Source organism: Mitsuaria sp. GD03876, from assembly GCF_029840635.1.
Classification (GTDB): Bacteria; Pseudomonadota; Gammaproteobacteria; order Burkholderiales; family Burkholderiaceae_C; genus Roseateles.
Window position 1 is genome coordinate 56,558 of sequence record NZ_JAOCCU010000012.1, and the last position, 92,244, is coordinate 148,801.

Consider the following 92,244-nt stretch of genomic DNA (forward strand, 5'->3'; position numbering starts at 1 on the left):
ACGTGTCGTCGCCGTTGAGGGCCTTGGCGATCGCGTCCTTGGCCTTGATCTGGGCGTCGGTGTCATGGAACCGGGCGCGGATCGAGCCCGCCTCCAGGTGCACGAAGTCGGGGGTCACGCCGGATTGGGCGATCGCCTGCTCGACGCGCTGGCGGGTGGCGTCGTCGACCCTGACGGTGACCTTGGCGCTGGACACCTGCACCGCCGGCGCTTCGCCGAACAGGTTGGGCAGCGTGTAGACCAGGCCGACGAGCAGCGCCACCAGCAGCAGCGCGTACTTCCACAGCGGATAACGGTTCATGAGGAGGTCCTCTGCAAACCAGGCGCCTTGCCGGATCGTGGCCGGCGGGCGCCTCTGAAAGCGGACCCGGCCGGTGCGTGGCACGGGCCGGGTCTCAGGGAAGGCGCCGGCCGCGGGGCGTGGCGCATTCCGGATGGGGGGCTCGAGTTACTTCGAGACGGTGCCCTTAGGCAGGACCTGCACGACGGAGGTGCGCTGGACCTGGATCTCGACGCCGGAGGCGATCTCGACGGTCAGGTACTGCTCGCCGATCTTGGCGACCTTGCCGAGCATGCCGCCCGCGGTGATGACCTCGTCGCCCTTGGCCAGGGCCTCGACCATCGTCTTGTGCTCCTTCTGGCGCTTCATCTGGGGGCGGATCATCACGAAGTACATGACGACGAACACGGCCACCAGCGGCAGCATCTGCAGGAAGCCGCTGGTCGGGTCCGCCGAGGCGGCGCCCGCGGTCTGGGCAAAAGCGTTGGAAATAAACACGTCGGTATCCCTCAGGAAAGGCGTTGGCGCAGGCCCGTGAGCCCGGGCGCCGCGCGGGACGGGACCCGCGCGTACGAAAGAACCTGCGATTGTATGCGGCCCATCCGGCCGGCCCGGCGCCCGCCGGACGCGGATTTAACTGGGGTTGACCCCTGCAAAGTCAACCTGGGACGCTCCCGCGTCCCCGGTAAAGGGCGGCATCGCCCACCCGCTGGCCCGCTTCCCCCGGATCGGCCGGATCGGCCGGATCGGCGGATCCGTGAATCGGCGGCTCCGGTGAACGGCGGATCAGCGGATCCGGATGCGGGCGGTGCTGATCTGCGTGCTGCCGTCGGGCAGCGGCTTCATGGACACGACACGGAGGTCCTTCGGCAGCCCGACCTTGTAGAGCTGGCCGCCGGTGTCGGGCTTGTCGTTGTCGCAGGTCAGCGGGCCGCCGTCCTTGGGCTTGCCGCGCGGGGCGTCGGCGGCGCCGCAATCCAGCGGCGTGCCGTAGCGGGCCAGCGCGCGGCGGTAGAAGCGGCCGACGCGCTCGATGTCGTCGCGGCTCTGGAACTTGCCCGCCGCCAGGTGCATGCCGAACACCCCGCCCCACAGGCTCATCTTCACGCCCGACTTGTCCTCGTCGCGCTCCTTGTAGGCGACGGCGCCGGGGTACAGCGGCGTCTCCAGGTCGACGCCGTCGGCCTTGGCGTCGAAGGTGATGCCGGCGCCCTCGCGATCGATGTCCGGCGTCGAGGCCGGCTGCGCGCACGCGCCCAGCGCCAAGGTGACGGCGCCGAGCAGCAGCGCGCCGCGGCGCAGGGGGGCAACGGGTGGGCGGTGGGCGGACGTGGACATTCGGGGCTCCCTGGTTCGGTGAATGCGGCGCACTCTACGAACCGGCGCGACGGGCGGCGGCCGCCGGGCGACGGACTGCGCGCCCGGGCGGACAGGACGCACGGGCGGCGGAATGCCGGGAATGGCCTCGAGTGCGAAGAGGGAGCGTCGGCCGGTTTGATCCGGGCAGACCCGGCCCTCGCGTGGGCCGTTCAGGCCCGACGCCTGAGCGTCCACAGCGCGGCGGCGATCAGCCCGACGCCGGCGATCTGCGCGACGCTCAGCGCGCGGCCGTAGACCAGCCAGTCGACGAGCACCGCCGTGCCCGGGTAGACGAACTGCAGCACCGCGATGCGGCCGGTGCCCAGCCGCGCCATGCCGGCGTACAGCACGACGTACGCCAGCCCGGTGTGCAGCACGCCGAGCCCGGCGAGCCAGCCCCAGGCCGGGCCGACGGCCGGCAGCCCGTGCATCAGCGGCCAGGGCAGCAGCACGAGCGTGCCCACGACGCACTGCCCCGCCGACAGCGCGAAGGAGCCGGCGCGGTCCGCCTCGACCTTGGCGATGAAGCTCGCCGCGGCGTAGCTCACCGACCCCGCCAGGCACATCAGCACGCCGGTGGCGTAGCCCGGCAGCTGCATGGCCGCGTCCGCCGCGCCGACCTCGCCGAGCAGGCCGTCCGCGATGCCGGTCGCCAGCGCGAGGCCGGCCAAGGCCACCGCGGCGGCGATCCATTGCGCCCTCGAGACGCGTTCGCGCAGCCAGAACGCTCCCATCGCCATCAGCCAGAACGGCTGCACGTGGAAGACCACGGTCGACACCGCGATCGAGCAGCGCGGAATCGCCGCGAAGAACAGGCCCCAGTTCAGCACCGTCAGCGCGCCGACGGCGAGCACCGCGCCCAACGCCCGGCCGCGCAGCCGCGCGAGTTCGCCCAGTTGTCCGCGCGCGGCGCCCCAGGCCAGCAGCGCCGCCAGGCCGAACACGCACCGGAACCAGACCGTCGTCGCCGGATCCTGGCCCGCCTCCTCGACGAACACGCCGATCGTGCCGAGCAGGAGTCCGCCGCCAACCATCAGCGCCTGCCCCTCGCGCAATCGCTGCGACACGCCACCGGCGTGCGATGACGAAGGGAGCCCTGGTGAAGAGACGGTGGCGGAAGCGCTGGCAGCGGTGGCCGCGGCGGCGGCGGCGGCGGCGGTGGACGAGTGCACCGTGGACGAGGCGGGAGACGACATGCCGCCGAGTCTGCGGCGCGGTCATGTTTCAGCAAAGCGGATCCTCGTCACGCTTAGCATCACGAAATCGAATGGTGGCCCGATGGGGCCGGAGGACCCGATGCCCTCGACCGATCTTCAACTGGACTGGCTGCGCGCGTTCGTCGCGGCGGTGGACGCGGGGTCGCTGACCGCGGCGGCGCATCAGGTGCACCGTTCGCAATCGGCGCTGAGCATGCAGATCGCGAAGCTGGAGCTGGCCGTCGGCCGGCCGGTGCTGGTGCGCACGCCGCGGCGCATGGACCTGACGCCGGCGGGCCGCGAACTGCTGGGCCATGCACGGCGGTTGATCGCGCAGCACGACGAGGCGGTGCAGGCCTTGCAGCGCGAGACGCTGCAGGGGCGGCTCACCGTCGGCGTGCCGGAGGACTACGCGGTGCCTTACCTGACGCCGGTGCTGCGCGACTTCGCCGGCCGTCACACCGCGGTGGAGTTGACGCTGGTGTGCCAGCAGTCGACGGTGCTGATCCCGCGGCTGGCGCGCGGCGAGATCGACGTGGCGGTCGTCACGCGCGATCGCGCGGGGCGCGGGCAGGCGTTGTTCGACGAGCCGCTGGCGTGGTTCGGCGCGCCGCGCTTCGAGGCCTGGCGGCAGACGCCGCTGCCGGTGGCGGTGTACGAATCGGGCAGCCTGGCGCGCAAGGCGGCGCTGTCCGCGCTGGCGGCCTTGCGGCGGCCGTACCGCATCGTGTGCGACAGCGCCAGCCCGGCGGGCATGCTGGCGGCGGTGGAGAGCGGCCTGGCGATCGCGCTGTTCACGCGCTGCAGCGTGCCCGAGGGGCTGGAGATCCTCGACGAACGCCACGGCCTGCCGCCGCCGGGGTCGCTGCCGGCGATGTCGGTCGTGCTGATGCGCAGCAAGGCCTCGGCGGGCTCGCCCGCGGCGGACGCGTTCGCGAGCCAGGTCTTGCGCACGCTGGCGCGCGGCCGGAGCGGCTCGACTATGCTGCGCCGATGACGACGCCCCGCTGGCTGCGGCCGCTTTTCCTCCTGCTGGCCGGTGCCGCCGCGCTGTTCGCCGGATCGGGCGCCTGGGCCGCGGAGCCCCTGCGCATCGGCTCCAAGCGCTTCACCGAGAGCTACATCCTGGCCGAGGTCCTCGCGCAGACGGTGCGCGCGAAGGCGCCGTCGACGGCGGTCGAGGTCCGGCAAGGCCTGGGCAACACGGCCATCGTCCACGCCGCGCTGAAGGCCGGCAGCATCGACGTCTATCCCGAGTACCTCGGCACGATCGAGCGCGAGATCCTCGGCCATCCGGGCACCGGCGCGCCGCTGGCGCAACTGCAGGCGGAGCTGCGTCCGCTGGGGCTCGCGATCGGCGTGCCGCTGGGGTTCAACAACGGCTACGCGCTGGCAATGCGATCGGCGCAGGCGCGCGAGCTCGGGATCACGGCGCTGTCGCAGCTGAAGGCGCATCCGGCGCTGCGGCTGGGCCTGAGCAACGAGTTCCTCGGCCGCGCCGATGGGTGGCCCGGCCTGTCGAAGCGGTACGCGCTGCCGCAGTCGCCGACGGGGCTCGATCACGGGCTCGCGTATCGGGCGCTGGCCGACCGGCAGATCGATCTCACCGATGTCTACACGACCGACGCGCAGATCGCCGCGCTCGAGCTGACGGTGCTGGCCGACGACGCGCGCTTCTTCCCGCGCTACGACGCGGTGCTGCTGTATCGGATCGACCTGCCGCAGCGCCATCCCGAGGCGTGGTCGGCGCTGCGCACGCTCGAAGGCCGCATCGACGAGGCCGCGATGATCGCGATGAACGCGCGCGCCGAGGTGCGCAAGCAGCCGTTCGACGCGATCGCCCGCGAATTCCTGGCTGGCTTGCCGGCTGGCGGCGGACCCGCATCGGTCGCGGCATCCACGGCCGCTTCGGCGCCCGGGTCCACGTCCACGTCCACGTCCACGTCCACGTCCGCCTCTGCCTCTGCCTCTGCGTCGGCGTCGGCGTCGGCGTCGGGAACAGCGATCGAGTCGCCGGCTTCCTCGACCGGCGCGATCTCGGAGGCGCCTGCCTCCCGGACCTCCGGTCTGTGGGCGCGGCTCACTGGACCGGACCTGGGACGCCTGACCGTGCAGCACCTGACGCTCGTGCTGGGGGCCGTCGCGCTGGCGGCGCTGGTCGGCGTGCCGCTGGCGGTGGCGCTGCACCCCTGGCCGCGCTGGCGCGAGGCGCTGCTCGCCGTCTGCGCGCTGCTGCAGACGGTGCCATCGCTGGCGATGCTCGCGCTGCTGATCTGGGCGATGAACCGGATCGGCCCGGTGCCGGCGCTGGTCGCGCTGACGCTGTACGCGTTGCTGCCGGTACTGCGCAACTGCACCGTCGGCCTCAGCGAGGTGCCCGAGGGCCTGACGACCGCGGCGAAGGCGCTCGGACTCACGCGCGGCCAGGTGCTGCGCTCGGTGCAGTTGCCGCTGGCGCTGCCGGTGATGCTCGCCGGCCTGCGCACCGCCACCAGCCTCTCCGTCGGGACCGCGACGATGGCCGCCTTCATCGGCGCCGGCGGGTACGGCGAGCGCATCGTCACCGGGCTCGCGCTGAACGACCAGACGCTGCTGCTGGCCGGCGCGCTGCCGGCGGCGGCGCTGGCGCTGCTGTTCGAGGGCGCCTTCGGCGCGATGGGCTGGGCGCTCGCGCGAAGCCGCGGCGGTTAGCACGCGGCGGCTAGAACGCAGCGGCTAGGAGGCGGCGGAAAACTCGCGATCGAGGTCCGCGTAGCAGCGTTGCTGCGCGGCGGACCAGTCGCCCAGTTGGGCCGGCTGCAACCCGGGCTGCATCAGCTGGCGCAGCGCGACCGACTGGGCCAGCCACACCAGTTGCGCCAGCACCGCCGATTCCGCGCCACGGCCGGGCCGGGGCGCGAGCGCCTCCGCCACCTTCGGCGGGAAGCCCCAGTGCTCGACGATCTGCGCGGACCAGGCGGCGGTCAGCGGCCGCAGCTGGCGATGCAGTCCCTCGCGGTCCAACGGCGGCACCGACGGCGCGGACATCCCGTCCAGCGCGCGCAGCAGCGCCATCAAGCCCAACTGCGAGCTCAAGCCCGCCAGGTAGGCGGCGAACTCGTCGTCGCCGGCGTTGGCCAGGCGAAGCGTCGCGAAGGCGGTGCGCTCGCTGAGGTCCCACAGCAGCGTGCCGGCGCGCGCGGCGTGACGGCCCTGGCCCTGATGGAAGATCGGCCGCAGCGCGATGCTCATCACCAACTGGTTCAGGCCCTGCTGGCCGAGCACCATGACGGCGCCGGACAGGTCGGTGATCTCACGTTCGGTCCGATAGCGCGGCGAGTTGGCCAGGCGCATCAGCTCGCCCACCAGGCTCGGGTCACGCGACAGCAGCTGCACCAGCTCCGAGCCCGACACGTCCTCGCGACGCACCAGGCGCATCAACTGCGGCAGCACCGCGGGCAGGCGCGGCAGCAGGTCGGCCCACTGCGAGCCCTTCTGCGCCTGCAGGCGCTGCATCAGGGCCTGCTCGCCGGACGACGGCGGCACGTCCTTCAGGCGCGACAGGGCGAGCAGCCGGGTGCTGAACTGGAGCCACTCGGGCGAGGCCTCGAGCGTGGGGGAGACGAACTCACCGCCGGTGTAGACGGCGGTCTGCGTCGACCCCATGCCGGGGCCGCGCGAGTGGGCGGAGCCTGGCGGCTGGGAGGGCAGTGCCGGCACCGGCGGGCGGGATGAGGGCGATGTCGCGCCCGATGGCGGCTTGGACGGCGCCGCCATGCCCGAGGCTCCGCCGGTCGACTTCGCGTCGGCGGACCCGGTGAGCAGTTTGCGGAGGGATGACAGCAGCGCCATGGTCGGGAGGGTCGGCGGATTATGGTGGTCCGGTCCGGCGCTGGTGTTTCGGTGGCGTCACTACCCTCCCCCCGATTCGGGGTGGGAAAGCTACGGCCGGTGAGACGCCGTCCAGCCTTTCACGCCATGGCGAAGCGAAGTTGTGGGGAGCTTGTCGAATTCAGTGCCGCTCGTCCGTCGTGGTGATGTGTCCTACCCACCACCGATGGAGATTGCGATGACTGCTTCCGTTCCTGCCGTGCCGGCCGCCAATGGCGCGACGCCGTACCTGACGATCCGCGGCGCTGCTGCCGCGATCGAGTTCTACCAACGGGTTTTCGATGCCAGGGTCGAGCTTCGTCTGGATGCCCCGGATGGGGTGATGCATGCCGAGCTGGTCGTTGGCGGTGCCAAGTTCATGTTGACCGAGGAGCGCGCGAGCTGTGGCGCCCTGAGCCCGCTGAGCCTGAATGGCTCGGCGGTCTGCGTCGTGGTTTACGTGCCCGATGTCGATGCCACCGTGAAGGCGGCGGAGGGTGCGGGTGCCAAGGTCGAGATGCCGGTGGCCGACCAGTTCTGGGGCGACCGCATGGGTCAGATCGTCGATCCGTACGGTCACAAGTGGATGGTTGCCACCCACAAGGAGGATGTTTCCGAAGCGCAGCTCAAGGAGCGCCTGGCAAGGATGTTCGCCGAAGGCCAACCCCACTGAGCACCGAGCGCGCTTTCCAGAGCGTCTCGGATCACGACGACCGGGTCCCCTTTTCGGAAGTCAAGGAAGGAATTCGGCTGCCAATAGGCAGCCGAAGGGGGGACATGGAGAAAAGGGGACCCGGTCGGAGTGATCGTGCTCAGTGTTCCTTGCGTGAGGCCCCGAGGTAGGTCTCGATGACACGCGGGTCCTTGGCCAGATCGGCCGCCTTCCCTTCGAGCGCGATTTCCCCGGTCTCCAGCACGTACCCATAGTCGGCGACCTCCAGCGCAGCGCGGGCGTTCTGCTCGATCAGCAGGATCGAGACGCCCGCCTCGCGCAGCTGGGCGACGATGCGGAACACCTCCTTGACGATGAGCGGCGCCAAGCCGAGGCTGGGCTCGTCGAGCATCAGCAGCTTGGGCCGCGCCATCAACGCGCGGCCGACCGCGAGCATCTGGCGCTCCCCGCCGGACAGTGTGCCGGCGAGTTGCGCACGGCGTTCCTTCAACCGCGGGAACAGCGCATAGACGCGCTCCAGCTCATCCCGCCAGCCCTTCACCCCCAACCGCATCGGCCGGAACCCGCCGAGCACCAGGTTGTCCTCCACCGACATCGTGGTGAACAGCTCGCGTTTCTCGGGCACCAGGGCGAGGCCCTTCATCACGCGTTCCTCGAGGCCGAGGCCGTTGACGTCCTCGCCGTCGAAGAGCACCTGCCCGCGCGCCGGCAGCACGCCCATCAGCGCGTTGAGCGTGGTGCTCTTGCCCGCGCCGTTGGGCCCGATCACCGTCACCACCTCGCCTTCGCGCAGCCGCAGGTCCAGGCCCGTGAGCACCTCGGCGCGGCCGTAGCCGGCATGCAATCCGCTGACCTTCAACAGCTCGCTCATGTCAGTGTTCCGTTCCCAGGTAGGCCGCGCGCACCTCGGGGCTGGCCTGCACTTCGGCCGGCGTGCCCTCGATCAGCTTGGTCCCGAATTCCATCACCACGATGCGGTCGGTCAGTCCCATCACGAAGTCCATGTCGTGCTCGACCAGCAGGATGCTCATGCCCTCGGCGCGCAGCTGGCGCAGCACGGCTGCCAGCGCCTGCTTTTCCTTGTGGCGCAGGCCGGCGGCGGGCTCGTCGAGCAGCAGCAGCGACGGGTCGCTGCACAGCGCGCGGGCGATCTCCATCAGCCGTTGCGGCCCGAGCGCCAGGTTGCCGGCGAGTTCGTGCAGGTGGTCTTGCATGCCGATGCGGCGCAGCTGCGATTCGGCCTCGGCGAACAGGCGTTGCTCCTCGGCGCGGTCCATCCGCAGCATCGCCCGCGCGGTGCCGCTGCGCGAGCGCAGGTAGCCGCCGAGCGCGACGTTCTCCAGCACCGTCATGTCCGGGATCATCTTGACGTGCTGGAAGGTGCGCGACAGCCCCAGCCGCGCGATCCGCCGCGACGGCAGCCCGGTGATCGGCTCGCCGGCGAAGCGCAGTTCACCGGAGGTCGCGGGCAGCACGCCGGAGACCAGGTTGAAGGTGGTCGACTTGCCGGCGCCGTTGGGACCGATCAGGCCCATGATCTCGCCGGCGCGCAGCTCGAAGCTGACGTCGTTCACCGCGACCAGGCCGCCGAACTGCTTGCGCAGCTTCTCGACCTTCAGCAGCACCGATCCCGCGGCCGGCTTCGGGCGCGCGGCCAGCGGCGCGGCGCCGTCCCAGTCCCGCGCGCGCGGCCGGGCCGGCCACCAGCGCGACAGCGCCGCCTGCAGCGTCGGCCACAGGCCCTTGGGCGCGTACTTCAGCATCAGCACCAGCACGACGCCGAGCACGATGATCTCGAAGTTGCCGTTGCTGCCGAGCAGCCGCGGCAGCAGCTCCTTGAGCTGGTCCTCGATGATCTTGAACACGCCCGCGCCGACGAAGGCGCCCCACACGCTGGACACGCCGCCGACGACGGCCATGAACAGGTACTCGATGCCCATCTTCAGGCCGAAGGGGCTTGGGTTCACCGTGCGCTGCACGTGGGCGAAGAGCCAGCCCGAGATCGCCGCCAGCAGCGCCGCGATCAGGAAGACGATGACCTTGTAGCGGAAGGTCGAGACGCCCATCGATTCGGCCATCACCGTCGCGCCGCCGAGCGCGCGGATCGCGCGGCCGGGGCGCGAATCCAGCAGGTTGCGCACGGCGATCGCGCCGAGGATCGCGAACAGCCAGATCAGGTAGTAGATCGCGCGGCCGTCGGCCAGGCTCATGCCGAACAGCTCGATCGCCGGCACGCCGAGCAGGCCGTCGTACTTGCCCAGCGACTCCATGTTGGCGATCGTGAAGTTCAGGCTGAGCGCCCAGGCGATCGTCGCCAGCGGCAGGTAATGGCCCGACATCCGCAGCGTGATCAGCGCCAGCACCAGCGCGATGGCCAGCGTGATCGCCAGGCCCGCGGCCAGCCCGATCCACGGCGACAGCCCGTAGCGCGCGCTCAGCAGCGCGGTCGTGTACGCGCCCACGCCGACGAAGGCGGCCTGGCCGAAGGAGGTCAGCCCGCCGACGCCGGTCAGCAGCACCAGCCCGAGCGCGACCAGCGCGAACATGCCGATGTAGTTCAGCTGGGTGATCCAGAACTCGGGCACCGGCAGCAGCGGCAGCACCGCGATCGCGGCGAGCAGGATCGCCGGCACGATGCGGCGCGACCAGGGGCTCGCCGAAGGTGCCGCGGGCACGGAGGAGGACGGGGACGACGCGTTCACGGTGGCTCGTTCGGAGGTCACGTCAATGCTCCTCATGGTGCGGATCGCGCCAGCTGCGCCACAACAGCACCGGCAGGATGGAGGTGAAGACGATGACCTCCTTGAAGGCGCTGGCCCAGAAGGAGCTGAACGATTCGATCAGGCCGACCAGCAGCGCGCCCAGCGCCGCGCCGGGGTAGCTCGAGAGTCCGGCGAAGACCGCGGCGACGAAGCCCTTGAGGCCGATCAGGAAGCCGCTGTCGTAGAAGATCGTCGTGGTCGGGCTGATCAGGATGCCGGACAGCGCGCCGATGAAGGCCGCCAGCGTGAACGACAGCCGGCCCGCCGAGGTGCTGGAGATGCCCATCAGCCGCGCGCCGAGCCGGTTCACCGCGGTCGCGCGCAGCGCCTTGCCATAGAGGCTTTTCTCGAAGAACAGCCAGAGCCCCAGGATCAGCGCGGCCGAGGCCATCACGATGATCAGCGTCTGGCCGGAGAACATCAGCGGTCCGGCCGTGTAGCTCGCGTCCCAGAAGCTCGGATTGCGCGAGCCCTCGGCGCCGAAGAACACCAGGCCGAGCCCGGTCAGCGCGAAGTGCACGCCGACCGACACGATCAGCAGCACCAGCACCGAGGCGTCGGCCAGCGACTGGTAGGCCAGGCGGTACAACAGCCCACCCATCGGGGTGACCACCGCCAGCGTGAGCAGCGCCTGCGCCACCAGTGGCAGCTTCATCGGCGCCAGCCACATCGCGCACAGCCCGATCGCGACGCCGGGCAGCGCGCGGAGCGCGATCGGCGCCAGTTCGGCGCCCAGGCGGCCGGCACGCGCGGCGGCGACCAGGTCCAGCACCGCGGCCAGCAGCGCCATCGCGATCAGGAAGTGGACCGTCAGCGGCGTATGGCCGAGCTGCAATCCCGCCAGCGTCAGCGCGCCGAAAGCGACGAACTCCCCCTGAGGGATGAAGATCACGCGGGTGACCGCGAACACCAGGACCAGGGCCAGCGCCAACAGCGCATAGATCGCGCCATTGGTGACCCCGTCCAGCACCAGGATGCTTGCAATCGCCCCGTCCACCTTGTCTCCTGTCGTGGTGCCGGGCGGAAGCCGTTGACCTCGCGCCGCCGATGCATGCCGGCGGCGTCGCGGCCGCTCCGAAGGCCTTCGCCCGGGGGTTGGTCGTCATGCGACGTTCGGCGACGACTCTAGCGGCAAGCCTTCCGGCCTCCGTCAGTGGATGCCGCATTGACTTTTCGCAAAACATTAACCGACCGGTCGGTCGAAGTTGAGGCTGAAAGCTGCGCGGGATGGGGCGTGCCGGGTCGGGCGACCGGCGCGGCTCAGGCGGCGTGGCGCCTGGTCGTCAGACGGCTTCGAGCTCGTGCCGCAGCGCGTGCAGGTGCAGGCAGGCCTTGGCGGTGGCGCGACGCAGGTCGAGTTCCTCGCGCTTGGTCCAGACCCGGGCCTCGTCGCGCTGTCCCAGCGCGATCACGCCGACGGTCCGGCCGTTGATCTGGCCGCTGACGTCCAGCATCGCGCGCCAGGTCGGCGGCGGCTGCAGGGCGCTCAGGCGGGGATCGGTGTGGGCGTCGTCGCAGGCGAACACGCCGCCGGTCAGCAGCGCGCCGAAGTAGCCCGCGTAGGCCCGCTGTTCGCAGACAGGACGTTGCCCGCTGGGGCCGTCGACCGCGTGCGCGCCGAGGCAGCGCAGGCGGTACTCGCCGGGTTCGCCGTCCAGCAGCCACAGGCTCGCGTGCGAGCTGCGGAAGTAGTCGCACAGCGCCTCGCTGACGGCGATCGCGTAGCGCTCGGCCAGTTCGCCCACGGTCTCCAGGCCGCTGTCACGGCTCTCGGTGGCCGGCCATTCCATGTCCTGGCTGGCCGCTCTCATGGCGGCAAACAGCCCTTCGATCTTGTCCATCGACGCGCTCGCTCCCTGTGTCCTTGTCATTGACGCCACGGTGAAACGGCGCGGCGCGCATTCTAGGTGTTTTCCCTAGACGATGCCTAGCCACCCAGGGGCTGTGTTACATGCCCGCCAGCGAGACAAATGTCCGTTGCCGCCGATTCGGGCGACCTTCGCGCGAGGTCATTAGCGATGCCCCGGTACGGGGACGGTCCGGCTTATAGGAAAATACGGGTTTCGCCGTCTGCCCCTGGGGGGAACTTGGGGCATCCGGCGCCGCATTTCATACTCTTATTCAGGATCAGGATCAGCGTGGCCAAGGAAACGACCAAGACGACCATCGAAGCCGATGGTTTGCGCTATCGCTCTAAAGCTCCCGGTTCGCCGTTCGCGGCGACCTCTTCGTTCGGCGCGGCGACCATGTCGTGCTTCCTATGCGGCAAGCATCGCCCGCGCGCGCTGCTGAAGTCCCGCAAGCTGCTGGGCAAGTCCCAGCCAGTCTGCGCGCCGTCCTGCAAGGAACTGGAAGAGCAGCTGGCGACGAAGAAGTAAGTCCCGGCTCACGCGGCGTCCGCGTCCGGCCAAGGCCGGCAACGGACGCCGCGGTCTCTTTTTCAGGTCGTCCGCGTCAGGACGCCCTGAAACAGCGTCCGCAGACCGCGCGGTAACGGGAGTTGCCGCCGATCTCCACCTGCGCGCCCTCGGTCAGCTTGCGGCCCGAGGCGTCCACGCGCATGTTCATCGTCGCCTTGCGGCCGCAGTCGCAGATGGTCTTCATCTCGTCCATCTCGTCGGCCAGCGCCAGCAGCGCCGCCGAACCGGTGAACAGTTCGCCGAGGAAATCGGTCCGCAGCCCGTAGCAGATCACCGGCACGTGGCGCATGTGCGCGATCTCGTGCAGCGACCAGACCTGGTCCTTGGAGAGGAACTGCGCCTCGTCGACCAGGATGCAGGCGATCGCCGGCGACTGCGTGATCAGCGCGCGGAAGTCCGTCTGGGCGTTGAACACCTCCGCCACCCGCTGCGGGCCCAGCCGCGAGGTGATGAAGCCCTTCCCGTAGCGGTCGTCGACGCCGGCGGTGAACAGGCGCACCGCATGGCCGCGCTCCTCGTAGTTGTGCGCCACCTGCAGCAGGGCGGTCGACTTGCCGGCATTCATCGCGGCGTAGCGGAAAAACAGTTTGGCCATGGTCCTCGGGCGCCCGGGCCGCCGGGCAAGCGGGCGATTGTCGATGCAAAAGCCGCCGTTCGTCGGACGGTGCTTTCACCCCCGGGCAAGCGATGTAGCGCGCCGTCACACGCCCTACCTAATATGGATCGCGAGGGAATCGATGTGCCGCCGGGACACGACCCCGCCGGCGCGAACAAGAGCGCCAAGCAAAGCGAGACCATGAGCAAAGACACCTGCACCGCCGTTCGGGAAGACGGCCTGCGCTACGCCTCCAAGCTGGGGGGGTCGCCGTTCCAGGGTAGCGGCCAGACCCGTTCCTGCTTCAAGTGCGGGCGGCACCGTCCTCCGAGCAGCTTGCAGTCCAAACGCATCCTGGGCCGGACCGAACTGGTCTGCAAGCCCGCCTGCGAACCCAAGACCTGATTCCCCCTCCCCGGCGGGCCCCCTCAGGCAGGACGGGCGCCCGCCGTCGATCGGCGCGAATTGCCACGCCCGCGCGGCTATGGGCACAATCCCCCTTTTTCCCGAAGGCCGGCCCCGCGCCGCTTGATGCATGTCCTCCAGCACCCCGCCGCAAGGCGAAGTGACCTCCCCCGAGTCCCCCGATCCGAAGGCCCCCGCCGCTGACACGACGCTGTCGGCCGCGACGCCCGACGTGGCCGCGCCCGAGACCGCCGCGCCCCAGGAGGCGCCGGACACCGCCGCCGCACCGGCTGGCGCCGAGGCCAAGGCCGAAGGCCGGGTCGACGTCCAGGCCGTCGCCGCGAAGCTGAAGGAGCTCTTCCCCGCGCTGTTCGCCGGCGGCGCCAAGCCGCTGAAGCTGCGCGTCCAGTCCGACATCCAGCAGCGCGCGCCGGGCCAGTTCACCAAGGCGCAGCTGTCGGCCTTCCTGCGCCGCTACACCGGCGGCACCGGCTACCTGATCGCGCTGACCCGGGCCAAGACGCGTTTCGACCTCGATGGCCAGCCGGCCGGAGAGCTCAGCGACGAGCATCGCAACGCCGCCCAGGAAGAGCTGACCCGCCGCCGCGGCATCACCGAGGCGCGCCGTGCCGAGGAAGACCGCGGCCGCCATGAACGCGCGCAACTGCTGCGCGACTTCTCGCGCACCACGCTGACGCCGGCCAACTTCTGCGCGCTCAAGGGCATGACGCAGGAACAGCTGGATGCCCAGCTGAAGCTGGCCCGCGAGGAAGAAGCCCAGCAGCCGCCGCGCCCCGAGCGCAACGATCGCCCGCCCCGTGGCGGCGATCATCGTCGCGGCGGTCCGCGTGGCGAGGGTGGCCCCGGCCAGGGCCCGCGCGGCGATCGCGGCGACCGCCCCAGACGCGACGGCCAGGGCCGTCCGAACGACGGCCGCAAGCCGCAGCGCCCGGCGCGCTGACGGCCTCCTGACCCGCTCCCGCCGATGGCGGCCTCCTCGGGTGATCCGGGCGGCCGTCCGATCGGCCGGCGCCCCCTTTGCGAAGGCTGTCGCCGGCCGCTCGCCGGCTGCTGGTGCGCCTGCGTCCGACCGGTCGAGAACCGGTCGGCGCTGTTGATCCTCCAGGATCCGCAGGAGGCCGGGCAGGCCAAGGGCACCGCCGCGCTGCTGGCGCGCTGCCTGGCCCGCGTGAGCCTGCGGGTCGGCGAACGCTTCGACCCGCCCACCTCCACCGCCAACCTCGTCCTGCTCTATCCGGAAACGCCTGGGGACGCGACCCTGGCCGCGCCGGGCGCGCTGGACGTCGCGACCCGAAACGACGGCGAACCGCTCACGCTGGTCGTGCTCGACGGCACCTGGCGACGCAGCCGACGGCTGCTCCATCTCAACCCCTGGCTGCTGACGCTGCCCCGCTTGTCGCTCGAGACGCCCCCGCCTTCGCGCTACGCGATCCGCCGCGCGCAGGGGCCGGCGCAACGCAGCACGCTCGAGGCCTGCGCGCTCGCGCTGGCCACGCTCGATGGCGATCCGGCGCGCTACCAGCCCCTGTGGCGGGCGATGGACGATTTCGTCGCCCTGCAGCAGCGCCTGGCTGACGCCCCTCCCCCGCGCGATGGAGGCGGTGCGCGGTAAGCTGCGCCGCCATGAACGCCACCACCTCCTCTTCCCCCACCGCTGAACCGCGTCTGACCTCGCTGTCGCATGGCGGTGGCTGTGGCTGCAAGATCGCCCCCGGCGTGCTGTCCGAGATCCTCAAGGGCACGAGCGCGCTGCCGGTGCCGCCGGAGTTGCTGGTGGGCATCGAGACCGCGGACGACGCCGCCGTCTATCGCCTCAACGACGAGCAGGCGCTGATCGCCACGACCGACTTCTTCATGCCGATCGTCGACGACCCGCACGATTTCGGGCGCATCGCCGCGACCAACGCGATCAGCGACGTGTACGCGATGGGCGGCACGCCGATCCTGGCGCTCGCGCTGGTCGGCATGCCGATCGGGGTGCTGAGCACCGCGACGATCGGCCGCATCCTGGAAGGCGGCGCCTCGGTCTGCCGCGAGGCCGGCATTCCCATCGCCGGCGGCCACACGATCGACTCCGTCGAGCCGATCTACGGGCTGGTCGCGCTCGGCCTGGTCCACCCGTCGCGCGTGAAGCGCAACGCGGACGCACGGGCCGGCGACGTGTTGGTGCTGGGCAAGGCGCTCGGCGTCGGCGTGATGTCGGCGGCGCTGAAGAAGGGGCGGCTGGACGATGCGTCGTATGCGCGCATGCTGGCTACGACGACGAAGCTGAACACGCCGGGGCCCGCGCTCGCGGCGCTCGACGGCGTGCATGCGCTGACCGACGTGACGGGGTTCGGGCTCGCGGGGCACGCGCTGGAGATCGCGCGGGGCTCCGGATGCTCGGTGGAGATCGATTGGGGGTCGGTGCCTCTGCTCGACGGCGTTCGCGCGCTGGCGGCGGAGGGCTGCGTGACCGGCGCCTCCGGCCGCAACTGGGCGGCGTACGGCGCGGAGGTGGCGCTCGGCAGCGGTCTGCCGGCCGACACGCAAGCGCTGCTCAGCGATCCACAGACCAGCGGCGGGTTGCTCGTGTCGTGCGCGCCGGAAGCCGTCGACCAGGTGCTTGGGGTGTTCGCGCAGCATGGCTTCGGCGCCGCGGGGGTCGTGGGCCGTGTCGTCGCTGGCGGCGAGGGTCCGAAACTGCGCGTCGATTGAACCGGGGCCGAGCGGCCGGCAGGCGCGGCGCCCACACGGCGGCGCCGCGACCTGGTAGGCCAGCCTGCCAACGCGCGTCGGAAAAAACAAAGGGCCCTCGCGTGAGGGCCCTTGTTCGATTGGTTGCGGGGGCAGGATTTGAACCTACGACCTTTGGGTTATGAGCCCAACGAGCTACCAGACTGCTCCACCCCGCGGCTGTGGTGTGTGGCGACCGATTCGAGGTCGGTCCGCCGATGTTGCCGATTCGATCGCACGTGGCCGAAGCGCATCGTGTCGATCTCATCAGCCGCGCCGTCCTGGGACGACGCTCGATGTTCTGGTTGCGGGGGCAGGATTTGAACCTACGACCTTTGGGTTATGAGCCCAACGAGCTACCAGACTGCTCCACCCCGCGATCGAAGAAAGAGAGTGTAGCACGGAATGGACGGTCGTCTCAACTTTCGACGACAGTCCTCGCAAGATTCAGAGGCCCGCCGCCTGCAGCGATTGCAGGAAGCGGTCGGCGTCCTGGAAACCGATCACGCGCACGCCGACCAGTTCCTCGCCCTTGGGATCGAAGAAGATCGTTCCCGGCGGCCCGAACAGCTTGAAGCGCTTGAGCAGCTCGCGATCCTCGGCATTGTTGGCGGTGACGTCGGCCTTCAGCAGCACGGCGCCGGCCAGCTTGGCCTGCACCCGCGCGTCGGTCAGCGTGAAACGCTCCATCTCCTTGCAGGAGACGCACCAGTCGGCATAGAAGTCCAGCATCACCGGCTTGCCGGCGGTGCGCAGCGCCTCGTCGAGTTCGGCGACGCTCGAGACCTTGCGGAAGCTGACACCGGACGACTCCGCCACCACGGCGGACGCGCCCGGCTTGCCGGCGCCGATCACGCCGGCCAGCGGCTTGAGCGTGTCGGTCCCGCCGGCGGCGACGCCGACGAACTGCGCCACGCCGAACACCATCGCGGCCATCGCCACGCTCTTGCTCAGCCAGACGCGCGGGGTGTTGATCTCGGTGCGCTGGAACAGGCCCAGCAGCGCCGCCAGCGCGATCAGCAGGCCGCCCCACAGCAGCTGCGCCGCGACCGGCGGCAGCACCGGCTGGACGATCCACAGCGCGACCGACAGCAGCAGCAGGCCGAAGAAGTACTTCACCGTCTCCATCCACGGACCGGCGCGCGGCAACAGCGTGCCAGCGGACAGGCCCAGCAGCAGCAGCGGCACGCTCATGCCCCAGGCGAGCGCGAACAGCGCCAGGCCACCGATCGCGACGTTGCCGGTCTGGCTGATGTACAGCAGCGCGCCGGCCAGCGGCGCGGCGACGCAGGGGCTGACGATCAGCGCGGACAGCCCGCCCATCAGGAAGACGCTCACGAACTTGCCGGCGGGCAGGCGCTGCGTGGCGTCGGACACGCCACCGGTGAAGCGGCTGGGGAGCTGGATCTCGTAGACGCCGAACATCGACAGCGAGAAGCCGACCAGCATCAACGCGAACAGCGCCAGGACCCAGGGCTTTTGCAGGTAGGCCGCCAGCCCGCCGCCGGCGAGCCCGGCGGCGACGCCAAGCGCCGTGTACAGCAGCGCCATGCCCAGCGAGTAGCTGAAGGCGAGGAAGAAGCCGCGCGCCCGCGACGGCGCCTGCCCCTGGCCGACGATGATCGACGAGAGGATCGGCAGCATCGGCAGCACGCAGGGGGTCAGCGACAGCAGCACGCCCGCGGCGAAGAACGCGCCGATGACCAGCCACAGCCGACCGGAGGCAAGCACCTCGTCGAGCGGCGAGCCGGTGGCGCCCTTCGCGCCGGTGGCCGCGCCGTCCGCGGCCTTCGCCGGCGACGCGTCGGCCGCCGTCGAAGCCACGGCGTTCGAGACGCCGAAGCCGCTCAGCGCCTCGGGCGCCGCGCCGATCTGGATGGCGCCGTCGCCGCCGAAGCCCTTCAGGCCGAGCGTCAACTGGCTCTTCATCGGCGGATAACACAGCCCCTTGTCCGCGCAGCCCTGGCCGGTCAGCACCAGCTTGAGCGGCGCCGCCTCGAGCGCCGCCACCGGGACCTTGATGCTCAGGCGCTCGCGGTAGGTCTCGACCTCCTTCTGGAAGGTCTCGTCGAACTTGCGCTTGGGCGCGGGCCAGGCGATCTCGCCCAGCGTCGCGCCGGCGGGTTCCAGCTTGAACTGGTCCCGGTACATGTAATACCCGGGCGCGATCGTGAAGTTCAGCTGGAACTCGCGATCGCCGGTCAGTTGCACGTCGACCTTGAAGGCCTGTTCGGGTTCGAGGAAGTCGTCGGCACGGGCCGGGGCGCCCAGCAGGGCGCTCACCAGCGCCACCAGCAGCGCCAGCGCGGGCAGCAGACGTCGCATCAAGGCAGGAAGGGTCATGAACGCGGGACGCGCGGGCTCGTGGCCCAGGTCGTCGTCAAGGTCGGAAAGGCGCGAAGCTTAGCGCCAAGCGCGCGGCATGACATTCGACAGGCGGCATGTCCGGCCCCGCGTGCGCGTATCGCGGACACAAAAGAAAAAAGGCCAGCATTGCTGCTGGCCTTCATGCGCGGAACGCGAGTCGCCGATTACTCGGCGTCGCCTTCGGCCGCTTCCGGACGATCGACCAGCTCGACGTACGCCATCGGGGCGTTGTCGCCGACGCGGAAGCCCATCTTCAGGATGCGGGTGTAGCCGCCCGGACGGGTGGCGAAACGGGGGCCCAACTCGTTGAACAGCTTGACGACGATGTCGCGGTCACGCAGGCGGTTGAACGCCAGGCGACGGTTCGCGACGGTCGGCTCCTTGGCCAGGGTGATCAGCGGCTCGACGATGCGACGCAGTTCCTTCGCCTTGGGCAGCGTGGTCTTGATCGCTTCGTGTTGCAGCAGCGAGACCGCCATGTTGCGGAACATCGCGGCGCGGTGTTCGCTGGTGCGGTTCAGTTTGCGGAGGCCGTTACGGTGGCGCATGGTGCTTTCCTTCCTTCAGTTATTGCCGGCAGCCGGATCAGGTACTGCCGGGGGCACCGGACGGGCCGAATGACCCGTCCATTTCAAAAAATCAACGCTTGTCGAGACCTTGGGGCGGCCAGTTCTCGAGACGCGAGCCCAGGGTCAGGCCGCGCGAGGCGAGCACTTCCTTGATCTCGTTGAGCGACTTGCGACCCAGGTTCGGGGTCTTCAGCAGCTCGGTCTCGGTACGCTGGATCAGGTCACCGATGTAATAGATGTTCTCGGCCTTCAGGCAGTTGGCCGAACGCACGGTCAGCTCGAGCTCGTCGACCGGACGCAGCAGGATCGGGTCGAAGCTGCTGGAACGGGCCGCCGGCGCCTGATCGAACACGTCGACCAGATCGGTGCCTTGCAGCTGCGCGAACACAGCCATCTGTTCCACCAGGATCTTGGCCGAGGCACGGATCGCTTCCTCCGGGCTGATCGCGCCGTTGGTCTCGATCTCCATGACCAGCTTGTCCAGGTCGGTACGCTGCTCGACGCGGGCGTTCTCGACGGCGTAGCTGACGCGCTTGACCGGGCTGAACGAGGCGTCCAGCACGATGCGGCCGATGGCCTTGGTCGGCTCGTCGCCGTAGCGGCGCATGTTGCCGGGGACGTAGCCGCGGCCCTTCTCGACCTTGATCTGCATGTCCAGCTTGCCGCCTTGCGACAGGTGGGCGATGACGTGATCGGGGTTGATGATCTCGACGTCGTGCGGGGTCTGGATGTCGGCGGCGGTGACCGGGCCTTCGCCTTCCTTGCGCAGGACCAGCGTGACCTCTTCACGGTTGTGCAGGCGGAACACCACGCCCTTGAGGTTCAGCATGATGTGAACCACGTCTTCCTGCACGCCGTCGATGGCGGAGTACTCGTGCAGCACGCCCGCGATCGTCACTTCGGTCGGCGCATAACCCACCATCGAGGACAGCAGCACACGACGCAGGGCATTGCCCAGGGTGTGGCCATAGCCGCGTTCGAACGGCTCCAGGATCACCTTGGCGCGATGACCGCCCAGGGGCTCCACAGTGATGGATTTGGGTTTGAGCAGATTCGTTTGCATGAGGTCTTTCTTTCAATACCCTCGGTTCGTTACACCGATAAGGCTGAGGGACCAGCCCGGCGCACCCCAGTACAGCTGGCGACACCCGGACGAGGAAATGCCGAGACGGCCCGAATGGGGCCGCTCGGCAGGCACGAAAGAATTAACGCGAGTACAACTCAACGATCAGCGATTCGTTGATCTCGGCGCCGAACTCGTCGCGATCCGGCGTCTTCTTGAAGATGCCTTCCAGCTTGGTCGCGTCGACGGCCACCCAGGCCGGCAGACCGATCGACTCGGCCAGCTTCAGGCTGTCGATGATGCGCAGCTGCTTCTTGGCCTTTTCACGGACGGCGACCACGTCACCGGCCTTCACCAGGTAGGACGCGATGTTCACGACCTGGCCGTTCACCGTGATGCTCTTGTGCGAGACCAGCTGGCGGGCTTCCGCGCGGGTCGAGCCGAAGCCCATGCGATAGACGACGTTGTCCAGGCGCGATTCCAGCAGGACCAGCAGGTTCACGCCGGTCGAGCCCTTGCGGCGCTCGGCTTCGGCGAAATAGCGGCGGAACTGGCGCTCCAGCACGCCGTACATGCGCTTGACCTTCTGCTTCTCGCGCAGCTGCAGACCGAAGTCGGAGGTGCGCTGGCCCGAAGTGCGGCCGTGCTGGCCAGGCTTGGTGTCGAACTTCGCCTTGTCGCTGATGGCGCGGCGGGCGCTCTTCAGGAACAGGTCGGTGCCTTCACGGCGGGAAAGTTTGGCCTTCGGGCCGAGGTAACGTGCCACTTTGCGTGTCCTTCATCAATCTGACGCGCGCACCGAGACATTCCGTGCATCGCGCGAGTCCGGCCAGTGTTTTTGTAGGCTCGGACGGTGGGCTTCAAGAAGTCAGCGACTTCGACGAGGCCGGCGTTGCCACCGGCTTCCGCCGAGACGACCTTTCGGTCCGCCTCAGCAAAACGGCCGGCTGGCACTGACGCGCCAGCCGGCTGGATCTGAACGAATCGGAGATTATCGCACTACGCGATCGCTCAGCGCAAACCGCTTAGATGCGGCGGCGCTTCTGCGGACGGCAGCCGTTGTGCGGCACCGGCGTCACGTCGGAGATCGAGTTGATGCGGATGCCGAGCGCAGCCAGGGCGCGCACCGACGATTCGCGACCCGGGCCGGGGCCCTTGATCTTGACGTCCAGGTTCTTGATGCCTTGTTCTTGAGCAGCACGGCCGGCCACTTCGGCAGCCACCTGGGCCGCGAAGGGGGTCGACTTGCGCGAGCCCTTGAAGCCCTGGCCGCCCGAGGAGGCCCAGGACAGCGCACCACCCTGGCGATCGGTGATCGTGATGATGGTGTTGTTGAACGAAGCGTGAACGTGGGCGATACCGTCGGCAACGTTCTTCCGAACCTTCTTGCGAACGCGCTGGGCAGCCGAGTTATTGGGTGCTTTTGCCATGGTTAGCTTTCTTCAGATGCCGCGGATTACTTCTTGCCAGTCGCCGCCGACTTGCGCGGACCCTTGCGGGTACGGGCGTTCGTGCGGGTACGCTGGCCGCGCACCGGCAGGCCACGACGATGGCGGAAGCCACGATAGCAACCCAGGTCCATCAGACGCTTGATGTTGATGGACATCTCGCGACGCAGGTCGCCTTCGATGGTCAGGCGGCCGACTTCCTCACGGATCTTTTCCAGATCGGAGTCGTTCAGGTCCTTGACCTTCTTGTCCAGCGGAATGCCGCAGCTGTTGCAGATCTTCTGCGCGGTCGTACGGCCAATGCCGTAGATCGAGGTCAGACCGATCTCGGTGTGCTTGTGCGGCGGAATGTTGATACCAGCAATACGTGCCATGTGCGTCCTCTAATTCGCTTGCAGTCGTGAGGCCAATCAGCCCTGGCGCTGCTTGTGGCGGGGATCGGTACAGATCACACGCACCACGCCATTACGGCGGATGATCTTGCAATTGCGGCACATCTTCTTGACGGATGCCGAAACTTTCATGGTCTGCTCCTTGACCTACTCTGTTCGCTCAATCAGCGTTGATCCGGGGGTTGCTAAGAAGCTCACTTCGCCCGGAACACGATGCGAGCACGACTCAAATCGTACGGTGTCAATTCGACGGTCACTTTGTCGCCCGGAAGGATGCGGATGTAGTGCATCCGCATCTTCCCGGAAATGTGACCGAGAACGACATGACCGTTCTCCAGCTTGACTCGGAAGGTTGCGTTGGGGAGGTTCTCAAGAATCTCACCCTGCATTTGAATGACGTCGTCTTTCGCCATACCTTCGGGTTGTGCTGAATTGGGTCCGAATATTCTCTTCAGCCTGACGCTTCAGTTGGCCTTGAAACTAGCCTTCTTCAGCAGGGACTCGTACTGCTGGCTCATCACATAGGACTGGACCTGAGCCCAGAAGTCCATGGTGACGACCACGATGATCAGCAGCGACGTGCCACCGAAATAGAACGGGACGTTGTACTTCAACGTCAGGAACTCAGGCAGCAGGCACACGCCGGTGATGTACACCGCACCTGCCAGCGTCAGCCGAGACAGGATCTTGTCGATGTGCCGGGCCGTCTGGTCGCCAGGACGAATCCCGGGGATGAACGCTCCGCTCTTCTTCAGGTTGTCTGCGGTCTCACGGCTGTTGAACACCAGCGCCGTGTAGAAGAAGCAGAAGAACACGATCGCAGCCGAATACAGCAGCACATAGATCGGTTGTCCCGGACGCAACGCGTCGGCGATGTCCTTCAACCAGCGCATGCTGTCGCCAGTCGCAAACCAGCTCACCAGCGTGGTGGGCAGCAGGATGATCGACGACGCGAAGATCGGCGGAATCACACCCGACATGTTCAGCTTCAGCGGCAGATGCGAGCTCTGGCCACCGTAGACCTTGTTCCCGACCTGGCGCTTGGCGTAGTTCACCAGGATCTTGCGCTGGCCGCGTTCAACGAACACCACCAGGTAAGTCACGGCGATCACGATCGCGATCACGACCAGGCAGGAGATCACGCTCATCGCGCCGGTACGAACCAGCTCGAGCAGACCGCCGATGGCGCCCGGCAGACCCGCGGCGATACCGCCGAAGATCAGGATCGAGATGCCGTTGCCCAGACCGCGCTCGGTGATCTGCTCACCCAGCCACATCAGGAACATCGTGCCAGCCACCAGGCTGGTCACCGCGGTGATGCGGAAACCGAAACCGGGGCTCAGCACCAGACCGGGCGAGCTCTCCAGCGCGAAAGCAATGCTCAAGCTCTGGAAGATCGCCAGGCCCAAGGTGCCATAGCGCGTGTACTGCGTGATCTTGCGACGGCCGGCCTCGCCTTCCTTCTTCAGCGCTTCCAGGCTCGGCACCACGTACGTCATGAGCTGCATGACGATCGAGGCCGAGATGTAGGGCATGATGCCCAGCGCGAAGACGGTGAAGCGCGACAGCGCACCGCCCGAGAACATGTTGAACAGGCTCAGGATCCCGCCCTGCTGGCCCTTGAACAGCTGCTGAAGCTGCGCCGGATCGATACCGGGCACGGGGATATGCGCCCCGATGCGGTACACGACCAGCGCGAGGACCAGGAACATCAGCCGGCGACGCAGGTCGCCGAACTTGCCGCTCTTGGCCAACTGGGATGCGTTGCTTGCCACTGCTGCCTAGTCCTGTGCTTGGCTGATTAAGCGACGGAGCCGCCGGCGGCTTCGATCGCCGCCTTCGCGCCGGCCGTCACGCCCAGACCCTTGACGCTCACCTTGCGGGTGATCTCGCCGGACTTGATGACCTTGACGGACTTCGCCAGCTCCGACACCAGGCCCACGGCCTTCAGCGTCAGCAGGTCGATTTCCTCGCCGGTCAGCTGGTTCAGCTCCGACAGCGTCACTTCCGCGTTGAACGGACGAGCCAGCGACTTGAAGCCGCGCTTGGGCAGGCGACGCTGCAGCGGCATCTGGCCGCCTTCGAAGCCGACCTTGTGGAAGCCACCGGCACGCGACTTCTGACCCTTGTGGCCACGGCCAGCGGTCTTGCCCAGACCAGAACCGATGCCACGGCCCACGCGACGCTTGGCGTGCTTGGCACCAGCGGCGGGCTTGATGGTATTGAGTTGCATCTTGTGTTCCTCGTTGGTGCCGTGCTTAGAGCACCTGCACCAGGTAGGCGATCTTGTTGATCATGCCGCGCACCGCGGGCGTGTCTTCCAGCGTCTTCGTGCTGTTGAGCTTGCGAAGACCCAGGCCGACCACCGTCGCGCGATGATCCGCACGGCAGCCGATCGGGCTGCGGACCAGCTTGACCGTGAGCATTTTCTTGTCAGACATCTCGATCTCCTGGCGATCAGTTGAAGATTTCTTCAACCGACTTGCCGCGCTTGGCCGCCACTTCGGCGGGCGTGGAGCAGCGCTTGAGCGCGTCCAGCGTGGCACGGACCATGTTGTAGGGGTTGGTCGAACCGTGGCTCTTGGTCACGATGTCGGTCACGCCCATCACTTCGAAGACAGCGCGCATCGGGCCGCCGGCGATGACGCCGGTACCGGCCGGAGCCGGAGCCATGATCACGTGCGCCGCGCCGTGCTCACCCACCACGTTGTGCTGGATGGTGCCATTGCGCAGGGCGACCTTGATCATGTTGCGGCGGGCCGATTCCATCGCCTTTTGCACGGCGACGGGCACTTCCTTGGCCTTGCCCTTGCCCATGCCGATGCGGCCATCGCCGTCACCGACCACGGTCAGCGCAGCGAAGGACAGCGTGCGGCCGCCCTTCACAACCTTCGTGACGCGGTTGACCGCGATCATCTTTTCCTTCAGGCCGTCGTCGTTGCCTTCGGTCTGAGCGCGGGGTTGAAACTTTGCCATTTCCTAATCCTTTGAGCGTCAGAACTGCAGGCCGGCTTCGCGAGCGGCTTCAGCCAGGGCCTTGACACGGCCGTGGTAAGCGAAGCCCGAACGGTCGAAAGCCACCTTCTCGACGCCAGCGGCCTTCGCCTTCTCGGCGATGCGCTTGCCGATCAGGGTCGCGGCGGCGACGTTGCCACCCTTGCCCGACAGCTGCGTGCGCACTTCCTTCTCGGCGGTCGAAGCCGAGGCCAGCACGCGCTGGCCGTCTTCGGAAATGACCGAGGCGTAGATGTGCAAGTTCGAGCGGAAGACCGTCAGACGGGCCACGCGCTGGAGAGCGATGCGGGCACGCGTTTGGCGCGAACGACGCAGGCGTTGTTCCTTCTTGTTCAGCATGGCGCGGCTCCTTACTTCTTCTTGGTCTCTTTGAGGGAGACCTTCTCGTCGGCGTAACGGATGCCCTTGCCCTTGTAGGGCTCCGGCGGACGGATCGCGCGCACTTCAGCGGCGATCTGACCGACGACCTGGCGATCCGCACCCTTGATCAGGATTTCGGTCTGGGTCGGGCACTCGACCTTGATACCAGCCGGCATGTCCTTGACGACCGGATGCGAGAAACCGATCTGCAGGTTCAGCTTCTGGCCTTGGGCCTGGGCACGGAAGCCCACGCCGACCAGGTTCAGCTTCTTCTCGAAGCCCTTGCTGACGCCGTTGACCATGTTGTTCAGCAGCGCGCGCATCGTGCCGCTCATCGCATCGGCATCGGCCGATTCGTTGGTCGGGACGAAGGTCAGCTTGCCGCCTTCCGATTTGACCGTCACCAGCGGGTTCACGGCCACGAACAGGGAGCCCTGGGCACCCTTCACGCTGATCTTGTCAGCGGCGATCGCCACGTCCACGCCTTGCGGGACGACGACCGGCATTTTTCCAACGCGGGACATTGTCTGTCTCTCCTTGCGCTTAGGCGACGTAGCAAAGCACTTCGCCGCCGACACCGGCTTGACGCGCCTTGCGGTCCGTCATCACGCCCTTGGGGGTCGTGACAATCGCCACGCCCAGGCCATTCATGACCTGGGGAATGTCGTGGCGGCCCTTGTAGATGCGCAGGCCGGGACGGCTCACGCGCTCGATGCGCTCGATCACCGGACGACCGGCGTAGTACTTCAGCGCAATTTCGAGCTCCGGGCGGGCGGCATCGCCACGCACCGCGAAGTCGTCGATATAGCCTTCATCCTTCAGGACCTTGGCGATCGCGACCTTCAGCTTCGACGAAGGCATCACGACGCTGGCCTTCTCAACGCTCTGGGCGTTGCGAATGCGGGTCAGCATATCGGCGATAGGATCACTCATGCTCATACGAAATCTCCTAAACCTGCCGATTACCAGCTGGCCTTGACGACACCGGGGATGTCGCCCTTGAAGGCCAGCTCACGAATCTTGTTACGAGCCAGGCCGAACTTGCGGAACGTGCCACGGGGGCGGCCGGTCAGCTCGCAGCGGTTGCGCTGGCGGGTCGGGTTGGCGTTCCGGGGCAGCTTCTGCAGCTCCAGGCGGGCCAGATAGCGCTCTTCGTCCGACTTCTTGCTGTCGTCGATGATGGCCTTCAGTTCCGCGTACTTCTTGGCGTACTTGGCGACCAGTTGGGCGCGCTTCAGCTCACGTTGCTTGATCGAGAGTTTTGCCACGGGTCACCTCAGTTCTTGAACGGGAACTTGAACGCAGCCAGCAGAGCCTTGGCTTCGTCGTCCGTCTTGGCCGTCGTCGTGATGCTGATGTTCAGACCACGCAGAGCATCCACCTTGTCGTACTCGATTTCGGGGAAGATGATCTGTTCCTTGACGCCGATGTTGTAGTTGCCGCGACCGTCGAACGAACGACCGGAGATACCGCGGAAGTCGCGCACGCGCGGCAGGGCCACGGTGACGAAGCGGTCCAGGAATTCGTACATCGTGGCGCCACGCAGGGTCACCATGCAGCCGATGGGCACGCCGTCACGGATCTTGAAGCCGGCGATCGCCTTCTTCGACTTCGTGACCACGGGCTTCTGGCCGGCGATCTTGGTCAGGTCGCCCACGGCGTGGTCCATGACCTTCTTGTCGGCGACCGCCTCGCTCACGCCCATGTTCAGCGTGATCTTGGTGATGCGCGGCACTTCCATCACGGACTTGTAGCCGAACTTCTCGGTCAGACCGGGGACGACCTTCTCGCGATAGAACTCTTGCAAACGAGCCATGTCTTACCCCTTAGGCCTTGATCTCTTCGCCGGTCGACTTGAACACGCGCACCCGCTTGCCGTCGCCGCCGAGCTTGATGCCCACGCGATCGGCCCTGCCGGAAGCGGCGTTGAAGATCGCCACGTTGGATTGATGGATGGGCATGGACTTGTCGACGATGCCGCCAGTCGTGCCCTTCAGCGGGTTCGGCTTGACGTGCTTCTTGACGACGTTGATGCCCTCGATCACCACGTGATCGGCGTCAACGCGCAGCGTCACGGTGCCGCGCTTACCCTTGTCGCGGCCGGTCAGAACGATGACCTCGTCGCCTTTGCGAATCTTGTTCATGGCAATACCTTTGTCTGAGCGGGGCTTAGAGCACCTCAGGCGCCAGCGACACGATCTTCATGAAGCGCTCGGTACGCAGTTCACGCGTGACCGGGCCGAAGATGCGGGTGCCGATGGGCTCCAGCTTGGCGTTCAGCAGCACGGCGGCATTGCCGTCGAACTTGACCAGGGAGCCGTCTTGGCGGCGCACACCCTTGGCAGTGCGCACGACCACCGCGTTGTAGACCTCGCCTTTTTTGACGCGGCCGCGCGGAGCAGCTTCCTTGATGCTGACCTTGATGATGTCGCCAATATGGGCATAACGACGCTTGGAACCACCAAGCACCTTGATGCACATGACGGACTTGGCGCCAGTGTTGTCCGCGACGTCGAGTCGCGATTGCATTTGGATCATGTCTGTCCCCAACTTTTCCCGCTCAGGCAACTGCGACCATCGCAGCCATCCAGAGCGGTCAGTCTTGGGCCCGTAAGCCAATCACCTGTCACCTTGCGGCGACCCGCGTCTGGCCTTCATGGGCAAGAAACCGAGAACCGAGGGCGGTCGTCCCGTGCGCTGGTCACGAAACCCCGTCGAGCGACGGAACCACCTTTCGGCGAAGCTGCGGATTATGCGCGATGCACAATCCGCCTGTCAACTGGTGATGCTTGAGTTCAGAGGGCTTGCGCCTGCTCGAGCATCGTGCCGGCGTCGCTGACCTCGAACTTGCCAGGCGCTTCGATGTTGAGGCTCTTCACCACGCCATCCTTCACCAGCATCGAGTAGCGCTGCGAGCGCAGGCCCATCCCGCGCGCGACGAGGTCGAGCGTCAGTCCGGTCGCCTGCGTGAACGCGGCGCTGCCGTCGGCCATCATGCGCACCTTGCCGGCGGTCTTCTGGTCACGGCCCCAGGCGCCCATGACGAAGGCGTCGTTGACCGACACGCACCAGACCTCGTCGACGCCGGCGGCCTTGAGCGCGTCCGCGTTCGCGACATAGCCCGGCACATGCTGCGCCGAGCACGTCGGCGTGAAGGCACCCGGCAGCGCGAAGATCGCCACGGTCTTGCCCGCGGTCAGCTTCTCGATGTCGAAGGTGTTCGGACCGAGCGAACAGCCCTCGCCTTCCACTTCGATGAATTCCTGCAGATTGCCGGCCGGCAGACGGTCGCCCACTTTCAGCATGACGTGCTCCTGGTTCCTGTTGTCGATGGAATGAAGCGGCAGAGTGTGCCGCGAAAAATGAAGAATGGCTGGGCACCGGGAATACCGGCGCTCCAGCCATTCAATGCATGACGCGGCGTGCCGCCCCATGCGTGCGCCGCCATTCGGGCGGCGCCGGCGATCAGACCAGCTGAGCCTTCTCGACCAGGCGGGTCACGACCCAGCTCTTGGTCTTGGACAGCGGACGGCCTTCGGCGATCTCGACGATGTCGCCCATCTTGTACTCGCCCTTTTCGTCATGGGCGTGGTACTTGCGGGAACGGGCCACGATCTTGCCGTACAGCTCGTGCTTGGCACGACGCTCGACCAGCACGGTGACGGTCTTGGCGCGCTTGTCGCTGACGACGCGACCGACCAGGGTGCGGGTGTTCTTCTCTTGAGCTTGCGTCATTTCGCGGCTCCCTTCTTCTCGGCCAGGATGGTCTTGGCGCGGGCGATGTCACGACGCGTATTGCCCAGCACCGAAGTGTTGGTCAGTTGTTGCGTCGCCTTTTGCATGCGCAGACCAAAGTGGGCCTTCAGCAGATCGGTGACTTCCTTCTTCAGGGCAGCCACGTCTTTCGCGCGCAGTTCAGATGCTTTCATGGGGTGTTCTCCAATCAGGCGCCGAGCTGGCGGGTCACGAAGGTGCAGCGCAGGGGCAGCTTGGCAGCGGCCAGCGTGAACGCCTCGCGCGCCAGAGCCTCAGGCACGCCGTTGACCTCGTAGAGCACCTTGCCGGGCTGGATCTCAGCCACGTAGTACTCCGGGTTGCCCTTGCCGTTGCCCATACGGACTTCGGCGGGCTTTTGCGAGATCGGCTTGTCCGGGAAGATGCGGATGAAGATCCGGCCACCGCGCTTGATGTGACGCGAGATGGCGCGGCGAGCCGCTTCGATTTGGCGAGCCGTGATACGGCCGCGCTCGGTGGCCTTCAGGCCGAAGTCACCGAAAGCGACAGTCGCGCCGCGGGTCGCAACACCAGTGTTGCGGCCCTTTTGCTCCTTGCGATATTTGCGACGAGCGGGTTGCAGCATGTTGAGTTCTCCTTACGCCTGGCCGCCGTCAGCGGCGGGCTTGCGCACCACACGCTTCGCAGCAGGCTTGTCGCCGCCTTCGGCAGGCTTGTCGCCACGACCGCGGCCACCCGGCGCGCCCGGACGGGCATTGCGACGGGGACGACGATCATCTTCGGCACCCGGGGGGGTGTTGATCACGGGGGCCTCGCCATTGGCCAGGCGGTCGCCGCGGTACACCCACACCTTGACGCCGATCACGCCGTAGGTGGTCTTGGCTTCGGAGAAGCCGTAATCGATGTCGGCCTTCAGGGTGTGCAGGGGCACACGACCTTCGCGATACCACTCGGTACGAGCGATTTCGATGCCGTTCAGACGGCCGGCGGACATGATCTTGATGCCCTGGGCGCCCAGGCGCATCGCGTTCTGCATCGCGCGCTTCATCGCGCGGCGGAACATGATGCGCTTCTCGAGCTGCTGGGTGATCGAGTCGGCGATCAGCTGGGCATCGATTTCGGGCTTGCGCACTTCTTCGATGTTGACCGCGACGGGCACGCCCAGACGCTTGGCCAGCTCGGCCTTCAGGTTCTCGATGTCCTCGCCCTTCTTGCCGATCACCACGCCCGGACGGGCCGAGAAGATCGTGATGCGAGCGTTCTTGGCAGGACGCTCGATCAGGATGCGCGAAACGGCGGCGTTCTTCAGCTTGGCCTTCAGGAAGTCGCGCACTTGCAGATCTTCGGCCAGCATGCTGGCGAAGTTCTGGTTGTTCGCGTACCAGCGCGACGCCCAGTTACGGGTGACGGGCAGGCGGAAGCCAGTCGGATGAATTTTCTGTCCCATAGTCTTCCTTCAGGCTCAGTTGCCGACGGTCACGTAGATATGGCAGGTCGGCTTGCTGATGCGGTTGCCGCGGCCCTTGGCGCGCGCGGAGAACCGCTTCAGCGTGGTGCCCTGCTCCACGTAGATCGAAGTGACCTTCAGCTCGTCAATGTCGGCACCGTCGTTGTGCTCGGCATTGGCGATGGCCGATTCCAGCGCCTTCTTGATGATCAGCGCGGCCTTCTTCTGGGTGAACTCGAGGATGTTCAGCGCTTGATCCACCTTCTTGCCGCGGATCAGGTCCGCCACGAGGCGGCCCTTATCAAACGACAGGCGGACGCCACGAACGATTGCTTTGGTTTCCATCGTCGTCATCCTTACTTCTTGCCGGCCTTCTTGTCGGCCGGGTGGCCCTTGAAGGTGCGGGTCAGAGCGAATTCACCCAGCTTGTGGCCAACCATCTGGTCAGACACATAGACCGGCACGTGCTGCTTGCCGTTGTGCACGGCGATCGTCAGACCGATGAACTCGGGCAGGATCGTCGAGCGGCGCGACCAGGTCTTGATGGGCTTCTTGTCCTTGATGGCAACGGCCTTGTCGACCTTGGCCATCAGGTGGTGATCCACGAAGGGACCCTTCTTGAGGGAACGAGCCATGTTGGTCTACCCCTTACTTCTTGCGACGCGAGACGATGAAGGTCTGCGTGCGCTTGTTGTTGCGAGTGCGGTAGCCCTTCGTCAGGGTGTTCCACGGCGACACAGGGGCCTGACCTTCACCCGTACGACCCTCACCACCACCGTGCGGGTGGTCGACCGGGTTCATGGCGGTACCACGCACGGTCGGGCGGATGCCCTTCCAGCGGATGGCGCCGGCCTTGCCGTACTGGCGCAGGCTGTGCTCTTCGTTGCTCACTTCGCCGATCGTCGCGCGGCAGTCGATGTGCACGCGGCGGACTTCGCCGGAGCGCAGACGGATCTGGGCGTACGAGCCATCACGCGCCATCAGCACCACGGAGGTACCGGCGGAACGGGCGATCTGGGCACCCTTGCTCGGCAACAGTTCCACGCAGTGGATCGTCGAACCCACGGGGATGTTGCGGATGGGCAGCGTGTTGCCGACCTTGATCGGGGCTTCCGCGCCGCTCAGGATCGTGGAACCGACGTCCAGGTTGCGCGGCGCGATGATGTAGCGACGCTCGCCATCGGCGTAGCACACCAGGGCGATGTGGGCCGTGCGGTTCGGGTCGTACTCGATGCGCTCGACCTTCGCCGGGATGCCGTCCTTGTTGCGACGGAAGTCCACCACGCGGTAGTGGTGCTTGTGACCACCGCCCTTGTGGCGCATCGTGATGTGACCGTTGTTGTTACGGCCAGCGTTCTGCTTCTGGGGCTCGAGCAGCGAAGCTTCGGGAGCGCCCTTGTGCAGGTGCTTGTGCACCACCTTCACCACGCCACGACGGCCAGGCGAAGTCGGCTTGACTTTAACGACGGCCATTACGCAGCCTCCCCGGAGAAGTTGAGCTCCTGGCCAGCCTTCAGCGACACGTACGCCTTCTTGACGTGGTCGCGACGGCCAACACGGCCACCGAAGCGCTTGGTCTTGCCCTTGACGTTGACGATGTTCACCGCCTCGACCTCAACCTTGAACATTTGTTCAACGGCAGCCTTGACTTCCGGCTTGGTCGCGTCGCGCAGGACCTTGAACAGGACTTGGTTGTGCTTTTCGCCAGCCATCGTGGCCTTCTCGGACACGATCGGAGCGAGCAGCACCTTGGCCAGACGGCCTTCAGCAAACTTGGGCGCGCTCATGCCAGCATCTCCTTCAGTTGCTCGATCGCCGCCTTCGTCACCAGGACCTTCTTGTAGAAGACCAGCGACAGCGGATCGACGTAGCGCGGCTCGACGACCAGCACGTTGGCCAGGTTGCGCGAGGCCAGCAGCAGGTTGTCGTCGACCTGGTCGGAGATCACCATGACGTGATCCAGACCCATGGCCTTGAGCTTGGCGGCGAGCAGCTTGGTCTTCGGGGCTTCGATCGCGATCGAATCCACGACGGCCAGGCGGCCTTCACGGGCCAGCTGCGACAGGATCGCGGCCATGCCGGCGCGGTACATCTTCTTGTTCAGCTTGTGCGAGAAGTTCTCGTCAGGCTTGTTCGGGAAGATGCGACCGCCCCCGCGCCACAGCGGCGACGAGGTCATACCAGCACGGGCGTTGCCGGTGCCCTTCTGACGGAACGGCTTCTTCGTCGAGTGACGAACTTCGGCGCGGGTCAGCTGAGCGCGGGTGCCTTGGCGGGCGTTGGCCTGGTAGGCCACGACGACCTGGTGCACCAGGGCTTCGTTGTAATCGCGAGCGAAAAGGGTATCCGGGGCGTCGACCTTCGACGTCGCCTGACCCTGCTCATTCAGGAGCTCGAGTTGCATCAGTTGGCTCCCTTCTTGGCCTTGACCTTGACGGCCGGATGGATCACGACGAATCCTTCCTTCGCGCCAGGAACGGCACCACGGACCAGCACCAGCTGGCGGGCTTCGTCGATGCGGACGACATCCAGGTTCTGGACGGTCACGGTGACGTCGCCGAGGTGGCCCGACATTTTCTTGCCCGGGAACACGCGGCCCGGATCCTGCGCCATCGAGATGGAGCCAGGAACGTTGTGCGAGCGGCTGTTACCGTGCGAAGCGCGCTGCGAACCGAAGTTGTGGCGCTTGATGGTGCCTGCGAAGCCCTTACCGATCGAGGTGCCCTGCACGTCGACCAGTTGGCCGGCGGCGAACAGCGTCACGGGGACTTGGGCGCCAGCCTTGTACTCGGCGGCGACCGCGGCATCCACGCGGAATTCCTTGATGATTTCACCGGCTTCGACGCCAGCCTTCGCGAGGTGACCCGCTTCCGGCTTGGTGACACGGGACGCCTTGCGCGTGCCGTAGGTCACCTGGATGGCGCTGTAGCCGTCGGACTCTTCGGTCTTGATCTGGGTCACGCGGTTGTTGGACACGTCCAGCACGGTCACGGGGACGGTATCGCCGTCGACCGTGAACACACGCATCATGCCAACCTTGCGGCCCAGCAATCCGAGACGATTGCTAAGACTCATGGTTTTCTCCTGACCCCGAACGCGCCGACGGAGACACCACCGCGCGCCTGAAGTCATTTCACACACCCGACATCGATTGGCCGGGCCGACAAGAGCACCGCGTGCTTGAGAGGACAGGAGTAAAGGCCCCAACCCCTCCGCTCGCGCGATGCAACGAAACCGCACCAGGGAGTCCCGGCGCGGAAAAGCTGGCGAGTATAGCGCCAACCCTGATAAGGCCGCAAGCGGCGCGATGCCGCCCGCCCACGTGAGCCGGGGCTCGCCGGGCATTCGGCAATGAAAAAGGCGACCCGAAGGTCGCCTTTCAGGCAGCGGCCGGAAAACTCCGGCGCCACAGCCGCATCACTGCAGCTTGATCTCGACGTCCACGCCGGCCGGCAGGTCCAGCTTCATCAGCGCGTCGACCGTCTTGTCGGTCGGATCGACGATGTCCATCAGACGCTGGTGAGTGCGGATTTCAAACTGGTCGCGCGAGGTCTTGTTGACGTGCGGCGAACGCAGGATGTCGAAACGTTCCTTGCGGGTCGGCAGGGGCACGGGGCCCTTGACGATCGCGCCGGTGCGCTTGGCGGTGTCCACGATCTCGAGGGCCGATTGGTCGATCAGCTTGTAATCGAAGGCCTTCAGCCGGATGCGGATCTTTTGCTTGGTAGACATGACTTTTCCTTCAAAGAGCGACGCAATGTTTCAGGCATTGCGGAGGCAGCGATGGCGCCGCCGAGTCTCGAGCGCGTCGCCCCGCCGGAGCGAGACGACGCCTTCAGCGATACCCGACGGGTACCAGCAGAAGATTTACTCGATGATGGTGGCCACGACGCCCGAGCCGACGGTACGACCGCCTTCACGGATGGCGAAGCGCAGACCTTCTTCCATGGCGATCGGCGCGATCAGCTTCACGGTGATGCTGACGTTGTCGCCCGGCATGACCATTTCCTTGTCCTTCGGCAGCTCCACGGCACCGGTCACGTCCGTCGTGCGGAAGTAGAACTGGGGACGGTAGTTGTTGAAGAACGGGGTGTGGCGGCCGCCCTCTTCCTTGCTCAGCACGTAGATCTCAGCAGTGAAGTGGGTGTGCGGCTTGATCGAGCCGGGCTTGGCCAGCACCTGGCCGCGCTCGACGTCTTCACGCTTGGTGCCGCGCAGCAGGATACCGACGTTGTCGCCGGCTTGACCCTGGTCCAGCAGCTTGCGGAACATTTCCACGCCGGTCACGGTGGTCTTCTGCACGTCGCGGATACCGACGATCTCGATTTCCTCGCCGACCTTGATGATGCCGCGCTCGACGCGACCGGTCACCACGGTGCCGCGGCCCGAGATCGAGAACACGTCTTCCACCGGCAGCAGGAACGCACCGTCAACCGCGCGCTCCGGCGTCGGGATGTACGTGTCCAGCGCGTCGGCCAGCGCCATGATCGCGCCTTCGCCCAGCTCGCCCTTGTCGCCTTCCAGCGCCAGCTTGGCCGAACCCTTGATGATCGGCGTGTCGTCGCCCGGGAAGTCGTACTTGCTCAGCAGCTCGCGGACTTCCATCTCCACCAGCTCCAGCAGCTCGGCGTCGTCCACCATGTCGCACTTGTTCAGGAAGACGATGATGTACTTCACGCCGACCTGGCGCGCCAGCAGGATGTGCTCGCGGGTCTGGGGCATCGGGCCGTCAGCGGCCGAGCACACCAGGATCGCGCCGTCCATCTGCGCCGCGCCCGTGATCATGTTCTTCACATAGTCAGCGTGCCCCGGGCAGTCCACGTGCGCGTAGTGACGGTTGGCCGTCTCGTATTCCACGTGCGCCGTGTTGATCGTGATGCCGCGCGCCTTCTCTTCGGGCGCCGCGTCGATCTGGTCGTAGGCCTTGGCTTCGCCGCCGAACTTCGACGCCAGCACCGTGGCGATCGCCGCCGTCAGCGTCGTCTTGCCGTGGTCAACGTGACCAATCGTGCCCACGTTCACGTGCGGCTTGGTACGTTCAAACTTACCCTTTGCCATTTCAATTCTCCAAAAAGAGCATCTGTCCGGTCTGTTGGTTTAGCGTTTCCGCAGCATCCTGATTCCCCGGCGACCGGCAACCGGGAGGAAAGGCTGCGAAGACGATTCGATGATCGAAAACGAAACGAGCCGGCACTCGGAAGCGCCGGCTCAGTGCATCACTTCGCGCGAGCGGTGATGATCGCGTCGGCGACGTTCTTCGGAGCTTCGCTGTAGTGCTTGAACTCCATCGTGTACGTCGCACGGCCTTGGGTGGCGGAACGCAGCGAGGTCGAGTAGCCGAACATCTCGGACAGCGGCACTTCCGCCTTGATGATCTTGCCGCCGCCGACCATGTCGTCCATGCCCTGCACCATGCCGCGACGGCTGGACAGGTCGCCCATCACCGTACCAGCATAGTCTTCCGGCGTTTCGACTTCCACGGCCATCATCGGCTCGAGGATGACCGGGCTGGCGCGACGGCAGGCTTCCTTGAAGCCCATCGACGCAGCCATCTTGAACGCGTTTTCGTTCGAGTCCACGTCGTGGTACGAACCGAAGGTCAGCGTGACCTTCACGTCCACGACCGGGTAGCCGGCCAGCACGCCGTTGGGCAGGCTGTCGATGACGCCCTTCTCGACCGCGGGGATGAACTCGCGCGGCACCACGCCGCCCTTGATGGCGTCGACGAACTCGAAGCCCTTGCCGGCTTCTTGCGGTTCCAGCGAGAACACGACGTGACCGTACTGGCCCTTGCCGCCGGACTGACGCACGAACTTGCCTTCGACGTCGGTGACCGACTTGCGGACCGTTTCGCGGTAGGCGACCTGCGGCTTGCCGACGTTGGCTTCAACGCCGAACTCGCGCTTCATGCGGTCGACGATGATTTCCAGGTGGAGTTCGCCCATGCCGGAAATGATGGTCTGGCCAGACTCTTCGTCGGTGCGCAGACGGAAGGACGGATCCTCGGCAGCCAGGCGGCCCAGCGCGATGCCCATCTTTTCCTGGTCGGCCTTGGTCTTGGGCTCGACAGCCTGCGAGATCACCGGCTCCGGGAAGACCATGCGTTCCAGCGTGATGATGCTGTCGGGGTCGCACAGGGTTTCGCCCGTGGTGACGTCCTTCAGGCCCACGCAGGCCGCGATGTCGCCCGCCAGAATTTCCTTGATTTCTTCACGCTGGTTGGCGTGCATCTGCAGGATCCGGCCGATGCGCTCCTTCTTGCCGCGCACCGGGTTGTAGACGGTCGCGCCCGACTGCAGCACGCCCGAGTACACCCGCACGAAGGTCAGCTGGCCGACATACGGGTCGGTCATCAGCTTGAAGGCCAGCGCCGAGAACTTCTCGTCGTCGGTGCGCTGACGCGTGATCGGCTGGTCGTCTTCGTCCGTGCCCGCGACCGGCGGGATGTCCAGCGGCGACGGCAGGAAGTCGATGACGGCGTCCAGCATGCGCTGCACGCCCTTGTTCTTGAAGGCGGTGCCGCACAGCATCGGCTGGATCTCGGTCGCGATGGTGCGCTTGCGGATCGCCAGCTTGATCTCTTCCTCGGTCAGGTCGCCCGTCTCGAGGTACTTGTTCATCAGCTCTTCGGTGGCTTCGGCGGCAGCCTCGACCATCTTCTCGCGCCATTCCTGGGCCACTTCGACCAGGTCGGCGGGGATGTCTTCGAAGGTGAACTTCATGCCCTGGGACGCCTCGTCCCAGATGATGGCCTTCATCTTGAAGAGGTCCACCACGCCCTTGAAGTCTTCTTCCGCGCCGATGGGGATCACCACGGGCACCGGGTTGGCCTTCAGGCGGGTCTTCATCTGGTCGACGACCTTGAAGAAGTTGGCACCGGTACGGTCCATCTTGTTCACGAAGGCCAGACGCGGCACCTTGTACTTGTTGGCCTGGCGCCAGACGGTTTCCGACTGGGGCTGCACGCCACCCACGGCGCAATAGACCATGCAGGCGCCGTCCAGGACGCGCATCGAACGCTCCACCTCGATGGTGAAGTCGACGTGTCCGGGGGTGTCGATGATGTTGAAGCGGTGCTCGGGGTAGGACATGTCCATGCCCTTCCAGAAGCAGGTCGTCGCGGCCGACGTGATCGTGATGCCGCGCTCTTGCTCCTGCTCCATCCAGTCCATCGTGGCGGCGCCGTCGTGCACTTCACCGATCTTGTGGTTCACACCGGTGTAGTAGAGGATGCGTTCGGTCGTCGTGGTCTTACCGGCATCGATGTGCGCCGAGATACCGATGTTGCGGTAGCGCTCGATGGGGGTCTTGCGGGACATGGTGTCACTCCAAATGCATGGAGCCGCCATCGGGTCAGTAATAACCCGAGGCGGCCAGAGAGGTCTTGATTAGAAGCGGAAGTGCGAGAACGCCTTGTTGGCGTCTGCCATGCGGTGGACTTCGTCGCGCTTCTTCATCGCGCCACCACGGCCTTCCGAGGCCTCCAGCAGTTCGTTGGCCAGACGTTGGGCCATCGACTTCTCACCGCGCTTGCGCGCGGATTCCTTCAGCCAGCGCATGGCGAGGGCCAGACGGCGGACGGGGCGAACTTCCACGGGAACTTGGTAGTTCGCACCGCCAACGCGACGGGACTTCACTTCGACCATGGGCTTCACGTTGTTGATCGCGATCATGAAGATCTCGAGCGGATCCTTGCCGGACTTCTGCTCGACTTGCTCCAGGGCGCCGTAAATGATGCGCTCTGCAACGGCCTTCTTGCCCGATTCCATGATGACGTTCATGAACTTGGACAGATCAACGCTACCGAACTTCGGGTCCGGCAGGATCTCGCGCTTGGGTACTTCGCGACGACGTGGCATGGGATTCTTCCTTCAATGCTTCAGTTGGTCAGGGCTCTCGCCCCGCCGCGGATCTCCACCGACATCTGGGGGATCCACTTACTCGGTTGTCGGTGCACACGCACCTGAACCGCAAAAATTCAGTGACCGCTCGGTCACCAAGACCTGGCTTGATTAAGCCTTCTTCGGGCGCTTCGCGCCGTACTTGGAACGCGACTGCTTGCGATCCTTGACGCCCTGCAGGTCCAGCGAACCGCGCACGATGTGGTAACGCACACCCGGCAAGTCCTTGACCCGGCCGCCGCGGACCAGCACGACGCTGTGTTCCTGCAGGTTGTGGCCTTCACCGCCGATGTACGAGATGACCTCGAAACCGTTGGTCAGGCGCACCTTGGCGACCTTACGAAGCGCCGAGTTCGGCTTCTTCGGGGTGGTGGTGTACACGCGGGTGCAGACGCCACGACGTTGCGGGCACGACTGCATGGCCGGCGACTTGGATTTCGTCACCTCGGTCTCACGACCGTGGCGAACGAGCTGATTGATGGTTGGCATAAGTAACTTGTTCCCGTTTGAAGTCACAACCCCAGCCGGCCTTGGCCTCGCGGAACCGCGTGAGATCGAGGCGTTCCACAAGCGACAAAAGCGCAGCGCCTTGCGGCACCACGCTCGAATCAACCCCGCGACCGGTTCGAAACCTGGCCTCGGGACGCATCAAGACATGCTGGAGAGCCGGCGATTGTAGGCGAGTTCGATGAAATCGCACAAGGCGCTATGCTGCCGGACCCTATGCAAGACGCTGATTCCCCCGCCCCTGCGCAGCTTTCCGACAACGCCGGACCGCCGACGCCGATCGTGATCCTGGACACGCAGGTCGTGATGGACTGGCTGGTGTTCGACGAGCAAAGCCTTCGGCCACTCATCGCCGCCGTTGAGAGCCGGCACTTACTTTGGACCGCGACCGACGCGATGAAGGCGGAGCTGCTCCATGTCATCGGACGGGGCGTGGCGGCCAGCTATCGACCGGACGTGGCGCGCGTGCACGCCGCCTTCGAGCGGCACTGCCGCTTCGTCGCCGAACCGGTCCTCGGCATCGCCCGGCCGCGCTGCAGCGACCCGGACGACCAGAAATTCATCGATCTGGGCCTCTCGCTGGCCGCGGCGCAGCCGACCTGGCTGATCTCGCGCGACCGCGCCGTGCTCAAGGTGGCCAAGCGCGCCGCCAAGCTCGGCTTGCCGATCCTGTCGCCGACCGCCTGGCTGAAGCTGAACGCGCCGCCAGCCGCCTGATTCCACGAGCACAAAGAAAAAGGCTGCCGCCCTGGTCGGGTCGGCAGCCTTTCGGACGAGCCCCGAAGGGCTCGGCGTGGCGCTGAGGCTTACTCGGCCGTGCCGGCGTCGCTCGCCGCGTCCAGCGCGGACAGCTGCACCGCCGCCATTTCCTCGGCTTCCTGGATGGCGATGGAACGGCGCTCGGCGTCGTCCATCTCTTCCTTGGCGCGGCGCGCCTGGTGGAAGGCCATGCCGGTACCGGCCGGGATCAGGCGACCCACGATGACGTTCTCCTTCAGACCGCGGAGTTCGTCGCGCTTGCCCATGATCGCGGCTTCGGTCAGCACGCGGGTCGTTTCCTGGAACGACGCCGCCGAGATGAACGAGTCCGTCGACAGCGAGGCCTTCGTGATGCCCAGCAGCACGTCGGCGTGCGTGGCGATCATCTTGCCCTCGCCGCGCAGGCGATCGTTGGTGTCCAGCAGCTCCGAACGCTCGACCTGCTCGCCGGCGATGTAGGACGAATCGCCCGGGTTCGTGATCTGCACGCGACGCAGCATCTGGCGAACGATCACCTCGATGTGCTTGTCGTTGATCTTCACGCCCTGGAGTCGATAGACGTCCTGCACCTCGTCGACGATGTAGCGCGCCAGTTCCTCGATGCCCAGCAGGCGCAGGATGTCCTGCGGATCCGCCGGACCGTCGACCACCAGTTCGCCGCGGTTCACCACCTGGCCTTCGTGCACCAGGATGTTCTTTTCCTTGGGCACCAGCAGTTCGTGCTTGCGGCCTTCCGGATCGGTGATCTCGAGGCGGACCTTGCCCTTGGTCTCCTTGCCGAACGAGACCGTGCCGGTCTGTTCCGCCAGGAAGCCGGCATCCTTGGGCGAACGGGCTTCGAAGAGCTCGGCCACACGCGGCAGACCGCCGGTGATGTCACGGGTCTTCTGGCCTTCCACCGGGATACGGGCGAGGACTTCACCGGGCGCCAGTTCCTGGCCGTCGCGGATCTGGATCAGCGCGCCGACCTGGAAGCCGATCGTCACCGAGTGGTCGGTGCCGGGGATCTTCACTTCCTGGCCGTTGGCGTCCAGCAGCTTGACCTGCGGGCGGACGACCTTGGCGGCGCCGCGGCGCTTCGGGTCGATCACGACCAGCGTGGACAGGCCCGTCACCTCGTCGACCTGCTTGGCCACGGTGACACCTTCCTCGACGTTCTCGAACTTCGCCTGGCCGGCGAATTCCGTGATGATCGGGCGGGTCAGCGGGTCCCAGGTCGCCAGGATCGTGCCGGCCTTGATGGTCTGGTCGGCCTTGATGTTCAGCAGGGCGCCGTACGGCACCTTGTGACGCTCGCGCTCGCGGCCGTGCGGGTCGGTGATGATGATTTCGCCGGAACGCGAGATCACCACCAGTTCGCCCTTGCCGTTCGTGACATAGCGCATCGTGGCGTTGAAGCCGATGATGCCGTCCGACTTGGCTTCGACGCTCGAGGCCACCGCCGCGCGCGAGGCCGCGCCGCCGATGTGGAACGTCCGCATCGTCAGCTGCGTGCCCGGCTCGCCGATCGACTGCGCGGCGATCACGCCCACGGCCTCACCGGTGTTGACCATGCCGCCACGGCCCAGGTCGCGGCCGTAGCACTTCGCGCACAGGCCGAAGCGCGTGCCGCAGGTCAGCGGGGTGCGGACCTTGACCTCGTCGACGCCGGCGGCTTCCAGCACGTCCAGCGTGTCCTCGTCGAGCATGTTGCCGGCGACCAGCAGGGTGGCCTGCGTCTCCGGATGCACGACGTCGATCGCGGCGACGCGACCCAGGATGCGGTCGCGCAGCGACTCGATCACCTCACCGCCTTCCACCAGGGCGCGCATGTTGATGCCGTTGTCGGTGCCGCAATCGGACTCGGTCACGACCAGGTCCTGCGTCACGTCGACCAGGCGACGCGTCAGGTAGCCGGAGTTCGCGGTCTTCAGCGCCGTGTCCGCCAGGCCCTTACGGGCACCGTGGGTGGAGATGAAGTACTGCAGAACGTTCAGGCCTTCGCGGAAGTTCGCCGTGATCGGCGTCTCGATGATCGAGCCGTCCGGCTTCGCCATCAGGCCGCGCATGCCGGCCAGCTGGCGAATCTGCGCCGCGGAACCCCGCGCGCCCGAGTCGGCCATCATGTAGATCGAGTTGAACGACTCCTGCTCGACTTCCTTGCCGTTGCGGTCGAGGATCTTCTCCTTCGACAGCTGCGACATCATGACCTTGCCGACCTCGTCACCGGTCTTGCCCCAGATGTCGACCACCTTGTTGTAGCGCTCGCCGGCGGTCACGAGACCCGAGATGTACTGCTGCTCGATCTCCTTGACTTCCTTCTCGGCGCGGTCGATCAACTCGGCCTTCTGCTTGGGCACGAGCATGTCGTCGATGGCGATCGAGATGCCCGCGCGCGTGGCCAGCTTGAAACCGGACTGCAGCAGCTTGTCCGCCAGCACCACGGTTTCCTTCAGGCCGCACTTGCGGAAGGACGTGTTGATCAGGCGCGAGATTTCCTTCTTCTTCAGCGCCTTGTTGATGTTCGAGAACGGCAGGCCCTTGGGCAGGATCTCGGACAGCAGCGCACGGCCGACGGTCGTGTCCACCAGCTTGGTCTCGGGGACCCATTCGCCGGTGTCCTTGTCCTTGGCGTACTCGGTCAGGCGCACGCTGATCTTGGCGGTGATCTCCACCGCGCCGTTCTCCAGCGCGCGGATCATCTCGGGGATGTCCGTGAAGACCATGCCCTCGCCCTTGCCGTTGGTGCGCTCGCGGGTCGCGTAGTACAGACCCAGCACCACGTCCTGCGACGGCACGATCGACGGCTCGCCCGAGGCCGGGAACAGCACGTTGTTCGAGGCCAGCATCAGCACGCGGGCTTCCATCTGCGCTTCGATCGACAGCGGCACGTGGACGGCCATCTGGTCACCGTCGAAGTCGGCGTTGAACGCCGCGCAGACCAGCGGGTGCAGCTGGATCGCCTTGCCTTCGATCAGCACCGGCTCGAACGCCTGGATGCCCAGGCGGTGCAGCGTCGGCGCGCGGTTCAGCAGGACCGGGTGCTCCTTGATGACCTCTTCCAGGATGTCCCAGACGACGGGGGTGCCGCTCTCGACTTCCTTCTTCGCGGCCTTGATCGTGGTCGCGATGCCCATCGCTTCCAGGCGCGAGAAGATGAAGGGCTTGAACAGCTCCAGCGCCATCAGCTTGGGCAGGCCGCACTGGTGCAGCTTGAGCGTCGGGCCCACGGTGATGACCGAACGGCCCGAGTAGTCGACGCGCTTGCCCAGCAGGTTTTGCCGGAAGCGGCCGCTCTTGCCCTTGATCATGTCGGCCAGCGACTTCAGCGCGCGCTTGTTCGCGCCGGTCATGGCCTTGCCGCGGCGGCCGTTGTCCAGCAGCGAGTCGACGGCTTCCTGCAGCATGCGCTTTTCGTTGCGCACGATGATCTCAGGGGCCTTCAGCTCGAGCAGGCGGGCCAGGCGGTTGTTGCGGTTGATGACGCGGCGGTACAGGTCGTTCAGGTCCGACGTCGCGAAGCGGCCGCCGTCCAGCGGCACCAGCGGACGCAGGTCCGGCGGCAGCACCGGCAGCACTTCCAGCACCATCCAGTTCGGCTTGATGCCCGAGCGCTTGAAGGCCTCCATCACCTTCAGGCGCTTGGAGTTCTTCTTGATCTTCAGCTCGGAGCCGGTCATGTCGTTGCGCAGGCGGTCGATCTCGACATCGAGATCCATTTCCGCCAGCAGCTTCTGGATGCCTTCGGCGCCCATCAGCGCGATGAACTCGTCACCGTACTCGACGCGCTTCGCGTCGTAGTCGTCCTCGGACATGATGCTGAACTTCTTCAGCGGGGTCATGCCCGGGTCGACGACGACATACGCCTCGAAGTACAGCACGCGCTCGATGTCGCGCAGCGTCATGTCGAGCACCAGGCCCAGGCGCGACGGCAGCGACTTCAGGAACCAGATGTGCGCGCAAGGCGCGGCCAGCTCGATGTGGCCCATGCGCTCGCGGCGCACCTTGGTCTGGGTGACTTCGACGCCGCACTTCTCGCAGATCACGCCACGGTGCTTCAGGCGCTTGTACTTGCCGCACAGGCACTCGTAGTCCTTGATCGGGCCGAAGATCTTGGCGCAGAACAGACCATCGCGTTCCGGCTTGAACGTCCGGTAGTTGATGGTCTCGGGCTTCTTCACTTCACCGAACGACCACGAGCGGATCTTCTCGGGCGAGGCCAGCCCGATCTTGATCGCGTCGAAATGCTCGTCCGGCGTGAATTGCTTGAACAGGTCCAACAAACCCTTCATACGATTCTCCTGTTCCCTTTAGTTGCGCTCGAGCTCGATGTCGATGCCCAGCGAACGGATTTCCTTCACCAGCACATTGAACGACTCGGGCATGCCGGCTTCGATCGAGTGCTCGCCCTTGACGATGGACTCGTACACCTTCGTACGGCCGTTCACGTCGTCGGACTTCACCGTCAGCATTTCCTGCAGGATGTACGAAGCGCCGTAGGCTTCCAGCGCCCACACTTCCATCTCGCCGAAACGCTGGCCGCCGAACTGCGCCTTGCCGCCCAGCGGCTGCTGGGTGACGAGCGAGTACGGGCCGGTGGAGCGGGCATGCATCTTGTCGTCGACCAGGTGATGCAGCTTCAGCACGTGCATGTAGCCGATCGTCGTCGGACGCTCGAACTGCTCGCCGGTGCGGCCGTCATACAGGAAGGCCTGCGTGCGGGTGGGCGTGAGGCCCTTCTTCGCCGCGACGTCGTCCGGGTAGGCCAGCTTCAGCATCGCGCGGATCTCGCTTTCCTTCGCGCCGTCGAAGACGGGGGTCGCGAAGGTCGCGCCGTGCTGCAGGTTCTGGGCCATGCCGAGGATCTCGTCATCGCTCAGTTGCGCCAGCTCCTCGGACTTGCCGCCGTTCTGGTTGAACAGCTGGTCCATGAAGTCGCGCAGCTCGGCCACGCGGGCCTCGCGTTGCAGCATGTCGCCGATGCGCTGGCCGATGCCCTTGCCGGCCCAGCCCAGATGGACTTCCAGCACCTGGCCCACGTTCATCCGCGACGGGACGCCCAGCGGGTTCAGCACGATGTCGGCGGGCGTGCCGTCGGCCATGTAGGGCATGTCCTCGATCGGGGTGATCTTGGACACGACGCCCTTGTTGCCGTGACGGCCGGCCATCTTGTCGCCCGGTTGCAGGCGGCGCTTGACGGCCAGGTACACCTTGACCATCTTCAGCACGCCGGCCGGCAGCTCGTCGCCCTGCGTCAGCTTCTTGCGCTTCTCGTCGTAGGCGAGGTCGAAGCTGTGACGGGTCTGCTCCAGCGAGTTCTTGATCGACTCCAGCTGGTTGGCGATGTCGTCCTCGGCGGGACGGACGTCGAACCAGTGGAACTTCTCGACCTCGGCCAGGTAGTCCTTCGAGATGACGGTGCCCTTGGTGATCTTCTTCGGACCGCCGTTGGCGACCTTGTTCACCAGGAGCTTCTCGACGCGGTCGAACGCGTCGGCTTCCACGATGCGCAGCTGGTCGTTCAGGTCCAGGCGGAAGCGCTTGAGCTCGTCGTCGATGATCTGCTGGGCGCGCTTGTCGCGCTGGATGCCTTCGCGGGTGAACACCTGGACGTCGATGACGGTGCCGTTGGTGCCCTGGTCCACGCGCAGCGACGTGTCCTTCACGTCCGAGGCCTTCTCGCCGAAGATCGCGCGCAGCAGCTTCTCTTCCGGCGTCAGCGTGGTCTCGCCCTTGGGCGTGACCTTGCCGACCAGCACGTCGCCCGGGTTCACCTCGGCACCGATGTACACGATGCCGGATTCGTCCAGGCGAGCCAGTTGCTGTTCGCTCAGGTTCGGGATGTCGCGGGTGATTTCCTCGCTGCCCAGCTTCGTGTCACGCGCCATGACCACCAGCTCCTCGATGTGGATCGAGGTGTAGCGGTCTTCGGCCACCACGCGTTCGGAGATCAGGATCGAGTCTTCGAAGTTGTAGCCGTTCCACGGCATGAACGCGACCAGCATGTTCTGGCCCAGCGCCAGTTCGCCCAGGTCGGTCGACGCACCGTCCGCGATGATGTCTTCCGCGGCGACGCGGTCGCCCCGCTTGACGATCGGACGCTGGTGGATGTTGGTGTTCTGGTTGCTACGCTGATACTTGATCAGGTTGTAGATGTCGACACCGACTTCACCGGCCACGGTCTCGTCGTCGTTCACGCGGATCACGATGCGGTTCGTGTCGACGTAGTCGACCACGCCGCCGCGGCGCGCGGCCACCACCGTGCCCGAGTCCTTCGCCGCGACGCGCTCGACGCCCGTGCCGACGAAGGCCTTTTCCGGACGCAGGGTCGGAACGGCCTGACGCTGCATGTTCGCGCCCATCAGCGCGCGGTTCGCATCGTCGTGCTCCAGGAACGGCACCAGCGACGCCGCCACCGACACGATCTGCGTCGGCGCCACGTCCATGTACTGGATGCGCTCGGGCGAGGTCAGCACCGATTCGCCGTTCTCACGCGCGGAGACCAGCTCGTCGACCAGTTGACCGCCTTCGTTCAGCGACGCGTTCGCCTGGGCGATCACGTACTTGCCTTCCTCGATGGCCGACAGGTAGTCGATCTGGTCGGTGACCTTCGAGTCCACCACGCGGCGGTACGGCGTCTCCAGGAAGCCGTACTCGTTCAGGCGCGCATACAGCGCCAGCGAGTTGATCAGGCCGATGTTCGGGCCTTCCGGCGTTTCGATCGGGCAGACGCGGCCGTAATGGGTCGGGTGCACGTCGCGGACTTCGAAGCCGGCGCGCTCGCGGGTCAGACCGCCCGGGCCCAGGGCCGAGACGCGACGCTTGTGCGTGATCTCGGACAGGGGGTTGGTCTGGTCCATGAACTGCGACAGCTGCGACGCGCCGAAGAACTCCTTGAGCGCCGCGGAAATCGGCTTGGAGTTGATCAGGTCGTGCGGCATCAGCGCTTCGGTCTCGGCCTGGCCCAGACGTTCCTTGACGGCCTTCTCGATACGGGCCAGACCCGAGCGGTACTGGTTCTCGGCCAGTTCGCCGACGCAGCGGACGCGACGGTTGCCCAGGTGGTCGATGTCATCGACCTCGCCGCGGCCATTGCGCAGCTCGACCAGGATCTTGACGACGTCCAGGATGTCCTCGTTGGACAGCGTCATCGCGCCGGTCGGGATGTCGCGGCCCACGCGGGCGTTGAATTTCATGCGGCCGACGCGCGACAGGTCGTACGTGTCGTCGCTGTAGAACAGGCGGTTGAACAGCGCCTCGACGGCGTCTTCCGTCGGCGGCTCGCCGGGGCGCATCATGCGATAGATCGCCACGCGCGCGGCCAGCTGGTCGGCGGTCTCGTCCGAGGCCAGCGTCTGGCTGATGTAGGCGCCTTCGTCCAGTTCGTTCGTGAACAGGCACTGGATGTCCTTGACGCCGGCGGCGCGCAGCTTCTTCAGCAGCGAGTCCGTCAGTTCGTCGTTGGCCTTCGCGATGATCTCGCCGGTGTCCGGGTCGACCATGTTCTTGGCCAGGACGCGGCCCAGCAGGAAGTCTTCCGGCACGGTCACGTGCTGCGTGCCGGACTGCTCCAGCTGGCGCACGTGGCGGGCGGTGATGCGCTTGTCCTTCTCGACCAGCACGTTGCCGCTCTTGTCGGTGATGTCGAAGCGCGCGACTTCACCCTTCAGGCGTTCGGCCACGAACTCCATCTGGGCGCCCGAGTCCATCAGGCGGAAATTGTCGAAGACGAAGAAGTGCGCCAGGATCTGCTCGGGATTCAGGCCGATGGCCTTGAGCAGGATCGTGACCGGCATCTTGCGGCGACGGTCGACGCGGAAGTACAGGATGTCCTTCGGGTCGAACTCGAAGTCGAGCCACGAGCCGCGATACGGAATGATGCGGGCCGAGAACAGCAGCTTGCCGGACGAGTGGGTCTTGCCCTTGTCGTGCTCGAAGAACACGCCGGGCGAGCGGTGCAGCTGCGAGACGATGACGCGCTCGGTGCCGTTGATGATGAACGAGCCGTAGTCGGTCATGAGCGGCACTTCGCCCATGTAGACCTCTTGCTCCTTGATCTCCTTGACCGTCTTGGGCTGGGGGCTTTCCCGGTCGTAGATGATCATCTGCAGCTTCGCGCGCACGGCGGCGGCGAAGGTCAGGCCGCGCTGCTGGCATTCGCGCACGTCGAACGGCGGCTTGGCGATGTTGAATTCGAGGAACTTCATTTCCACGAACCCGTTGTGCGACACGATCGGGAAGGTGGAGAGGAACGCCGCTTGCAGGCCTTCCGGCTTGCGCTTCAGGGGAGCGATGTCCTTCTGCAGGAAGGCGACATACGACTCCTTCTGCATCGTCAGCAGGTACGGAACGTTGAGCACGCTCACGCGCTTGCCGAAGCTCTTGCGGATGCGCTTGCGCTCGGTGTAGCTGTAGGGGGTTGCTTGCGCCATAAAGACTCCGTGTCGAGCGCGCCCCTGGCCGTGAGGCGCGCTGCGTCGGCGACTGGCTGTTCGGGCGTTGCACCCGAAGCTTGGTGGTTGGCCACTACCAACCGCTGGCGGACAACCCCGGGGCACCGGACGTCATCGAGGGCGTTGCACCCCACGCATGACGCACGGTTGGACCGCGGTCCGACCAAACCGTTCTCTGCAGTCGGATCAGAGAACACTCGAAAGAACCGTGCATGATACAGCACGATGCTTTCGATTGCTCTTTGTCAACCGAAACCATCCCAGGGCATACCCTGAAACGAGGAAAGGGGAGGCCCTGTCGGACCACCCCTCTCGCGGTGCGGGAGCAGATGAACGAGTCATCCGATCCCAACAAGGTCTTACTTGAGTTCGACCTTGGCGCCGGCTTCTTCCAGCTTCTTCTTGGCGGCTTCGGCGTCGGCCTTGGCGATGCCTTCCTTGACGGGCTTCGGAGCGCCGTCGACCAGGTCCTTGGCTTCCTTCAGGCCCAGGCCGGTGATTTCGCGAACGGCCTTGATGACCGAGACCTTGTTGGCGCCGGCGTCCGTCAGGACGACGTTGAACTCGGTCTTCTCTTCGGCGGCGGCAGCGCCACCGGCGGCGGCGCCACCAGCGGCCGGAGCGGCCATCGAAGCGGCGGACACGCCGAACTTCTCTTCAATCGCCTTGACCAGGTCGTTCAGTTCCAGAACGGTCATGCTGTCCAGGGCAGCCAGGAAAGCGTCTTTGTCGAATGCCATGATGGGTTCCTAAATACAGATAAGTTGTGCAGTGATGCGTCGTCGATCAGGCCGCGGCAGGAGCTTCGGCCGCGGCTTCGGCGCCGCCGCCCTTCTGCTGAGCCAGGGCAGCCAGCACGGCCGCGGTGCGTTGCACCGGCGACTTGAGCAGGCCGGCGATCTGCGACAGCAGGACTTCCTTGGTCGGGACAGCCGCCAGCGCCTTCACGCCGTTGACGTCCAGAGCCTTGCCGCCGTAGGCACCACCCTTGATGACGAGCTTGTCGTTGGTCTTGGCAAAGTCAGCGATGACTTTGGCAGCCGCGACAGCGTCTTCCGAAAAGCCGTAGATCAGCGGGCCGACCATGGCGTCCGTTGCAGCCTCGAACGAGGTGCCGGCGACGGCGCGACGGGCCAGGGTGTTCTTCAGCACGTGAAGGTACACACCCTTGGACCGCGCTTCGACGCGCAGCTTGTTCAGGGCTTCAACGGTGAGGCCACGGTACTCAGCCAGCGCCAGCGTCTGGGACTTGGCGGCTTGCGCTGCCACGTCGGACACGACGGCTGCTTTCTCGTTGCGATTGAGACTCAAGGTCTACTCCTCACATTTCGCCCTCGACGCGATGGCGGACCATCGCCTCTCGGGCACCGGAATCAGCGACCTTCTGTCAGGAACCCTCGTGGATGACCACGAATCGAATCCTTTCAGCGGGACCGCCATCTGCGCTGGCCGATGGCCGGAGCCATCGATTAAGCGAGCCGCCCAGTACATGCGGAGACTCTCGCCAGCGGTCTTGGATGACCTGGCCGGATTGCTCCGGCCAGCCCACCAATTCATCGGCATCGCGCCAGACTCGCGCGACACCTCGATTGAATGCGCCTTAGGCGGCTGCCGCGGCGTTGATCGTCGCGACGTCCACGCGGGCACCGATGCCCATCGTCGACGACACGGCGACCTTGCGCAGGTAGATGCCCTTGCTCGAGGCCGGCTTGGCCTTGTTCAGGGCTTCGACCAGCGCGCGCAGGTTGCCTTCCAGCTTGTCGGTGTCGAACGAGCGACGGCCGATCGTGCCGTGGATGATGCCGGCCTTGTCGACGCGGAACTGGACCTGGCCAGCCTTGGCGTTCTTGACGGCGGTGGCGACGTCCGGGGTCACGGTGCCGACCTTCGGGTTCGGCATCAGGCCGCGCGGGCCCAGGATCTGACCCAGGGTACCGACGATACGCATCGTGTCCGGCGAGGCGATCACGACGTCGAAGGGCATGTCGCCCGCCTTGACGCGCTCGGCCAGGTCTTCCATGCCGACGACGTCGGCGCCGGCGGCCTTGGCTTCCTCAGCCTTGGCGCCTTGGGCGAACACGGCGACGCGCTTGGTCTTGCCGATGCCGTTGGGCATCACGACGGCGCCACGGACCACCTGGTCCGACTTCTTGGCGTCGACGCCCAGCTGGATCGACACGTCAATGGCTTCATCGAACTTGGCGGTGGCGCATTCCTTGACCAGGTTGATCGCGTCGGACAACGCGTACAGCTTGGTCGTTTCCACCTTGCCCTGCAGGGCTTGTTGACGCTTGGTCAGCTTGGCCATGTCAGACACCTTCCACGATGATGCCCATCGAACGGGCGGAGCCGGCGATGGTACGGACTGCGGCATCCATGTCGGCGGCCGTCAGGTCCTTCTGCTTGGTCTTGGCGATCTCTTCCAGCTGGGCGCGGGTCAGCTTGCCGACCTTGTCCAGATGGGGGCGCTGCGAGCCCTTCTCGATCTTGGCAGCCTTCTTCAGCAGCACGGTCGCCGGGGGCGACTTGATGATGAAGGTGAAGCTCTTGTCCGCGAAGGCGGTGATCACGACGGGCAGCTTGAGGCCCGGCTCATAGCTCTGCGTCTGGGCGTTGAACGCCTTGCAGAATTCCATGATGTTCAGACCACGCTGACCCAGCGCGGGACCGACCGGAGGCGACGGGTTCGCCTTGCCAGCCGGGATTTGCAGCTTGATGTAGCCGACAATCTTCTTGGCCATGATTTCTCCTGATGGCGCCGCGGCGGCCACGCCGCTTCGCCTGAGTGCTAACGCAAGGGGCTGGTCAGAGACTTACCCTTGCTCCTCTTGTCCGCCTCTCGTTGCGGACTGGTCACGGAAGGTTGCGCCGGCTGTCGCCGTCGAGCACCTTCGGGCTCTTGGATCAGACCTTCTCGACCTGGGCGAAGTCCAGCTCGACGGGCGTCGCGCGACCGAAGATCGTGACCGAGACGCGCAGCTTCGACTTGTCGTAGTTGACTTCCTCGATGCTGCCGTTGAAGTCGGTGAACGGGCCTTCCTTGACGCGGACGATCTCGCCGACGATCCATTCGACCTTCGGCTTGGGCTTGTCGACGCCCTCTTGCATCTGGTTGACGATCTTCATGACCTCGGCTTCCGAGATCGGCGCCGGGCGGTTCTTCGCGCCACCGACGAAACCGGTGACCTTCGACGTGTGCTTGACCAGGTGCCAGCTGTCGTCGTCCATCACCATCTCGACCAGCACGTAGCCGGGGAAGAAGCGACGCTCGGTGACGGCCTTCTTGCCGTTCTTCAGCTCGACCACTTCCTCGGTCGGCACCAGGATGCGGCCGAACTTGTCCTGCATGCCGGCGCGATCGATGCGCTCGCGCAGGTTGCGCTCGACCGCCTTTTCCATGCCGGAATAGGCGTGCACGACATACCAGCGCTTGGCCGGGCCCGCGGGGGCTGTCGACTCGGTGGCAACGACGTTTTGATCTTCGCTCATCTCGGTCCCTATCCGTTGCCGCTCAGCGCTTCCAACCCAGCACCAGGTCGTACAGCACCCACTCCAGCGTCTTGTCGGTGAGCCACAGGAACAGCGCCATCACCACGACGAACGCGAACACGTACAGCGTCATCTGGCCGGCTTCCTTGCGGGTCGGCCAGACCACCTTGCCCACTTCCTTCATCGAATCCTGACCGTAGGCGATCAGCGACTTGCCGGATTCCGACGTGAAGAACGCGGCGACCGCGGCGACCAGCAAAGCGATCAGCGCGCCCCACTGGACCCACGGACCTTGCTTGCTCAGCGCGTAGAACGCCACGATGGCCGCGACCAGCAGCAGCACGGCGCCGGCCAGCTTGACCTTGTCGGCGCCCGTGGTCACGGTTTCGACTTGAGGATTGGACATTGAACTCACTTCCGTGCCGGGGCTCACCACCCCGGCATTTGTTCGCCTGAAAACACTTCTGGCGAACCCACCAGCAGCAAAGCCCGCCGAGATGACTCCCGCGGGCTTGCCTTGACCACCAGGACCAACGTTCGCGCTATCGCTGATCGTTGGCAGGGGCAGAGGGTCTCGAACCCCCAACCTTCGGTTTTGGAGACCGACGCTCTGCCAATTGAGCTATGCCCCTGTGGCCTTTGACTTGAATTACTCGATGATCGTCGCCACGACGCCCGAGCCGACGGTACGACCGCCTTCACGGATGGCGAAGCGCAGACCTTCTTCCATGGCGATCGGCGCGATCAGCTTCACGGTGATGCTGACGTTGTCGCCCGGCATGACCATTTCCTTGTCCTTCGGCAGCTCCACGGCACCGGTCACGTCCGTCGTGCGGAAGTAGAACTGGGGACGGTAGTTGTTGAAGAACGGGGTGTGGCGGCCGCCCTCTTCCTTGCTCAGCACGTAGATCTCAGCAGTGAAGTGGGTGTGCGGCTTGATCGAGCCGGGCTTGGCCAGCACCTGGCCGCGCTCGACGTCTTCACGCTTGGTGCCGCGCAGCAGGATACCGACGTTGTCGCCGGCTTGACCCTGGTCCAGCAGCTTGCGGAACATTTCCACGCCGGTCACGGTGGTCTTCTGCACGTCGCGGATACCGACGATCTCGATTTCCTCGCCGACCTTGATGATGCCGCGCTCGACGCGACCGGTCACCACGGTGCCGCGGCCCGAGATCGAGAACACGTCTTCCACCGGCAGCAGGAACGCACCGTCAACCGCGCGCTCCGGCGTCGGGATGTACGTGTCCAGCGCGTCGGCCAGCGCCATGATCGCGCCTTCGCCCAGCTCGCCCTTGTCGCCTTCCAGCGCCAGCTTGGCCGAACCCTTGATGATCGGCGTGTCGTCGCCCGGGAAGTCGTACTTGCTCAGCAGCTCGCGGACTTCCATCTCCACCAGCTCCAGCAGCTCGGCGTCGTCCACCATGTCGCACTTGTTCAGGAAGACGATGATGTACTTCACGCCGACCTGGCGCGCCAGCAGGATGTGCTCGCGGGTCTGGGGCATCGGGCCGTCAGCGGCCGAGCACACCAGGATCGCGCCGTCCATCTGCGCCGCGCCCGTGATCATGTTCTTCACATAGTCAGCGTGCCCCGGGCAGTCCACGTGCGCGTAGTGACGGTTGGCCGTCTCGTATTCCACGTGCGCCGTGTTGATCGTGATGCCGCGCGCCTTCTCTTCGGGCGCCGCGTCGATCTGGTCGTAGGCCTTGGCTTCGCCGCCGAACTTCGACGCCAGCACCGTGGCGATCGCCGCCGTCAGCGTCGTCTTGCCGTGGTCAACGTGACCAATCGTGCCCACGTTCACGTGCGGCTTGGTACGTTCAAACTTGCCTTTTGCCATCTTGCGCTCCTGGCGATCAGAAGAAACGGGATAGGAATTTGGTGGTGCCCATGACGCGGATCGAACGCGTGACCTCTCCCTTACCAAGGGAGTGCTCTACCACTGAGCCACATGGGCATCGACACAGGATTGACGACCTTATCAGCAATCCTGTGTCGAGCTCTCGACACGACAACCTTCAGCTTTCCTTTGGAGCGGGAAACGGGAATCGAACCCGTGTCATTAGCTTGGAAGGCTAAGGTTCTACCATTGAACTACTCCCGCCCGGGAGCTTGCCAATTCCAGCTGCCTGAACCGCGAAGCGGGTGTCGATCACCCGCTTCGTTGCTCGTGCATCTGTTTCGCCTTGGTGGAGGAGGCTGGATTCGAACCAGCGTACGCGTTAGCGGGCAGATTTACAGTCTGCTGCCTTTAACCACTCGGCCACCCCTCCGAGGCGAGCCCACGACTATAGCAGCGTTCTTATTTGGCGCAAACACTTTTTGCTCCAGGAACCGGGGGCGTGCGATTGGCGCTCCATTGCACTCCCCTCACTGGAATACCTGACTCGCCCCGCGAGCACGGACCCGACCCCACCCACCCCGCTTCGCCCCTCGCTGTGTGCCCCAGCGCACGTTCCGGCACGCCGGCACGCGGACCACTCGTAATACCAATTTGCGACCAAGTGGTCTCATCCGCACGGGGGCCGGATGCCGGAAGACACGCCAGGGCCGGATCGCCCAGACACCGCTGTCCATGCGGGTCGCGGCGATGCCACAGCAGGGAAAACACGCCCCTTGAACTGGTAGCAAAGTGGCGTTACCGACCGTTATAGTGGCATGGCATTGGTTGCATTGAGGTGTATTCGGGGGCGCCAGCTGCATGCCACTCAGCCGTTGGGGTGTCGTGATTTCGGGTGCCAAGTCTTCATCACGGCCACAACTCCCTGGCCACTCGAGGAGCAGTTCATCATGAAGGTCAACAAGACCCCCATCGCGGCGGCGGTGACGCTGACGCTGTTGAGCGCGGCGTTCGCCGTGCAGGCCCAAGAACAAAAGAAGGATGACGGCACCAAGCTGGAACAGGTGGTCGTCACCGGCATCCGCGCGTCGCTGGAGTCGGCGGCCAACATCAAGAAGAACGCCAGCGCCGTCGTCGACGCGGTGACCGCCGAGGACGTGGGCAAGCTGCCCGACGCCGACGTCGGCCAGGCCCTGGGCCGCATCCCCGGCATCTCGGTGGGCCGAGCCTTCGGCCAAGGCGCCTCGGTGTCGATCCGCGGCACCGACCCGCAGATGACCTACACCACGCTGAACGGCCAGACCGTCGCGTCCACCGGCTGGTATGACCAGATGGACATCGACCGCTCGTTCAACTACTCGCTGCTGCCTTCCGAAATGATCGGCGGCATGGAGGTCTACAAGTCCTCTCAGGCGAACCTGACCGAAGGCGGCATCGGCGGCACGGTGATCGTCAAGACCCGCAAGCCCCTGGACCTGAAGGCCAACACGGTCTTCGGCAGCGTGCGGTACGGCAACGGCACCATCAGCGACGCGGAGAAGGAAGCCTCCGGCCTGTACAGCTGGCGCAACGAGGGCCGCACCCTGGGCGTGCTGGTCGCCGCCGGCCTGTCCAAGGGCGACTACATCCGCCGCGGCGTCGAGGCCGACAGCCGCTGGAACAGCGACGTCGCCCCCACCGCCTTCGTGCAGGAGCGCAAGCGCACCTCGTTCAACGTCGCCCTGCAGGCGCGTCCGGTCGAGGGCTTTGAGGTCGGCCTGAACCTGCTGAAGCTGAAGCTGGATGCCGACAGCTCCAACTCCAGCGACTACCTGATGCATGACGCGAATTGCGACAAGCGCAATCCGGATGTCAAGTCGGACTTCAACCCGACCGGCATGTGCCTGCACAGCACGACCACGGCCGCCAACCCGCTGCCGCACAAGTTCTTCCAGGTCTGGGCGCGCGGCGCCAGCATGGACTCGGAAAGCGCCGTCGCCGACGCCCACTACACCCTGGGCAACGCCAAGTTCGACCTCGTCCTGGGCACGACCAAGGCGGACGGCGGCACCTCGGCCACCACCAACTACCAGACCGCCGCGTTCGACGGCGCCGCCGGCCCCTTCACGCGGCCGAACTGGCAGGGCACGATCGACGCCTCCGGCAAGCAGATCCAGATCAATCCGAGCAACAACCAGTCCTGGGGCGTCGGCGCCCTGCCGGCGCAGATGTCGCCGGAAACCTGGGCCACCTCCGCCGGCCCCAACAAGGACAAGGAGAAGTTCGGCCAGCTCGACGCCACCTTCGACCTGGACTGGGGCGTCATCAACGCCTTCAAGACCGGCGTGCGCTTCGCCGACCACACCTTCGAGAAGCGCGCCTATCGCCCGATCTGGAACGCGACGATCACCCCGGTCGCCACCTCCGGCCTGTTCGACGGCTCGGTGAACGTCGGCGGCTGGACGGTCCCGCGCGCCAACATCGGCGCGATGCTGGCCAACACCAACCGGAACATCGCGGGCTGGGTCGAGGACCGCTCCGGCTATGGCGAGCTGAACGAGAAGAACCGTTCGGTCTACGGCATGTTCGAGTTCGAGACCAAGGGCCTGCGCGGCAACTTCGGCGTGCGCTACGTCTCGACCAAGGCCACCAGCACCGGCTACAAGTTCGACGGCGTGACCCCGGCCGACCAGTACGCTGGTAACCAGAACTGGGCGAAGACCACCACGTCGACCAAGTCGACCTACAACGATGTGCTGCCGAGCATCAACCTGGCCTTCGACCTGAAGAGCAACCTGATCCTGCGGGCCACCGCCTCGCAGGCCATCACGCGCCCGAACTTCGCCAACATGTTCGGCGTGACGGTGTCCGGCTACAACGACGACCGCGCCGGCAACGAGACCTGGACCATCGGCAACATCGGCCTCAAGCCGATGAAGTCGAGCCAGGCCGACATCGGCCTGGAGTACTACTACGGCCGCGGCAACATGATGTCGGCGACCTACTTCGTCAAGGACATCTCCAACTTCGTCGTCGCCAACGCCACGCCGAACCAGAAGGTCGGCCTGGTCGATCCCAAGACCGGCGTCGACAACTGGACGGTGCAGAGCTTCCAGAACGCCGGCGGCGGCAAGATCCGCGGGGTGGAACTGCAGGCCAACCACGCCTTCGGCAACGGCTTCGGCGCGCAGGGCAACTACACCTTCACCGAAGGCAATGCGCCGGCCAGCAGCTACCTGGACCAGCTGAGCCTGTTCACGCAGTCCTCCAAGCACAACGTGAACCTGGTCGGCTACTACGAGAACGAGCAGTACTACGCCCGCCTGGCCTACAACTGGCGTTCGAAGTACATGATCCGCGAAGGCGCGTTCTGGTACGGCAACCGCATGCACGATGCCTACGGCACGCTGGACGCCAGCGTGGGCTGGAACATCACCAAGAACCTGCGGCTGTCGTTCGAGGCGATCAACCTGACCAAGGAAGACGACGTCCAGTACGGCGCCGCCGCGGCCTCCAACACCGCCATCAAGGATCCGCTGCGCGCCGGCTACCCGGCCTGGAGCTTCAAGGGCGAGACCACCTATAAGCTGGGCCTGAGCGCCAAGTTCTGACCGACGCGGTTGCGTCACCTCGAAAGCCCGGCAGCCGCCGGGCTTTTTTCATTGCGTCGCGTAGCGGCGTAGCGGCGCAGCGACGCCGCCGGGCAGCCAAGCGGCCAAGCAGTCGGGCAGCCCCGCGGACACCAGGCGCCTGGCCTGCCGGCCGGCGACGCTCGCGGGCTAGAAGTCGTAGAAGGTGGTGATGGTCAGCCGGCCCTGGCGCGGGTCGCTGCTGAGCCCCAGGGCGGGGTTCACGATGGCCGAATGCAGCAGGCTGCCCCGGTAGGCCACCAGGCGGTTGAATCGCGCCGGCAGCATGCCCAGCAGCTCGAAGCAGTCGTCCGAGTCGCTGAAATAACGCGGCGGCGCCGGGCGGCGCTCCATCTCCGCATAGATCAGGTCACCGTAGCGCTCGCGCCGGTCGGCGGTGATCTGCTGCAGGCCGCTGGCCTTGTGGCGGTAGAAGGCGGTCCCGCCATGGCGCTCGTCGCAGAGGTAGAGCATCACGGCCATGAAGTGCGGCGTGCTGGCATCGAAATGCGGCACCCGCTGCAGGGGGCCCAGGTCCTCGGGTGCCACCGTCGTCACCGAGAAGGCGCACGGCGACTTGCGCAGCGGCAGTTCCTCGGGAACGCCGAAGTTCAGCCGGATCAGCGGGTCGAGCAGCGCCGTCAGGCTTTCGGAATAGGCCGCGGGCACCGGCGCTCGCAACCCGGGATAGCCCTTGCGCTCGTCGGCGCCCGGGCAGCGCTCGAAGCGGGCCTGGCAGGCGGCCTCGACCAGGGCCTGCGGATCCACGAGGAAATCGTCGATGACGACGACCGGGTGCTCGCCGACCCGCACCGAGCGGATGTCGGGCGGCATGCGAATGGCGAAGGGATCCGGGGTCATGGACCGGTATTGTGCGGGCGCGGCCCGATCAGATCGGATCAGATCTTCCAGTACCAGCGGCGCCGGTCGAGCTCGCGCACGATGAGCCACCACACGCCCACGAAGGCCACCGCGAACGCCAGGGACTGGCCCTCCGGGCCGACGATCGGCGCCAGCCAGCCGAAGCCCTGCGCGTAGAGCGGGCGCATCCAGCCGAAGCCCTCGAGGAACACGGTGCACATCCACGCGCCGGCATAGGCGGCGATCGCGTTGACGCCGAAGCTGCGGAACAGCGCCGGCGCGCCTTGCCGGTCGATCAGTGCATGCGCGCCCAGCAGGGCCAGCGCGGCCAGGCCGCCCGTCCACAGCACGAAGGACGGGGTCCACAGGTTCTTGTTGATCGGCATCAGGCCGATGGCGTCGAGCGCGAATCCCGCCGCCGCCGCCAGCAGCCCGATCACCGCCAGCGGCTTGAGCGCGCCGGCGCGCAGCGCCTCGCCGCAGCGCCAGCCGAACAGCGTCGTGGCCAGCGCGCCGAGCGTGGCGACGATGCCTTCGGGATCATGGCCGAGTCCCGTCGCCGGATCCCATTGATAGGCATGCGGACCAAGGATCCAGGCGTCGATGCGGCTGGCGATGTTGCCGGCCTTGTCCAGCGGGCCGCCCCACAGCAGCAGCGCGCCGTAGGCGAACAGCAGCACCGCGATCCAGGCCCGCTGCCCGGCGGCGCGCCACTGGATCGCGATCAGGCCGGTGAGGGCGAAACACAGCCCGATGCGCTGCAGCACGCCGGGGATGCGCAGCGCCGGCTTGTCCATCAGCCACCAGGCCAGCGCGTGCAGCACCAGGCCGAGCGCCAGGATCCGCAGCCCACGCTTGACCACCGTGCCGCGCAAGGCGGCGCCGCCGCCAGCCTCGATCCGCGCGCCCATCGCCAGCGACAGCGACACGCCGACGATGAACAGGAAGAACGGGAACACCAGGTCGGTCGGCGTCCAGCCGTTCCACTCGGCATGCTCCAGCGGCGCGTAGACATGGCCCCAGTCGCCCGGGTTGTTGACCAGCAGCATCGCGGCCACGGCGAGACCGCGCAGCGCGTCGACGGACGCGATGCGTTTCGAGGAAGCGTTCATCGGAATGAGGGCAGCTCGGTACTTCGAAGCCCCTCTCCCGCACTGCGGGAGAGGGGTTGGGGTGAGGGTAAGGGCGCTCGCTCGGGCTCAGGCTCAGGCTCAGGCTCAGAAATCGCAGCGGCTCTCGAGCGCCGGCTGCGGGGCCGGCACCTGGTCCAGCCGCATGACGCCGCCGGCGCGCCAGCGCGCCACCTGCGCCTCGACCTGCGCCGGGCTCAGCATCGTGTCCTTCGCGTGGAAGACCCAGTCGACGTCCTGCTCGTACACGCGCGGGGCGCCGCCGGCCGCGCCCTGGGGCAGCGGACCGTCCGGCGAGAACCACAGGTTGAAGTTGATCGACATCGGCACCACCGGATAGTTCCGGCCGCCGTGCTCGTCGACCTTGCGGCCATCGATGAACCAATGCGTGCGGCCGTCGGCGACCTGCATCACCAGCGTGTGCCAGTCGCGGCCCCGCTCGCCCAGCGGGCCGAAGTCCTCGTGCTGCTGGTTGAAGGCCAGCCACGGCTCCAGCCGCACCGTCTGCCAGGTGATGCCGTAGATCCGCGTCTTGTCGCTGCCCCAGCCGCCGTTGGGCAGGTACTCCCAGTCCAGCTCGCTGAACTCGGGGTCGAAGTCGTGCTTCAGCGGGCTCACCGCGTAGAAGGTCTGGATCACCGGGTCGCCGTCGGCGCCGCTGACCGGCTGGTCGCTGAAACGCACCCGCGCGGCGTAGGTGCCGGCCAGGTATTTGCGCTGGTGGCACACCTGCACCTGCGTCGTGCCGGGACCGGTGCCGTCGGTCGCCGCGTGCAGGCGCAGCTTGCCGTCGACCAGGCTCAGGCCCTCGGGGGCCCAGCGCGCGCCGGCGATGCCGGGATGGCCCTTGGCGTCGCGGGCGGCCCAGCCTTGCTTGAAGAGCGCGGCGGTGTCGGGGTAGCTGAAGTCGTCGAAGAAGAACTGCGGCTCGGCGGCCTGGGCGCTCGCGACGGTCAGCAGCGCCGCGGTGGTTGCCCCCAACCACTGCCGCACCGCGGCGGTTTTGCTACCGAGGACTGCGGGGGCTTTCATGGCGTGCTTTCGGCGGGGGTGGCGACGGGCGTGTCGTCCGGCTTCGGGGCGCGTCCGGGCATGCGCACGAACAGCAGCAGGATCAGCGCGGGGGCGCCGCAGGCGATCGTCCAGAGGAAGAAGTGCTCGTAGCCCATCGCGAGCTGGATGTCGCCGCTGATCGTCTTGGAGAAGATGAACCCCAGCTGCATCACGCCGGAACCCAGCGCGTAATGCGCCGTCTGGTACTTGCCCGGCGCCACCGCCTGCATGATGTACAGGATCATCCCGACGAAACCGAAACCGTAGCCCAGCATCTCCACCGCGACGGCGAAGCCCACATGCCACAGGTCCGCCGGCATCGTGACGGCCAGGTAATAGAAGGTCGCGTTCGGGACCGCCATCGCCACGATCAGGAACGGCATCGCGCGGCGCAGGCTCATCCAGCTCGTGAAGTAGCCGCCGACGATGCTGCCCACCAGGAACGCCGCCGTGCCCACCGTGCCGTAGATGCCGCCCACCTGCTCCGTGCTCAGGCCCAGGCCGCCCTTGTCGCGCGCCTCGATCAGGAACAACGGCCCGATCGTCTGCACCTGCCCCTCGGCGAAGCGGAACATCACGATGAACAGCACCATCAGCCAGATGCCGGGCTTCTTCAGGAAGTCCGCGATGACCTCCTGCAGGGTGCGCCAGACACCGGCGGCGGTGAGGTCGCCATGGTCCGTGTTGAGCGTGCCCGGCAGCGCGTACGCGTTGTAGCTGGCCAGCACGAACAGCAGCACCGCCAGCAGCGCGAAGATCACCGACCACGCGTTCATGACGCCGATGCCGCGCTCCAGGTGACCGGCCAGCACCAGCAGCCCGCCCAGCGTCAGGAACTTGGACGCGTTGAAGAACGCGCCCTGCCAGCCGGCATAGGCCGCCTGCTGCTTGTCGTCCAGCGCGGCCATGTAGAGGCCGTCGCAGGCGATGTCGTGCGTGGCCGACGCATAGGCCAGCAGGAACAGCACCGCGATGCTGGCCGCGAACCACATCGGCAGCTGCAGCGCCACCGCCATCAGCGCCAATCCCGCCGCGCCGGTGAACTGGCCCGCGACGACGATCAGCTTCTTGCTGCGCGCCAGTTCCAGGAACGGGCTCCACAGCGGCTTGAACGCCCACGCCAGGCCGAGCAGGCCGGTCCAGCGCGCGATCTGGTCGTTGGCCACGCCCATGTTCTTGAACATCAGGCCGGCGATCAGCATGACGACGAAGAACTGCATGCCCTGCACGAAGTACAGGCTGGACACCCAGCGGATCGGCGATCTGGCGGGAGCGGAGGAAGTCTGCGGCTGGCTCATGTCGAGGCCCTCGAATCGTTGCGGCGCGGGTCGGCGCGAATGGCGCTCGGGCGCGTCAGCCCAGCGTGACCGGCGAGCGGCCGCCGGCATCGCCGCGGCCCTGCAGCCAGGCGCCCAGCGCGTCCAGCGCGCCGTCCGCGTAGCCCCAGCTGATCACCGTCGGCGCCGCGACGTCCAGCGCCTGGAACGGATTCCACAGCACCAGGTGCAGGTCCGGCCGCCACGCGCCGGCGTTGTCACCGTAGCGCGCGCGGTGCGTCGACGCGACCACGGTGAAGCGGCCGTCGGCCGGCACCTGCGCCCAGTCCAGCGCCGCGATGTCGCCCAGCGAGACGAACTCGACGTCGCGGTAGCCCTCGAACAGCGCGCGCACCTGCGCGCCGGTCGGTCCGGCCTCGGACACGCCGTCGGTCGGCACCTCGTCCTGCACCAGCACGCGCAGCGGCCGGTCCAGCGCCGGCGGCGCCGCGCCGCGCAGCGCGCTCAGGCCGGCCGCCCAGGCGCGGCGCATCAGCGCGTCGTCAGCCTCGCGGCGCGCGCCCTGGTAGTCGTCGAAGCGCACCGGGAAGTCGCGCGCCAGCTTGTCCAGCCGGGCCTCGGCCTGGCGGCCGCGCTCGACGGTCAGGTTGCCGCGCGTGAGCGCGTCCTGCAGCGCGTGGATCGCCTGCGCCTGCTCGTCCAGCGAGCCTTGCGCCAGGATCATGTCGGCGCCGGCGTTGATCGCCAGCACCGCCGCCTTGGCGTAGCCGTAGCGCTCGGCGATCGCCTTCATCATCAGCGCGTCGGTGATGACGACGCCGTCGTAGCCGTACTCGTCGCGCAGGATGCCGCCGAGGATCGTCCGGGACAGCGTCGCCGGATAGTCCGGATCGATCCTCGGGTACACGATGTGCGCCGTCATGATCGACGGCGCCACGTCGCGCAGCGCCTGGAAGGGCTTGAGCTCGAGCGCGTCGAGCTCGGCGCGCGACTTGTCCACGGTGGGCAGGTCCAGGTGGGAGTCGACATGCGTGTCGCCGTGCCCCGGGAAGTGCTTGATGCAGCAGGCCACGCCCGCGTCCATCGAGCCCTTCATCCACGCGCCGGCCAGGCGCGTGACGGTCTCGGCGGTCTCGCCGAAGCTGCGCTCGGCGATGACCGGGTTGGCGGCGTTGTTGTTGATGTCGGTGACCGGCGCGAAGTTCCAGTTGATGCCGATGCCGCGCAGCCCGCGCGCCACCGCGGCGCCGACCTGCTCGGCCAGCGCGGCGTCGCCGGCCGCGCCCAGCGCCATCGCCGACGGCGGCTGCGGCAGGAAGGTCGCCCGCACCACCGAGCCGCCTTCCTGGTCGAGCCCGATCAGCGCGTCCGGGCCCATCGCGTCGCGCAGGTCCTGCGTCAGGCGGCGGACCTCGGCCTCGGTGCCCAGGTTCTTGCGGAACAGGCAGACGGCGCGGATCTTGTTGTCGCGCAGGAAGGCCGCGGTCGCCGCGTCCAGGGTCTTGCCCTGGATGTCCACCATCACCAGCCGGCCCGGATGGAATGCTGTCTCGCTCATGTCGTTCTCTTCTTGCCTGGCCCGCGGGGTCGGCGGCTGGGGGGTCTCGGAGGGAGCTCGCGCGGCGGCCGGCCCGACCGGCCCCGCGCGAGGCGGGATCAATGCGTCTTGGTGACCTTGGCCAGGTGGCGCGGCTGGTCGGGGTTCAACCCGCGCGCCTGCGCCACCGCCTCGACCATCGGATAGAAGCTCTGCACGGCGGCGATCGGATCCAGGTCCTCGTTGCCGGTGCAGGTCAGCGGCAGTTCCGCGCCCGGCGTGCCTTCCGGCGCCGCCAGCAGCACGCGCGCGCCGCGGCCGCGCATTTCCTCGGCCAGCGCCAGCAGCCCGGCCTGGGCCGGACCGCGCGGCGCGAACACCAGCAGCGGGTAGCCCTCCTCCACCAGCGCCATCGGGCCGTGCTTGACCTCGGCGCCGGAGAAGGCCTCGGCCTGGATGCCGCAGGTCTCCTTGAACTTCAGCGCCGCTTCCAGCGCGATCGGCAGCGAGGTGCCACGACCGATGACGAACAGCTTGTCCACGTCCTTCAGCGCCTCGACGGCGGCGTCCCAACGCTGCTTCGCGGCCTGCTCCATCGCCTGGGGCAGGGTCTGCAGCGCGGCGGCGAGGTCCTCGTCGCCCTGCCAGGCGGCGACCACGCGCGCGCCGGCCACCAGCTGCGCGATGTAGCTCTTGGTCGCGGCCACGCTCTGCTCGACGCCCGCGTGCAGCGGGAAGACGTGCTCGGCGGCGGCGGCCAGCGGCGAGCCGTCGGCGTTGACGAAGGCCACCGTGCGCGCGCCGTTGGCGCGGAAGTACTGCGTCGGCGAGACCAGGTCCGGGCTCTGGCCCGACTGCGAGAACGCCAGCGAGACCAGGCCCTTGCTCTCGATCTTGCTCTGGTAGAGCGTGATCAGCGACATCGGCAGCGAGGTCACCAGCCGGCCCAGCCGCGCCATGACCAGGTAGGCCAGGTAGTTCGACGCGTGGTCCGAGCTGCCGCGCGCGATCGTCAGCAGCGCGCTGGGCGGCTGCTCGCGCAGCGCGTCGCCGAGCGCGGCGTACGCGCCCTGATCGGCGGCCAGCTGACGGGCCACCACCTGCGGCGCGCTCAGCGCCTCTTCAAGCATTCGCGAGGTCAATCGATTCCCCTTCCACGACCACGCGCTGCAACTGCAAGCCACGGTCTAGTACGACAAGATCCGCCCAGGCGCCCGGAGCCAGGCGGCCCCGGTCGTCCAGACCCAGGTAATCGGCCGCGTTCGTGGACACGCGCTTGGACGCGTCCTCGATCGACAGGCCCAGTTTCAGCACCAGGTTGCGCAGCGCCTGGTCCATCGTCAGCGTCGAGCCGGCCAACGTGCCGTCGGGCAGGCGCACGCCGCCCAGGCACTTGGTGACGCGGTGGCGGCCCAGGCTGTATTCGCCGTCGGGCATGCCGGCCGCGGCCGTCGAATCGGTGACGCAGAACAGCTGCGGGATGCTGCGCAGCGCGACGCGGATCGCGCCGGGGTGCACGTGCAGCAGGTCCGGGATGATCTCGGCGTAGCGCGCGTGCGCCAGCGCGGCGCCGACCATGCCGGGCTCGCGGTGGTGCAGGCCCGTCATCGCGTTGAACAGGTGGGTGAAGCCGCCGGCGCCGCGGCCCAGCGCGGCCACGCCGTCCTCGTAGGTGCCCAGCGTGTGGCCGATCTGGACCTGGAAGCCGGCCTGGCGCAGCCGCTCGACGAGGTCCAGGTTGCCCGGCAGTTCGGGCGCCAGCGTGATCAGCCGGATCGGCGCGATCGCGTCCAGCTCGCCGATCTCGGCGATCGACGCGGCCTTGGCGAAGTCCGGCTGCGCGCCGAGCTTGCCGGGATTGATGTAGGGGCCCTCGAGGTGCACGCCCAGCACGCGGGCGCCGCCGGCGGGACGCTCGGCGCAGGTCGGCGCGAGCGCGCGCATCGCCTGGCGGATCTCGTCCAGCGGCGCGGTCATCGTCGTGGCCAGCAGCGACGTGGTGCCGTGGCGCGCATGCAGCCGGGCCAGCTGCGCGGCGGCGTCGCCGCCTTCCATCGTGTCGTGGCCCGCGCCGCCGTGGACGTGGGTGTCGATGAAGCCGGGCAGGACCAGGGGCAGGTCCCGCTCGCCGTGCCGCGCCTCGTGCTCGGCCACGGCGGTCCCGTCGATGCCGACGACGCGACCTGCTTGATGCTTCAGCACACCGCGGATGAACCCGCTGGGTGTCAGGATGAATCCGTCGATGTGCTGGGCCGTCATCCGTCGCGCCTCATCTCCGCGACGAAGTCGTAGTAATCGCTGCGGCAGTAGGAATGGGTCAGCTCGACGGCTTGGCCCTGGTCCAGGTAACCCACCCGCGTGATGAACAGCACCGCCTGGCCCACCGGAACTTCCAGCAGACCGGCCAGCCGCGAATCCGCGTTGATGGCTCGAATGTGTTGCAACGCGCGCACCGGCGCGCCGCCGTGTCGGGCGAGGTGCTCGTAGAGCGAGGACTCGACCTTCTGCGGATCGGGCAGCACCGCCTCGGGCAGCACCGACAGCTCGTAGGCCATGACCACCGAGTCGGCCAGGCGCAGCCGCTCCAGGCGCGCGACGCGCTGCCCGGTCGTCAGGCCGAGCGAGAGCTGCTCGTCCGGCGCGGCCATGGCGAAGCCGCGGGTCAGCCAGCGGCTGCTGGGCTTGAAGCCGCGCTGGTGCAGTTCCTCGGAGAAGCTGGTCAGGCGCGACAGCGGCTGCTCGAGCTTCGGGGCGATGTAGTTGCCCGAGCCGCGCTTGCGCACGATCAGGCCTTGCTCGACGAGGCGGTCGATCGCCTTGCGGGCGGTGACGCGCGAGAGGTCCAGCGACTCGGAGAGCACGCGCTCGGACGGCAGGGCCTCGTCGGCCTGGTACTGGCCCTCGCGGATCGCTTGCGCCAGCTTGTGCGCGAGCTGCATGTACAGCGGCGAGGCGGCGGCGGAATCGGGCTTGAACTGGAAGGGCAGCTTGGTGCTCATCGGGCTTCTCTGCGTCTCAACGTGTTTCGGAGAGAGCGCCGCGGACCAGCCGCAGCGCGCCGTCGGCCGAGTCGCCCTGGGGCGACACGCAACGGGCCCGAATGTTGCCTGAGAAAAGCGCGGCGAGCCGCTGCGCCACGCTGCCCGCCAGCGACAACGGCAGCTGCTGCGACGGGTCCAGCGCGAGCGCGAGTTGTTCCAGTTCCGCGACCGCCTGCGCGACCAGCGCGGCGGCGGCCGGATCCGCTTCCATGTGCTCGAACACCAGGGGCGCGAGCTGCGCGTAGGCATGCTGGCCGGCCTGGGCGACCCAGGCGTTGACGGCGTCGCGGTCCTGGTCGTGGGTGCAGCCGGCGGCGCCCCACACGGCCTGCGCCAGCGGACCCGCGGCGGCGCGGCCGTCCATGGCCTTCTGCGCGACGCGCATCGCCTGGATGCCGAGCCAGGCGCCGCTGCCCTCGTCGCCGCCGATCCAGCCCCAGCCGCTGACGCAGACCATCGCGCCGTCGGCGCGCAGCGCCTCGCCCACCGTGCCGGTGCCCGCGGCGATCACGCCGCCGGGCCGGCCCGCATGGGCGCCGATGACGGAGGTGGTGCCGTCGTTCACCAGTTCGATGTGGGCGTAGCCAGGCTGCTGCGCGATGAAGGCCTGCGCCTGCGCGGCCACGCCGGCGCCGGACAGGCCCAGGCCGATCGCGGTCTCTGCCAGCGGCAGGCGTTCGATGCCGCCCTTCACCGCCGCTTCCTGGACCGCCATCTGGATGTGGCGCCAGGCCTGCGCGATGCCCTGTCCCAGCGCGGACGGGCCGGCCCATCCCTGGCCCAGCAGCCGTCCGTGGACGTCGCTGAGCCGGACCCGCGTGCCGGTGCCGCCACCATCCACTCCCACCAGGAAGCGGACGGCCGCGAATTGCGGCGACACGGGCGCGGACCAGGCGTCCGCCAGGGAGTGACTCGTCATGATTAATACCAGTTTAGTACCAAAAAACGCGGAGCGTCAATTGGTAGCGCACTGGACTTAACCCTGATGCGCGAGGCGCTCCGCGACGGGATCCCAGGTTATGACCACCGCCGTACCAGTTATGGGTCGGCGGTGCGGCGTCGCGTCAGTCGAGCGACCAAGCGAGGTCGACGCCCTGCCCCTTCAGCCAGTCTCGCGCGGTCGAGAAGTGCCCGCAGCCGATGAAGGGCGCGGGCCCGCGCGTGGCGGACAGCGGCGACGGGTGGTTGGCCTGCAGCACGAGGTGGCCATGTCCGGCCGCCTCGATCAGCGGCGCCTTGGCCTGCGCGTGGGCGCCCCACAGCAGGTAGACCTTCGGCGACGGGTCCTTCGCGGTCGCCGCGATCAGCGCGTCGGTCAGCGATTCCCAGCCCTTCTTCGCGTGCGAGGCGGCGGCGCCGTCCTCGACCGTCAGGCTGGTGTTGAGCAGCAGCACGCCGCGCCGGGCCCACTCGCCGAGGTGGCCGGACATCGCCGGCTGCTGGCCGAGGTCGCGCTGCAGCTCCTTGAAGATGTTGCGCAGCGAGGGCGGCAGCTTCTCGCCGGCGGGCACCGAGAACGACAGCCCTTCCGCCTGCCCCGGCCCGTGGTACGGGTCCTGGCCGACGATGACCACCTTCACCTGCGTCAGCGGCGTGAGCCGCAACGCGCGCAGCGGATCGGGCGGATAGATCGTCGCGCCGGCGGCGAGGCGCTCCTTCAGCAGCGCCTCGATGCGCTGGCCGTCGGCGCTCGCGCGCCAGGTATCGATGAGGGGCTGCCAGCCGTCGCCGGCCTGCCAGTCCAGGGTCTTGAGCGTCGCGGTCATCGGCACGGGCGGACGATCAGCGGAACAGCGTGGCCAGCGCCGCGCCCGGATCGGGCGCGCGCATGAAGGCCTCGCCGACGAGGAAGGCGTTCACCCACGCGTCGCGCATGCGGGCGACGTCGTCGGGGCCGAGGATGCCCGACTCGGTCACCAGCAGGCGGTCGGCGGGCACGTGCTTGAGCAGGCCCAGCGTCGTGTCCAGCGTCACCTCGAAGGTCTTCAGGTTGCGGTTGTTGATGCCGACCATCGGCGTCCTGAGCCGCAGCGCGCGCTCGAGTTCCTCGCCGTCATGCACTTCGACCAGCACGTCCAGCCCCAGGCCCAGCGCGCAGTCCTCGAGTTCCGCCATCTGGCCGTCGTCCAGGCTCGCGGCGATCAGCAGGATGCAGTCGGCGCCCATCGCGCGCGCCTCGTAGACCTGGTACGGATCGACCATGAAGTCCTTGCGCAGCACCGGCAGCGCGCAGGCGGCGCGCGCCTGCTGCAGGAACTCGACCGAGCCCTGGAAGAACGGCGCGTCGGTCAGCACGCTCAGGCAGGCGGCGCCGTGTTGCTCGTAGCTGCGCGCGATGTCGGCGGGACGGAAGTCCTCGCGCAGCACGCCCTTGCTCGGGCTGGCCTTCTTCACCTCGGCGATCACGCCGCTGCGGCCCTCGGCGATCTTGGCGCGCAGCGCCTTCACGAACCCGCGCGTCGGCTCGGCGCGCGATTCGGCCTCGGCGCGCAGCGCGGCCAGCGGCCGCCTGGCCTGCGCCGCGGCGACTTCCTCGCGCTTGACGGCGTTGATGCGATCCAGGATGTCGGACATACAGCTCCTTCTTCGAACCCGGCAGCTCGCCGGGCGATGCCGCCGCGAGCCGCCGGGCGGCCCGCGCGGCGCGGTCGGTCAGGCCAGCGCGGCCGCCTGCCTTTGGGTCTCGGCGACGAACTGGTCGAGCTTGGCGCGCGCCGCGCCGGACTCGATCGCCACGCGCGCCTTGGCGACGCCGTCGGCGATCGACTCGACGACGTTGGCCGCGTACAGCGTCGCGCCGGCGTTCAGCAGCACGATGTCGCGCGCCGCGCCGGGCTCGTTGCCCAGCACGCCCAGCAGGATGCGGCGGCTCTCCTCCGGCCCGCTGACGCGCAGGTTGCGGCTCGCCACCATCGGCATGCCGAAGTCCTCGGGATGGATCTCGTACTCGCGGATCTCGCCGTTCTTCAGCTCGCCGACCAGCGTCGCCGCGCCCAGCGAGATCTCGTCCATGTTGTCCTTGCCGTAGACCACCACCGCGTGCTGCGCGCCCAGGCGCTGCATCACGCGGACCTGGATGCCGACGAGGTCCGGATGGAACACGCCCATCAGGATGTTGGGCGCGCCGGCCGGGTTGGTCAGCGGGCCCAGGATGTTGAAGATCGTGCGCACGCCCAGCTCCTTGCGGACGGGCGCGATGTTCTTCATCGCCGGATGGTGGTTGGGCGCGAACATGAAGCCGATGCCGGTCTGCTCGACGCAGGCCGCGACCGCCTGCGGCGGCAGCGACAGCGTCACGCCGAGCGCCTCCAGCACATCGGCGCTGCCGGTCTTGGACGAGACGCTGCGGTTGCCGTGCTTGGCGACCTGCGCGCCCGCCGCGGCCGCGACGAACATCGAGCAGGTCGAGATGTTGAAGGTGTGCGCGCCGTCGCCGCCGGTGCCGACGACGTCCACCAGGTGCGGCCCCGGCGCGATCGGCACCTTGACGGAGAACTCGCGCATCACCTGCGCGGCGGCGGTGATCTCGCCGATCGTCTCCTTCTTCACCCGCAACCCGATCAGGATCGCCGCGGCGGTGACCGGCGAGATGTCGCCGCTCATGATCCGGCGCATCAGCGCCAGCATCTCGTCGTGGAAGATCTCGCGGTGCTCGATGACGCGGGTCAGCGCTTCGTTGTCGGTGATGGGCATGGCGGGGCTCCCCTCAGGCATTGAAGAAGCGGCGCGTCGCCGCGATCGCGCGGTCGACGCCGGCGGCGTCGACGTCCAGGTGCGTGACGAAACGCAGCTTGTACAGCCCGGTCGTCAGCACGCCCTCGGTCTTCAGGTGCGCGACCAGCTTCGCGGCGATGTCCTTGTCGACGTCGCAGAACACGATGTTGGTCTGCGGCGCCTCGACGGCCAGGCCCGGCAGGCCGCGCAGGCCCTCGGCCAGCCGCGCCGCGAGGGCGTGGTCCTCGGCCAGGCGGGTGACGTGGTGGTCGAGCGCGTAGTGCGCCGCGCCCGCGAGCACGCCGGCCTGGCGCATGCCGCCGCCGAGCATCTTGCGCCAGCGGTGCGCCCGCTGGACCAGCTCACGCGAGCCGCACAGCACCGAACCCGCCGGCGCGCCCAGGCCCTTGGAGAAGCACACCGAGACGCTGTCGAAGTGCGCGGCGATGCGCCGGGCCGCGGCGTAGGCGTCGCCGCCTTCGCGCGCCGCCACGGCGACGGCCGCGTTGAACAGCCGCGCGCCGTCGAGGTGGCGCGCCAGCCCGTGGCGTTGTGCGAGCTCGGACGCTGCGGCCAGGTAGTCCATCGGCAGCACCTTGCCGCCGATCGTGTTCTCGAGCGCCAGCAGCCGCGTGCGCGCGAAGTGCGCGTCGTCGGGCTTGATGTTGGCCTCGATGTCGGCCAGCGGCAGCGAGCCGTCCGGCGCGTGGCTCAGCGGCTGCGGCTGAATCGATCCCAGCACCGCCGCGCCGCCGCCTTCCCAGCGGTAGGTGTGGGCGAACTGGCCGACGAGGTACTCGTCGCCGCGCTGGCAGTGCGACATCAGCGCCGCGAGGTTGCTCTGCGTGCCGGTGGGCATGAACAGCGCGGCTTCGAAGCCGAGCCGCTCCGCCACCGCCGCCTGCAGCGCGTTGACGCTCGGGTCGTCGCGGAAGACGTCGTCGCCCAGCGGCGCCGACGCCATCGCGGCGCGCATGCCGGCGGTCGGCTGGGTGACGGTGTCGCTGCGCAGGTCGACGACGCGGCGTGCGCCGTCGCCGTTGCTGTCGTTCTTGCCTTCGCTCTTGCCTTCGCTCATCGTGCCAACTCCAGGAAGTTCTTCAGCATCGCGTGACCGTGCTCGGACAGGATGGATTCGGGGTGGAACTGCACGCCTTCCAGCGGCGTCGCGGTGCCGGCCAGCGCGCGGTGGCGCACGCCCATGATCTCGCCGTCCTCGCTGCGGGCGCTGACCTCGAGCTCGGCGGGGATCGTCGCCTCCTCGATCGCCAGCGAGTGATAGCGGATCACGTCGAAGCGCTCGGGCAGGCCGCTGAAGACGCCCTTCGCGTCGGTCGCGATCGTCGAGGACTTGCCGTGCATCTGCACCTTGGCGCGGACGATGTTCCCGCCCAGCGCGGCGCCGATGCTCTGGTGGCCCAGGCACACGCCCAGGATCGGCAACCGGCCGATGAAGCGCTGGATCGCCGGCACGCAGACGCCGGCTTCGCGGGGCGTGCACGGTCCGGGCGAGAGCACGAGGTGGGTGGGATCGAGCGCGGCGATCTCGTCGAGCGTGATCTGGTCGTTGCGGACCGTCTTCACCTCGGCGCCCAGCTCGGCGAAGTACTGCACCAGGTTGAAGGTGAAGCTGTCGTAGTTGTCGATCATCAGCAGCATGTCGTTCTCCTTCGTCCGGCTCAGAAACCTTCCTCGACCAGTTCCGCGGCGCGCAGCAGCGCACGGGCCTTGGCCTCGGTCTCCTTCCATTCGAGCTCGGGCACCGAGTCGGCCACGATGCCCGCGGCCGCCTGCACGTACAGCACCTGGTCCATGACGACGCCGGTGCGGATCGCGATGGCCAGGTCCATGTCGCCGCCGAAGCTCAGGTAGCCGCAGGCGCCGCCGTAGATGCCGCGCTTGACGGGCTCGAGCTCGTCGATGATCTGCATTGCCCGGATCTTGGGCGCGCCCGACAGCGTGCCGGCCGGGAAGCTGGCGCGGAACACGTCCATGTTGCCCACGCCGTCCTGCAGCAGTCCCTCGACGTTGCTGACGATGTGCATCACATGCGAGTAGCGCTCGACCGCGAACGCGTCCGTGACCTTCACGCTGCCGGTCCGCGCGATGCGGCCGATGTCGTTGCGGGCCAGGTCGATCAGCATCAGGTGCTCGGCGCGCTCCTTCGGATCGGCCTTGAGCTCGACCTCCAGCGCCTGGTCCTGCTCGGGCGTGCCGCCGCGCGGGCGCGTGCCGGCCAGCGGGCGGATCGTGACCTTGCGGCCGTCGGGCGTCTGTTCCTGGCGCACCAGGATCTCCGGCGAGGCGCCGACGATCTGGAAGTCCCCCATGTCGTAGAAGTACATGTAGGGGCTGGGATTGAGCGAGCGCAGCGCGCGGTACAGGCTCAGCGGGGACTCGGTGTAGCGCTTCTTGAGCCGCTGGCCGAAGACGATCTGCATGCAGTCGCCGGCGGCGATGTAGGCCTTGGCCTTGTCGACCGAGGCCAGGAAGTCGGCCTTGGCGAACTCGCGCTCCACCGGATGCGCCTGGCCGCGCACGACGCGCGGCGCGGCCACCGAGTAGCCGAGCTTGTCCTTGAGCTCGGTCAGGCGCTTCTTGGCCTTGAAGTAGGCCTCGGGCTGCGCCGGGTCGGCGTAGACGATCAAGTAGAGCTTGCCCGACAGGTTGTCGATGACGGCCAGCTCCTCGCACTGCAGCAGCATCACGTCGGGCGTGGCCAGGCCGCCGTCGGGCGTGGAGTCCGCCAGGCGCGGCTCGATGTAGCGCACCGCGTCGTAGCCGAAGTAGCCGGCCAGGCCGCCGCAGAAGCGCGGCATGCCAGGGCGCAGCGCGACCTTGAAGCGTTGCTGGTAGGCCTCGATGAAGGCCAGCGGGTCGCCCTCGTGCGTCTCGACGACCGCGCCGTCGCGGATCACGCGGGTGACGGGGCCCTCGCTCTTGAGGACGGTGCGCGCGGGCAGGCCGATGAAGGAATAGCGGCCGAAGCGTTCGCCGCCGACCACCGACTCCAGCAGGAAGCTGTGGCGGCCGGGGCCGTTGCCGGCGCACAGCTTCAGGTAGAGCGAGAGCGGGGTCTCGAGGTCCGCGAAGGCCTCGCTGATCAGCGGGATGCGGTTGTAGCCGTCGGCGGCCAGGCTTTGGAATTCCAGTTCGGTGATCACGTCGTCAAACCTCTTGTCGGCTGCGGCGGCCCTCGGTGACGCACAAGGTCACGGCACGCGCGAGCGAAAACTCAGGTCGCCTGTTGGACCTGCCCCGTACGGTAGGGTGCAGAGGAAGTGTGACGGTCCCGCGTCCGGGGATCAGCAGTGGACGGCGGGTGGCAAGCAGCAGGCGGCTTCAGGTGAAGTCGTGCCAGGATCGCCAGGGCCAGGCTCCCCGGTCGTTCGACCCCTTGATGTGCTTGCGCGTGATAAACATGGTGCGGACCAGTGTAGCAGGACGATCCCGGATGGCCCCGCTTCGGATCCATGGCAGATACTTCGCGTCCAGAGTCGGCCGCGGAGCCGGCCGATCCTCCGGAGGGAAGGAGACATGATGTCCAAGCGCAATGTCCTGATGGCCGCGGGCACGCTCGCGGCCGCGATGCTGGCGCCACTCGCGGCGTCGGCCCAGTCCACGCCCGCCGCCGCCCCGGCCGCGCCCGCGGCGCCCGCCGCGGCGCCGGTCGAGGTGGCCGGCGTGAAGTACGACGGCACCGCCGAGGTCGCCGGCCAGAAGCTCGTGCTCAACGGCGCGGGCATCCGCTACAAGGCGATCTTCAAGGTCTACACCGCCGGCCTGTACCTGAACGCCAGGGCCGCGACGCCCGAGGCGGTGCTCGCCAACACCGGTCCGAAGCGCCTGCACATCCAGATGCTGCGCGACATCGACGGCGAGGAGCTCGGCAAGCTCTTCACCAAGGGCATGGAGCAGAACGCCACGCGCGAGGAGTTCGGCCGCTCGATCGCTGGCGTGCTGCGCATGTCGGAGATCTTCGTGCAGAAGAAGAAGCTCAAGACCGGCGAGAGCTTCGGCGTGGACTACATCCCCGGGACGGGCACGGTGATCTTCGTCAACGGCCAGCTGGTCCCCGGCGACCCGATCAAGGGCGAGGACTTCTTCCACATGCTGCTCAAGATCTGGCTGGGCAAGTCGCCGGCGGACAGCGACCTGAAGGTCGCGCTGCTGGGCGGCGGCAAGCCGGCGGTGACCAGCAACCGCAACGCGGCCGGCAGCAGCCGCTGATTTGCCGGCCCGGCCTCAGCCGAGCAATTCGTCGAGCCGGTCGATGTGGCGATCGGCGCCCACCTCGCGGATGGGCTGGCCGTGGTTGTAGCCGTAGCTGACCAGCGCGATCGGGCAACCGGCCGCGCGCGCGGCGCGGGCGTCGTTGCTGGAATCGCCGACCATCCAGGTCGTCGCCGGCGCCGAGCCCATCGATTCGCAGGTCTTGAGCAGCGGCAGCGGATCGGGCTTCTTGCGCTCGAAGTCGTCGCCGCCGAAGACGCGGTCGAAGTAGCCGGCCAGGCCCTTGCGCTGGAGCAGTCCCCGGGCGAAGGCCGCCGGCTTGTTGGTCAGGCAGGCCATCGGCAGTCCGAGCGCGCGCAAGGCGTCCAGGCCCTCGACCACGCCGGGGAACACGTCGGCGAACTCGCCGTTGAGCACCTCGTAGTGGCGCTGGTAGAGCGCCCAGGCCTCCTCGTAGCGTTCCTGCGGGGCGCCGGCCTCGGCCAGCACGCTGCGGATCAGGTGCTCGCTGCCCTGGCCGATCGTGTGCTCGACGAAATCGCGCGAGACCGCGGGCAGCGCCATGTCGGCCATCACGCGGTCGAGCACCGCGACGAAGTCGCCCAGCGTGTCGACGAGCGTGCCGTCGAGGTCGATCATGAAGGCGGTGGGCGTGGGGGTCAGCGCGGACATGGCGCTCATTTCACCACCGTCGACGAGCGCTTCCCCGCCCGACCCGACGCCCGACCGGCCGCGCGCGCCGCTCCTCGCCCCGCCGCTCGCCCCGACCCTCGCGCCTTCGCCTCGCCGGCCGCGCCCTGGGCGCCGACCTCGGCCGCGACCTCCGCCACCAGCGCCCGCAGCCACCGGTGGGCCGGATCGTCGCGATACCGCACGTGCCAGGCGATCTCGACCGGGAAGGTGCCGAGGTCGACCGGCGTGGGCAGCACCTGCAGCCGCGGGTCCGACGCCAGCCAGCGGCAGATCTGCGCGGGCAGCGTCGCGCAGTAGTCGGTCACGGCGATCACCTCCGGCACCGCCAGGAAGTGCGTCACCGACACCGCCACCTCGCGCTTGAGCCCCTGCCGTTCCAGCGCCTGGAACAGCCCGGCGCGCAGCCGGCCCGGCGGCAGCACGTTGACATGCTTGAGCTGCTCGTACTGGCGCCGGCCGAACTTGCCGTCCACCGCTGGGTGGCCGCGGCGCACGATGCACGCGAGCCCGTCGCTCATCACCGGCTGCACGACCAGGTTGTCCGGCGGCTCGACGACACGTCCCAGCACCATCGCCGTCGAGCCCGAGATCACGCCCGTCTCCGCCAGGTCGGTGCCGAACGGCGTCAGCCGCACCGACATGCCGGGCGCGCGCTCGCGCAGCCGCGCCACGATCGCCGGCACCAGCACCAGCTCGACGTAGCTGTTGGGCGCCAGCGTCACGAGCTGCGTCGCCTTCATCGGATCGAAATCCTGCTGGCCGAGGATGGCGCCGTCCAGGCTCGCCAGCGCGGCGGCGATGACCGGCGCGAGTTCCTCCGCCTTCTGCGTGGGCTGCATGCCGTAGCGCTCGCGGATGAACAGCGGATCCTTCAGCAGCTCGCGCAGCCGCGCCAGCGCGTTGGACAGCGCCGGCTGCGTGATGCCCAGCCGCTGCGCGGCGCGGGTCACGCTGCGCTCCTCCATCACGGCGAGGAACACCGGCATCAGGTTCAGGTCGTATCGCATCCAGATATCTTGCCCAACGAATATCTGAAGTTCAACGGATAAATTGGATGAATTCGCTTGGGAGGATCAGACTTCGTCCTGCATTCCATCCCCACCAGGAGTTCACGATGGCACTCAAGGACCTTCTCCCCGGCAAGCTCGGTTTCGGCACGGCGCCGCTGGGCAACATGTTCCGCGACATCCCCGAGGCCGAGGCGCGCGCGACGGTCGACGCCGCGTGGAACGACGGCATCCGTTACTTCGACAACGCGCCGTTCTACGGCGCCGGGCTGGCCGAGATCCGCATGGGCGACGCGCTGGCCGACCGCCGCCGCGACGACTACGTCATCAGCACCAAGGTCGGCCGGCTGATCCTGGACGAGACCGAGGACGTCTCGGCCCGCGACAACGGCGAGAAGGGCGACGTCTTCAAGCACGGCCGGCCCAACAAGGTGGTCAACGACTACTCGGAGGACGCGACGCTGCGCTCGATCGAGGACAGCCTCAAGCGGCTGAAGACCGACCGCATCGAGATCGTCTGGGTCCACGACGTGGCGCAGGACTTCTACGGCGACGAGTGGCTCGGCGTCTTCGAAGGCGCGCGCAAGGGCGCGTTCAAGGCGCTGGACCGGCTGCGCGACGAGGGCGTCATCAAGGCCTGGGGCCTGGGCGTCAACCGCGTGGAGCCGATCGAGCTGCTGATGGCGCTGGAGGGGCCGCGGCCCGACGGCTTCCTGCTGGCGGGGCGCTACGCGCTGCTCGACCATGACCGCGCGCTGCAGCGCGTGATGCCGCAGGTCGCGGCCAAGGGGCTGGGCATCGTGGTCGGCGGGCCGTACAGCTCGGGCGCGCTGGTCGGCGGACCGAACTTCGAGTACGCCCCGGCGTCGCCGGCGATCCTGGACAAGGTCGCGCGGATCAAGGCGATCGCGGATCGCCACGGCATCAGCATGAAGGCGGCGGGGCTGCAGTTCTCGCTGGCGCATCCGGCGGTCGCGGCGGTGATTCCCGGCGCGAGCCAGCCGGGCCGCATCGCCGAGGACCGGGCCGCGCTCGACGAGCGCGTGCCGGTCGATTTCTGGCGCGAGCTGCGCCAGGCCGGACTGGTCCATCGCGACGCGCCGCTGCCCGGCGGCGCGTGATCGCGGACTCGGTTCACAACAGTCGGTGGGTCCGCTGACCGATGCTCGGCATCGGCGGCGGAAAGCGCATCAAAAGGAGAGCGAATCGGGGCTGGCGATGTGAATGCCCGATGCGTAGAGTGACTGCCCTCCCCCGCGAAACACGCGATGGAGCGGCCGCCGGCCGCAAGGGCCGGCGATGTGTCACTCCCATCGCCAGGGGCAGTTCACCGGCCATGAAGACTTCTCAACCAGCCATCGGGGCGGGCATGCGCATCGTCTGGTGGAACACCGGGTTGTCACCCACCCGAGCGCGATCCAAGCTTCGGACGCAGCATGTCGCAGCGACCGCCGACGTGCTGATCCATCTGATCGACGTCGCCCAGGCCGATGTGATCGTCCTGGGAGAAATGAGCGAAGCCAGCGCCTGGAGCCTGCGAGAGGCCTGCACGCGGGCGCGTCTTGAGTACAACTGGCTGAGCGCCTTCCATCGCGCCGGTCGAAGTCGCTTCTCGGTGTGCATCCTCAGCCGCAAGGATCGCGTCCGGGTCGAAGCCGACGAGCCCATTCTTTTCAGGGACGGCAAATCGGTCATCAAGGCCGGCCTCTACTTCGCTGTCCGGTTGCTCGAAGCCGGCGAATGGTGCGACCTGATCGTGTCGCATTGGCCCAGCCGCCTGCATATGGATCGCCATGACAGCGGACGAACCCACATCGCGGCGTTTCTACGGCGCTGGATCGAGGACAACCTGCCCGGACTCGATGACGACGCCAATGTCGTGCTGATCGGCGACTTCAACGACGAGCCCTTCGACGAAGGACTGGAACGATATCTCCACGCCAGCCGCGACCGCGACAAGGTCAAGAGGAATGCGGCGCTGCTCTACAACCCGTTCTGGCGGCACCTGAGTTCATTCGTTCCAGGCGACGCCGCGCAGTGCCTCAGCGACCCCGGCACCTACTTTCATCGGGGAGGTCGTGACTCCTGGTGGCGGACCTTCGACCAGATGATCGTGTCTTCGGCGGTGCTCTTTGGACGCGCGGGCTGGCGGCTGAACGAAGCGGACACGCGCGTCGTGCCGCAACCACCTTCGGGCCTTGACGTCCGCTCCCGGCACCGATTCTTCGACCACCTTCCCATCATTGGCCACCTTGAAAGGCTACCCACATGATTGACTTCGCAGACTGCATTCGAGCAGGGATCGACAACGCCATCACGGCCGAAGGCGAGCGTGCCGAGATTCAACGCATCCTCGATCAGGTGGACGCGGCAATCCGAAGCGCCACCTCCGGCAAAGCCCGGCTGGTCGTCGGCAAGTTCCATGGCGCCAAGGACGACGCGGTGGCGTTCACCTCCAAACTGCGTCATCGACTTGTCATTCAAAGCGTCTTGGACGAGCAGGAGGGATGGATCATCGCGGGATGGGACACCAGTTCCGAAGGCGCGTTTGCCGTCCAGCTCGTCTATGAGTTTCAGAGCCTCCACTGCGAAGACGGCGACGAACTGATGGAGGAACTCGGCAACCTGCTCGAGACCGCCCGCGTCGGTCGCGCGATCCAGCATTTCGCGAATCGCTGACGGACCCATCGCGGACCTCCACCGACATCCGCGCCCGCTCCGCGCCCAAAGACGAAGGCGGACATCCTTTCGGATGCCCGCCTTACCCATTGACGTCCGGCTTGCGCCTCTGCAATCCACCACCAGAACCCTGGACCGCATGAATCGAAGCATACGCAGCGCCGCGTTCCCGCCGAAGCCGCGATCGCCGCATCGACGCTTCGGCGGATCGCTGATGCGCGTGTCGGGGGATGCCCTACAGGCCTGACGAGGCGCGATCCCTCAGCAGCCGGTACAGCGTGTTGCGTCCGATCCCCAGCCGCCGCGCCGCCTCCGAATGATTGCCATCGCAGTCCGCCAGCACCCGTCGCGCATGGGCGCGGGACTGCTCGCGCAGCATCGACGGGACCGAGGGCATCGACGCCGCCTCAAGCGAGGCCGATGACATCGACTCCGACGACGCCAAGGCTTCCCCAGGACCGCCCACCGAGGCCGGCGCCCGCGGCGGCTCGCACTGATCCAGCTCCTCGACGAGGTCGTCCGGCAAGTGCCCGCGGCGGATCACCGCCTCCCCAGGTTCCATCAGCGCGCAGGCGATCCGCAGCGCCTGCTCGAGCTGACGCACGTTGCCTGGCCACGGGTAGGCCGCCAGTTCACGCGCCAGCGCCGGGTCCAGCACCACCGGCCTCGACGGCTCGATCGCCGCGAGCAGCCGCGCCACCAACAGCGGCAAGTCCTGGCGCTCGCGCAACGGCGGCAGGCTCAGCGTCAGGCCGTTGAGCCGGTAGTAGAGGTCCTCGCGGAACTGCCCTTGCGCCACCAGCTGCCGCAGCGGCCGGTGGCTGGCGCCGATCAATTGGAAATCGACCGCCACCGCCGGGCCGCCGCCCAGCGGCTGGACCAGCCGGTCCTGCAGCACGCGCAGCAGCCGCGCCTGCAGCGGCAGCGGCATGTCGCCGATCTCGTCGAGGAACAGCGTGCCGCCATGGGCCTCGCGCAGCCGTCCCCGCGCGCCCTCGCGCGACGCGCCGGTGAACGCCCCGGGCCGGTAGCCGAAGAGCTCCGCCTCGATCAGCGATTCCGGCAGCGCCGCGCAGTTCACCGCCACGTAGGGCTGGTCCCGCCGCGGACCGCTGTCATGCACGGCCCGCGCGAACAGGTCCTTGCCCACGCCCGACTCGCCTTGCAGCAGCAGCGGGATCGGCTTGTCGAGCACGCGGCGCGCGCGCAGCACCGCCTGGTGCATCGCGGCGTCGCCGAGGTCGAGCGCCTGCAGCGCATCCGCGCGTTCGACTCGGTCCTGAGCCGCGGCTCGATCGATACGTCCCGACTCGTGCGCGACCGGGCTCGCCGCGGCGCCCGCTTCGGCTCGTCCGCCGGCATGTACCCAGGCATCGCCGTCGAAGTGGGCGCCGCGATCGTGCTCCCGGTCGACCGCCTCCGCGCTCGCCGCTGGCGTCGGTCTCAGCCATCCTCGCGGCGCCTCCAGCCGCACCCACAGCGGCGGCGCGTCTTCGCGGCGCAGCAGGCGAGCGCCCTCGCCGCCTTGGCGCGCCCAGTCCATCAGCTCGGCCCACCGGACCGGCAGCACCGCGTCGAGCGGACTCGCCCGCGCCGCCTCCGCGCCGAGCCACGCCAGCGCCGCGGCGTTGCAGCCGAGGATCCACCCGTCCTCGCTCAGGGCCAGCAGCCCTTCGGTCGGCGTGCCGAGGCCTTCCGGCTGCGCGTGCAGCTGCAGCCGCAGGCCATCCGCATGCCGCGTCTGGAACAACCGGTGCTCCACCATCCGCGCCGCCGAGCGCACCAGCGCCAGCGTGTGCCGCTGGAAGCCGCGTTGCTCGCCGGAGATGTCCAGCACGCCCAGCACCCGTCCCTGCGGATCGCGGATCGGCGCGGCGGTGCAGCTCAGGAAGGCATTGCGCTCCAGGAAGTGCTCGCCGCCGAGCACCGCCACCGGCCGCTGCTCGGCCAGCGCCGTGCCGATGGCGTTCGTGCCGCGCCAGCGCTCGTCCCAGATCGCGCCGGGCCGCAACGCCACCCGCTGCGCGCGGTCGACGAAGCGGCCATCGCCCAGCGCCCCCAGCAGCAATCCCTGCGCGTCGGCCAGGATCACCAGGCCGTCGCTGTCGCGGGTCTGCTCGAACAGGTCTTCCATCACCGGCCGCGCATGCGCGACCAACTCATGCTGCCGCTCCAGCGCGCGGCGCAGCTGGGCGCCGGACGCATGCGGCGCGCCGGGCGGCCGGCCCGCCGGGCTCAGCCCGAAGTCGCGGCTGCGCAGCCAGCTGCGGCCCAGGCGTTCGTCGAGCGCCTCGACGCTCAGCCGGCCGGTGTCCAGCAGCTCGCGCCGCGCGGCGCGCAGCAGCCGCGGCGCCAGCGCGACGCCGCTCGGGGTTTTCACCATCCTGTTGTCTCCTTGCCTGCGGCCCGCCGTCGCTGGCGGCCCGATCCGGCCACGCCGTCGCGATGGCGTCCGATTCGAGCCGCGATCCGCGCCGGAGGTGTTCCATCGCGGAACACCTGTGCCGGCGGGGGCGGTGCCTGGACCAGTCTGTGGAGCGATCCTGACCGCTTCCTGTCGGCTTGGGAACCGTTTCGCGCCGGCCAGCAGGGTCTTGCGCGCGATGGCGACGCGCGCGATCGGCTGGCACGGCGCATGCAACGAGGGCGGCGGCGTCCTTCGCCTCAACCACCACGGAGACCTTTCCATGATCTACGCCAAGCCCAACGCGGCCGGCGCGCCGCTGTCCTTCAAGCCGCGCTACGACAACTTCATCGGCGGCCGCTGGACCGCGCCGCGCGACGGCCAGTACTTCGACGTGATCACGCCCATCACCGGGCAGGTCTACACGCAGGCGGCGCGCTCGAACGCCGCCGACATCGAGCTCGCGCTGGACGCCGCGCACGCCGCCGCCGAGCGCTGGGGCGCCACGCCCGCGGCCGAACGCGCCAACGTGCTGTTGCGCATCGCCGACCGCATCGAGCAGAACCTGGAGCTGCTCGCCTACGCCGAGACCGTCGACAACGGCAAGCCGATGCGCGAGACGCTGAATGCCGACCTGCCGCTGGCGGTCGACCATTTCCGCTACTTCGCCGGCTGCCTGCGCGCGCAGGAAGGCGCGCTCAGCGAGATCGACGCCAACACCGTCGCGTACCACTTCCACGAACCGCTGGGCGTCGTGGGCCAGATCATTCCGTGGAACTTCCCGATCCTGATGGCCGCGTGGAAGCTGGCGCCGGCGCTGGGCGCGGGCAACGCGGTGGTGCTCAAGCCGGCGGAGTCGACGCCGGTCAGCATCCTCGTGCTGGCCGAGCTGATCGCCGATTTGCTGCCGCCCGGCGTGCTGAACATCGTCAACGGCTACGGCAAGGAAGCGGGCATGCCGCTGGCGCAGAGCAAGCGCATCGCCAAGGTCGCGTTCACCGGGTCGACGGCGACGGGACGCGTCATCGCGCAGGCCGCGGCGACCAACCTGATCCCGGCGACGCTGGAGCTCGGCGGCAAGAGCCCCAACGTCTTCTTCCCCGACATCGCGTCGCGCGACGACGACCTCTTCGACAAGGCGATCGAGGGCCTGGTGCTGTTCGCGTTCAACCAGGGCGAGGTCTGCACCTGCCCGTCGCGCGCGCTGATCCATGAATCGATCTACGACCGGTTCATCGCTCGCGCCATCGACCGCGTGAAGGCGATCAAGCAGGGCAACCCGCTGGACACCGAGACGATGATGGGCGCGCAGGCCTCGTCGATGCAGCTCGACAAGATCCTGTCCTACCTGGAGATCGGCAAGCAGGAGGGCGCGCAGTGCCTGATCGGCGGCGGACGCGCGCAGCTCGGCGGCGACCTGGCGGGCGGGTACTACATCCAGCCCACGCTGTTCAAGGGCACCAACGACATGCGGATCTTCCGGGAGGAGATCTTCGGGCCGGTGCTCGCGGTGACGACCTTCAAGACGGAGGAAGAGGCGCTGCGCATCGCCAACGACACGCCGTACGGACTGGGCGCGGGCGTGTGGTCGCGCGACATCAACACCGCCTTCCGGATGGGCAAGGGCATCAAGGCCGGGCGCGTGTGGACGAATTGCTATCACGCGTATCCGGCGCACGCGACCTTCGGCGGCTACAAGGAATCGGGCATCGGGCGGGAGACCCACAAGATGATGCTGGACCATTACCAGCAGACGAAGAACCTGCTGGTCAGCTACTCGCAGCAGAAGCTGGGGTTCTTCTAAGACCCTCACCCCCCGCCCTCTCCCGCGGTGCGGGAGAGGGAGCCATGCGACACCGAGCGCGGAAAACAATTGTCCACATAAAAGACAATTGTTTGATTCGTGGCGCCGATCTGCCTAGAATCCGGCGCCATGTCGACGCCCAAGGACCTCTCCTCGAAGGAACAGCTGCTCGCGCTGGTTGAGGCCAATCCCTTCATCAGCCAGCAGGAGCTGGCGGACCGGCTCGGCCTGTCGCGCTCGGCGGTGGCCGGCCACCTGGCCCAGCTCACGCGGGAGGGCCGCATCCTCGGCCGCGCCTACGTGCTGCCGCAGCGCCAGCCGATCGTCTGCCTCGGCGGCACCAACCTCGACCGCAAGCTGCGCGGCCTGGGCGAGTTGCGCATGGGCAGTTCCAATCCCGCCGCGCAGCATGAATCGGCCGGCGGCGTGGCCCGCAACATCGCCGAGAACCTCGCGCGGCTCGGCCTGCCGGTGCATCTGCTGACCGCCGTCGGCCGCGATGCCGCCGGGCAGGCGCTGCTGGCGCAACTGCAGGCGCTGGGCGTCGATTGCGCCGGCTGCCTGCAGGCGACGGATGCCGCCACCGGCAGCTACACCGCCGTGCTGGACCCGCGCGGGGAACTGGTGCTCGCGCTGGCGCACATGGTCCTGACCGACCGGCTCGATCCCGCCTTCCTGCGCCAGACCGCGCCGCACCGCGCGCCGGCGCGCTGGCTGGTCGCCGACCTGAACCTGCCGCGCGAGACGCTCGACGAGCTGCGCGCCGAGGCGCGCCTGCGCGGCCAGTCGCTGCTGCTGGTGGCCGTGTCGGAGCCGAAGATGGCGCGACTCGGCGCCGACCTGCGCGGCGTCGAGCTGCTGGTGCTGAACCGCGGCGAGCTGCAGGCGCTGGTCGGGCGGCCGCTGCCCGATGACACGGCGCTGCGCGACGCCTGGCGCTCGCTGCGCGAGGCCGGCCTGCGGCGGCTGGTGATCAGCGACGGCGCGGACGGCGTCCGCTACTCCGAGGACGACGAGCTGGTCCTGCTGGCCGCGCCGCCGCTGGACCCGGCGACGATCCGCGAGGTCACCGGCGCCGGCGACGCGATGACCGCCGGCATCGCGGCCGCGCTGCACCGCGACCCCGACGACCTGCGCGGCGCCTGCGCGCTGGGGTTGCGGCTGGCGGCGCTGACGCTGCAGAGCGACGCGACCGTCAGCGAGGCGCTGAGCCCCGCGCTGCTGGTCTGACGCGGCGGCCCGACGCACCGCCGCACAAGCATTCGACGCACGGCCACCCGACCTGCCGCCCCCTCCGACGATGTCGAGAACACCCCGATGAACACGCCCATGACGACCCCTGACCGTTTCGACCCGACCCTGATCGACTACTCCCCCGAGGTGGCCGCCGCGCGCGCCGAGGGCCGGCCGCTGGTGGCGCTGGAGTCCACCATCATTTCCCACGGCATGCCGTACCCGCAGAACGTGCAGACGGCGCGCGAGGTGGAGGCCATCGTGCGCGCCCACGGCGCGGTGCCCGCGACGATCGCGGTGCTGGACGGCAAGGTCCGCGTCGGCCTGAACGACGCGCAGCTCGAGCTGCTGGGCCAGTCGCCCGACGCGATGAAGCTCAGCCGCCGCGACCTGCCCTTCGCGCTGGCCACCGGCCGCGTCGGCGCGACGACGGTCGCCGCGACGATGATCTGCGCGCACCTGGCCGGCATCGAGGTCTTCGTGACTGGCGGCATCGGCGGCGTGCACCGCGGCGCGGAGACCTCGTTCGACATCTCGGCCGACCTGCAGGAACTCGCGCGCACCCCGGTGGCGGTGGTCTGCGCCGGCGCCAAGAGCATCCTGGACCTGTCGCTGACGCTGGAGTACCTGGAGACGCACGGCGTGCCGGTGCTGTCGGTGGTACAGGAGAACTTCGCCGCGTTCTACACGCGCGACAGCGGGCTGAAGGCCGATTTCCGGATCGACGCGCCGGCCGACCAGGCGAAGTTCCTGCGCATGAAATGGGCGCTGGGCCTGGGCGGCGGCGCGGTGATCAGCAACCCGGTCCCGGCCGAGCACGAGATGCCGCAGGCGGTCATCGACGGCTTCATCGCGCAGGCGCTGCGCGAGGCCACGGCGCAGGGCATCAGCGGCAAGGCGGTCACGCCCTACCTGCTGGCCCGCATCAAGGACCTGAGCGCCGGCGCCAGCCTGGCGACCAACATCGCGCTGGTGAAGCACAACGCCACCGTCGGCGCGGCGCTGGCCCTGGCGCTCAAGGCGCGCTGAGGGCGACGCCCCTCACCCCGGCCCTCTCCCGCGGTGCGGGAGAGGAGCAGCGCCCGGAAGGGGTGGGGGTGAGGGGTATTTCTCCATTCGCACAGGTTTTCCTCGCGCATGCGCAGGATTAACCTGGACGAAACATTCGTCGCCAAGGCCAGACCTAAGCTTCCGCGCCCGGTCCCGCCCGCCTGAGGCGACCGTCGTTGGAGAAAAGTGTTCATGCGCCGCAAGTCCGTTGTCCTGTCGTTGATCGTCGTCCTGCTCGTCGCCGCCGGCGGCTGGTGGTGGAAGTCACGGTCGGCGGCCCATGACGGCGGCGCGGCCGCCGCGACGCCGGCCGCGCGCGGCGCTTCCGGCCCGGGCGGCACGCAGATGGTCGGCGTCGTCACCGCCCAGCGCCGCGACGTGCCGGTCACCGTCGAGGCCTCCGGCACCGTCACCCCGCTCAACCAGGTCGACGTCCGCGCCCAGACGACCTCCACCGTGCGCGACGTGCTCGTCCACGACGGCCAGACCGTCGCCAAGGGCCAGCCGCTGTTCCGCTTCGACGACCGCGCCGACCGTGCCAACCTGGACAAGGCCCGCGCCCAGCTCGCCCGCGACAAGGCCAGCCTCGGCGACCTGCAGCGCCAGTACGAGCGCGCCAAGGACCTGCTGGCGCAGAAGTTCGTCGCGCAAAGCGCCGTCGACACGGCGCTGGCCAACCTCGAGGGCGGCCGCAGCCTGGTCGATGCCGACGCCGCCGCGGTCCAGTCCGCCACCGTCGCGCTCAGCTACAACGAGATCCGCGCGCCCTTCGCCGGCCGCGCCGGCGCGGTCAACGTCTGGCCCGGCAGCCTGGTCCAGGCCAGCGCCTCGGGCACGCCGCTGGTCAACATCGTCCAGATCGACCCGATCGCCATCAGCTTCAACCTGCCCGAGACCGAGCTCGCCCCGGTGCTGGACGCGATGCGCCCGCAAGGCGGCGCCGCCCGGCCCGCGCCCGAGGTGCAGGTGGTGCTGCCCACCATCGAGGGCGGCCCTTCCCGCAAGGACAGCAGGAGCGGCAAGCCCGTCGAGTCCGTCGCCCGCGGCAAGCTGATCTTCGTGGACAACCTGGTCGACGCCACCACCGGCACGATCAAGCTCAAGGCCGAGTTCGAGAACGCCGCCCAGAAGCTCTGGCCCGGCCAGTACCTGCGCGTGCGCATGACGCTGCGCTCGATGCCCGACGCGATCGTGATCCCGCAGGCCGCGATCATCCTGCGCGGCAGCGACCGCCAGGTCTACGTCGTCGGCCCGGACAAGACCGCCCAGCTCAAGCCGGTCAAGCTGCGCTACACCTTCGGCGAGATGGCCGTGGTCGACGGCGTGGACGCGGGCGCGACGGTCGTGCTCGACGGCAAGCAGAACCTGCGCCCCGGCACCCCCGTGCGCACCCAGCCCGCCGCGGTCAACCCGGCCGCCGCCGCCCGCCTGGCCGCCGCCGCGTCGGCCGCCGGCGCCGGCGCCTCCAACGGCGACGTCGCCGCGCCCTGAGGACCGGCCCGCTTCCGGCCGCCTCCCCCGCCCGCCCGACGCCCTCCGCCACCGCTTCCGGACGCTGTCATGAATCTCACCGAACTCTTCATCCGGCGGCCGGTCATGACCGTGCTGCTGAACGTGGCGCTGGTCGTCGCCGGCCTGGCCGCGTGGAGCCGCATCCCGGTCGCCGCGCTGCCCAGCTTCAACACGCCGGTCATCAACGTCCAGGCGGTCCTGCCCGGCGCCAGCCCTGAGACGATGGCCTCGTCGGTGGCGCTGCCGCTGGAGAAGCAGTTCTCGACGATCGCCGGCATCACGACGATCTCCTCGACCAACACGCTGGGCAGCAGCTCGCTGACGCTGGAGTTCGACTCCGCGCGCGACATCGACGCCGCCGCCGTGGACGTGCAGGCCGCGTTGTTCCGCTCGCTGCGCGCGCTGCCCACCGAGATGACGACGCCGCCGTCGTACCGCAAGGTCAACCCGGCCGACGCGCCGGTGCTGCTGGTGGCGCTGACCTCGCCGTCGATCAACCTGTCCGAGCTCAACGACTACGCCGAGAACCTGATCACCCCCAGCCTGTCCACCATCGACGGCGTGGCGCAGGTCTCGATCTACGGCCAGAAGCGCTTCGCGGTGCGCATCAAGGCGCGCAACGAGTTGCTGCAGCAACGCAACATCACGCTCGACGAGCTGCAGGCCGCCGTCAAGGGCGCCAACGCCAACACGCCGGTGGGCACGCTGGACGGCTCGCGCCAGACGCTGACCATCCAGGCCAACAAGCAGCTGCGCGACGCCAACGCCTTCGGCGGCATCGTCGTGGCCACGCGCAACGGCGCGCCGGTGTTCCTGCGCGAGGTGGCCGACGTCGAGGACAGCTACGAGACCGTCAAGTCCTTCTCCAACTTCAACGGCGAGCGCTCCATCGTGCTGGCCGTGCAGCGCCAGCCCGACGCCAACACGGTGAAGGTCGTCGACGCGGTCAAGGCGATGCTGCCGCGCTTCGCGGCGCAGTTGCCGGCCTCGGTGCAGATGAGCACGCTCAACGACCGCTCGGTCTCGATCCGCGAGTCGCTGCACGACGTCTACTTCACGCTGGCGCTGACGGTCGGGCTGGTGGTGATGGTGATCTTCCTGTTCCTGCGCCGCATGGTCGCGACGCTGATCCCGACGCTGTCGCTGCCGATCTCGCTGATCGGCGCGGTGACGCTGCTGTTCGCGCTGGGCTACAGCCTGGACAACATCTCGCTGCTGGGCATCACGCTGGCCGTCGGCCTGGTCGTGGACGACGCGATCGTGATGCTGGAGAACATCTACCGCCACGTCGAGGACGGCATGGCGCCGTTCGACGCCGCCATCCGCGGCGCGCGCGAGATGGCCTTCACCATCATGTCGATCTCGATCTCGCTGGTCGCCGTGCTGATCCCGATCTTCTTCATGCCGGGCGTCATCGGGCTGCTGTTCCACGAGTTCGCCGTCGTCGTGTCGCTGGCGATCATGGTCTCGGCCGGCGTGTCGCTGACGCTGGTGCCGATGCTGTGCAGCCGCTTCCTGAGCAGCCACCACGACGTCCGGGAGAACGCGCTGGGCCGCACGTTCGAGGCCGGCTTCGGCTGGGTGCTGGGCAAGTACACCGGCTCGCTGGACTGGGCGCTGCGCCACCGCTGGGTGGTCGGCGTGGTGGCGCTGGCCAGCTTCGTCGCCAGCGCCTGGCTGTGGATCGCCATCCCCAAGGGCTTCTTCCCCGAGGAGGACATCGGCCAGATCCAGGCCAGCACCGAGGCCTCGGAGGACATCTCCTTCGCCGCGATGACGGTGCTGCAGGAACGCGTCGCGCAGATCGTGCAGGACGATCCGTCGGTGGCGTCGGTGTCGGCCGCGGTGGGCGGCGGCGGGGGCGGCGGCAACGTCAACACCGGCCGGCTGTTCATCAACCTGAAGCCGCGCGCCGAGCGCGTGGCGATGCCGCAGGTGCTGGAGCAGCTGCGCAAGAAGCTGCGCGTGGTGCCCGGCATCGCCGTCTACCTGCGCCCGGTGCAGAACCTGCAGCTCGGCGGCCGCCAGTCCAAGAGCCGCTACCAGTTCACGCTGCAGTCGGTCAGCACCGGCGAGCTCAATACCTGGGCGGTCAAGCTGCAGGACAAGCTGCGCAACGACCCGGCGTTCCGCGACGTGACCAGCGATTCGCAGCTGCGCGGGCTGCAGGCCAACCTGGTGATCGACCGCGAACGCGCGACGCTGCTGGGCGTGCAGATGCAGGACCTGCGCAACGCGCTGTACTCGGCCTTCGGCGAGCGCCAGGTGTCCAGCATCTACGCCGAGAGCAACACCTACCAGGTCATCATGGAAGCGGTCGACAGCGACCGCCTCAGCGAGGACGCGTTCGACAAGATCTACCTGCGCGGCAGGAACAGCACGATGGTGCCGCTGACCGCGTTCGCCAGCGTCAAGCGCGAGCTGGGCCCCACGGCGGTCAACCACCAGGGCCAGCTGCAGGCGATCACGCTGAGCTTCAACCTCGCGCCCGACGTGCCGCTGGGCAACGCGACGGCCAAGATCGACCAGTTCACGCGGGAGATCGGCCTGCCGCCGTCCATCATCACCAGCTACGGCGGCGACGCGGCGGTGTTCAAGGACTCGCAGGGCGGCCAGCTGCTGCTGATCGTGCTGGCGGTGGCGGTGATCTACGTGCTGCTGGGCGTGCTCTACGAGAGCTACATCCACCCGCTGACCATCCTGGCCGGCCTGCCGTCGGCGGCGGTGGGCGCGCTGCTGACGCTGCAGCTCGCGGGCATGGAGCTGACCATCATCGCGACGATCGGCATCCTGATGCTGGTGGGCATCGTGAAGAAGAACGCGATCATGATGATCGACTTCGCGCTGGACGCGCAGCGCAACGGCGGCATGACGCCGCCGCAGGCGATCCGCGAGGCCTGCATCCTGCGCTTCCGCCCGATCATGATGACCACGCTTGCCGCGCTGATGGGCGCGCTGCCGATCGCGCTGGGACTGGGCGCCGGGGCGGAACTGCGCCAGCCGCTGGGCCTGGCGGTGGTCGGCGGGCTGATCCTGTCGCAGGCGGTGACGCTCTACATCACGCCGGTGATCTACCTGGCGCTGGACCGCTTCAGCGGGAAGGGGCCCGACACGCGGGAGGTCGCGCCGACGCGGCTGACCGAGCATCCGGGGCATCCTGCGAATCCGGCCCATCCGGCGCCGGGGCACGCGGACTGACGGGGGCCACCCACCGGCCGCCGTCCGGCGCGGCCTCCACGGGGCATGGGGGATCCCTCCAGGACCCCCAAGCCCCATGCCGGCCCGGGATCACCGAGGCGGGCGGAATTCGTGGCGTGCCGCTGCAGCCGCCTCGCGGCCGATGCAGCCCGGCGCGTGGTCGTTGACCAGGCCCATCGCCTGCATGAAGGCATAGACCGTCGTCGGGCCGACGAACTTCCAGCCGCGTTTCTTCAGTTCCTTGGACAGGCGGATCGAGGTCTCGGAGGTGGGACGCACGTCGCCGCCCTCCTCCGGATCCTCGAAGCGCCAGAAGAACGCGGCGAGCGAGCCCGCCTCCTTCTGCAGCTCCAGCGCGCGGCCGGCGTTGTGGATGGCCGCCTCGATCTTGCCGCGATGACGCACGATGCCCTCGTCGGCGAGCAGCCGCTCGACATCGGCCTCCTTGAACTTCGCGACCTTGGCGATCTCGAAGCGCTTGAACGCCTGGCGGAAGTTCTCCCGCTTGGCCAGGATCGTCCGCCACGACAGGCCCGACTGGAAGCCCTCGAGGCACAGCTTCTCGAACAGCCGTCGGTCCTCGACGACCGGATAACCCCATTCGTCGTCGTGGTACGCACGGTAGGCCTCGAAGCCGGGCGCCTCGCACCACTTGCATCGCCATTGGCCGTCCGGGCCCTGCGCCAGTCGTTCGCTCATCGTCACCCCTCCCCGGCCTCAGGCGCCGGCCGTCTTGTGAAAGACCGCCGCGTCATGCGGCCAGGTATGCGCGCGGGCCTCGATCAGGTCGAGCACGTGCACGAAGGCGCTGCCCGCGCCGTAGTACGGGTCGGGCACCTCGTCCAGGCCCAGGCCGGTCATGCCGGCCAGGAACAGCCCCAGCTTCGCCGGCGCGACCGCCGGCCGCATCGCCCGCAGCGCGCGCAGCACCGGCCGGTCCATCGCCAGGATCAGGTCGTGGCGGTCGAAGTCCTCGACCGTGACCTTGCGCGAGCGCCAGCGCCGGTCCATGCCGTAGCCGCGCTGCTCGAGCACCGTCAGCGCGCGCTTGTCGACCGGGTGCGCCCGCGACGACGCGAACACGCCGGCCGAGGCGACCTCGGTCAGGCCCAGCTCCGCGGCGCGCAGCCGCAGCACCGCCTCGGCCATCGGCGAGCGGCACAGGTTGGCCGCGCAGACGAGCAGCACGCGGGTCACGGGTCGATCGCTCCGCACCGGCGGGCTCAGCGCGCCAGCTCGGCGCGCATGGCGTCGATGACGCCCTTGTAGTCGGGCTTGCCGAAGATCGCCGAGCCGGCGACGAAGGTGTCCGCGCCCGCGTCCGCGATCTCGCGGATGTTGTCGACCTTGACGCCGCCGTCGATCTCCAGCCGGATGTCGCGGCCCGAGGCCAGGATCATCGCCCGGGCCTGCTGCAGCTTCTTCAGCGCGCCGGGGATGAAGCTCTGGCCGCCGAAGCCGGGGTTGACGCTCATGATCAGCACCAGGTCGACCTTGTCGATCACCCACTCCAGCACGTCCAGCGGCGTGGCCGGGTTGAACACCAGCCCGGCCTGCGCGCCCTCGGACTTGATCAGCTGGATCGTGCGGTCGACGTGCTGGCTGGCCTCGGGATGGAAGCTCACCAGGTTCGCCCCGGCGCGGCAGAAGGCCTGCGCCAGCGCGTCCACCGGCTGCACCATCAGGTGCACGTCGATCGGGGCGGGCGTGCCGTCGGGCTTGACCGCGTGTTTCTTCAGCGCCTCGCAGACCATCGGCCCGAAGGTCAGGTTGGGCACGTAATGGTTGTCCATCACGTCGAAGTGGATCCAGTCCGCGCCCGCGGCCAGCACGTTGCGGACCTCCTCGCCCAGGTTGGCGAAGTCGGCGGACAGGATGCTCGGGGCGATGCGATAGGTGGGCGGGTTCATGGCGAGGCGCGGCGGCGCGTGGCGGGGAAAGACGGCGATTGTAGGAAGTGCGCCGCGTCCGGCTGATCCCGCTCAGCGATAGCGCTCGGCCAGCCGTGCGATCTCGCCGGATGCGCTGAGCTGGCGCAGCCGCTCGGTGAGCCGCGCCACCACCGGCTCGGGCAGCTGCCGCGAGACGACGACGAACTGGGTCTCCTCCTCGAAGGCCTGCGTGCCGATGCGCACCTGCGCCTCCAGTCCGGCGCCGCGCGCGGCCTGGCGCAGGTTGAGGTCCTGGCCGTAGACCGCCGCCGTGCGGCCGCGCACCAGCATCTGCAGCGCCTCGCGGTCGCTGCGGGCGCTCTCCAGGAAGGAGACGTCCGCCTCCTGCAGCGTCGACGCCAGCTTCGTGCCCTGCGCCAGCAGCAGCGGATGGCGGCGCGAGAAGGCGCGCAGTTCGTCCCAGGTACGCGGGGGCGGCGCGTCGCCGGCGCGCGTCGCCAGCACATGCGCCACGCGGTACAGCGGCACCGGCAGGTAGCGCATCAGCGCATGGCGGTGCTCCGAGCGCAGCAGGCAGAAGAAGACGTCGAGCTCGCCGTTGCCCAGCATCAGCTCCAGCCGGCGCAAGGGGACGGGCTGGTCCAGGCCGTCCAGGCGCAGCTCGGGATCGACGCGCTGCATCGCGGCGGCGATCTCGCCGCACAGCCCCGGCCGCTGCG

The 92,244-nt window shown here is 67.9% G+C and carries 95 protein-coding genes and 6 tRNA genes (1 of these 101 running past the window's edge); 19 read left to right on the forward strand and 82 right to left on the reverse strand.

Annotated features, from left to right (window positions below; all coding sequences use genetic code 11):
* From secD to N5D62_RS09650, 4 genes are all read right to left on the reverse strand, one after another.
* Nucleotides 1-301, reverse strand: the beginning of a protein-coding gene (gene secD / locus N5D62_RS09635) for a protein translocase subunit SecD (protein WP_279757503.1). 1,601 nt of this gene lie to the left of the window's left edge; only the first 301 of its 1,902 coding nucleotides appear in the window; it begins with the start codon at nucleotides 299-301; its stop codon lies beyond the left edge, outside the window.
* A 147-nt stretch (nucleotides 302-448) separates the two neighbouring features.
* Entirely contained in the window at nucleotides 449-778 is a 330-nt protein-coding gene (gene yajC / locus N5D62_RS09640; protein ID WP_279757504.1) for a preprotein translocase subunit YajC, read from the reverse strand.
* A gap of 288 nt (nucleotides 779-1,066) precedes the next feature.
* Nucleotides 1,067-1,618: a hypothetical protein gene (locus N5D62_RS09645; RefSeq protein ID WP_279757505.1), complete on the reverse strand. Its 552-nt coding sequence runs from the start codon at nucleotides 1,616-1,618 to the stop codon at nucleotides 1,067-1,069.
* A gap of 191 nt (nucleotides 1,619-1,809) precedes the next feature.
* Nucleotides 1,810-2,835: a DMT family transporter gene (locus N5D62_RS09650; protein WP_279757506.1), complete on the reverse strand. Its 1,026-nt coding sequence runs from the start codon at nucleotides 2,833-2,835 to the stop codon at nucleotides 1,810-1,812.
* A 100-nt stretch (nucleotides 2,836-2,935) separates the two neighbouring features.
* Here N5D62_RS09650 and N5D62_RS09655 point away from each other — a divergent pair, with 100 nt between their 5' ends.
* Both N5D62_RS09655 and N5D62_RS09660 read left to right on the forward strand, forming a co-directional pair.
* Nucleotides 2,936-3,832, forward strand: coding sequence for a LysR family transcriptional regulator (locus N5D62_RS09655; protein ID WP_279757507.1), 897 nt, complete (start codon nucleotides 2,936-2,938; stop codon nucleotides 3,830-3,832).
* Nucleotides 3,829-5,526 carry a glycine betaine ABC transporter substrate-binding protein gene (locus tag N5D62_RS09660; RefSeq protein ID WP_279757508.1) on the forward strand — a complete coding sequence of 566 codons (1,698 nt, stop codon included), beginning with the start codon at nucleotides 3,829-3,831 and terminating at the stop codon, nucleotides 5,524-5,526. Before N5D62_RS09655 ends, N5D62_RS09660 begins: the two co-directional genes overlap by 4 nt.
* 24 nt (nucleotides 5,527-5,550) lie before the next feature.
* On the opposite strand, the gene N5D62_RS09665 is transcribed toward N5D62_RS09660, so the two are convergent.
* On the reverse strand, nucleotides 5,551-6,480 hold the full coding sequence (locus N5D62_RS09665) for an HDOD domain-containing protein (protein WP_279757509.1): 930 nt from the start codon (nucleotides 6,478-6,480) through the stop codon (nucleotides 5,551-5,553).
* A gap of 403 nt (nucleotides 6,481-6,883) precedes the next feature.
* Between N5D62_RS09665 and N5D62_RS09670 the strand changes: the two genes are divergently transcribed.
* A complete protein-coding gene (locus tag N5D62_RS09670) occupies nucleotides 6,884-7,357 on the forward strand; it encodes a VOC family protein (RefSeq protein ID WP_279757510.1) in 474 nt (157 codons plus the stop codon).
* Nucleotides 7,358-7,496: 139 nt separating this feature from the next.
* Here the strand turns inward: N5D62_RS09670 and N5D62_RS09675 are convergent, their stop codons facing one another.
* From N5D62_RS09675 to N5D62_RS09690, 4 genes are all read right to left on the reverse strand, one after another.
* On the reverse strand, nucleotides 7,497-8,228 hold the full coding sequence (locus tag N5D62_RS09675; protein ID WP_279757512.1) for an ABC transporter ATP-binding protein: 732 nt from the start codon (nucleotides 8,226-8,228) through the stop codon (nucleotides 7,497-7,499).
* Nucleotide 8,229: 1 nt separating this feature from the next.
* The gene (locus N5D62_RS09680; protein ID WP_279757584.1) at nucleotides 8,230-9,990 is read right to left on the reverse strand and encodes a branched-chain amino acid ABC transporter ATP-binding protein/permease; all 1,761 of its coding nucleotides are present in this window, start codon (nucleotides 9,988-9,990) and stop codon (nucleotides 8,230-8,232) included.
* Nucleotides 9,991-10,081: 91 nt separating this feature from the next.
* Nucleotides 10,082-11,116 (reverse strand): branched-chain amino acid ABC transporter permease, encoded by a 1,035-nt coding sequence (locus N5D62_RS09685; RefSeq protein ID WP_279757513.1) that lies wholly within the window; start codon nucleotides 11,114-11,116, stop codon nucleotides 10,082-10,084.
* A gap of 286 nt (nucleotides 11,117-11,402) precedes the next feature.
* A complete protein-coding gene (locus tag N5D62_RS09690) occupies nucleotides 11,403-11,960 on the reverse strand; it encodes a GAF domain-containing protein (protein ID WP_279757514.1) in 558 nt (185 codons plus the stop codon).
* A gap of 297 nt (nucleotides 11,961-12,257) precedes the next feature.
* Between N5D62_RS09690 and N5D62_RS09695 the strand changes: the two genes are divergently transcribed.
* Nucleotides 12,258-12,497 (forward strand): hypothetical protein, encoded by a 240-nt coding sequence (locus N5D62_RS09695; protein WP_279757516.1) that lies wholly within the window; start codon nucleotides 12,258-12,260, stop codon nucleotides 12,495-12,497.
* 76 nt (nucleotides 12,498-12,573) lie between these two features.
* On the opposite strand, the gene N5D62_RS09700 is transcribed toward N5D62_RS09695, so the two are convergent.
* On the reverse strand, nucleotides 12,574-13,134 hold the full coding sequence (locus N5D62_RS09700; RefSeq protein WP_279757517.1) for a thymidine kinase: 561 nt from the start codon (nucleotides 13,132-13,134) through the stop codon (nucleotides 12,574-12,576).
* A gap of 201 nt (nucleotides 13,135-13,335) precedes the next feature.
* On the opposite strand from N5D62_RS09700, the gene N5D62_RS09705 reads away from it, so the two are divergent.
* The 4 genes from N5D62_RS09705 (at nucleotide 13,336) to selD (ending at nucleotide 16,257) form a co-directional block, all read left to right on the forward strand.
* The gene (locus N5D62_RS09705; protein ID WP_279757519.1) at nucleotides 13,336-13,539 is read left to right on the forward strand and encodes a hypothetical protein; all 204 of its coding nucleotides are present in this window, start codon (nucleotides 13,336-13,338) and stop codon (nucleotides 13,537-13,539) included.
* A gap of 130 nt (nucleotides 13,540-13,669) precedes the next feature.
* Entirely contained in the window at nucleotides 13,670-14,500 is an 831-nt protein-coding gene (locus N5D62_RS09710) for a ProQ/FinO family protein (RefSeq protein WP_279757520.1), read from the forward strand.
* Between the two features lie 24 nt (nucleotides 14,501-14,524).
* Nucleotides 14,525-15,172, forward strand: coding sequence for a DTW domain-containing protein (locus N5D62_RS09715; RefSeq protein ID WP_279757521.1), 648 nt, complete (start codon nucleotides 14,525-14,527; stop codon nucleotides 15,170-15,172).
* 11 nt (nucleotides 15,173-15,183) lie between these two features.
* Nucleotides 15,184-16,257 (forward strand): selenide, water dikinase SelD, encoded by a 1,074-nt coding sequence (selD, locus tag N5D62_RS09720; protein WP_279757522.1) that lies wholly within the window; start codon nucleotides 15,184-15,186, stop codon nucleotides 16,255-16,257.
* A 120-nt stretch (nucleotides 16,258-16,377) separates the two neighbouring features.
* On the opposite strand, the gene N5D62_RS09725 is transcribed toward selD, so the two are convergent.
* The 37 genes from N5D62_RS09725 to rpsL all read right to left on the reverse strand — a co-directional run bounded on the left by N5D62_RS09725 (nucleotide 16,378) and on the right by rpsL (nucleotide 39,061).
* Nucleotides 16,378-16,454: transfer RNA gene (locus tag N5D62_RS09725), tRNA-Met, on the reverse strand.
* A gap of 123 nt (nucleotides 16,455-16,577) precedes the next feature.
* Nucleotides 16,578-16,654: transfer RNA gene (locus tag N5D62_RS09730), tRNA-Met, on the reverse strand.
* Between the two features lie 68 nt (nucleotides 16,655-16,722).
* Complete coding sequence (gene dsbD / locus N5D62_RS09735) at nucleotides 16,723-18,600, reverse strand: protein-disulfide reductase DsbD (RefSeq protein WP_279757524.1); 1,878 nt, start codon at nucleotides 18,598-18,600, stop codon at nucleotides 16,723-16,725.
* Between the two features lie 206 nt (nucleotides 18,601-18,806).
* The gene (gene rplQ, locus N5D62_RS09740; protein WP_279757525.1) at nucleotides 18,807-19,190 is read right to left on the reverse strand and encodes a 50S ribosomal protein L17; all 384 of its coding nucleotides are present in this window, start codon (nucleotides 19,188-19,190) and stop codon (nucleotides 18,807-18,809) included.
* Between the two features lie 91 nt (nucleotides 19,191-19,281).
* On the reverse strand, nucleotides 19,282-20,274 hold the full coding sequence (gene rpoA / locus N5D62_RS09745; protein WP_067278809.1) for a DNA-directed RNA polymerase subunit alpha: 993 nt from the start codon (nucleotides 20,272-20,274) through the stop codon (nucleotides 19,282-19,284).
* A gap of 142 nt (nucleotides 20,275-20,416) precedes the next feature.
* A complete protein-coding gene (gene rpsD, locus N5D62_RS09750; protein WP_067065205.1) occupies nucleotides 20,417-21,040 on the reverse strand; it encodes a 30S ribosomal protein S4 in 624 nt (207 codons plus the stop codon).
* Between the two features lie 259 nt (nucleotides 21,041-21,299).
* Nucleotides 21,300-21,704: a 30S ribosomal protein S11 gene (gene rpsK, locus N5D62_RS09755; protein WP_056194196.1), complete on the reverse strand. Its 405-nt coding sequence runs from the start codon at nucleotides 21,702-21,704 to the stop codon at nucleotides 21,300-21,302.
* A 26-nt stretch (nucleotides 21,705-21,730) separates the two neighbouring features.
* Nucleotides 21,731-22,096: a 30S ribosomal protein S13 gene (gene rpsM / locus N5D62_RS09760; RefSeq protein WP_088404620.1), complete on the reverse strand. Its 366-nt coding sequence runs from the start codon at nucleotides 22,094-22,096 to the stop codon at nucleotides 21,731-21,733.
* A 36-nt stretch (nucleotides 22,097-22,132) separates the two neighbouring features.
* The gene (gene rpmJ / locus N5D62_RS09765) at nucleotides 22,133-22,246 is read right to left on the reverse strand and encodes a 50S ribosomal protein L36 (RefSeq protein ID WP_058933616.1); all 114 of its coding nucleotides are present in this window, start codon (nucleotides 22,244-22,246) and stop codon (nucleotides 22,133-22,135) included.
* A gap of 62 nt (nucleotides 22,247-22,308) precedes the next feature.
* On the reverse strand, nucleotides 22,309-22,527 hold the full coding sequence (gene infA / locus N5D62_RS09770) for a translation initiation factor IF-1 (protein WP_009855680.1): 219 nt from the start codon (nucleotides 22,525-22,527) through the stop codon (nucleotides 22,309-22,311).
* A 51-nt stretch (nucleotides 22,528-22,578) separates the two neighbouring features.
* Nucleotides 22,579-23,889, reverse strand: a complete 1,311-nt coding sequence (secY, locus tag N5D62_RS09775) for a preprotein translocase subunit SecY (protein WP_279757529.1) — start codon at nucleotides 23,887-23,889, stop codon at nucleotides 22,579-22,581.
* 26 nt (nucleotides 23,890-23,915) lie between these two features.
* Nucleotides 23,916-24,347: a 50S ribosomal protein L15 gene (gene rplO / locus N5D62_RS09780; protein WP_279757530.1), complete on the reverse strand. Its 432-nt coding sequence runs from the start codon at nucleotides 24,345-24,347 to the stop codon at nucleotides 23,916-23,918.
* A 25-nt stretch (nucleotides 24,348-24,372) separates the two neighbouring features.
* A complete protein-coding gene (rpmD, locus tag N5D62_RS09785; protein ID WP_279757531.1) occupies nucleotides 24,373-24,555 on the reverse strand; it encodes a 50S ribosomal protein L30 in 183 nt (60 codons plus the stop codon).
* A 16-nt stretch (nucleotides 24,556-24,571) separates the two neighbouring features.
* Nucleotides 24,572-25,090: a 30S ribosomal protein S5 gene (gene rpsE / locus N5D62_RS09790; protein ID WP_279757532.1), complete on the reverse strand. Its 519-nt coding sequence runs from the start codon at nucleotides 25,088-25,090 to the stop codon at nucleotides 24,572-24,574.
* A gap of 18 nt (nucleotides 25,091-25,108) precedes the next feature.
* Nucleotides 25,109-25,468, reverse strand: coding sequence for a 50S ribosomal protein L18 (rplR, locus tag N5D62_RS09795; protein ID WP_279757533.1), 360 nt, complete (start codon nucleotides 25,466-25,468; stop codon nucleotides 25,109-25,111).
* A gap of 11 nt (nucleotides 25,469-25,479) precedes the next feature.
* A complete protein-coding gene (gene rplF, locus N5D62_RS09800; RefSeq protein ID WP_279757534.1) occupies nucleotides 25,480-26,013 on the reverse strand; it encodes a 50S ribosomal protein L6 in 534 nt (177 codons plus the stop codon).
* 19 nt (nucleotides 26,014-26,032) lie between these two features.
* Nucleotides 26,033-26,428 (reverse strand): 30S ribosomal protein S8, encoded by a 396-nt coding sequence (gene rpsH / locus N5D62_RS09805; RefSeq protein ID WP_058933609.1) that lies wholly within the window; start codon nucleotides 26,426-26,428, stop codon nucleotides 26,033-26,035.
* A gap of 23 nt (nucleotides 26,429-26,451) precedes the next feature.
* On the reverse strand, nucleotides 26,452-26,757 hold the full coding sequence (gene rpsN, locus N5D62_RS09810; RefSeq protein WP_067065192.1) for a 30S ribosomal protein S14: 306 nt from the start codon (nucleotides 26,755-26,757) through the stop codon (nucleotides 26,452-26,454).
* 8 nt (nucleotides 26,758-26,765) lie between these two features.
* Nucleotides 26,766-27,305 carry a 50S ribosomal protein L5 gene (gene rplE / locus N5D62_RS09815; protein WP_067278833.1) on the reverse strand — a complete coding sequence of 180 codons (540 nt, stop codon included), beginning with the start codon at nucleotides 27,303-27,305 and terminating at the stop codon, nucleotides 26,766-26,768.
* A 10-nt stretch (nucleotides 27,306-27,315) separates the two neighbouring features.
* Nucleotides 27,316-27,633: a 50S ribosomal protein L24 gene (rplX, locus tag N5D62_RS09820; protein ID WP_279757535.1), complete on the reverse strand. Its 318-nt coding sequence runs from the start codon at nucleotides 27,631-27,633 to the stop codon at nucleotides 27,316-27,318.
* A gap of 25 nt (nucleotides 27,634-27,658) precedes the next feature.
* Nucleotides 27,659-28,027 (reverse strand): 50S ribosomal protein L14, encoded by a 369-nt coding sequence (rplN, locus tag N5D62_RS09825; protein ID WP_058933605.1) that lies wholly within the window; start codon nucleotides 28,025-28,027, stop codon nucleotides 27,659-27,661.
* A 257-nt stretch (nucleotides 28,028-28,284) separates the two neighbouring features.
* Nucleotides 28,285-28,794, reverse strand: a complete 510-nt coding sequence (locus tag N5D62_RS09830) for a peroxiredoxin (RefSeq protein WP_279757536.1) — start codon at nucleotides 28,792-28,794, stop codon at nucleotides 28,285-28,287.
* A 160-nt stretch (nucleotides 28,795-28,954) separates the two neighbouring features.
* On the reverse strand, nucleotides 28,955-29,224 hold the full coding sequence (rpsQ, locus tag N5D62_RS09835; protein WP_279757537.1) for a 30S ribosomal protein S17: 270 nt from the start codon (nucleotides 29,222-29,224) through the stop codon (nucleotides 28,955-28,957).
* Complete coding sequence (gene rpmC / locus N5D62_RS09840; protein ID WP_088404614.1) at nucleotides 29,221-29,418, reverse strand: 50S ribosomal protein L29; 198 nt, start codon at nucleotides 29,416-29,418, stop codon at nucleotides 29,221-29,223. The genes rpsQ and rpmC overlap by 4 nt, the downstream gene beginning before the upstream one ends.
* 14 nt (nucleotides 29,419-29,432) lie before the next feature.
* Entirely contained in the window at nucleotides 29,433-29,849 is a 417-nt protein-coding gene (gene rplP / locus N5D62_RS09845; protein WP_067065182.1) for a 50S ribosomal protein L16, read from the reverse strand.
* Between the two features lie 12 nt (nucleotides 29,850-29,861).
* Nucleotides 29,862-30,671, reverse strand: coding sequence for a 30S ribosomal protein S3 (rpsC, locus tag N5D62_RS09850; RefSeq protein ID WP_067065181.1), 810 nt, complete (start codon nucleotides 30,669-30,671; stop codon nucleotides 29,862-29,864).
* A 15-nt stretch (nucleotides 30,672-30,686) separates the two neighbouring features.
* Entirely contained in the window at nucleotides 30,687-31,016 is a 330-nt protein-coding gene (gene rplV / locus N5D62_RS09855) for a 50S ribosomal protein L22 (protein ID WP_058937144.1), read from the reverse strand.
* Nucleotides 31,017-31,027: 11 nt separating this feature from the next.
* Nucleotides 31,028-31,306, reverse strand: a complete 279-nt coding sequence (gene rpsS, locus N5D62_RS09860; RefSeq protein WP_058933599.1) for a 30S ribosomal protein S19 — start codon at nucleotides 31,304-31,306, stop codon at nucleotides 31,028-31,030.
* A 13-nt stretch (nucleotides 31,307-31,319) separates the two neighbouring features.
* Nucleotides 31,320-32,144: a 50S ribosomal protein L2 gene (gene rplB, locus N5D62_RS09865; RefSeq protein ID WP_279757538.1), complete on the reverse strand. Its 825-nt coding sequence runs from the start codon at nucleotides 32,142-32,144 to the stop codon at nucleotides 31,320-31,322.
* Nucleotides 32,144-32,458: a 50S ribosomal protein L23 gene (rplW, locus tag N5D62_RS09870; RefSeq protein WP_279757539.1), complete on the reverse strand. Its 315-nt coding sequence runs from the start codon at nucleotides 32,456-32,458 to the stop codon at nucleotides 32,144-32,146. The genes rplB and rplW overlap by 1 nt, the downstream gene beginning before the upstream one ends.
* Nucleotides 32,455-33,075, reverse strand: coding sequence for a 50S ribosomal protein L4 (gene rplD / locus N5D62_RS09875; protein ID WP_279757540.1), 621 nt, complete (start codon nucleotides 33,073-33,075; stop codon nucleotides 32,455-32,457). Before rplD ends, rplW begins: the two co-directional genes overlap by 4 nt.
* Entirely contained in the window at nucleotides 33,075-33,746 is a 672-nt protein-coding gene (rplC, locus tag N5D62_RS09880) for a 50S ribosomal protein L3 (RefSeq protein ID WP_279757541.1), read from the reverse strand. The genes rplD and rplC overlap by 1 nt, the downstream gene beginning before the upstream one ends.
* Before the next feature lie 342 nt (nucleotides 33,747-34,088).
* Nucleotides 34,089-34,403 carry a 30S ribosomal protein S10 gene (gene rpsJ / locus N5D62_RS09885; RefSeq protein ID WP_067065169.1) on the reverse strand — a complete coding sequence of 105 codons (315 nt, stop codon included), beginning with the start codon at nucleotides 34,401-34,403 and terminating at the stop codon, nucleotides 34,089-34,091.
* Nucleotides 34,404-34,538: 135 nt separating this feature from the next.
* The gene (tuf, locus tag N5D62_RS09890) at nucleotides 34,539-35,729 is read right to left on the reverse strand and encodes an elongation factor Tu (RefSeq protein ID WP_279757542.1); all 1,191 of its coding nucleotides are present in this window, start codon (nucleotides 35,727-35,729) and stop codon (nucleotides 34,539-34,541) included.
* Nucleotides 35,730-35,887: 158 nt separating this feature from the next.
* Complete coding sequence (gene fusA, locus N5D62_RS09895; RefSeq protein ID WP_279757543.1) at nucleotides 35,888-37,990, reverse strand: elongation factor G; 2,103 nt, start codon at nucleotides 37,988-37,990, stop codon at nucleotides 35,888-35,890.
* Nucleotides 37,991-38,059: 69 nt separating this feature from the next.
* On the reverse strand, nucleotides 38,060-38,530 hold the full coding sequence (gene rpsG, locus N5D62_RS09900; RefSeq protein ID WP_067070490.1) for a 30S ribosomal protein S7: 471 nt from the start codon (nucleotides 38,528-38,530) through the stop codon (nucleotides 38,060-38,062).
* A 153-nt stretch (nucleotides 38,531-38,683) separates the two neighbouring features.
* Nucleotides 38,684-39,061, reverse strand: coding sequence for a 30S ribosomal protein S12 (gene rpsL, locus N5D62_RS09905; protein WP_058933591.1), 378 nt, complete (start codon nucleotides 39,059-39,061; stop codon nucleotides 38,684-38,686).
* 300 nt (nucleotides 39,062-39,361) lie between these two features.
* On the opposite strand from rpsL, the gene N5D62_RS09910 reads away from it, so the two are divergent.
* A complete protein-coding gene (locus N5D62_RS09910) occupies nucleotides 39,362-39,796 on the forward strand; it encodes a PIN domain-containing protein (protein WP_279757585.1) in 435 nt (144 codons plus the stop codon).
* A gap of 89 nt (nucleotides 39,797-39,885) precedes the next feature.
* On the opposite strand, the gene rpoC is transcribed toward N5D62_RS09910, so the two are convergent.
* From rpoC to N5D62_RS09975, 13 genes are all read right to left on the reverse strand, one after another.
* On the reverse strand, nucleotides 39,886-44,109 hold the full coding sequence (gene rpoC, locus N5D62_RS09915) for a DNA-directed RNA polymerase subunit beta' (RefSeq protein ID WP_279757544.1): 4,224 nt from the start codon (nucleotides 44,107-44,109) through the stop codon (nucleotides 39,886-39,888).
* An 18-nt stretch (nucleotides 44,110-44,127) separates the two neighbouring features.
* Nucleotides 44,128-48,249: a DNA-directed RNA polymerase subunit beta gene (rpoB, locus tag N5D62_RS09920; protein ID WP_279757545.1), complete on the reverse strand. Its 4,122-nt coding sequence runs from the start codon at nucleotides 48,247-48,249 to the stop codon at nucleotides 44,128-44,130.
* A 380-nt stretch (nucleotides 48,250-48,629) separates the two neighbouring features.
* A complete protein-coding gene (rplL, locus tag N5D62_RS09925; protein ID WP_091728117.1) occupies nucleotides 48,630-49,010 on the reverse strand; it encodes a 50S ribosomal protein L7/L12 in 381 nt (126 codons plus the stop codon).
* 46 nt (nucleotides 49,011-49,056) lie between these two features.
* Nucleotides 49,057-49,581: a 50S ribosomal protein L10 gene (rplJ, locus tag N5D62_RS09930; protein ID WP_279757546.1), complete on the reverse strand. Its 525-nt coding sequence runs from the start codon at nucleotides 49,579-49,581 to the stop codon at nucleotides 49,057-49,059.
* Between the two features lie 289 nt (nucleotides 49,582-49,870).
* Nucleotides 49,871-50,578 carry a 50S ribosomal protein L1 gene (rplA, locus tag N5D62_RS09935; protein ID WP_279757547.1) on the reverse strand — a complete coding sequence of 236 codons (708 nt, stop codon included), beginning with the start codon at nucleotides 50,576-50,578 and terminating at the stop codon, nucleotides 49,871-49,873.
* Nucleotide 50,579: 1 nt separating this feature from the next.
* Complete coding sequence (gene rplK / locus N5D62_RS09940; protein ID WP_279757548.1) at nucleotides 50,580-51,011, reverse strand: 50S ribosomal protein L11; 432 nt, start codon at nucleotides 51,009-51,011, stop codon at nucleotides 50,580-50,582.
* Nucleotides 51,012-51,174: 163 nt separating this feature from the next.
* A complete protein-coding gene (nusG, locus tag N5D62_RS09945; RefSeq protein ID WP_091731642.1) occupies nucleotides 51,175-51,759 on the reverse strand; it encodes a transcription termination/antitermination protein NusG in 585 nt (194 codons plus the stop codon).
* A 22-nt stretch (nucleotides 51,760-51,781) separates the two neighbouring features.
* Complete coding sequence (secE, locus tag N5D62_RS09950; protein ID WP_279757549.1) at nucleotides 51,782-52,165, reverse strand: preprotein translocase subunit SecE; 384 nt, start codon at nucleotides 52,163-52,165, stop codon at nucleotides 51,782-51,784.
* Between the two features lie 150 nt (nucleotides 52,166-52,315).
* A tRNA-Trp gene (locus N5D62_RS09955) sits at nucleotides 52,316-52,391 on the reverse strand.
* Nucleotides 52,392-52,408: 17 nt separating this feature from the next.
* Nucleotides 52,409-53,599, reverse strand: coding sequence for an elongation factor Tu (tuf, locus tag N5D62_RS09960; protein WP_279757542.1), 1,191 nt, complete (start codon nucleotides 53,597-53,599; stop codon nucleotides 52,409-52,411).
* A 42-nt stretch (nucleotides 53,600-53,641) separates the two neighbouring features.
* A tRNA-Thr gene (locus tag N5D62_RS09965) sits at nucleotides 53,642-53,716 on the reverse strand.
* A 73-nt stretch (nucleotides 53,717-53,789) separates the two neighbouring features.
* Nucleotides 53,790-53,863 (reverse strand) — tRNA-Gly (locus N5D62_RS09970).
* Nucleotides 53,864-53,946: 83 nt separating this feature from the next.
* A tRNA-Tyr gene (locus N5D62_RS09975) sits at nucleotides 53,947-54,032 on the reverse strand.
* 517 nt (nucleotides 54,033-54,549) lie between these two features.
* Between N5D62_RS09975 and N5D62_RS09980 the strand changes: the two genes are divergently transcribed.
* A complete protein-coding gene (locus tag N5D62_RS09980; RefSeq protein ID WP_279757550.1) occupies nucleotides 54,550-57,189 on the forward strand; it encodes a TonB-dependent receptor in 2,640 nt (879 codons plus the stop codon).
* A gap of 168 nt (nucleotides 57,190-57,357) precedes the next feature.
* On the opposite strand, the gene N5D62_RS09985 is transcribed toward N5D62_RS09980, so the two are convergent.
* The 15 genes from N5D62_RS09985 to trpE form a co-directional block, all read right to left on the reverse strand.
* Entirely contained in the window at nucleotides 57,358-58,068 is a 711-nt protein-coding gene (locus N5D62_RS09985; RefSeq protein WP_279757551.1) for a DUF6445 family protein, read from the reverse strand.
* A 38-nt stretch (nucleotides 58,069-58,106) separates the two neighbouring features.
* Nucleotides 58,107-59,180, reverse strand: coding sequence for a heparan-alpha-glucosaminide N-acetyltransferase domain-containing protein (locus N5D62_RS09990; RefSeq protein ID WP_279757552.1), 1,074 nt, complete (start codon nucleotides 59,178-59,180; stop codon nucleotides 58,107-58,109).
* Nucleotides 59,181-59,285: 105 nt separating this feature from the next.
* Nucleotides 59,286-60,230: a glycoside hydrolase family 16 protein gene (locus tag N5D62_RS09995; RefSeq protein WP_279757553.1), complete on the reverse strand. Its 945-nt coding sequence runs from the start codon at nucleotides 60,228-60,230 to the stop codon at nucleotides 59,286-59,288.
* Nucleotides 60,227-61,549: an MFS transporter gene (locus N5D62_RS10000; RefSeq protein WP_279757554.1), complete on the reverse strand. Its 1,323-nt coding sequence runs from the start codon at nucleotides 61,547-61,549 to the stop codon at nucleotides 60,227-60,229. The genes N5D62_RS09995 and N5D62_RS10000 overlap by 4 nt, the downstream gene beginning before the upstream one ends.
* 55 nt (nucleotides 61,550-61,604) lie before the next feature.
* Complete coding sequence (gene nagZ / locus N5D62_RS10005) at nucleotides 61,605-63,086, reverse strand: beta-N-acetylhexosaminidase (protein ID WP_279757555.1); 1,482 nt, start codon at nucleotides 63,084-63,086, stop codon at nucleotides 61,605-61,607.
* Between the two features lie 98 nt (nucleotides 63,087-63,184).
* On the reverse strand, nucleotides 63,185-64,195 hold the full coding sequence (locus N5D62_RS10010; RefSeq protein ID WP_279757556.1) for an SIS domain-containing protein: 1,011 nt from the start codon (nucleotides 64,193-64,195) through the stop codon (nucleotides 63,185-63,187).
* The gene (gene nagA / locus N5D62_RS10015; protein WP_279757557.1) at nucleotides 64,188-65,324 is read right to left on the reverse strand and encodes an N-acetylglucosamine-6-phosphate deacetylase; all 1,137 of its coding nucleotides are present in this window, start codon (nucleotides 65,322-65,324) and stop codon (nucleotides 64,188-64,190) included. Before nagA ends, N5D62_RS10010 begins: the two co-directional genes overlap by 8 nt.
* A complete protein-coding gene (locus N5D62_RS10020; RefSeq protein ID WP_279757558.1) occupies nucleotides 65,321-66,064 on the reverse strand; it encodes a GntR family transcriptional regulator in 744 nt (247 codons plus the stop codon). The genes nagA and N5D62_RS10020 overlap by 4 nt, the downstream gene beginning before the upstream one ends.
* Nucleotides 66,065-66,080: 16 nt before the next feature.
* Entirely contained in the window at nucleotides 66,081-67,025 is a 945-nt protein-coding gene (locus tag N5D62_RS10025) for a BadF/BadG/BcrA/BcrD ATPase family protein (RefSeq protein ID WP_279757559.1), read from the reverse strand.
* Between the two features lie 145 nt (nucleotides 67,026-67,170).
* Nucleotides 67,171-67,872, reverse strand: coding sequence for a uracil-DNA glycosylase (locus N5D62_RS10030; protein ID WP_279757560.1), 702 nt, complete (start codon nucleotides 67,870-67,872; stop codon nucleotides 67,171-67,173).
* Nucleotides 67,873-67,888: 16 nt separating this feature from the next.
* On the reverse strand, nucleotides 67,889-68,680 hold the full coding sequence (gene trpC / locus N5D62_RS10035) for an indole-3-glycerol phosphate synthase TrpC (protein WP_279757561.1): 792 nt from the start codon (nucleotides 68,678-68,680) through the stop codon (nucleotides 67,889-67,891).
* 78 nt (nucleotides 68,681-68,758) lie between these two features.
* Complete coding sequence (trpD, locus tag N5D62_RS10040; protein ID WP_279757562.1) at nucleotides 68,759-69,799, reverse strand: anthranilate phosphoribosyltransferase; 1,041 nt, start codon at nucleotides 69,797-69,799, stop codon at nucleotides 68,759-68,761.
* A 13-nt stretch (nucleotides 69,800-69,812) separates the two neighbouring features.
* Nucleotides 69,813-70,898, reverse strand: a complete 1,086-nt coding sequence (ltaE, locus tag N5D62_RS10045; RefSeq protein ID WP_279757563.1) for a low-specificity L-threonine aldolase — start codon at nucleotides 70,896-70,898, stop codon at nucleotides 69,813-69,815.
* Entirely contained in the window at nucleotides 70,895-71,479 is a 585-nt protein-coding gene (locus tag N5D62_RS10050; RefSeq protein WP_279757564.1) for an aminodeoxychorismate/anthranilate synthase component II, read from the reverse strand. The genes ltaE and N5D62_RS10050 overlap by 4 nt, the downstream gene beginning before the upstream one ends.
* A gap of 20 nt (nucleotides 71,480-71,499) precedes the next feature.
* A complete protein-coding gene (gene trpE, locus N5D62_RS10055; RefSeq protein ID WP_279757565.1) occupies nucleotides 71,500-72,984 on the reverse strand; it encodes an anthranilate synthase component I in 1,485 nt (494 codons plus the stop codon).
* Between the two features lie 376 nt (nucleotides 72,985-73,360).
* Between trpE and N5D62_RS10060 the strand changes: the two genes are divergently transcribed.
* Nucleotides 73,361-74,050, forward strand: a complete 690-nt coding sequence (locus tag N5D62_RS10060) for a chalcone isomerase family protein (protein ID WP_279757566.1) — start codon at nucleotides 73,361-73,363, stop codon at nucleotides 74,048-74,050.
* A 15-nt stretch (nucleotides 74,051-74,065) separates the two neighbouring features.
* Here the strand turns inward: N5D62_RS10060 and gph are convergent, their stop codons facing one another.
* Nucleotides 74,066-74,734: a phosphoglycolate phosphatase gene (gene gph / locus N5D62_RS10065; RefSeq protein ID WP_279757567.1), complete on the reverse strand. Its 669-nt coding sequence runs from the start codon at nucleotides 74,732-74,734 to the stop codon at nucleotides 74,066-74,068.
* Nucleotides 74,731-75,753 carry a LysR family transcriptional regulator gene (locus N5D62_RS10070; RefSeq protein WP_279757568.1) on the reverse strand — a complete coding sequence of 341 codons (1,023 nt, stop codon included), beginning with the start codon at nucleotides 75,751-75,753 and terminating at the stop codon, nucleotides 74,731-74,733. The genes gph and N5D62_RS10070 overlap by 4 nt, the downstream gene beginning before the upstream one ends.
* A 107-nt stretch (nucleotides 75,754-75,860) precedes the next feature.
* Here N5D62_RS10070 and N5D62_RS10075 point away from each other — a divergent pair, with 107 nt between their 5' ends.
* The 3 genes from N5D62_RS10075 (at nucleotide 75,861) to N5D62_RS10085 (ending at nucleotide 78,432) form a co-directional block, all read left to right on the forward strand.
* Nucleotides 75,861-76,874: an aldo/keto reductase gene (locus N5D62_RS10075; protein ID WP_279757569.1), complete on the forward strand. Its 1,014-nt coding sequence runs from the start codon at nucleotides 75,861-75,863 to the stop codon at nucleotides 76,872-76,874.
* A gap of 215 nt (nucleotides 76,875-77,089) precedes the next feature.
* Nucleotides 77,090-78,025, forward strand: coding sequence for an endonuclease/exonuclease/phosphatase family protein (locus tag N5D62_RS10080; protein WP_279757570.1), 936 nt, complete (start codon nucleotides 77,090-77,092; stop codon nucleotides 78,023-78,025).
* On the forward strand, nucleotides 78,022-78,432 hold the full coding sequence (locus N5D62_RS10085; protein WP_279757571.1) for a hypothetical protein: 411 nt from the start codon (nucleotides 78,022-78,024) through the stop codon (nucleotides 78,430-78,432). The genes N5D62_RS10080 and N5D62_RS10085 overlap by 4 nt, the downstream gene beginning before the upstream one ends.
* 235 nt (nucleotides 78,433-78,667) lie before the next feature.
* On the opposite strand, the gene N5D62_RS10090 is transcribed toward N5D62_RS10085, so the two are convergent.
* Entirely contained in the window at nucleotides 78,668-80,815 is a 2,148-nt protein-coding gene (locus N5D62_RS10090) for a sigma-54-dependent Fis family transcriptional regulator (protein ID WP_279757572.1), read from the reverse strand.
* Between the two features lie 304 nt (nucleotides 80,816-81,119).
* Between N5D62_RS10090 and N5D62_RS10095 the strand changes: the two genes are divergently transcribed.
* The 5 genes from N5D62_RS10095 (at nucleotide 81,120) to N5D62_RS10115 (ending at nucleotide 89,633) form a co-directional block, all read left to right on the forward strand.
* A complete protein-coding gene (locus N5D62_RS10095; RefSeq protein ID WP_279757573.1) occupies nucleotides 81,120-82,640 on the forward strand; it encodes an aldehyde dehydrogenase in 1,521 nt (506 codons plus the stop codon).
* 129 nt (nucleotides 82,641-82,769) lie between these two features.
* Nucleotides 82,770-83,870: a winged helix-turn-helix transcriptional regulator gene (locus N5D62_RS10100; RefSeq protein WP_279757574.1), complete on the forward strand. Its 1,101-nt coding sequence runs from the start codon at nucleotides 82,770-82,772 to the stop codon at nucleotides 83,868-83,870.
* A 99-nt stretch (nucleotides 83,871-83,969) separates the two neighbouring features.
* Nucleotides 83,970-84,902, forward strand: a complete 933-nt coding sequence (locus tag N5D62_RS10105) for a pseudouridine-5'-phosphate glycosidase (protein ID WP_279757575.1) — start codon at nucleotides 83,970-83,972, stop codon at nucleotides 84,900-84,902.
* Nucleotides 84,903-85,115: 213 nt separating this feature from the next.
* Complete coding sequence (locus N5D62_RS10110) at nucleotides 85,116-86,414, forward strand: efflux RND transporter periplasmic adaptor subunit (RefSeq protein ID WP_279757576.1); 1,299 nt, start codon at nucleotides 85,116-85,118, stop codon at nucleotides 86,412-86,414.
* A gap of 69 nt (nucleotides 86,415-86,483) precedes the next feature.
* Nucleotides 86,484-89,633 (forward strand): efflux RND transporter permease subunit, encoded by a 3,150-nt coding sequence (locus N5D62_RS10115; RefSeq protein ID WP_279757577.1) that lies wholly within the window; start codon nucleotides 86,484-86,486, stop codon nucleotides 89,631-89,633.
* Between the two features lie 90 nt (nucleotides 89,634-89,723).
* Here N5D62_RS10115 and N5D62_RS10120 read toward each other — a convergent pair whose 3' ends face one another.
* The 4 genes from N5D62_RS10120 to N5D62_RS10135 all read right to left on the reverse strand — a co-directional run.
* Nucleotides 89,724-90,332 (reverse strand): DNA-3-methyladenine glycosylase I, encoded by a 609-nt coding sequence (locus N5D62_RS10120; RefSeq protein WP_279757578.1) that lies wholly within the window; start codon nucleotides 90,330-90,332, stop codon nucleotides 89,724-89,726.
* Nucleotides 90,333-90,350: 18 nt separating this feature from the next.
* A complete protein-coding gene (locus tag N5D62_RS10125; RefSeq protein WP_279757579.1) occupies nucleotides 90,351-90,830 on the reverse strand; it encodes a low molecular weight phosphotyrosine protein phosphatase in 480 nt (159 codons plus the stop codon).
* Nucleotides 90,831-90,856: 26 nt separating this feature from the next.
* The gene (rpe, locus tag N5D62_RS10130) at nucleotides 90,857-91,543 is read right to left on the reverse strand and encodes a ribulose-phosphate 3-epimerase (RefSeq protein WP_279757580.1); all 687 of its coding nucleotides are present in this window, start codon (nucleotides 91,541-91,543) and stop codon (nucleotides 90,857-90,859) included.
* Between the two features lie 72 nt (nucleotides 91,544-91,615).
* Nucleotides 91,616-92,244: transporter substrate-binding domain-containing protein (locus N5D62_RS10135; RefSeq protein ID WP_279757581.1), on the reverse strand; the 629-nt coding region annotated here is incomplete at its 5' end.

Excerpts from the sequence above, each read along its gene's own strand:
- N5D62_RS09645 (WP_279757505.1), bottom strand. The coding sequence starts at position 1,618 with ATGTCCACGTCCGCCCACCGCCCACCCGTTGCCCCCCTGCGCCGCGGC.
- N5D62_RS09650 (WP_279757506.1), bottom strand. The coding sequence starts at position 2,835 with ATGTCGTCTCCCGCCTCGTCCACGGTGCACTCGTCCACCGCCGCCGCC.
- N5D62_RS09655 (WP_279757507.1), top strand. The coding sequence starts at position 2,936 with ATGCCCTCGACCGATCTTCAACTGGACTGGCTGCGCGCGTTCGTCGCG.
- N5D62_RS09660 (WP_279757508.1), top strand. The coding sequence starts at position 3,829 with ATGACGACGCCCCGCTGGCTGCGGCCGCTTTTCCTCCTGCTGGCCGGT.
- N5D62_RS09665 (WP_279757509.1), bottom strand. The coding sequence starts at position 6,480 with ATGGGGTCGACGCAGACCGCCGTCTACACCGGCGGTGAGTTCGTCTCC.
- N5D62_RS09670 (WP_279757510.1), top strand. The coding sequence starts at position 6,884 with ATGACTGCTTCCGTTCCTGCCGTGCCGGCCGCCAATGGCGCGACGCCG.
- N5D62_RS09675 (WP_279757512.1), bottom strand. The coding sequence starts at position 8,228 with ATGAGCGAGCTGTTGAAGGTCAGCGGATTGCATGCCGGCTACGGCCGC.
- N5D62_RS09690 (WP_279757514.1), bottom strand. The coding sequence starts at position 11,960 with ATGGACAAGATCGAAGGGCTGTTTGCCGCCATGAGAGCGGCCAGCCAG.
- N5D62_RS09700 (WP_279757517.1), bottom strand. The coding sequence starts at position 13,134 with ATGGCCAAACTGTTTTTCCGCTACGCCGCGATGAATGCCGGCAAGTCG.
- N5D62_RS09705 (WP_279757519.1), top strand. The coding sequence starts at position 13,336 with ATGAGCAAAGACACCTGCACCGCCGTTCGGGAAGACGGCCTGCGCTAC.
- N5D62_RS09710 (WP_279757520.1), top strand. The coding sequence starts at position 13,670 with ATGTCCTCCAGCACCCCGCCGCAAGGCGAAGTGACCTCCCCCGAGTCC.
- N5D62_RS09715 (WP_279757521.1), top strand. The coding sequence starts at position 14,525 with ATGGCGGCCTCCTCGGGTGATCCGGGCGGCCGTCCGATCGGCCGGCGC.
- selD (WP_279757522.1), top strand. The coding sequence starts at position 15,184 with ATGAACGCCACCACCTCCTCTTCCCCCACCGCTGAACCGCGTCTGACC.
- dsbD (WP_279757524.1), bottom strand. The coding sequence starts at position 18,600 with ATGCGACGTCTGCTGCCCGCGCTGGCGCTGCTGGTGGCGCTGGTGAGC.
- rplQ (WP_279757525.1), bottom strand. The coding sequence starts at position 19,190 with ATGCGCCACCGTAACGGCCTCCGCAAACTGAACCGCACCAGCGAACAC.
- rpoA (WP_067278809.1), bottom strand. The coding sequence starts at position 20,274 with ATGCAAACGAATCTGCTCAAACCCAAATCCATCACTGTGGAGCCCCTG.
- rpsK (WP_056194196.1), bottom strand. The coding sequence starts at position 21,704 with ATGGCAAAAGCACCCAATAACTCGGCTGCCCAGCGCGTTCGCAAGAAG.
- rpsM (WP_088404620.1), bottom strand. The coding sequence starts at position 22,096 with ATGGCACGTATTGCTGGTATCAACATTCCGCCGCACAAGCACACCGAG.
- rpmJ (WP_058933616.1), bottom strand. The coding sequence starts at position 22,246 with ATGAAAGTTTCGGCATCCGTCAAGAAGATGTGCCGCAATTGCAAGATC.
- infA (WP_009855680.1), bottom strand. The coding sequence starts at position 22,527 with ATGGCGAAAGACGACGTCATTCAAATGCAGGGTGAGATTCTTGAGAAC.
- rplO (WP_279757530.1), bottom strand. The coding sequence starts at position 24,347 with ATGCAACTCAATACCATCAAGCCCGCCGCTGGTGCCAAGCACGCCAAG.
- rpmD (WP_279757531.1), bottom strand. The coding sequence starts at position 24,555 with ATGTCTGACAAGAAAATGCTCACGGTCAAGCTGGTCCGCAGCCCGATC.
- rpsE (WP_279757532.1), bottom strand. The coding sequence starts at position 25,090 with ATGGCAAAGTTTCAACCCCGCGCTCAGACCGAAGGCAACGACGACGGC.
- rplR (WP_279757533.1), bottom strand. The coding sequence starts at position 25,468 with ATGCTGAACAAGAAGGAACAACGCCTGCGTCGTTCGCGCCAAACGCGT.
- rplF (WP_279757534.1), bottom strand. The coding sequence starts at position 26,013 with ATGTCCCGCGTTGGAAAAATGCCGGTCGTCGTCCCGCAAGGCGTGGAC.
- rpsH (WP_058933609.1), bottom strand. The coding sequence starts at position 26,428 with ATGAGCATGAGTGATCCTATCGCCGATATGCTGACCCGCATTCGCAAC.
- rplE (WP_067278833.1), bottom strand. The coding sequence starts at position 27,305 with ATGGCTCGTTTGCAAGAGTTCTATCGCGAGAAGGTCGTCCCCGGTCTG.
- rplX (WP_279757535.1), bottom strand. The coding sequence starts at position 27,633 with ATGAACAAGATTCGCAAAGGCGACGAGGTCATCGTTCTGACCGGCCGC.
- rplN (WP_058933605.1), bottom strand. The coding sequence starts at position 28,027 with ATGATCCAAATGCAATCGCGACTCGACGTCGCGGACAACACTGGCGCC.
- N5D62_RS09830 (WP_279757536.1), bottom strand. The coding sequence starts at position 28,794 with ATGCTGAAAGTGGGCGACCGTCTGCCGGCCGGCAATCTGCAGGAATTC.
- rpsQ (WP_279757537.1), bottom strand. The coding sequence starts at position 29,224 with ATGACGCAAGCTCAAGAGAAGAACACCCGCACCCTGGTCGGTCGCGTC.
- rpmC (WP_088404614.1), bottom strand. The coding sequence starts at position 29,418 with ATGAAAGCATCTGAACTGCGCGCGAAAGACGTGGCTGCCCTGAAGAAG.
- rplP (WP_067065182.1), bottom strand. The coding sequence starts at position 29,849 with ATGCTGCAACCCGCTCGTCGCAAATATCGCAAGGAGCAAAAGGGCCGC.
- rpsC (WP_067065181.1), bottom strand. The coding sequence starts at position 30,671 with ATGGGACAGAAAATTCATCCGACTGGCTTCCGCCTGCCCGTCACCCGT.
- rplV (WP_058937144.1), bottom strand. The coding sequence starts at position 31,016 with ATGGAAACCAAAGCAATCGTTCGTGGCGTCCGCCTGTCGTTTGATAAG.
- rpsS (WP_058933599.1), bottom strand. The coding sequence starts at position 31,306 with ATGGCTCGTTCCCTCAAGAAGGGTCCCTTCGTGGATCACCACCTGATG.
- rplB (WP_279757538.1), bottom strand. The coding sequence starts at position 32,144 with ATGGCCGTCGTTAAAGTCAAGCCGACTTCGCCTGGCCGTCGTGGCGTG.
- rplW (WP_279757539.1), bottom strand. The coding sequence starts at position 32,458 with ATGAGCGCGCCCAAGTTTGCTGAAGGCCGTCTGGCCAAGGTGCTGCTC.
- rplD (WP_279757540.1), bottom strand. The coding sequence starts at position 33,075 with ATGCAACTCGAGCTCCTGAATGAGCAGGGTCAGGCGACGTCGAAGGTC.
- rplC (WP_279757541.1), bottom strand. The coding sequence starts at position 33,746 with ATGAGTCTTAGCAATCGTCTCGGATTGCTGGGCCGCAAGGTTGGCATG.
- rpsJ (WP_067065169.1), bottom strand. The coding sequence starts at position 34,403 with ATGTCTACCAAGCAAAAGATCCGCATCCGGCTGAAGGCCTTCGATTAC.
- tuf (WP_279757542.1), bottom strand. The coding sequence starts at position 35,729 with ATGGCAAAGGGTAAGTTTGAACGTACCAAGCCGCACGTGAACGTGGGC.
- fusA (WP_279757543.1), bottom strand. The coding sequence starts at position 37,990 with ATGTCCCGCAAGACCCCCATCGAGCGCTACCGCAACATCGGTATCTCG.
- rpsG (WP_067070490.1), bottom strand. The coding sequence starts at position 38,530 with ATGCCACGTCGTCGCGAAGTACCCAAGCGCGAGATCCTGCCGGACCCG.
- rpsL (WP_058933591.1), bottom strand. The coding sequence starts at position 39,061 with ATGCCAACCATCAATCAGCTCGTTCGCCACGGTCGTGAGACCGAGGTG.
- rpoC (WP_279757544.1), bottom strand. The coding sequence starts at position 44,109 with ATGAAGGGTTTGTTGGACCTGTTCAAGCAATTCACGCCGGACGAGCAT.
- rpoB (WP_279757545.1), bottom strand. The coding sequence starts at position 48,249 with ATGGCGCAAGCAACCCCCTACAGCTACACCGAGCGCAAGCGCATCCGC.
- rplL (WP_091728117.1), bottom strand. The coding sequence starts at position 49,010 with ATGGCATTCGACAAAGACGCTTTCCTGGCTGCCCTGGACAGCATGACC.
- rplA (WP_279757547.1), bottom strand. The coding sequence starts at position 50,578 with ATGGCCAAGCTGACCAAGCGTCAACAAGCCCTGCAGGGCAAGGTGGAA.
- rplK (WP_279757548.1), bottom strand. The coding sequence starts at position 51,011 with ATGGCCAAGAAGATTGTCGGCTACATCAAGCTGCAAATCCCGGCTGGC.
- nusG (WP_091731642.1), bottom strand. The coding sequence starts at position 51,759 with ATGAGCGAAGATCAAAACGTCGTTGCCACCGAGTCGACAGCCCCCGCG.
- secE (WP_279757549.1), bottom strand. The coding sequence starts at position 52,165 with ATGTCCAATCCTCAAGTCGAAACCGTGACCACGGGCGCCGACAAGGTC.
- tuf (WP_279757542.1), bottom strand. The coding sequence starts at position 53,599 with ATGGCAAAAGGCAAGTTTGAACGTACCAAGCCGCACGTGAACGTGGGC.
- N5D62_RS09980 (WP_279757550.1), top strand. The coding sequence starts at position 54,550 with ATGAAGGTCAACAAGACCCCCATCGCGGCGGCGGTGACGCTGACGCTG.
- N5D62_RS09985 (WP_279757551.1), bottom strand. The coding sequence starts at position 58,068 with ATGACCCCGGATCCCTTCGCCATTCGCATGCCGCCCGACATCCGCTCG.
- N5D62_RS09990 (WP_279757552.1), bottom strand. The coding sequence starts at position 59,180 with ATGAACGCTTCCTCGAAACGCATCGCGTCCGTCGACGCGCTGCGCGGT.
- N5D62_RS09995 (WP_279757553.1), bottom strand. The coding sequence starts at position 60,230 with ATGAAAGCCCCCGCAGTCCTCGGTAGCAAAACCGCCGCGGTGCGGCAG.
- N5D62_RS10000 (WP_279757554.1), bottom strand. The coding sequence starts at position 61,549 with ATGAGCCAGCCGCAGACTTCCTCCGCTCCCGCCAGATCGCCGATCCGC.
- nagZ (WP_279757555.1), bottom strand. The coding sequence starts at position 63,086 with ATGAGCGAGACAGCATTCCATCCGGGCCGGCTGGTGATGGTGGACATC.
- N5D62_RS10010 (WP_279757556.1), bottom strand. The coding sequence starts at position 64,195 with ATGCTTGAAGAGGCGCTGAGCGCGCCGCAGGTGGTGGCCCGTCAGCTG.
- nagA (WP_279757557.1), bottom strand. The coding sequence starts at position 65,324 with ATGACGGCCCAGCACATCGACGGATTCATCCTGACACCCAGCGGGTTC.
- N5D62_RS10020 (WP_279757558.1), bottom strand. The coding sequence starts at position 66,064 with ATGAGCACCAAGCTGCCCTTCCAGTTCAAGCCCGATTCCGCCGCCGCC.
- N5D62_RS10025 (WP_279757559.1), bottom strand. The coding sequence starts at position 67,025 with ATGACGAGTCACTCCCTGGCGGACGCCTGGTCCGCGCCCGTGTCGCCG.
- N5D62_RS10030 (WP_279757560.1), bottom strand. The coding sequence starts at position 67,872 with ATGACCGCGACGCTCAAGACCCTGGACTGGCAGGCCGGCGACGGCTGG.
- trpC (WP_279757561.1), bottom strand. The coding sequence starts at position 68,680 with ATGTCCGACATCCTGGATCGCATCAACGCCGTCAAGCGCGAGGAAGTC.
- trpD (WP_279757562.1), bottom strand. The coding sequence starts at position 69,799 with ATGCCCATCACCGACAACGAAGCGCTGACCCGCGTCATCGAGCACCGC.
- ltaE (WP_279757563.1), bottom strand. The coding sequence starts at position 70,898 with ATGAGCGAAGGCAAGAGCGAAGGCAAGAACGACAGCAACGGCGACGGC.
- N5D62_RS10050 (WP_279757564.1), bottom strand. The coding sequence starts at position 71,479 with ATGCTGCTGATGATCGACAACTACGACAGCTTCACCTTCAACCTGGTG.
- N5D62_RS10060 (WP_279757566.1), top strand. The coding sequence starts at position 73,361 with ATGTCCAAGCGCAATGTCCTGATGGCCGCGGGCACGCTCGCGGCCGCG.
- gph (WP_279757567.1), bottom strand. The coding sequence starts at position 74,734 with ATGAGCGCCATGTCCGCGCTGACCCCCACGCCCACCGCCTTCATGATC.
- N5D62_RS10070 (WP_279757568.1), bottom strand. The coding sequence starts at position 75,753 with ATGCGATACGACCTGAACCTGATGCCGGTGTTCCTCGCCGTGATGGAG.
- N5D62_RS10075 (WP_279757569.1), top strand. The coding sequence starts at position 75,861 with ATGGCACTCAAGGACCTTCTCCCCGGCAAGCTCGGTTTCGGCACGGCG.
- N5D62_RS10080 (WP_279757570.1), top strand. The coding sequence starts at position 77,090 with ATGAAGACTTCTCAACCAGCCATCGGGGCGGGCATGCGCATCGTCTGG.
- N5D62_RS10085 (WP_279757571.1), top strand. The coding sequence starts at position 78,022 with ATGATTGACTTCGCAGACTGCATTCGAGCAGGGATCGACAACGCCATC.
- N5D62_RS10090 (WP_279757572.1), bottom strand. The coding sequence starts at position 80,815 with ATGGTGAAAACCCCGAGCGGCGTCGCGCTGGCGCCGCGGCTGCTGCGC.
- N5D62_RS10095 (WP_279757573.1), top strand. The coding sequence starts at position 81,120 with ATGATCTACGCCAAGCCCAACGCGGCCGGCGCGCCGCTGTCCTTCAAG.
- N5D62_RS10100 (WP_279757574.1), top strand. The coding sequence starts at position 82,770 with ATGTCGACGCCCAAGGACCTCTCCTCGAAGGAACAGCTGCTCGCGCTG.
- N5D62_RS10105 (WP_279757575.1), top strand. The coding sequence starts at position 83,970 with ATGACGACCCCTGACCGTTTCGACCCGACCCTGATCGACTACTCCCCC.
- N5D62_RS10110 (WP_279757576.1), top strand. The coding sequence starts at position 85,116 with ATGCGCCGCAAGTCCGTTGTCCTGTCGTTGATCGTCGTCCTGCTCGTC.
- N5D62_RS10115 (WP_279757577.1), top strand. The coding sequence starts at position 86,484 with ATGAATCTCACCGAACTCTTCATCCGGCGGCCGGTCATGACCGTGCTG.
- N5D62_RS10120 (WP_279757578.1), bottom strand. The coding sequence starts at position 90,332 with ATGAGCGAACGACTGGCGCAGGGCCCGGACGGCCAATGGCGATGCAAG.
- rpe (WP_279757580.1), bottom strand. The coding sequence starts at position 91,543 with ATGAACCCGCCCACCTATCGCATCGCCCCGAGCATCCTGTCCGCCGAC.